Origin of the sequence: Dyella sp. SG562, assembly GCF_011759495.1 — a bacterium.
Classification (GTDB): domain Bacteria; phylum Pseudomonadota; class Gammaproteobacteria; order Xanthomonadales; family Rhodanobacteraceae; genus Dyella_D; species Dyella_D marensis.
Genome location: NZ_JAAOYS010000012.1, coordinates 1 through 107,407, shown reverse-complemented (window position 1 = coordinate 107,407; position 107,407 = coordinate 1). Strand labels below are relative to the sequence as shown.

Below are 107,407 nucleotides of genomic sequence, written 5' to 3'. Positions count from 1 at the left end.
CGCGATGATGCCGGCCTTCGCCGCCGCGTAGTTCGACTGGCCCGGATTGCCGGTGAGGCCGATGACCGAGGCGATCGACACGATGCGGCCCTTGCGCGCCTTCATCATGCCGCGCATCACCGCCTTGGAGGCGCGGTAGACCGAGGTGAGGTTGGTGTCGAGGATGGCCTGCCAGTCCTCGTCGCGCATGCGCATCAGCAGCTGGTCGCGGGTGATGCCGGCGTTGTTGACCAGGATGGAAAGCGCGCCGACCTCCTTGCCGATGGCGTCCACCAGCGCTTCGATCGCGCCGGTTTCGGTCACATTGAGCACGCGGCCCTGGCCGCCGTGCGGCGCCAGGCGCTCGCCGATCGCGGCGGCGCCGCTTGCGCTGGTGGCAGTGCCGATCACGGTGGCGCCCTGGGCGGCCAGTTCGTCGGCGATCGCCGCGCCGATGCCGCGGCTGGCGCCGGTGACGAGGGCGATTTCACCTTGCAGAGGCTTGCTCATCGTTGCTTGTTCCTGAGGTCTGGAGTGATGAGTGGCGTGGGCGCTCAGGCCCACTCGGCGCGCGCGGCGTCGAGTTCGGCCGGGGTGCCGATGGCGCGCGCTTCCACGCTCTTGTCGATGCGCTTGATCAGGCCGGCCAGCACCTTGCCCGGGCCGCATTCGGCCGCGCGGACAGCACCGCCGGCGGCCAGCGCCTGCACGCATTCGGTCCAGCGCACCGGCAGGTAGAGCTGGCGCTGCAGCGCGGCGCGGATGTCCTCGAGCTGGCCATAGGCGCGCGCCTCGGCGTTCTGGATCACCGGAATGGACGGCAACTGCCAGTCCAGCTTCGCCATGCGCTCGCCGAGCTGGTCGGCGGCGTCGCTCATCAGCGCGCAGTGCGACGGCACCGACACGGCGAGCTTGATGGTCTTCTTCACGCCCAGTTCGGCGAGGCGCGCCAGCGCGCGGTCCACCGCTTCGGCGTGGCCGGCAATGACCAGCTGGCCCGGCGAATTGAAGTTGGCCGGCGACACCACCTGGCCCTGCGCCACCTCCTCGCAGACGGCCGCGATCTGCGCGTCGTCGCCGCCCAGGACGGCGGCCATCGCGCCCACGCCCGGCGGCACCGCGGCCTGCATCAGGCGGCCACGCTCGGCGACCAGGGCGGCCGCGTCGTGCAGCGACAGCGCGCCGGCGCAGACCAGGGCGCTGTATTCGCCCAGGCTATGCCCGGACAGCTGCGCCGGCAGCGCGCCGCCGAGCTTGCGCCACACGCGCCACACGGCAACGCTGGCGGCCAGCAGCGCGGGCTGGGTGTTCTCGGTGCGGTTCAAGGCTTCTTCCGGTCCCTGCTGGCTCAGCGCCCACAGGTCGACGCCGGCGCCCTGCGAGGCCTCGTCGAAAGCGGCCTGCACTTCCGCATGGGCGGCGGCCAGTTCCGCCAGCATGCCCACGGATTGCGAGCCCTGGCCGGGGAAGACGAATGCGAGCGAGGCAGCGTGCTGAGTCATGCAGGAACGGATTCCGTCGGGGAAAAGCGGAATGGTGCCAGCAACGCCGGCCGTACGCAGCCGTATTCCGGTGGCGGCACCCCTGAAATGCGCATGCCGCCCGGAGGCGGCATGCGTTTGAAACGTTTCGCGGGAAGCCTCAGTAGCGCAGCAGCGCCGAGGCCCAGGTGAAGCCGCCGCCGAACGCTTCCAGCAGCAGGTTCTGGCCGCGCTGCACCTTGCCCGAGCGCACCGCGTAGTCCAGCGCCAGCGGCACCGAGCCGGCCGAGGTGTTGGCGTGCTTGTCCACCGTGACGATGACCTTGTCCATCGGCATGGCCAGGCGCTTGGCGGTGGCTTCGATGATGCGCAGGTTGGCCTGGTGCGGGATCAGCCAGTCCAGCTCGGACGCGTCCATGCCGGCGGCGCCGAGGGTCTCCTCGACCAGCGCGTCCAGCGTCTTCACCGCGACCTTGAACACTTCGCGGCCGGCCATGCGCACCAGCACGCCGTGGTTCTTCTCGTCGGCCTTGAAGCCGACCGACACGCCGACCGGGTTGTACAGCAGCTCCTTGTGGCCGCCGTCGGCATGCAGGCAGGTGGCGTAGATGCCGGGCTCCGAGGAGGCCTCCAGCACCACGGCGCCGGCGCCGTCGCCGAACAGCACGCAGGTGGTGCGGTCGTCCCAGTCCAGCATGCGGGTGAGCGTTTCGGCGCCGATCACCAGCACCTTCTTGGAGTGGCCGCTGCGGATGAACTTGTCGGCCACGCCCAGCGCATAGACGAAGCCCGAGCAGGCCGCATTGACGTCGAACGCCGCGCAGCCGTTCGCGCCCAGCCGGTGCTGCACCAGGCAGGCGGTGGACGGGAAGATGATGTCGGGCGTGGTGGTGCCCATCACGATCAGGTCGAGCTCGGAGGCCTTCACGCCCGCCGCTTCCAGCGCGCGCTGCGCGGCCTGGGTGGCCAGGTCGCCGGTGGTCTCGCCGTCGGCGGCGATGTGGCGCTGGCGGATGCCGGTGCGCTCGCGGATCCATTCGTCGCTGGTATCGACGAACTTCTCCAGGTCGGCATTGGTGACGACACGCTCCGGCAGCGCGCTGCCGGTGGCGATGATGCGGGAATAGATCTGGGCCATGGACTGTCCGTGGGAAACGGCACGGAGCGCCGCCCACGCTGGGAGACTGTCCGCACCAAGACCGCAAAGTTACGTTCGTGAGCGCCTAAACGCAAAGCGGCGCGTCACCGCGCCGCCTTGCAGAACCGGATCCTTCGGAAGCGTAAAGCCCCCGCGGGAGCGCTCAGTCCTCTTCGACCACCGAAGTATTGGTGTCGATGACCTTCTTGCCGCGGTAGTAGCCATCCTTGGTGACATGGTGGCGACGATGCACTTCGCCGCTGGTCGGATCGGTGGCGAGCTGCACGGTCTTCAGCGCATCGTGCGAACGACGCATGCCGCGGGTGGACGGGGTCTTGCGGCTCTTGGCAACGGCCATGGCGAGTCTCCAGCTAAGCGTTATTTCTTGAGTTCGCGCAGGATCGCGAACGGGTTATCGGAACGTCCCTCGACCGAATCCTCTTCGGGCGATGGGGGCACTACATCGTCGGGCAGCGTGCTGTCCGGATTGACCGGGATCAGCGGCAGCGCCAACAGCAATTCGTCTTCGATCACGTCCGCGAGGGCCAGCTTGCCGTCCTCGGCGATCAGGAGCGGCTCGCTGCCCGGAGGCAAGGCTGCTTCTTCGCGCTCGAAACGGATCAGGCCGAGCCGGGTATCCACATTCACCGGGAGCACGAAGGGCTCCAGGGAACGCTGACAGATCACGGCGAGCGGCGCTTCGACGCGTACGTCGAGGTACGCGTTGTCGAACTCGTCACGACCGAAATCCAGCTCGAACCGGGCCTCGCCTTCGGTACCGGCGAGGGCTTCGCTCAGGCGCCGCATGGCGGCGATGGGCAAGGCTCCCTTGAACGAACGCCGCGCCGAGACCATGCGCCAAGCGTCCACGGACTCTGGCAGTGTCACGGACATAATCGCGAAATCATAGGTTTGCGGCCGGTCCAAGTCAACATCTTGTTTACCTGGCCGGGCGCGGCGGCCACATAGGCTGCCCGGCTTCATTATTGTGCTTCAAGTCCGTCCGGGCGTTTTGCCTGAACGGGCCCCATGCGGCAGACTGCGCCCTCCCACGCCGCCGAGCCGCTCCGTCTCACGTGAATGACCTCCTGACGTACGGCCTGGCCACCTTCTTCGTATTCGCCGTGATCGTCACGGGCGGCAGCCTCTGGCTGCGGCGCCGCGGCAACCGCCGCTCGGACAGCCTGCACGAGCTGCTCGACGTGGCCGACCGGCTGGAAGCGGACCTGAAGACCTGCCGCGCCGGCCTGCAGCAGGCCCATGCGGTGATGTCGCTCAATCCGGACAAGCCCGCCGCCAGCGAACAGGAAGCCCGCCAGGCGATCGAGGCCGGCCTGCGCTCCCTGCTGCAGCAGCGCATCTGGATCCGCGACCAGGCGCCCCACGCCACCCAGGACCAGCTCAACCAGGCCGTCGCGGCGATGGCCGAGACGCGCAGCCGCCTGGCGCCCTTGCTGGAAGCGCTGAACGACGCGCAGCACGCGCTGGACGACGCCATGCGCGAGCACATCCAGCGCGATCCTCAAGCATGAGCCCGCCCCGCCTGGTGCTGGGTTCCACCTCGCGCTACCGCGCCGACCTGCTGCGCCGGCTCTGCCTGGAGTTCGAACAGCGCGCCCCCGGCACCGACGAAACCGCCCTGCCCGGCGAAGCCCCGGACGCCCGCGCCTTGCGCCTGGCCATGGCCAAGGCCGAAGCCTGCGCGCAGGGGCTGCACAACGCGCTGGTGATCGGTTCGGACCAGGTCGCCGAACTGGACGGACGGATGCTGGACAAACCCGGCACGCCCGAGCTCGCCCGCGAACAGCTGGCCGCCAGTTCCGGCCGCAGCGTGCAGTTCCACACCGCGCTGTGCCTGTTCGATACGCGCAGCGGCGAGCGGCACGTGCATGTCGACCGCACCCGCGTGCAGTTCCGCGTGCTGGGCGCGGATGAAATCGCCCGCTACGTCGAACGCGAACGGCCGCTGGACTGCGCCGGCAGTTTCAAATGCGAAGGGCTGGGCATCAGCCTGTTCGAGCGCATCGACAACGAAGACCCATCCGCCCTGATCGGCCTGCCGCTGATCGCGCTCGCGCGGCTGCTGCGCACGGCCGGCGTCGCGCTGCCCTAGCGGAACGACGCGGCGCCTTCGCGCCAGATCACGCAGTCGCCCGGTGCCACGGGCGCCGATCCCGCCACCGGCACGCGCCCGGCATAGAAAGCGATGCGCTTGCGTCCGTCGAACAGATCCAGCCGTTGCAGCGGCTGCGGATTGTCGATGCGCTTGCACAGCGAACCGAGCCAGTCGGAACGCTCGCGGATACGCAGCGAGGTTTCGTCGACCGCCAACAGCATCGGTGCACCGGCCTGCGCTTGGCGCAGCGCGGTTTCGTCGCGATGCCACACCGCAAGCTGCGGCGCGCGCCCGTGCTTGGTATTGAGCGGACTGTCCAGCGCATACACCGGCACCGCGCCGTCGAGCTGGAATTCGAGCTCCGAAGCCAGCATGAAATTGTCGGCCACCAGCACACCCGGATGCGCGGCGAGCAAAGCGCGCGCTGCATCGCCGCTCTCGCGCCAGCCCACGAAGCGCGCAGGAAACGCCTTCACGCCAGCCAGCGCCGTCGCGCCGCGCTCGCTCGCCGCCATGCCCAGATAGGCCAGTCCGCTCAAGTGCCCGAACAGCGCCATGCCCACCGCCGCGATGGTGACCCACCGGATCCAGCGCCTTCCCCACAACGGCCGCAGCAACACCGGCAAGGCGCCCAGCAGCGGCAGATAACCCGGCAGCGGCCAGTGCGCGCGGAAACGCTCGTCGTCGGCAAACAGGCCGAGTACGAAATACAGCAGCACGAAGCACAGCGAAGCGATCGCGATCAGATCCCACGGCGCCCCTTCGCCGCGCCGCCGCCAGCTGCGCCATGCCGCCCACAGCAGCAGGCCGTACAGCAGCGGCGTACATGCGGCGGCCTGTTCCAGCGGCTGCACCAGCGCATCGGCATGGAAGCTCCACGGATTGCGCTCCACCACCTGGAACGCCAGGCCCGCGCCGCGCTGCTGCCAGTTGGAAACCGCCAGCGGAATCAGCCCCAGCAGCGACAGCACCAGCGCGATCCAGAATCCCGGCCGGCGCCATTGCAGGCGTCCGCGCGGCGTCAGCAGCAGCAGGCCCAGCCCGGCCAGCATCGGCATCACCGCGCGGTAGTGCGTCAGCCAGCACACGGCCAGCGCCGCGCCGAGCAGCAGCCAGTCGCGCAGGCGGTCGTCCTGCATGGCGCGCAGCAGCGCGAACAGGGCGAGCATGCTGGCCACCGTCAGCGGCACGTCCGGCACCGCCATCACGCCCAGCGTGCCGGCCAGCGGCAGCGCCAGGCACAGCAGGCCGGCCTGCCAGCCGGCGCGCGCATCGAAAGCGCGGCGGGCGAACGCGACCACCAGCCACGGCAGCGCGCTGCCCACCAGCAGGAACGGCCAGCGCATGCCGAGCACGCCATGGCCGGCCAGCGCTTCGCCGAGGCGGATCATCCACGCGGTGAACGGCGGCAGGTCGCTGTAGCCCCAGGCCGGATGCCGGCTCTCCTGCCAATAGAACGCCTCGTCGCCGAACGGCGCCAGTTGCGCGGCGACCGCAATACGTGCCCCAAGCAGCACAAGAAAGGCAATGAGAAACGCGCCTCGCCAGCGCGCGAGGCCCGGGGCTACACTGCCGCGATCATGCATGGCTCATGCCCTGCCCCATCTCATCCCTCTGCGCGTTGCCATGTCCGCGATCACTCCACTCCACGATGACGCCCTGCACTCCCGCCTCGACGCCGCCATGGCGCAGGTCAACCAGGTGCTGCTCGGCAAGCCGCGCCAGGTCAAGCTGGCTTTCACCTGCCTGATCGCCGGCGGCCACCTGCTGCTGGAAGACGTGCCGGGCGTGGGCAAAACCACCCTCGCGCATGCGCTCGCCGCAAGTTTTGCGCTGGACTTCCAGCGCGTGCAGTTCACCAGCGACCTGTTGCCGTCGGACATTATCGGGGTGAGCGTCTACGAGCGCGAGACCGGCCAGTTCCGTTTCCACCCCGGCCCGATCTTCACCGGCCTGCTGCTGGCCGACGAGATCAACCGCGCCACGCCGAAGACGCAGAGCGCGCTGCTCGAGGCGATGGCCGAGGGCCAGGTCACCGTGGACGGCCAGACGCACACCTTGCCGCAGCCGTTCTTCGTGGTGGCCACGCAGAATCCGCTGGACCTGGCCGGCACCTTCCCGCTGCCGGATTCGCAGCTGGACCGCTTCATGCTGCGCGTCTCGCTGGACTATCCCGACGCCGCCGCCGAACGCGCCCTGCTCACCGGCAGCGACCGCCGCGACCTGCTGGCCCAGCTCAGCCCCAAGCTGGACGGCCCCGCGCTGTCCACCCTGCATCGCCAGGCGCAGGCGATCACCGCCAGCCCGGCCCTGCTCGACTACCTGCAGGCGCTGCTGGCCGCCAGCCGCCGCCATGCGGAAATCCGCGTGGGCCTGTCGCCGCGCGCCGGCCTGGCCCTGCTCAATGCCTCGCGCACCTGGGCCATGCTGTCCGGCCGCGGGCACGTGCTGCCGGAAGACATCCAGGCACTGTTCGTGCCGCTGGCCGGCCACCGCCTGGTACCCGCCCGCGGCGCCAACGGCGACGCGCTCGCGCGCCAGCTGCTTGCCGAGGTGGCGGTGGATTGATGGCCATGGGCGTGGCCGACACCTACCGCCGCTTTCAGCAATGGGCCGAGCGCCGGCTGCCGGCGCTCACCCGCTACCGCCGTCCGGAAAGCCTGCCGGTCGAACTGCACCGGCGCCGCATCTATATCGTGCCCAGCGGGCTGGGCGCGGCGTTCGGCGTGCTGCTGATGATCATGCTGGCCGGCGCGCTCAACTACGCCAACAACGCCGCCCTGCTGCTCACCTGCATGCTGGCCGCGGCGTGCACGGCGAGCATGCTGGTGGCATTCCGCGCGCTCGACGGCCTGCGCCTCACCGCGATCCAGGCCGGCCACGCCACCGCCGGCGAAGCGCTGACCCTGCAATTGCACGTGGATGCCGGCGTGCGCGCGCGCCAGGCGATCCGCGTGGAAATGGACGGCCGGATGCAGGCCTTCGCGGTCCGTGCGCATCAGCAGCTGCCGGTGGAGATCGCGCTGCAGACCGACCGCCGCGGCTGGCAGCAGCTGCCGCGCATCCAGCTGTGGACCAGCTGGCCGCTCGGCCTGTTCCGAGCGTGGAGCTGGCTGTATCCGGACATGTCGGTGCTGGTATGGCCGCGCCCGGAAGCGGAAGGACCGCCGCCGCGCTCGCCCACCGACGACCCCACCCATCAGCGGCTGCATCACGGCGACGACCTCGCCGCGCTGCGCGACTACCGCGCGGGCGATTCGCAGCGGCGCATCGCCTGGAAAGCCAGCGCGCGGCACGAAGGCCTGCTGGTGAAGGATTTCGAGCAGCCGCGCCCGCGCCTGGAATGGCGGCTGGACTGGCGCGACCTGAAGCACCTGGACAGCGAATCGCGCATCTCCCGCCTGGCCCGCTGGCTGGGCGAGGCCGAGGCCCGCGGCGTGCCGTCCAGCCTGTGGCTGCCCGGCGAGGAGATCGGCCATGGCGCCGGCCCCGCGCATTACGCGCGCTGCATGAATGCGCTGGCGAAGCTGCCATGAGCCCGGCATCGAACAACGCGGAAGCGAAAACGTTCGGCCTGTTCCGCCGCAAGCGCGACGAAGCGCCGCTCGATACGCGCGTCTTCGACCTGCTCTGCCTCACCGCCGCGGTGGTGCTGGTGCTGCACGCCATCCATCTGCCGCCCTGGCTGGATGCCGCCCTGATGGCGGTGCTGGCGCTGCGCTGGTGGCAGCGCCGCCGCAAGCCGGGGCGCGCGCCGGCCTATCTGAAGCTGCCGCTGGTGGTAATGCTCGCGGCCACGGTGATCTTCCACTACGGCAACATCTTCGGACGCGAGCCCGGCTCCGCCCTGGCCGTAGGCCTGCTGGTGCTGAAGCTGCTGGAGACCGAGACGGCGCGCGACGCCAAGGTCGCCGTGGCCTTCGCCTGCTTCACCTTGATGGCCGCGCTGCTGTCGGACCAGGGCATGGTCGCCACCTTCGTGGTGGCGCTGGGCCTGCTGCCGGCGGTCGCCAGCCTGCGCGCGCTGCAGCCGGCGCGCCTGCCCACCAGCCTGCCGCGCGAACTGCTGCCGGCGCTGGGCCTGCTCGCCGCGGCACTGCCGCTGTCGCTGCTGGCCTTCGTGCTGGTGCCGCGGCTGGAATCGCCGCTGTGGGGCGCGCCGCCGTCGGGGCAGGCGCGCACGGGCTTGAGCGATGGGATGTCCCCGGGCGATTTCGTCGACTTGCTTACCGACGACCGCCCCGCCCTGCGCGCCAGCTTCGACCAGGGCGTGCCCGCACCGGAGCAGCGCTATTTCCGCGCCTATGTGATGTGGCATTACGACGGCCGCCGCTGGAACAGCGTGCCGAGCGGCCGTGCGCCGGTGCCGGTGGAAGCCATCGACAGCATCGGCTACCGCATCGCGCTGGAACCGACCAGCCAGCGCGTGCTGCCGGCGCTGGACGTGCCGTTGGAAGCACCGCCGAATGCCACCCTGGGCAGCGACCACGACATCACCAGCAGCAAGCCGGTGCAGGATCCGCTTACCTACGAACTGCGCTCGGCCGTGCGCTACCGCCTGCAGCCGGAGCTGGACGACTTTGCGCGGCGTCGCGCGCTGCAGCTGCCCGAGGGTTTCAATCCGCGCGCGCTGGCGCTGGCGGCGCAGTGGAAGCAGGCCTACGGCACCCGCGATGCGGCCATCGTGGCCGCGGCGCTGTCGCTGTTCCACGACGGCGGCTTCAGCTACACCCTGGCGCCCGCGCCGCTGGGCCGCGACGCGGTGGACGATTTCCTGTTCGGCACCCACGAAGGATTCTGCGAACACTACGCCTCGGCCTTCACCGTGCTGATGCGCGCCGCCGGCGTGCCGGCGCGCGTGGTCACCGGCTACCAGGGCGGCTACTGGAACAAGCTCGGCCAGTACCTGCTGGTGCGCCAGTCCGACGCGCATGCCTGGAGCGAGGTATGGCTGGACGGCCGCGGCTGGGTGCGCATCGACCCCACCGCCGCGGTGCGGCCGGAGCGGGTCAGCCTGGGCGCCGCGGCGGCAGCCGCCGCCGCGGGCCAGTCCGAATGGCAGGGCGCGGCCTGGCTGCGCGACCTGCGCAACCGCTGGGACGTCGTCAACCATTGGTGGAGCGAAGGCGTTATCGGCTTCGACGCACTCAGGCAACGCGGGCTCCTCACGCCATTCGGCGTCCGCAACACGGATACGATGACCCTGAGCGTGCTGCTGGCGGCCAGCAGCGTGGCGTTCGCCCTGCTCGGCCTGGCCTGGGCCCTGTGGCGGCGGCGCGACGAAGACCCCCTGCGGGCCGCGCTGCGCACGCTGGAGCGCAAGCTGGCCTCGGCCGGCGTGGCGCGCAGGAGCAGCGAGGGCCCGCAGCATTACCTGCAGCGCGCGGCCCGGGCCCTGCCCGGCCAGCGCGCGCAGCTGGACCAACTGATGAGGAGCTACCTCGACCTGCGCTATGCCCATCAAACCCCGCCGCCCGATCCCCTGCGACGGTTCCGCCGGGCGGTGCGGGAATTCAGACCCCGACACGTGGTCAAATGAACCGAACGACTGAATGTTTCGGATCACGGAAGATCCGCCCGATCATGGAGAAAGCGGTCATGTCCACCTACAAGTTCCTCGCTACCGCAGCCGTGACGGCTACGCTGGCGGCCTGCGCAACCATCCCCCAGCCGTTGCAGGGCACCTATACCGAAATCACCACGGCCCAGGCGCAGCAAGGCGGCGCCGGCGGCAGCAAGGTCCGCTGGGGCGGCGAGATCATCAAGACCGAACCCGGCCCGCAGGAAACCTGCTTCTTCCTGCTCTCGCGTCCGCTGGACAGCGAAGCCCGGCCGAAGATGGCCACCGACAACGACAGCCAGGGCCGCTTCGTGGCCTGCCGTTCGGGCTTCTACGATCCGGAAGTGTTCTCGCGCGGCCGCGAGCTCACCGTCACCGGCACCCTGCACGGCACCGTGTCGCAGAAGGTGGGCGAGTACGACTACGCCTATCCGCGCGTCGAGGCCGACGTGGTCTACCTGTGGCCCAAGCGCGTCGCCGTGCGCTACCCGCCGGGCTACTACGACCCGTTCTGGGGTCCGGGCTTCGGTCCGTACTGGGGCCCGGGCTGGGGTCCGTGGGGCGACCCGTTCTGGTACCAGCCGCGGGTGATCGTGGTGCCGCGCGCGGTGCCGCGGGGCAAGTAAGCCAGACGTCCAAAACAAAAAAAGCCGGCCCCAGGGCCGGCTTTTTTTATGCCTCGTCGCGCGCGGCTCAGCCCGGCGGCCAATGCATGCGCCGTCCCGCCAGCAGATGCACATGCAGATGAAACACCGTCTGCCCGCCGTGCTCGTTGCAATTGATCACCGTGCGGTAGCCGTCCTTCGCCAGGCCCTGCTCGCGCGCATACGCGGCCGCGGCGAGCAGCAGCTTGCCCAGCAGTTCGGCGTCGCCGGGCTGGGCTTCGTCCAGCGAGGCGATCGCGCGCTTGGGCACGAACAGCACGTGCACCGGCGCCTGCGGGTTGAGGTCGCGGAAAGCCAGCACGTCCTCGTCTTCGTAGACGATGTCGGCGGGGATCTCGCGCCGGATGATCTTTCCGAAAATCGTATCGGCCATGCTCAGGCTTCCTTCTGTGATGGTTTCAGCCCAGCGTCTGGCGGCTGCCGAAGGCATGCGCCAGGGTGCTGCGGTCGACGTATTCCAGCTCGCCGCCCAGCGGCACGCCGTGCGCCAGCCGCGTCGGCTTGACCTTGGCCGCGCGCGCCAGCTGCGCCAGGTAATGCGCGGTGGCTTCGCCTTCCACGGTGGGATTGGTGGCGATCACCATTTCCTCGATCTCGCCTTCGGCCAGCCGTTCGGTGAGCAGGTCCAGGCCCAGTTCTTCCGGACCCAGCCCGTCCAGCGGCGACAGCCGGCCCAGCAGCACGAAGTACTGGCCGCGGTAGCCGGTGGCCTGTTCTATCGCCGCCAGCTCGGTGGGCGACTCCACCACGCACAGCACCTGCCGGTCGCGGCTGCTGCTGGCGCAGAGGGAGCACACCGGCTCCTCGCTGAAATTGCGGCAGCGCGTGCAGTTGCCGATGCGCTGCATGGCCTGCTCCAGCACCTGGGCCAGGCGCAGGCCGCGCTCGCGTTCGCGCTCCAGCAGATGGAAGGCCATGCGCTGGGCGCTCTTGCCGCCTACGCCGGGCAGGCAGCGCAGGGCTTCGATCAAATCGGTGAGGAGTTTGCTCACGTGGCTTAGAACGGCAGCTTGAAACCGGGCGGCAGGTTCATGCCGGAGGTGACGCCGCCGAGCTTGTTCTTGCTGGCCTCGCCCACTTTGTTGACGGCGTCGTTGATCGCCGCGGCGACCAGGTCCTCGGCCATCTCGGGGTCGTCCGCGAACAGCTTGCGGTCGATCTGCACGCGGCGCACTTCATGCGCGCCGCTCATCACCACGGTGACCAGGCCGCCGCCGGAACTGCCGGTGACTTCCAGCTTGGCGATCTCTTCCTGCGCGCGCTTCATTTCTTCCTGCATGCGCTGCGCCTGCTGCATCAGCTGGCCGATCTGTCCTCTCATGACGCGTACTCCGAAGGCTTAGGTGTATCAGGGTTCAAACGGCTTGACCGACTGCGGCAGCACGCGCGCGCCGAATTCCTTGCGCAGCGACTGCACCAGCGGGTCTTCTTCGATCGATTGTTCGGCGGCCGACTGCGCGGCAGAGCGCGCATGGGCCGCGCGCGCGGCGGGCGTTTCGGCGCCGCTGGAGCGGTCGTCGACGAAGCGCAGGCGGATGCGTTCGCCCAGCGCCTGGCTGATGCGCTCTTCCATCTGGCCGACCATCGGCTCCACCGCCAGGTGCATGTACATCGGCTGCAGCGCCAGCACCAGGGTCGAGCCTTCGCGGTCGCGCAAGGTGGCGTTCTGCGCGAGCTGGCCCATCGGGCCGCGCAGGTTGGCCTGTTCGATCAGGCTGTCCCAATGCGGCAGGCCGCGCGCGTCGAGCGCGGGTGCGGCGCGCGGCGCGGGCGCCGGCACGGCTGCGGGTTCGATGCGCGGCGCGGGTGGTTCGGCGGCGCGCGGCGCCGGGCGTTCCAGCGCAGGCGCGGACATCGGCGGCGCGGAGCGCGCCGGTGCGGGCGCGGCGGCGGGACGCGGCGCGGCAGCGGCCGGACGCTCGGCACGCGCCGGCTCGCCCTCGCCCGCCGGACGGAACGCCAGCATGCGCAGCAGCGCCATCTCGAAGCCGGTGCGCGCATCCGGCGCCAGCGCGAGGTCGCGGCGGCCGCCGATGGCGATCTGGTAGTACAGCTGCACGTCTTCCGGACCCAGCCGCTCCGCCAGCGCGGCGAGCGCGGCTTCGTCGTCGCCGTCGCCTTCGGAGCGGTAGCCCGGCACCAGCTGCAACAGCTGCAGGCGGTGCAGCACGGCGGCGAGATCGTCGAGCACGCCGCCGAAATCCGGCGAGAACGAGGCGATGCGCGCGCATTCGGCCATCAGCTGGTCGCCGTCGCCCGCAGCGAGCGCCTCGAGCACGCTCAGCACCTGGCCGCGCGCGACGCTGCCTAGCATGGCGCGCACGTCGTCCAGCTTGAGCGCGCCGCCGCCGTAGGCGATGGCCTGGTCCAGCAGCGACAGGCCGTCGCGCAGCGAACCGTCGGCGGCGCGGGCCAGCTCGACGATGGCGCCGTCTTCGTAAGCGATGGCTTCGGCGCCGAGGATGTGGCGCATCTGCCCGGAGATCTGTTCCGGCAGCAGGCGCTTGAGATTGAACTTGAGGCAGCGCGACAGCACCGTCACCGGCAGCTTCTGCGGGTCGGTGGTGGCGAGCAGGAACTTCACGTGCGGCGGCGGCTCTTCCAGCGTCTTGAGCAGCGCGTTGAAGGCCGGCTTGGACAGCATGTGCACCTCGTCCACCAGGTACACCTTGAAGCGTCCGCGCGCCGGCGCGTACTGCGCGTTCTCGATCACTTCGCGCACGTCGTCTACGCCGGTGTTGCTGGCCGCGTCGATCTCCAGCAGGTCGACGAAGCGGCCGGCGTCCACCGCGGTGCACACCGCGCACTCGCCGCAGGGATCGGCCGACTCGCCGCGCTCGCAGTTGAGCGACTTGGCGAAGATGCGCGCGATGGTGGTCTTGCCCACGCCGCGCGTGCCGGTGAACAGGTAGGCGTGGTGCATGCGGCCGGTATCGAGCGCATTGGTGAGCGCGCGCACGACATGCTCCTGCCCGACCAGTTCGGCGAACTTGCGGGGGCGCCATTTGCGCGCGAGTACCTGATAGGACATGCGTTGGAAACCTGCTGGACGCCGGGCTGGCGCGGCCCTTTGGAGCTGCGCAGCGAGGACGGGAATGAAGTGGCGGGATACTAACTTGGGGCGACGTCCGATTGTGCCAAGTCGCCTACGGCAAGTCAGCACGGTCGCTTGCGGCAAGTCGGTACGGGAGGCGGCGCGAACGCGCGTGGCGGAGCCCGAAAAGGCGGCGACCCCGCCAGCCACACCCCGGCACCCGAATCATTCGCTACCGTTGCTCCCTTCCGGGCCTGGCGGGATTTACGAACTATCGTCGCGGGGGGACCGACGGGGTCACCATAGACGGTGGGCTGGTCGCCCTGGTCGACGGTTGCGCCAGGCGCGGACCGTCATGCGATTTCACTGGCGGAGAGGGCGGGATTCGAACCCGCGATACGGGGATAAGCCGTATACACACTTTCCAGGCGTGCTCCTTCAACCACTCGGACACCTCTCCGCGATGGTGAAATCGCCTTGCCGGGCATTCCAGCCCGGCAAAGAGGGGAAATCATAGCGGCAGGCCCCGATCCAGACAAGCCGCCCCAAGCGCTGCCTCAACCGGCATCCGGCCGTGGCGCAGCCGGCGGCGGCAGCGCGATCCGCTCGCCGGCGGCGGCGATGGCATAGCCGCGGGCGGCCAGCGCCGCACCGTCGGCGGCGCTGCCGTAGTGGTACAGGCGCAGGCGGCCGCGCAGGGCCTGCGGGTATTCGCGCTCGATATCGTCGATGCCGGTATGCGAGGGATTGCCGACCAGGCCGCAGTCGTGCGCCACCAGCTCGGTGCCGGCCGCGTAGCGCGCCAGCATCTCCGGCACCGGCCGCGTGTCGCCGGTATAGGCGAAGCTGCCGCCCAGGGCGAGGCCGAACGAGGTCTGCGGCAGGTGGTGGCGGGTGGGAAATACGTCGAACCACTGCCCGTCCAGCCAGAAACCGCGATGGCAGGGAATCAGCTGGAACGCCTCCCAGAAATTCACCCCGCCCTCGGCCAGCACGCCGGGATAGTCCGCCACCCGCGCCTGCAGCCAGCTCATCAGCGCCGCATGCACGAACAGCCTGGTGCGCCCGCGCCGCGCTTCGTCGAACCACAGGCGGAAGAACAGCCGCTCCATGCCGCCGACGTGGTCCATATGCGTGTGCGTGATGAACAGCGCCGGCGGCACGTCGCCGTAGGCGGCCACGTAGCGGTCCAGCGTGTCCGGCCCGCAGTCGATCAGCAGCAGCGGCGCGCCGTCGCGCTCCAGTACCGCGGCGGAAGAGCCCAGCTCCACCGCGTGCGCGGCGCCGACGCCCAGGAAATGCAGGTTCCAGTTCATGCGGCCGCTTCCTCGCGCAGGCAAACCAGGCTCATGGCGCGTCGCCGCCGACGCCGAACGCCGCGGCGTAGCTTTGCGCCAGCGGCTGCCACACGGTCTTCTCAAACACCGCCTCGCTTTCGGCGCCCGCGCCCAGCTTGAGCAGCGAACGGCGCAGGCGCTGCAGGTTGGCCGTGCGCCAGGCTTCGGCCGGCGCACGCCGCTCGCCGCGGTCGAAATCGATCAGGTACAGGCCCGGCTCCGCCACCAGGATGTTGTGCGCGTTGAGATCGGCATGCCACACGCCCGCGCGGTGGAAGCGCGCGATCATGTCGCCGGTGCGCTCGGCCAGGGCGGCGTCGAGGCTGCCCCAGGCCAGGCATTCGGCCAGCGTGCGCGCGGAAGGGACGTGGCGGGTGATCAGATCGGCGGTATAGAACGGGCCGTGGCGCCGGTAGCGCGCGGCGATCGGCTCGGGCACCGGCAGGCCTTCGCGCGCCATCGCGGCGAGCAGGCGGAATTCGGCGAAGCTGCGCGTGCGGTCGGCGCCGGTCCATACATAGCGGTCGCCCAGGAACCGGGCCACCATGCCGCCGCGGCGATAGTGGCGCAGCACGCCCTCGCCCGCCGGCGTGCCGACCAGGGCGACGCCGCCGCGCCCGCCGGTCTGCATGCGCAAGGCGCCCAGTTCGCGCCAGTGGCTAGGCATGAACCAGTCATCGTCGACTTGTGACGAAACCGTGGGGTCGAACAGAATCGCCCCGCCCGCCTTCGTCCGGACCTGCTCTTGCGCCATCATGTGCGACCCGGCACCCCATCCGATAATCATTGATTCTAGCCCACGCCATGCCTGCTCCCACCTCCATCTGCCTGCTGCGCACTTCGGCCATCGGCGACGTCACCCATGTCGTGCCGCTGGTGCACACCTTGCGCAGGGCCTGGCCGCAGGTGGAGCTGACCTGGATCGTCGGCAAGCTGGAGCGCCGCCTGGTCGGCGACCTGCCCGGCGTGGACTTCGTCACCTTCGACAAGGGCGCCGGCTGGGCCGGCATGCGCGCGGTGCATGAGGCCCTGCGCGGCCGCCGCTTCGACGCGCTGCTGCAGATGCAGGTGGCGATGCGCTCCAACCTGCTCAGCCTGGGCATCAAGGCGAAACGCCGCGTGGGCTACGACAAGGCGCGCGCCAAGGACCTGCATGGGCTGGTCATCAACGAGCGCATTCCGGCGCGCACCGGCGAACACGTGCTGGAGGCGATCGGCAGCTTCTGCGAGCCGCTGGGGCTGCAGCAGACCGAGGTTCGCTGGGATATTCCCCTGCCGGAAGAAGCGCTCGCCTGGGCGGCCGAACAGCTGCCGCCGGGCGCGCCGGTGCTGCTGGTCAGCCCCACCTCCAGCCACGCGCTGCGCAACTGGCGCCCGGAGCGCTATGCCGCGGTGATGGACCATGCCGCGCAGCGCGGCTGGCGCGTCATGCTGATCGGCGGCCCCTCGCCGGGCGAGCGCAGCATGGCCGACGCCGTGCTGGCCGCCTGCCGCCTGCCGCATACCGACCTGACCGGCAAGGACACGCTCAAGCGCCTGCTGGCGATGCTGGCGCGCGCCTCGCTGCTGCTCACCCCGGATTCCGGCCCGATGCACATGGCCAATACGGTGGGCTGCAAGGTGCTGGGCCTGCATGCGGCAAGCAACCCGGACCGCTCGGGCCCCTATTCCGACCGCCGCTGGTGCGTGAACAAGTACGACGCGGCCGCGCGCAAATACCTGGGCAAGCCGGCCAGCGAGATTCCCTGGGGCAGCAAGATCGAATACGCGGGCGTGATGGACCTGATCGAGGTCGACGACGTGATCGAGCGGTTCGAGGCTTATGCGGCGACGCTCGGCGCCTGAGGGATAGCGGGCCGGCTTTTTTTGCTCGTCATTCCGGCGCAGGCCGGAATCCAGTAGCGACAAGGCTCGATGGTCGCCAGAACGTTCAAGAGCGGCAGCTTGGAGTCACTCACTCCATGAAGCGCTCCGTCACTGGATTCCGGCCTGCGCCGGAATGACGGCGGTAGGCCGTCAGCCGGCCTTGTAGTCTTTGTACGACTTCTCTTCCACCAGCTGCGAGCCCAGCTTCAGGTTGATCTCGCGCTTCACCGCCGCGCGCTCGTCGTTGCGGAAGTACACCGCGCGCGCCAGCTCGATGAACTCCTGGTCGAAAGCCTGGGCCTTTTCCTTCAGGCGGATGCGGTCTTCGATATCCCACAGCGTTTCGTTGACCGCCAGCAGGCGGGCGCGCTCGTCGCCGATGTCGGTGGCCGCGGCCGGATGGGCGGCCCAGGTGGTATTGAGCTGATCCAGCTCGTTGCGCACGTTGGCCAGCTTGGCCGGGTCGGTCATCTGCTTGGACTTGATCTCCAGGATGGTGATCTTGTCGATCAGCTCACCGTAGGACACCGGGACTAGGATCAGGCTCATGGGAACTCCCTTCGAAAAACAGGCCTGGCACGCGGACGGCGCCGGCAGATTGCACATGATAGAGACAATACCTGGCCGATGGTTCAGCTGATCCGAATAGACTGTGCGGGCCTCACTACACCGGGAGAATCCAATGAACACCAAGCAGCTCCTCATCCTGCCCCTGGCAGCCGCCCTCGCCTTCGCTTCCATGGGCGCCGCCGCGCAGTCCTCCAGCACCAGCCGCCGTCCGGCGGTCGATGCCGCCGGCCAGCTCAACGGCAACGTGCTGATCCGCCGCGACGGCATCTTCCTGCGCTGCACGCAGTGCGGCACGGTCGAGTCGATCGAGCGCACCGTCACCCAGGGCGCCGACCACGGCACCGCCGGCGCGATCATCGGCGCGGTCGCCGGCGGCGTGCTAGGCAACCAGGTCGGCAAGGGCAACGGCCGCAAGGCGGCGACCGTGCTCGGCGCGGTGGGCGGCGGCTTCGCCGGCAACCGCATCGGCCGCGGCGGCAGCAGCGAAAGCTTCACGCTGCGCCTGCGCATGGGCGACGGCGGCTACACCAACGTCACCGTGCCGGACGCCAGCGCGATCCGCGAGGGCGACATCGTGCAGGTGGACCAGGACGGCAACGTGGTGCGCGTGCAGTAAGCGCGGCGCATGCGGTTCGAAGAGCGCGGCCGGTGGCGACACCGGCCGCGTTTTTTTTGCACGACGGTGAAATCGCGCCCGCCCTGCTGTCATTCCGGCGCAGGCCGGAATGACGGCTGAGAGGTATCGCGACCGGTGGATTGCCGTTGCGGATCAGCTGCGACGGGCCGCCACCAGCTTCTCGGCCACCGCATCGAAGAACGCCTGGGGCAGTACGGCCCGCACCGGCACGACCCACGCCTGCGCAGGCGCCAACGCCGCGCATTTCACCGCGTCCTTCTCGGTCATCAGCACCGCAGCGCCGTCGCCGAAATCCAGTTCGCTGGAAACGTAGGCGTGGTGGTCGGGGAAAGGATGCGGCACCACTTCGATGCCGCGCGCGCGCAGGTCGTCGAAGAAGCGTTCGGGGTTGCCGATGCCGGCCACCGCATGCACGCGCTGGCCGCGGAACGCATCCAGCGGCTGAGTGACGCCATCGCGCAAGGCGCGCGCCGTGCCGCCTTCGAGGCGCATCGGCACTTCGCCCGCTTCGGCGCTGCCGCCGTTGCAGACGCGGAAATCCACTTCGCCCAGGCGCGCCAGCGGTTCGCGCAGCGGGCCGGCCGGCAGCAAGCGCCGGTTGCCGAAGCGGCGGGCGCCGTCGATCACGCAGATTTCCACGTCGCGGCGCAGGCGATAGTGCTGCAGGCCGTCGTCGGCAAGAATCGCGTCGCAGCCGGCGTCGATCAAGAGGCGCGCTGCCGCGGGGCGGTCGCGGCCTACCGCCACGGGCGTGCCGGCGGCGTGGATCAGGCAGGGTTCGTCGCCGAAGCGCGCGGGGTCCGGCTTGTCGCCGAGCAGAAGCGGTCCTTGTTCGGTGCCGCCATAACCGCGGCTCACCACACCCGGACGGAAACCGCGCGCGCGCAGCGCTTCGGCCAGCGCGATGGTCAGCGGCGTCTTGCCGGTGCCGCCGACGCTGACGTTGCCGACCACGAGCACCGGTACCGGCAAGCGCACGCTGGACCACAGGCCGCTTCGATAGAGGCGTCGGCGCAGCCGCGTGACGCCGCCGTACAGCCCCGCCAGCGGCGCGGTCCACCACGGCGCCGCGCCCTTGCCGTACCAGGCCGCGGCTAGCGTGTCGGCCAGCGCCACGGCGGCCTCAGTCGCTCGCCTTGTCGTGGAACTGCATGCGGTGCAGCGCGGCGTAGTGGCCGCTCAGGGCGAGCAGCTCCGCGTGCGTGCCGCGCTCGACGATGCGGCCCTGGTCCATCACCGCGATCTGGTCGGCGTGCTCGATGGTGGACAGGCGGTGCGCGATCACCAGGGTGGTGCGGTCGCGCATCAGGCGCTGCAGCGCCTGCTGGATCAGCCGCTCGGATTCGGTATCCAGCGCGCTGGTCGCCTCATCCAGCACCAGGATCGGCGCATTCTTCAGGATCGCGCGGGCGATGGCGATGCGCTGGCGCTGGCCGCCGGAAAGCATGTTGCCGGCCTGGCCGATCTGGCTGTGGATGCCCTTGGGCAGGCGCTGAATGAATTCCATCGCATTAGCCGCCTCGGCCGCGGCGACGATGTCCTTCTCGCTGGCGCCTTCCAGCTCGCCGTAGGCGATGTTCTCCGCCACGCTGCCGTCGAACAGCACCACGCTCTGCCCCACCCAGGCGATCTGCCGGCGCAGCGAGGCCAGGGTGTAGCTGGCGTAGTCGTGGCCGTCCAGGTCGATGGTGCCGGCACTGGGTTCGTAGAAGCGCGGCAGCAGGCTGACCAGGCTGCTCTTGCCGCTGCCGGAGCGGCCGACCAGGGCGGTGACCGTGCCGGGGCGGCAGTGCAGGTCGACGCCGCGCAGCGCTTCGAAATCGTTGCGCGCATAGGTGAGGCGCACGTCGTTGAACACGATGTCGCCGCGGGTGCGCTCCAGCACGCGGGTGCCGGTGTCCACTTCCGGCGGCAGGTCGATGATGCCGAACAGGTCTTCGCAGGCGGCCACGCCGCGCTGCACGCTGGCCTGCACGCCGGTGAGGCGCTTGAGCGAAGGCAGCATGCCGCCCATCGAGGTGAGCACGGTGATGAACACGCCGGGCGAGATGCTGTCGATCACGTTCGGCCGCGTGCCCAGGTATACCAGCAGGGCCAGCGCGAACGCCGCCGCGGTCTGGATGGTGGCGCTGGAGAACGCACTGGTCACCGCGACTTTCAGGTTCAGCCGCTTGGAATGCTCGGTGACCTGCTCGAAGCGCTCGGCTTCGCGCTTCTGGCCGCCGTAGATGCGCACCTCGCGATGGGCGCCGACGGATTCCTCCACCGTGCCGGTGACCGAACCCATGGTGCCCTGGATGCGCTTGCTGATGGTGCGGTAGCGCCGGCTGACCACGGTGACGATCAGCACCACCGCCGGCACCATGATCAGCAGCGCCATGGTGAGGTAGGCGCTGGTCGAGAGCATCACGTACATCATGCCGACGATCATCAGCCCTTCGGTGACCGCCACCTTCACCGCGTCGGTGGAAGCCTGCGCCACCTGTTCGCTGGTGTAGGTGATGCGCGACACCTGCTGGCCGGAATGCTCGCTGCCGAAGAAGGCCGCCGGCAGGCGCAGATAGGCGTCGAACACGTCGCGGCGGATGTTCTGCACCACGTTGCGGCCGATATAGGCGATGCCGTAGTCGTTCAGCACGATGGCCACGCCGCGCAGCACGAACAGCCCGATGATCCAGATCGGCATCCAGAAGATCAGGTAGGCGTCCTTGTGCGCGAACAGCTCATCGATCATCGGCCGCAGCAGCTTGGTGAACGCGGCGAGGCAGCCGCTCTCCAGCGCCATGCCGACCAGCGAGACCAGGCCCACCACCCAGTAGCGGCGGGTATAGCCGAGCAGGCGCTTGTAGGTCCGCCAGGTCTCGGCGTCCCACACGGAGGCTTTCTTGTTGCTCACCGGTTCGCGCCCATGACGTCGGCGCCCGCTGTTTCGGCGCCCATTTAGCGCGAGCCCGCCTGGGTCGGCGTAGTGGCGATGGACAGCTTGGTGAAGCCGAGCTGGCCGAGCGCGTCCATCGCGGTGACCACGTTCTGGTGCGGCGTCATGGCGTCGGCGCGGATGGTCACCTGGCGTTCGCGGTCGTCGCCGGCGATGTTCGCGATGGCCTGCTTGAGCGGTTCGATGCCCTGCCCCAGCACTTCGTCGGTGCCGACGTAGTAGTGCCCGTCGCGGTCCACCACGATAGTGAGCGCGGGCGCCTGCATGTCGCGCTCGTCCGCGCTGGCCTTGGGCAGGGTCACCTGCATCCGCGTGTGCTGGACGAAGGTGGTGGTAAGTACGAAGAACATCAGCAGGGTGAGCAATACGTCGATCAGCGAGATCACGTTGATCTCGAAGTCGTCCTGCCGGCGGTCGTTGCCGATGCGCATGCCGGGTCAGCCCGCGGTCGACTCGGCGGCCGGACGGCGCGGACGCGCCGCGGCCGGAGCGGCGACGGTGAGCTCGTCCAGCAGCACGGTGGTCTGCTTCTCCATCTCCACGCAGTAGCCGGCCACCCTGGAACGGAAATAGCGGTGCAGCACGTAGGCGGGAATCGCCACCACCAGGCCGCTGGCGGTGCAGATCAGCGCCTCGCCGATGCCGCCGGCCATCTTCAGCGGATCGCCGACACCGCCCTTCATCACGTCCATGAACATGCGGATCAGGCCGACCACGGTGCCAAGCAGGCCCAGCAGCGGGCCGATCAGGGCGATGGTGCCGAGCGTGTTGAGGTAGCGCTCCATGTTGTGCACCACATGGCGGCCGGTATCCTCGATGCGCTCCTTGATCAGCTCGCGCGGACGGTTGCGCACGGCCAGCGCGGCGGCCAGCAGTTCGCCCAGCGGCGAGCCGGTGGCGAGGGTGGCCAGGTGGGCCGGATCGAGCTGGCCCGAGCGCGCCCATTCGCGCACTTCGTCGCCCAGGCCCGGCGGCAGGACCGATTTGCGGCGCAGGGTCCAGCAGCGCTCCAGCACGATCGCCAGCGCGATCGCCGAACAGATCAGGATGGGCAGCATTGCCCAACCGCCAGCCATCAGGATATCCAGCACGACTACACCCACCCATGCGATCGAATTGCAGGGGCGCATCATAGCAGTCCCGTCCGGCGGTTCCGCGGCGCCCGTGGCAAATGCGCGATGCATCGCACACGGCCTGGAAACCGGCGCATGCAGGGGCTTGCTCGCGCCAGTAGCGGGCGCGGTGGCGGCGCCATGCGCGGACCACGCGAGGTGCCCCGCCAGCCGGAAAATCCACCTCGATCGCCCCCTGCTCCGCGGTGTTCAGCAGGGGCACCCCGGACGCGGCATAGCGCTGCGCCACCAGCGGATGCGGATGGCCGAAGCGGTTGCGCCAGCCGGCCGAGACCAGGGCCAGCACCGGCGCCAGTCCGCGGACCAGGGCCGGCCCGGACGAGGTGCGGCTGCCGTGGTGCGGCACCTGCAGCACCAGCGGCGGGCCGGATCCGACGGTTACGGGCAGGCCGCGTTCCGCCGGCAGGCCGATATCGCCGGTGAGCAGCAGGCGGCCGCCCGTGCCTTCCGCCAGCAGCACGCAGGAGCGGTCGTTGCCGCGTGCCCCGGCGGCGCCGATGGCCGGACCGAGCATGCGGAAGCGCACGCCGTCCCAGTTCCAGGCTTGTCCTTCCGCACAGGCGGCCGCGGGCACCGGCGTGCGCTCCGGTTCGCCGGCCAGCCGCGCGGCTTCCGGATGCGCCTTGGCCACCGCGGGTGCGCCGCCGGCGTGGTCGTTGTCGGCATGGCTGACCACCAGCAGGTCCAGCCGCGCGATGCCCAGCGCGCGCAGCGAAGGGAGCACCGCGGCTTCGCCAAGGTCGAACTCGGAAGGAAAGCGCGCGCCGGCATCGAATACCAGGGCGTGCTGCCGTGTGCGCAGCACCACCGCCAGCCCCTGCCCCACGTCCAGCATCCACACGCGGAATGCGCCCTGCGGCGGACGCTCCACCGCCGGCCACAGCAGCGGCAGGAACAGCAGCGCACCCAGCCAGCGCATCGGCGTGCCGCGCGGCAACAGCATCCAGCCGGCGCCGAGCAGCGCCAGGCCCAGCGCCCATGGCTGCACCGCGGGCACGTAGAGATGCGCGCCGGGCCAGCCGGCGACGCGCTCGAACATCCACCACTGCGCCGCGCACAGCCATCCGGCCGGCACCAACACCGGCCCCGCCAGCGGCGGCGCCAGCACCAGCAATACGGTGCCGAGCAGGGTCAGCGGCACGATCAGGAAACTCACCAGCGGCACCGCGACCAGGTTGGACAGCGCGCCGACCAGCGACGTCTCGCCGAAGAACCACAAGGTAAGCGGCAGCAGCGCCACCGCCATCACCGCCTGCGCCAGCGTCACTTCGCGCACCAGGCCGCGCCAGCCTTCCTCGCGCGCGACCAGGCTGTACATCAGGAACGCGACGCCCGCAAACGACAGCCAGAAGCCGGCGCTCAACACCGACAGCGGATCGACCGCGAGCATCCCGAACAAGGCCAGCGCCAGCGACTGCGCAGGCGACACATGGCGGCGCGAACAGCGCGCCAGCGCCACCACTGCAATCATCAGCAAAGTACGCACCGTGGGCAGGCCGAACCCGGCCAGCGCGCTGTAGAGCGCGGCGAACCCCAGCGCGGCCATCGCCTGCATCTGCCGCCGCGGCAGGCGCAGGCCGAAGCCGGGCCACAGGATATAGATCACCCGCACCAGCCCGACGCCGGACACCGCCGCCACGCCGACATGGAAGCCCGAAATCGCGATCAGGTGCGAAGCGCCATTGGCGCGCGCCACTTCCCAGTCGCGTTGGCTCAGGCCGCGCGTATCGCCCACGGCGAAGGCACGCAGCAAGGCGGCGGCGCGGACATCCGCGACACGCTGCGCGATACCGTCGGCGATCGCCGCACGCCAGCCATCGATGCACCACGGCGTGCCCAGGCTTTCATTGGACGGACCATCGCGCACATATCCCGTGGCGACGATGCCACGCTCCAGCGCACCGCGTTCGCCATCGGCGCCGCCCGGATTGACCAGCCCGCGCGGCCGCTTGAGCCGCAACGCCAGCCGCCAGCGCGTGCAAGGAACGATGGCGGGAATCGCCGTACGAGCGGTGGCGTACCACGCGATCCGCACCATGCCATTCAGTGCGACAGGCTCGTCGCTCACCGACGCCTGCTCCACTTTCAACAGGAACCGCGTCGCCTCCTCCCGTACCTGCGGCAAGCCGGCCACCGTGCCGACCACGACCAGATCGCGCCCTTCCAGCTCAAGTGGCAGCCGCGACTCCATCGCGCGCGCACCGCACCACGCGGCCCAGGCGGCGCCCATCATCACAAAGGAAACGACACGCGCCCGCGGCGAATACCACGCGAGCCAGACCATCAGGACCAGCAGCGCCGCCGCCCAGCCTTTGGGCGGCAGCACCGGCATCCACTGCACCGCCAGCACGCCGGCAAGAAACGCCGGCGCCAGCAGGATCGCTCCGTACTCGCGCACCGCCATCATCCATCCGTGGGAGATGGCTCAAGCTAACGCGATGGCGTCCGCAATAAGTACGAAAACGCTGTAGGCATCGGCCGACGCGTCATGTCGGCCAAGTACGGCTTCAGTGCGCGGGACGTTCCCGCAATACGCCGTTATGCAACTCCAGCGTGCGATCCATCCGCGCCGCCAGGCGGGTGTCGTGCGTGACCAGCACGAAGCTGGTGCCGATCTCGCGATTGAGCTCCAGCATCAGCTCGTAGACGTGCTCGGCATTGCCCTCATCCAGATTGCCGGTGGGCTCGTCGCCCAGCACGCAGGCCGGACGCGTCACCAGCGCGCGCGCCACCGCGCAGCGCTGGCGCTCGCCGCCGGAAAGCTCGGCCGGCTTGTGCGCCACGCGCTGGCCCAGGCCCACGCGTTCGAGCAGGTCCGAGGCGCGCTTCTGCGCTTCCGGAATCGACACGCCGCGGATCAGCAGCGGCATGCACACGTTTTCCAGCGCGGTGAATTCCGGCAGCAGGTGGTGGAACTGGTAGATGAAACCCAGCGAGCGGTTGCGCACGCGGCCGCGTTCGGCGTCGGACAGCGAGGACAGCAGCTGCCCTTCCACCTCGACCTCGCCCTTGGTCAGCGTGTCCAGGCCGCCGAGAATATGCAGCAAGGTGCTCTTGCCGGAGCCGGACGCGCCGACGATGGACAGCGTCTCGCCGCGCTTCAGCGCGAAGCTCACGTCGCTGAGCACGTCGGTGTGCAGGCCGCCTTCCTCGTAGGTCTTGGCGATGTGGCTGGCGCGCAGCACGATGGCATTTTCGGTCATGGGCTTATTCATAGCGCAGCGCCTGCGCCGGCTGCGTGCGGGAAGCGCGCCATGCCGGATACAGCGTGGCGAGCAGCGAGAACAGGAAGGTCACCAGCGCCACCTTGGCCACGTCGTCCATCTGCAGCTTGCTGGGCAGCTCGCTGATGTAATAGACGTCCGGCGACAGGAAAGTGGTGTGGAAGGTGCGCTCGATCCACTTGACGATCTGCGGCAGCCGCCACGACAGCAGCGAGCCCAGCGTGACGCCGAAGCCGATGCCGACGAAGCCCACCAGCACGCCCTGCACCATGAACATGCCCATGATGCTGCGCGGGGTGGAGCCGAGCGTACGCAGGATGGCGATGTCGGCCTGCTTGTCGGTGACCAGCATCATCAGCATCGAGATCAGGTTGATCACCGCCACCAGGATGATCAGCGAGAGGATGATGAACATCACCTTCTTCTCCATCGAGATGGCCGAGAAGAAGTTGGCATGGCTGTCCATCCAGGTATCCATGCGGTAGACCTGGCCAAGGTTGTTGGCCAGCTCCTTCGCCACCGGCCGCGCATTGAACATGTCGTCCAGGCGCAGGCGGATGCCGGTGGGGCCGCCGATGCTGTTGAGGCGCTCGGCGTCCTGCATGCTGACCAGGGCCAGGTTGGAGTCGAACTCCTGCATGCCCAGCTCGAAGATGCCAGCGACGGTGAAGCTGCGCAGGCGCGGCACGCTGCCCATCGGCGTGGCGCGGAATTCCGGCACGGCCATGGTGACGTGGTCGCCCATCGCCACGCCCAGGCTCATGGCCAGCTCGCGGCCCAGCACGATGTTCCACTTGCCCGGCTGCAGTGCGTCCAGCTTGCCGTCGATCATGTGCTTGTCGATGTCGGAGACCTTCGGCTCCTGCGCCGGATCGATGCCGCGCACCAGCGCGCCGCTGGAGCGGCGCGCCTGCAGGAAGGCCTGCGCCTCCACATAGGGCGCGGCGCCGCGCACGTGCGGGTTGGCCTCGGCGATCTGGATCGCGCGCTCCCAGTTCTGCACGCTCTCGCCGGCCAGGCCCGACACCGTGGCGTGCGAGATGGCGCCGAGGATGCGCGTGCGCAGCTCGTTGTCGAAACCGTTCATCACCGACATCACCGTGATCAGCGCGGTGACGCTGATGGCGATGCAGACGATGGAGACGGTCGAGATGAACGAGATGAACTGATTGCGTCGCTTGGCACGCGTGTAGCGCAGGCCGATGAAAAGCTCTAGCGGTCGGAACATGGACGGGTCGCTCGTGGGATTCGGTGGGCTGGCCGCCCGGCATCGCGGAGGACGCCCCAGGATGCTGCCTTCGGTCAGCGGGATCAGACCGCGACGCCGCGGCAGAGTGCCCCAAGCCTTGCGGTTCGGCAAGCCGCCGCTCAGCGGCCCGGCAGGGCGGCGGCCAGGCGCATGCGCAGGCGGCGGCGCAGGTCCTCGTCGCTGTTGTCGGGCGCCAGCAGCAGGTTCACCGCCCGGCCCGACGAAGGCTGCAGGCACAGCCACACGCAGCCGCCCAGCAGGCGGGACGAGCGCAGCGTGGCCGCGGTGTCGGCGGAGTGCGCATCGCGCAGCGTCCAACTGCCGTCCGCGGCCCAGCCCGCCGCCGTCACGGCCGGATGCCGCCGATGGCGCCGTTCGACGACCAACAAGGCTGCCAGCGCGTAACTCACCATCAACCTGCCCCACCACGGCATGCCGCACAGCCACACCGCGGCGGCCGCCAGCAGCGCCATGCCAATGCAGCTTCGCGCAGCCAGGCGCGATGGCGCGTACTCAAAGCCGATGGCGGGCGCGGATGTCATCGATGATCGCCTGCCAGTCCTCGCGCGGCGGCTGCGCATGGCCCATGACCCAATCCCACAGGTCCGGGTCCTGCACGTCGAGCAGTTCGTCGAAGGCCGCGCGCATGGCTTCGTCGGCCTGGGCGAAGCGCTCGTCCAGCCAGCCGCCGAACAAGGCGTCGAGCTCGCGGGTGCCGCGGCGGGTGCGCCAGCGCAGGCGCTTGATGCGGGCTTCGTCCATGGCGGTGCTCATGAGCTGGTGGCTGAAACGACATGGCCCGCGGCAAGCCGCGGGCCATGGGAGGGGACGGAAGCCGCCGTCAGGGTGCGCGGCGCTCCACGATCAGCTTCTTGATCTCCGCGATCGCCTTGGCCGGGTTCAGGCCCTTCGGGCAGGTGCGCGCGCAGTTCATGATCGTGTGGCAGCGGTACAGCTTGAACGGGTCTTCCAGGTCGTCCAGGCGGGCGCCGGTGTCCTCGTCGCGCGAGTCGACGATCCAGCGGTAGGCCTGCAGCAGGATGGCCGGGCCCAGGTACTTGTCGCCGTTCCACCAGTAGCTCGGGCAGCTGGTCGAGCAGCAGGCGCACAGGATGCACTCGTACAGGCCGTCGAGCTTCTTGCGGTCTTCCGGCGACTGCAGGCGCTCCTTGTCGGCCGGCGCCGGGCTCTGCGTGCGCAGCCAGGGCTTGATCGAGGCGAACTGGGCGTAGAAGTGCGTGAGGTCCGGCACCAGGTCCTTCACCACCGGCATGTGCGGCAGCGGGTAGATCTTGACGTCGCCGGAGGCGCAGTCGCTGATCGCCTTGGTGCAGGCCAGGGTGTTGGTGCCGTCGATGTTCATCGCGCACGAGCCGCAGATGCCTTCGCGGCAGGAACGGCGCAGGGTGAGCGTCGGATCGATCTCGTTCTTGATCTTCAGCAGCGCGTCCAGAACCATCGGGCCGCACGCGGCCAGGTCCACCTCGTAGGTGTCGATGCGCGGGTTCTGGCCGTCTTCCGGCGTCCAGCGATAGATGCGGAAGGTGCGGGGCTTCTTCGCGTCCTTGGCCGGGTAGTGCTTGCCCGGCTGGACCTTGGAATTCTTGGGTAGAGAGAACTCTGCCATGTTTGCCTCTCGGTATCGTGTTGTCCTCAGGCGCCCGTCTGGCGAGCGCCGGTACAACGTCAGCAGAACCTCAGTGGTTCCGGGCTCAAATTCAGTAAACGCGCTTCTTCGGCGGGACCACTTCGACGTCCGAGGTCATGGTGTACATGTGCACCGGACGGAAATCGAAGTTCGCCTTGCCCTTGTCGTCCACCGACACCAGGGTGTGCTTCTGCCAGTTGACGTCGTCGCGGTCCGGGAAATCCTCGCGGGCATGCGCGCCGCGGCTTTCCGGACGCTGCTCGGCCGAGTACATGGTGGCCACGGCCTGGCCCAGCAGGTTGGACAGCTCCAGCGTCTCGATCAGGTCGGAGTTCCACACCAGCGAGCGGTCGCTGACGCCGACGTCCTTGAAGGAGTCGTACACCTTCGAGATCTTCTCGCAGCCTTCCTTCAGCGACTCGCCGGTGCGGAACACCGCGGCGTCGCTCTGCATGGTGCGCTGCATTTCGGCGCGGATCTTCGCCGTGGGCAGGCTGCCCTTGGCGTAGCGCAGGCCGTCGAAGCGGCCCAGCGCCTGGTCCAGCGCGCTGGCGGGAAGATCCTTGTGCGGCGCGCCCGGCTTGACGATCTCGGCGCAGCGGTGCGCCACCGCGCGGCCGAACACCACCAGGTCGAGCAGCGAGTTGGAACCCAGGCGGTTGGCGCCGTGCACCGACACGCAGGCAGCCTCGCCGATGGCGAACAGGCCCGGCACCACCGCGTCGACGTTGTCGCCGCGCTTCTGCACCACTTCGCCGTGGTAGTTGGTGGGGATGCCGCCCATGTTGTAGTGCACGGTCGGGATGACCGGGATCGGCTCCTTGGTCACGTCCACGCCGGCGAAGATGCGCGCCGACTCGGCGATGCCCGGCAGGCGCTCGTGGATGACGCCGGCGCCCAGGTGCATCAGGTTGATGTGGATGTGGTCCTTGTGCTCGCCGACGCCGCGGCCTTCGCGGATTTCCATGGTCATGGCGCGGCTGACCACGTCGCGCGAGGCCAGGTCCTTCGCGTTCGGCGCGTAGCGCTCCATGAAGCGCTCGCCGTTGGAGTTGGTGAGATAGCCACCCTCGCCGCGCACGCCCTCGGTGATTAGGCAGCCGGAGCCGTAGATGCCGGTGGGGTGGAACTGCACGAACTCCATGTCCTGCAGCGCCAGGCCGGCGCGCAGCACCATGCCGCCGCCGTCGCCGGTGCAGGTATGCGCCGAGGTGGCGCTGAAGTAGGCGCGGCCGTAGCCGCCGGTGGCCAGCACCACGGCGTGGCCGCGGAACACGTGCAGGGTGCCTTCGTTCATGTCCAGCGCGAGCACGCCGCGGCACACGCCTTCTTCGTCGAAGATCAGGTCGGTGGCGAAGTACTCGATGAAGAAGGTGGCGTCATGCGCCAGCGCCTGCTGGTACAGCGTGTGCAGGATGGCATGGCCGGTGCGGTCGGCCGCGGCGCAGGTGCGCTGCGCGGTGCCCTTGCCGTAGTGGGTGGTCATGCCGCCGAACGGGCGCTGGTAGATCTTGCCCTCTTCCGTGCGGGAGAACGGCACGCCGTAGTGTTCCAGCTCGATGATCGAGGGAATGGCCTCGCGGCACATGTACTCGATGGCGTCCTGGTCGCCCAGCCAGTCCGAACCCTTGATGGTGTCGTAGAAGTGGAAGCGCCAGTCGTCCTCGCCCATGTTGCCGAGCGCGGCGGAGATGCCGCCCTGCGCGGCCACGGTGTGCGAGCGGGTCGGGAACACCTTGGTGATGCAAGCGGCCTTGAGCCCCTTCTCGGCCAGGCCGAACGTGGCACGCAGGCCCGCGCCGCCGGCGCCGACCACGATCACGTCGTACTTATGCTGTTGAACCTTGTAGGCTTCCATCGAACTCACACTCCCAGAGCCACGCGCACCACGGCCAGCACGCAGGCCAGCGCGCCCAGCACGGCGACGAACTTGATCAACACCAGCGACACCACTTCGAGCCAGCGGGTGTGCACGTAGTCCTCCAGCACCACCTGCAGGCCGAGCACGGCGTGCCAGAACGCGGTGACGGTGAAGGCGATCAGCAGCAGCGCATTCCACGGCCTGGCCACGGCGGCCCTGGCGGTGGCGTAGTCGGCGTGCAGCGAGCACAGCACGAAGGCCACGAACCAGATGCCGAGGAAGATCAGGCCGGCGGCGGTGAGGCGCTGGGTCCACCAGTGGCCCACGCCCGACTGGGCCGAACCCAGGCCGCGCGCGCGCTTGAGCGGATTGCGCAGGTCCTTGCTGTTGGCGTTGGCGCTCATGCGGCACCTCCGGCCAGCACATAGGCCCAGACCAGGACGGTGAGCACCAGGCTGCCGATCACCGACAGCCAGCTCGAACGCACGAACTGGGCGATGGCGTAGCCGGCGCCGGCGTCCTGCACCAGGTGGCGGATGCCGTTGCACAGGTGGAAGAACAGCGCCCAGCTCCAGCCGAACAGCAGCACCAGCCCGATCGGGCTGCCGATGCAGGTCTTGAACTGGTTGTAGCTGGCTTCGCCGCCGGCCAGGGCGAGCAGGCCCCACATGATCAGCAAGGTGCCGACCGCCAGGGCGATGCCGGTGGCGCGGTGCACGATGGAGGTCACCATCTGCACTTGCCACTTATAGATCTGAAGGTGCGGAGAGAGCGGTCGTCGCGTGTCTGCCATGGCGGCTATCCTGTGTGGAATCGCTTATGTCCGTACGCCGTCCCATGGCCACCATGCCGACGCGTCACGCGCCGGCGCGGCGGTCAGAAGTCGATGCAGCGCCCGTTCTTTTCCCAGTCGCCGTAGCGGGTGGGATCGGGTGCCGGCCGCTCCGCCGGAACCTTGCCCTGCTCCTTGCCGTCAGGCACGGAGTGGTTCTCCGCCGGAGCGGAAGCGGGCTTGGACTCGGCCGAATCAGATTCGGGATGGGAGGATGTGTCGGACATGGGTTCAGTAAGCCGGCAAAGGTTAATACTTGCGTTAAAACGGCACAACCTTGACGACTGCGCCCCGGCTTGACCAACGAGTTGGCCCGCACGCCTTGCGGATGCTCCCGCCCGCCCCCATCCGTCCCGCCATGCCCGTGACATTCCAAGCCGAAACCCTGCTCCTCGAAGGCGACGACGCCATCGCATTTGCCCAAGCCCAGTTCAGCGGCAACGCCGCCGCGCTCGCCGTCGGACGCTGGCAGTTCAGCGCCTGGCTGGATGCCCAGGGGCGCGTGCGCGCGCTGTTCCAGCTGGCGCGACTGAGCGAGAAGAGCCTGCTGCTGCTGTTGCGCGGCGGACGCGCCGAACCGTTCGCCGATGCGCTGCGGCGATTCGTGTTTCGTTCCAAGGTGAAGCTGCAGGCGCTGCCTGTGCGTGCACTTGGCACAAGTGCCGCGATGGAGTCGCACACGGTCGAACAGCGCGGCGATGCCGTCGTACTCGGCTGCGGCATGCACAGCATGACGATCGGCGCGCAGCAGGACGATGCATGGCGCGCCGAACAGATTCATCTCGGCTGGCCGTGGCTGCCCGATGCGGCGCTCGATGCACTGCTGCCGCCCGCGTTGTCGCTGGAACGATTGCAGGCCGTCGCCTTCGACAAAGGCTGCTATCCGGGCCAGGAAATCGCTGCGCGCCTGCATTTTCGCGGTGGCCACAAGCGGCATATGCATTGCGTCGTATTGTCGCAAGCGCTGCCGCCGGGCACGGTGCTGCGCGACGAACAGAGCGATGCCGCGCAGCTGCTCGATGTCGTTGCGACGGACAACGCAAACGTGGCGCTCGCCGTCATCAACGATGCACTCGCCGAACAAGGAAAATCTCACGCGCTGAGATGGAACGAAGACATCATCGACATCGAATTGCGCGAACGCTGGCCCGCATGATGCGAACAGGTTCGCTGATGTATCAGCGATGTTCTTGCGATTGTGAGCACAACGTGAACCCGTCGAGCCCGGCACTTGCCATGAACAAAACCTGCCACTAGGCTCCGCCGGTCACATTCGACGGACATCCCTTTGACGGATGTCCCATACGCGACGAACCGGAGGGGTCCGGATCGCGGCGCGACCCGGCCGATAAGGCCGGAGGAACAACCGCCAGACGGCGGCACAAGTTGCAGGCCACCGGATATCGAAAGAGTCCGCGAGCGCCAAGGCAGCAGTAGCGAGCGGCATCGGATTCAGCCGCTCACCGCCACATTCCGTGGCAAACCGCAGCGGCCACAAGTTTCGGCCGGCGCGTGTTCAATCCAGATGGAACGGCCTGCCCGCCCGTCCATCGCAACGGCGTTCCTGTCCAGCAGCACCGGACCGGCGCGTACAGCACGTTGGAGGCAGAATGAAACTTTCCATGCTGTTGTGGCTTGCGTCCGTGCTGCCCCAACCCCTCGCCGACCAGACCTGCCTGGCGACGACGGTGTATCTCGAAGCCCGCAGCGAGTCGACCATCGGCCAGTTCGCCGTGGCCGAAGTAGCGCTCCGCCGCCGCGACCGCGGCACCTGGGGCAAGAACGTGTGCGAAGTGGTCAATGCGCCACGGCAGTTCGCCACCACCACCACGGCCAGCACGTTCGAAGTGACCGATCTCAATGCCTGGGGCAAAGCGTGGAAGATCGCCGGCGATTCCATCGTCAATTGGAATCTGCCGATGGGCGAGCGGATGGTCTACGTTCCGCATGCCGACCACTTCGCCACCACTGCGGTGGCGCCGGCATGGAGCACCAGCCGGGTGGTACGCAAGATCGGCGACCACGCGTTCTACGCCGTTAACTGAAACCGAAACCCAAGCAATAAAAAAAGGCCCTCGAATTCGAGGGCCTTTCTCGTTTGGACGTCCAGACGTCTATACGTCAGCGGCGGTACACGCGGTTGTTGCGGATTTCCACGTAGTCGCCCTGGCGGATCTGCGGGTCGTCGGCCTGGGTCACCGTGGCATAGCGGCCATCGTCGAGGCGGATCGAAACCTGGAAGGCCTGGTCCGGACCGCCGTTGCGCTTGCCCACTTCGTTGCCGACGGCGCCGCCGGCCACCGCGCCGACCACGGTCGCGGCGGTGCGGCCATTGCCCTTGCCCACGGTGTTGCCGAGCAGGCCACCGGCGACCGCGCCGATGACCATGCCCAGCGGCGAGGCCTGCTTGTCCACGTTCACCACGCGCACGTCCTCGACCGTGCCGCACTGGTCGCAACGGCTGGAGCGGTAGCCCCCGTCGTTGTAGCCGCCGCCGTTGCCGCCGTAATAGCCGCCGGAACGCGGTGGCGGCGTGGCGCAGGCCGCCAGCAGGGCGAAGCAGCCGGCAAGAGCCGCCGTGGCGAGGCGTTTGCTGAGCGTCGTGTTCATGGCGAGGTCCTCCTCAAGAAAGCAAGATCAATGAGCGGCGTCGGAGACGGCGACCACACCTTCCTGCACCTGCACGCGGTCGCCCGGATCGTGGTCCATGCGGATCGTGCGGGTCACGCCGTTGTACTCGTAGGCCACGTCGTAGCCGATGATCTTGTCGCCGCCCTTGCCGGCCACGGTGGTGCAGCGGCGCTGCGTGCTGGAGACAGTGTTGTTCTCCTGGCGGTTCTTCTGGATCTCGTGACCGGCATAGCCGCCGCCGATCGCGCCGGCCACCGTCGCCAGCGTGCGGCCCTTGCCGCCGCCGACCTGATTGCCGAGCAGGCCGCCGGCCACGGCGCCGATGGCGGTGCCGGCGATCTGGTGCTGATCCTTGACCGGCGCGCGCTGCGTGACCACTTCATCGTGGCAGACCTGCTGCGGCGCGCTGGCCTGGTCGCGCACCGGCGTGACGCTGACCACACGGGCGTACTTGGGACCCGCGGCCGCCGACTGCGACGCCGCCGTGCCACCCACGCCGCCATCGGCGTTCGCGTCGCGGTTACAGGCCGTGAGGCCCACCGCGAGCACGGCACCGAGCCCCAGATTAAGCGCGGAAATGACGAACCTGCTCATAATGCTCTCCTGGATGGATCACTGGCGCACCCCGCGCCATTCAAGGCGATCCGTAGTGAAATCATTGAACCCTCGGTCAACTGAATGTTGGCTAGACCGAGCCGCCCTATCCTAGCCCCGTTGACCATCCATTCCTGTGATCGATCTAACCGATAGCCACGCACACCTGGACGACGGCAGTTTCGACCCGGATCGCGCCGATGTGATGCAGCGCGCCGCCGAGGCGGGCGTGCGCCGCGTCGTCGTGCCCGCCATCCATCGCGATTCCTGGGCCGGCATCGAGCGGCTGTGCCGCGACTACCCGCAGGCCCTGCCCGCCTATGGGCTGCACCCGATCTATCTGGAACAGCACCGGCCCGAACATGTCGCCGAGCTGACGCGCTGGCTGAAGGATCACCCCGCCGTGGCCGTCGGCGAGATCGGCCTGGACTATTTCCTGGAAGAACTCGACCGCGAACGGCAGCGCGATTACTTCGAACAGCAGCTGCACGTGGCGCGCGAATTCGACCTGCCGGTGATCGTGCATGCCCGCCGCGCGATGGACGAAGTCACTTCCACGCTGCGCCGTATCGGCGGCCTGCGCGGCGTGGTGCACAGCTTTGCCGGCAGCGAGCAACAAGCCGAACAGCTGTGGCGGCTGGGCTTTTGCCTGGGCATCGGCGGCCCGGTGACCTACGAGCGCGCGCAGCGCCTGCGCCGCATCGTCGCGAGCATGCCGATCGAATACCTGCTGCTGGAAACCGACGCGCCCGACCAGCCCGGCGCCGGCCACCGCAGGCAGCGCAACGAGCCCGCGCATCTGGTGGAAGTGCTGCGCGTGGTCGCCGAACTGCGTGGCGACAGCGCGGAAAACATCGCGGCCGCCACCAGCGCCAACGCCGCGACTTTGTTCCGCCCCGGCTGAGCCCACTTGCGGCCCGTCGCGGACCGCTGCTAGCCTAATAGTTCATTGAAGTAATATTTCCTGGTGAAATGTTCGGACTACTGGACCGCATCGACCGCATGAACGCCGGCATCCACCATGCCAGCGAAAGCGTGCCCGGCCTGCCCGTGCACGAGGCCGTGCTGCTGCGCATGCTGCTGATGACCGGCAATGCGGTGGTCGAGGAAATCGAACGCATCCTCAAGCCGCACGGCCTGAGCGACAGCGATTTCCGCACGCTGATGATGGTCTACACCGCTCCGGGCGGCAGCACCTCGCCCAGCGAGCTGTGCGGCTTCGCGCAGCAGAGCCCGACCAATATGACGCGCATCACCAACGTGCTGGTGAAGCAGGGTTTCGTCACCCGCGCCGCCAGCGACGAAGACCGCCGCCGCGTCGAACTGAGCATCACGCCGGAAGGCCGGCGCTTCGTGCGCAAGCTGCTGCCCACGCTTTTCCCGCGCATTCACGGCGCTTTCGCCAGCCTCAGCGCCACCGAGCAGAAGACCCTCGAACAGCTTCTGCGCAAGGTGGCCGCCAATATCGATCAACTCATCGGATCGGATTCCCATCCATGATCGCCATTCCTCCCAAGCGCCCGTTCTTCCGCCCGCGCACGGCCCTGGTCGCCGCCATCGTGGTCGCCTTAGCCGGCTGCGCGATTCCCTCCAAGGTGCAGCACCCGGCGTTGCGCGACGAAGTGCCGCTGGCCGGCCTGGAAGCGCCCGCCCGCGCCGGCTGGCCGGAAACCGACTGGTGGCGCCAGTACCAGGACCCGCAGCTGGACGACCTGATCGAGCGCGCCATGCGCGGCTCGCCCGACCTGGCCCAGGCGCAGTCGCGCCTGGAGTCGGCGCAGCAGTCGATCCGCATCGCCGCCGCGCAGGCCGGGCTCAGCGTCAACGGCAGCGCGCAGGTCATGCGCCAGCGCATGAGCGAGAACGGGCTGATTCCGTCCAAGTTCCTCGGCTTCACCTGGTACAACCAGGGCGACCTGGGCGTGCAGGCGCAGTACGACTTCGACTGGTGGGGCAAGCGCCGCGCGCAGATCGATTCCGCCGTCGACCAGGCCCGCGCCGCCGCAGCGCAGCGCAGCGCCGCGGCGCTGTCGATCCAGAACGCGGTGGCCGACACCTACTTCGGCTGGCTCGCCGACGAGGCGCGCATCGAGGTGGCGCGCAAGCAGGTCGACACGCAGAACCAGTACGTGCGCGTCGAGGATCTTCGCGTGCGCCAGGGCGTGGACCTGCCCGACGACGCGCAGAAGGCGCGCATCCAGCAGGCTTCCGCGCGCGAGCTGCTGGTGGCGCTGGAAAGCTCGGCGAAGATCCGCCAGACCGCGCTGGCCAGCCTGCTCGGCGTCGCCCCGGCGGAGCTGCCGGCACTGACGCCGCGCGCCCTGCCGGCAATCGACGGCGGCCTGCCCGCCAACGTCGGCATGGACCTGATCGCGCGCCGCCCCGACATCGCCGCCAGCCGCTGGCAGGTCGAGGCCGCGCTGAAGCAGACCGATGCGGCGCGCGCCGAGTTCTTCCCCGACATCAGCCTGTCGGCGATGGCGGGACTCTCCAGCATCGACCTCGACAAGATGTTCAACGCCTCCAGCCGCGTGTTCTCGCTGACGCCCGCGCTGCACCTGCCGATCTTCAACAGCGGCCTGCTGCAGGCGAATTTCCGCGCCAGCAAGGCCCAGCTCGATGCCGCGGTGGCGCAGTACAACAGCACCGTGCTGGCGGCCGCGCGCGACGTCTCGCTGCAGAGCCTGACCGCCCAGCAGCTGGTCGCGCGGCGCAAGGAACAGGCGGCGCAGATCGCCGCCAACGAAACCCTGCTGGCCAGCGCGCAGGCGCGTGCACGCCAGGGCGTGCGCGATGTGCGCGAATCGCTGGGCGCACAGGGCCAGCTGCTGCAGACGCGCGACGACGCGCTGAGCCTGCAGGCGCAGGCGCTGTCCACCGACCTGTCGCTGATCAAGGCCCTGGGCGGCGGCTACCGCGTCGCCGCCGAGCCCGCCTCCGCTTCTTCCACTTCATCCCCATCGACCGCTATCGCCGGAGACGCCGATCATGAGCGCCACTGATTCCGCCGCCACGCAGAAAGACGTCAACGACAGCGGGCTGGCCGCGAAGGACCCGCCGAAGCGGCGCCGCGCACTGCTGATCGTGCTGCTGGTGTTCGTGGTGCTGGGGCTGGGCTGGTTCCTGCTGTGGCTGCTGGTGCTGTCCAAGCGCGAGACCACCGACAACGCCTATGTGGGCGGCAACCAGGTGGCGATCTCCGCCCAGGTGCCCGGCACCGTGGTGGCGATCCTCGCCGACGACACCCAGCGCGTCGAAGCCGGCCAGGTGCTGGTGCGCCTGGACAGCACCGACGCCGACGTGCGCCTGCGCCAGGCCAGCAGCGCGCTGGCCCAGGCGGTGCGCCAGGTGCGCCAGCAGACCGACTCGGCCACCAGCGCCGACGCCGCCGTGGCCGCGCGCCGGGTGGACCTGAAAAAGGCCCAGGCCGACCTGCAGCGCCATCTGCCGCTGCTGGCCGAGCACGCCGAAGCGCCCGAAGTGGTGCAGCACCTGCGCGACGGCGTGGAGCAGGCGCAGACCGCGCTCGACGCCGCCGTGGCCCAGGCCAGCGCGTCGCACGCGGCCATCGAAGGCACCGAGATCGCGCAGAACCCGGCGGTCGAACAGGCGCGCGCCAACTTCCGCGCCGCCTGGGTGGCCTCGCAGCGCAATGCGATCTTCGCGCCGGTGTCCGGCTACGTCGCCCAGCGCAGCGTGCAGGTGGGCAACAGCGTGCAGCCGGGCCAGCAGCTGATGACCGTGGTGCCGCTGCACGACCTGTGGATCGACGCCAACTTCAAGGAAAGCCAGCTGCGCCACATCCATATCGGCCAGAACGCGCACTTCTCCGCCGACGTCTACGGCGGCAGCGTGGAATTCCACGGCAAGGTGGTCGGCCTGGGCGCGGGCACCGGCAGCGTGTTCTCGCTGCTGCCGGCGCAGAACGCCACCGGCAACTGGATCAAGGTGGTGCAGCGCGTGCCGGTGCGCATCGCCATCGACAACCAGGACCTGGACAAGCATCCGCTGCGCATCGGCCTGTCCACCGAAGTGACGGTGGACATCACCGACGACCGCGGCCCCGTGCTAGCGGCCTCGCCGGTGCAGACGCCGACCGCCGAAACCAAGGTCTACGACCAGATGGCCAACCAGGCCGATGCGGAAGCCGAGAAGATCATCGGCGCCAACCTCAGCCGCGGCGCCGGCCGCTGAGTCCTGACCAGCCATGGCCGCCACGCCTGACGAAGCCGCACCCTTGAAACCCCTGCAGGGCGGCGCGCTCGTCCTGCTGACCATCGCCGTCGCGTTCAGCACCTTCATGGAGGTGCTGGACATGACCATCGTCAACGTCGCGGTGCCGCACATCGCCGGCAGCCTCGGCGTGAGCTCCAGCGAAGGCACCTGGACGATCAGCTCCTACGCGCTGGCCAGCGCGATCATGCAGCCGCTCACCGGCTGGCTGGCGCGGCGCTTCGGCGAAGTGAAGACCTTTATCGCCTCGGTCGGCCTGTTCGTGGTGTTCTCGATGCTGTGCGGCCTGGCCACCAGCATGCCGATGCTGGTGATCGCGCGCCTGCTGCAGGGCGCCGGCTCCGGCCCGATGGTGGCGCTGTCGCTGACCCTGCTGCTGTCCAGCTACCCGAAGGCCAAGCAAGGCATCGCGCTGGCGATGTGGGCGATGACCGTGGTGGTGGCGCCGATCTTCGGCCCCATCCTGGGCGGCTGGCTGACCGACAATTTCTCCTGGCCGTGGATCTTCTACATCAACGTGCCGGTGGGCGCGCTGGCGGCGGTGATCACCTGGGCCCTGCTGCACAAGCGCGAGACCAAGACCTTCAAGACCCCGATCGACCTGGTCGGCCTGGTGCTGCTGGTGGTGGGCGTGGGCTGCCTGCAGTTCATGCTGGACAACGGCAACGACAACGACTGGTTCTCCTCCACCCTGATCACCGTGCTGGGCATCACCGCCCTGGTCTGCATCGTGTTCCTGATCGTGTGGGAGATGCACGCCAGGCATCCGGTGGTGGACCTGTCGCTGTTCAAGCGGCGCAACTTCACCGTGGGCGTGGTCGCGCTGTCGCTGGGCATGATGGCGTTCTTCGGCATCAACGTGGTGTTCCCGCTGTGGCTGCAGACCACGCTGGGCTACACGGCGACGTGGGCGGGCCTGGCCACCGCGCCGGTGGGCATCCTGGCGTTCCTGATGTCGCCGGTGATCGGCGCCAACATCAACCGCATGGATTTGCGCATGGTGGTGACGGCGGCGTTCCTGATCTTCGCCGGCACCTCGTGGTGGTTTTCCACCTTCGACAGCTCCGCCTCGTTCGCCACCCTGGTGCTGCCGCGCTTCGTGATGGGCGCGGGCATCGCCTGCTTCTTCATTCCGCTCAACCAGATCTACCTGGCCGGCCTGCCGGGCGACCAGATCGCCAGCGCCTCGGGCCTGGCCAATTTCTGCCGCACCATGGGTTCGAGCGTGTCGACCGCGGTGACGGTGACGATCTGGCAGCACCGCGGCGAATTCCACCACGCCATCCTCACCGAGAACGTATCGCCGGCCCATCCGGCCGCCACGCAGTATCTGCAGGGACTGGCCCAGGGCGGTCTCTCAGGCACGCGCGGGCTGGGCGTGGTCGACCAGGTGCTGACGCGCGAAGCGCTGACCCTGGCGGTGAACGACGTGTTCTGGCTGTGCGCGCTGCTGTTCCTGGCGCTGATCCCGATGATCTGGTTTGCCAGGCCGCCGTTCGGCAGCGCGGGCGGTGCGGCAGGCCACTAGCAGACCATTGATTGAGCACTAGCAGACCACTGCCCGGGCAAGATCGATCCAAATTTGCTGCACCGGAAAAGTGCAGCAAAACCGTGCCGGGCGCGACTGGTGCGGCGCAATACGTTCTGGTAGTTTCCGCCGCATGGCACAAACGATCCGCATCATCAAGAAGTATCCGAACCGTCGCTTGTACGACACGGAGATCTCCAGCTACATCACGCTGGAAGAAGTCCGTCAGCTCGTCCTCGACGGCGAAACCTTCGAAGTCCGCGACGCCAAATCCGGCGAGGACCTGACCCGCTCCGTGCTGCTGCAGATCATTTCCGAGCACGAGGAAAAGGGCCAGCCGATGCTCTCGCCGCAGCTGCTGAGCCAGATCATCCGGTTCTACGGCGATTCGCTGCAGGGCTTCATGGGTCCTTATCTGGAGCGCAGCCTGCAGGTCTTCCTCGACCAGCAGCAGCAGTTCCGCAACCAGCTCAACAGCCTGCTGGGCCAGACGCCCTGGTCGATGCTCAACGACCTCACCCAGCGCAACATGGACGCGTGGAAGTCCATGCAGAGCGGCCTGCTCGACGCCGCCAGCCAGGCTTCCAACCCGGCCAAGCCCGGCCCCGGCAAGAAGTAAGTCACGCCCCTCTCCCGCGCCGGCGCCCCGCTGGCGCCGGCGCTTCTCCTTGCAACAGCCGCTGCGGCACAGCACGTGCTGCCGTGCGGCATGATCGAGTGAGCGCCACATGACTCGTATCGCCATCGTTACAGGCGGCATCGGCGGCCTGGGCACCGAAATCTGCCGCCAGCTGGCCCTGGCCGGCCGCCAGGTGATCGCCGCCGACCTGCCCGCCCGCGCCGAACGCGTGGAGGCCTTCCAGGCCGAACTGGCCGACCTCGACGGCGCCATCCGCTTCGAGCCGGTGGACGTCAGCGACTTCGCCAGCTGCAACGAGCTGATCCAGCGCGTCGAAGCCGCCCACGGCAGCGTGGACGTGCTGGTCAACGCCGCCGGCATCACCCGCGACACCACGCTGCGCAAGATGGATCCGCAGCAATGGCACGAGCTGATGCGGGTGAACCTCGACGGCGTCTTCAACATGTGCCGCAACGTGGTCGAAGGCATGAGCGCGCGCGGCTTCGGCCGCATCGTCAACCTCAGTTCGGTGAACGGCCAGACCGGCCAGTTCGGCCAGACCAACTACGCCGCGGCCAAGGCCGGCGTGCATGGCTTCGGCATGGCGCTGGCGCGCGAGACGGCGCGCAAGGGCGTTACCGTCAATACGGTGTCGCCAGGCTATTGCGATACGCCGCTGGTGGCCAAGGTGCCGGCCGAGATCCGCGCGCAGATCATCGAAGACATCCCGGTGGGCCGGCTCGGCTCGCCCGGCGACATCGCCCGCGCGGTGTGCTTCCTCGCCGCGGACGACGCCGGCTACATCACCGGCGCCAACCTGCCGGTCAACGGCGGCTATTTCATGAGCTTCTGAAGCACGCCTGATAAAGTCCCGCGATCCGACCGACGGAACAGCCCATGGCGTCGACGCAGCAGCCTTCCATCACCCTTATCGGCGGCGGCCTGGTGGGCGCCCTGCTCGCCCAGCAGCTGGCCCGCCGCGGTTTTCCGGTCGACGTCTACGAAAAGCGCCCCGATCCGCGCCGCGCGGGTTTCGTCGGCGGGCGCTCGATCAACCTGGCCCTGGCCGAACGCGGCCTGCAGGCGCTGCGCACCGCCGGCCTGGCCGACGACGTGCTGGCGCGCGCGGTGATGATGCGCGGCCGCATGGTGCACACCCGCGATGGCCGCTCCGGCCTGCAGCGCTACGGCGTGGACGACAGCGAGGTGATCTGGTCGGTCTCGCGCGGCGCGCTGAACATGCTGCTGCTGGATGCGGCCGAAGCCGCCGGCGTGCGCTTCCATTTCGGGCAGTCGCTGGTGGCGGCGGATTTCGATGCGCGGCGCGTGCGCCTGGCCGACGAACAGGGCAACGAGCGCAGCATCGACGCCGGCGTGCTGATCGGCGCCGACGGCGCCGGCTCCGCGCTGCGCGCCGCGATGCATGCGTACCGCCCGCTGGGCGAGCGCGTCGAACCGCTGGGCCACGCCTACAAGGAACTGGAGATTCCGCCCGCCGGCCAGCTGCCGGCCAGCCTGCTCGGCGACAGCGGCGGCCACGACCAGTTCGCGCTGGAGCCGCATGCGCTGCATATCTGGCCGCGCGGCGGCTATATGTGCATCGCCCTGCCCAATACCGAGGGCAGCTTCACCGTGACCTTGTTCCTGCCGGCGCAGGGCGCGCATCCGAGCTTCGCCACGGTGGCTGATGCCGGCGCCGCGGAGGCGTTCTTCCGCGACGACTTCCCCGACCTGCTGCCCTTGATCCCCGACTTCGCCGAGGACTACGGCAGCCATCCGGTCGGCACGCTGTCCACGCTGTACCTGGACCGCTGGCATCTCGACGGCCGCGCCCTGCTGATCGGCGACGCCGCGCACGCCATCGTGCCGTTCCACGGCCAGGGCATGAACTGCGGCTTCGAAGACACCGTGGCACTCGCCGCCCTGCTCGCCGAGGCGCCGCACGACGTGGCCGACGCCTTCGCCGAGTTCCAGCGCGTGCGCCAGCCCAATGCCAACGCGATCGCCGCGATGGCGCTGGAGAACTACATCGAGATGCGCGACTCGGTGGCCGACCCGCATTACCTGGCCAAGCGCGAACTCGGCCTGCTGCTGGCCGAGCGCGCACCGCAGCATTTCATGGCGCGCTACCGCATGGTCACCTTCACCCACCTGCCGTACGCCTATGCCTACGACCGCGGCCGCGCGCAGGACCAATTGCTGCAGCAATTGCTGCGCGGTTCGACCGACCCGCGCAGCGTCGACCTGGACGCCGCCGTCACCGCCCTGCAAGCCACCCTGCCGCCCCTGCCCAGCCTGCGGCATGGATGAGCGGCTGCTCGCCGCCTACCTCGCCACCGATTACCGGGTACGGCTCGCGGGCGGCGGCTGGGCCTCGATCCGGATCGGCAGGCCGCTGCCGGCGGCGCTGGCCGCGCTGACGGGTGCGCGGCCGTGGGGGTTCATCACGGCATGGAATCCCGCCTCGTCGCCACTGCCGCGCCAGCAGAACCGCCAGGCGCAGCGGGCGTTGCTGGCTGCGCTGCGCGAACTGCCGGACATTGCAGCAATCCTTGCCGGTATCGGTACGGGCGCGGGCTGGCGCGAAGCCAGCCTGTTCGTCAGCGGCCCCGGCGCCGCCGCGCTGGACGCGCTGGCCCGTCGCTTCGGCCAGCACGCCTACGTGCATGCCCCGGACGCACGCGCGCCAGCGCGGTTGCGCCGCATGGACAACCTTATCGACGTTTTTGGACAATCACCCGGATGACCGCCCCGCCCGCCCGGCCCGCGCTTCTGCAAGCGCGGGCGCTCGCCTTCCATCGCCAGGACGAACCCGTGTTCGGCCCGCTGGACTTCAGCGTCGGCGCCGGCGAGATCGCCCTGATCGAAGGCGACAACGGCAGCGGCAAGACCACCTTGCTGCGCATCCTGGCCGGCCTGCTGCACGTGGACGAAGGCCAGCTGCTCTGGCGCGGCGAGCCCTGGCAGGGCGACGCGCACCTGGGCGACATCCTGTTCCTCGGCCACCACCTGGGCCTGAAGGGCGACCTCAGCCCGCGCGAGAACCTGGCCGTGGCCGCCGGCCTGTACGGCCGCCGCGACGGGCTGGCTCCCGCCGATGCGCTGCGCCAGATCGGCCTGGCCGGCTACGAGGACGAACCCGTGCGCCGCCTCTCCGCCGGCCAGAAGAAACGCGCCGCGCTGGTGCGCCTGCTGCTGCTGCCGGCCACGCTGTGGCTGCTCGACGAGCCCTACGCCAACCTCGACCGCAGCGGCATCGAGCTGGTCAACGGCCTGCTCGCGCAGCATGCCGCGCGCGGCGGCGCGGCCCTGGTCACCAGCCATGGCGCGGTGAGCTTCCTGGACGGCGCGCCGCGCCGCATCCGGATGCACGCATGAGCCGCCCGCCGCTCGCCGCCGCCTGCGCCGCCGTGCTGCGCCGCGACCTGGTACTGGCCTGGCGCCGGCGCGGCGATATCGCCATGCCGGTGCTGTACGCGCTGATCGTCGCCACCCTGTTCCCGTTCGCGCTGGGCCCGGAAGAAGCGCTGCTGCAGCGGATCGCCGGCGGCGTGGTGCTGGTCACCGTGCTACTGGCCATGCTGCTGGCGCTGGATGCGATGTTCCGCGGCGATATCGAAGACGGCTCGCTGGAACAGCTGGTGCTCGCGCCGCAGCCGCTGGCGCTGATGCTGGGCATGAAGATCCTGGCGCACTGGATCACCACCGCCCTGCCGCTCATCGTGATCGCCCCGCTGCTGGCCGGCATGCTGCACCTGCCGGGCGCGGCGATGTCCGTGCTGCTGCTGGCGCTGCTGCTGGCCACGCCGCTGCTCAGCCTGCTCGGCGCCATCCTGGTGGCGCTGACGGCCGGCACACGACGCTCTGGTATGCTCCTGGCGCTGATGCTGCTGCCGCTTTGCGTGCCGGTGGTCATCTTCGCCGCCGGCGCGGTTTCCGCGGCTCAACAGGGGTTGCCCTGGCTCGCTCCCGTCGCCTGGCTGGGCGCCGCGCTGGCCATGGCCCTGGTGCTCGCGCCGCTGGCCTGCGCCGCCGCCCTACGTATCGCCCTGGATGCCTGACACATGGCCAACTGGATTCCGCTGTGGCTGCACAAGCTCGGCTCGCCGCCGATCTTCTACCGCTTCGCCGGCACCCTGCGGCCGTGGGCGCTGGCGCTGGCGCTGCTGCTGGGCATCGCCGCGCTGTACGGCGGCCTGGTGCTGGCGCCGGCCGATTACCAGCAGGGCGACGCCTACCGCATCATCTTCATCCACGTGCCCAGTGCCTGGATGAGCCTCTTCATCTACGGCGTAATGGCGCTGGCCTCGTTCATCGCCCTGGTGTGGCGGATCAAGCTGGCCGAAGTGGTGGCGATGGAATCGGCGCCGATCGGCGCGGCCTTCACCTTCGTCACCCTGGTCACCGGCTCCTTGTGGGGCAAGCCGATGTGGGGCACCTGGTGGACCTGGGACGCGCGCCTGACTTCCGAGCTGGTGCTGCTGTTCCTGTACCTGGGCGTGATCGGCCTGTACCACGCCTTCGAGGATCGCCGGCAAGGCGCGCGCGCCGCGGCCTTCCTGGCCCTGATCGGCATCGTCAACGTGCCGATCGTGCATTTCTCGGTGAACTGGTGGAACACCCTGCACCAGGGTTCCACCGTGCGCATCCTCGGCCCCTCGAAGATGAGCGGCGACATGCTGTGGCCGCTGCTCACCATGATGGCCGCCACCAAGTTCTATTACATCGCCAGCCTGTTCGGCCGCGTGCGCGCCGACCTGCTGGCGCTGGAAAGCGGCAAGGACTGGGTCAGGCAGATCGCCGAAGCGGAGGCGGGCCGATGAGCCAGTTCTTCGCCATGGGCGGCTATGCCGCCTACGTGTGGCCGGCGTATGCGGTGTTCTTCATCGTCCTGATCGCCGACTTCCTGGCGCCGGGCATCCGCCGGCGCCGCCAGCTGCGCGAACTGCGCGCCCGCCTGGCGCGCCAGGGCGCGCGCCAGCAACGCAACCCGACGCCGTCGTCCTGACACCTACGCTGATTGGGCGACGCAGAGTTATTCCATGAATCCCACCCCCATGAACCCCGCCCCATGAACCCCGCTCGCAAACGCCGGCTCACCATCGTGCTCCTGGTTCTGGCCGCCGCCACCGTGGCCATCGGCCTCACGGTGTTCGCCCTGCAGCAGAACATGAACTACCTGTTCACCCCCAGCCAGGTGCAGTCCGGCGAGGCCGGCCAGTACAAGAACTTCCGCCTGGGCGGCATGGTGAAGGCTGGCTCGATCCAGCGCGCCGCCGATTCGCTCAAGGTGACCTTCACGGTGATCGACGCCACCGGCGCGATGCCGGTGGAATACAACGGCATCCTGCCCGACCTGTTCCGCGACAATCAGTCGGTGATCGCCAGCGGCCATATGGACAACGCGCGCTTCATCGCCACCGAAGTGCTGGCCAAGCACGACGAGACCTACATGCCGAAGGAACTGAAGGACGCCATGGCCAAGGCGCACCAGGGCAAGCCCATCAACGAAGCCGCCGCGCAGGACAAGCCGCGATGACGCCGGAACTGGGACAACTGGCGCTGATTCTCGCCTTGCTGCTGGCGCTGGCGCAGGGCGTGCTGCCGCTGCTCGGCGCCTGGCGCGGCAACGGCGCGCTGATGGCGGTGGCGCGTCCCGCCGCGGCCGGCCAGGCGGTGTTCGTGGCAATGGCCTTCGGCGTGCTGAGCTGGGCCTTCCTGCATTTCGATTTCTCGGTGCGCTACGTCGCCGACAACTCCAACCTCGCCCTGCCCTGGTATTACCGGCTGGCCGCGGTGTGGGGCGCGCACGAAGGCTCGCTGCTGCTGTGGATCTTCATCCTCAACCTGTGGACGGTGGCGCTGGCCGCCTTCAGCCGCAAGCTGCCGGACGTCTTCGTGGCGCGCGTGCTCGGCGTGCTCGGCCTGGTCGCGGTGGGCTTTCTCGCCTTCATCGTCTTCACCTCCAACCCGTTCGAGCGCCTGCTGCCGATGCCGCCGGATGGCGGCGACCTGAATCCGGTGCTGCAGGACCCGGGCATGACCTTCCATCCGCCCGTGCTGTACATGGGCTACGTCGGCTTCTCGGTGGCGTTCGCGTTCTCCATCGCCGCCCTGCTCGGCGGCGAACTGGAACAGGCCTGGGTGCGCTGGGCGCGGCCGTGGACGAACGTGGCCTGGGGTTTTCTTTCCGCCGGCATCGTGGCGGGCAGCTGGTGGGCCTATGCGGAGCTGGGCTGGGGCGGCTGGTGGTTCTGGGATCCGGTGGAGAACGCCAGCTTCATGCCGTGGCTGGTCGGCGCGGCGCTGATCCATGCGCAGGCGGTGACCGAGAAGCGCGGCGCCTTGCGCGCGTGGACCATCCTGCTGTCGATCTTCGCCTTCTCGCTGTCGCTGCTGGGCACCTTCCTGGTGCGCTCGGGCGTGCTTACGTCGGTGCATGCGTTTGCTTCGGACCCGAAGCGCGGCCTGTTCATCCTGTGCTTCCTGGCCGTGGTGGTCGGCGGCTCGCTGCTGCTGTACGCGCTGCGTGCGCCGAAGGTGGCCGGCGGAAAACCTTTTGGCGTGGTGTCGCGCGAAACGGCGATCCTGATCGGCAACCTGATGCTGACCGTGGCCGCCGCGATGGTGCTGCTGGGCACGCTGTTCCCGCTGCTGGGCGATGCGCTGAACCTGGGCAAGATTTCGGTGGGCCCGCCCTACTTCGGTTTCCTGTTCACCCTGCTGATGATCCCGATCGTGCTGCTGCTGCCGTTCGGCCCGTATCTGCGCTGGGGCGACAAGGGCGGCCTGCCGCCGCTGAAGAACGTAGCCGTGCGCGCAGGCCTGGCCGCCGTGGCCTGCGCCATCGCCGCGGCCTTCGCCACTGGCTGGGAGCTCAAGGCGATCGCCGGTACCGCGGCGGCCGTGTGGTGCTGCGTCGGCACCCTGCTGTACGTGATCAAGCGCTGGCGCGAGATGCCGGCCGGCCGCCGCTATCCGGCCGAGATGGCCGGCATGCTGCTGGCGCATTTCGGCGTCGGCGTGTTCCTGGCCGGCGTGCTGCTGACCGAAGCGCTGAGCGTGGAGCGCGACGTACGCATGGCGCCGGGCCAGACGCAGAGCATCGGCGGCTACGACTTCCGCTTCGACGGCGTACACGTGGCCGACGGCCCGAACTGGCAGGGCGACCAGGGCACGGTCACCGTCATGCGCAACGGCCGCGAGATCGCGGTGATGCATCCGCAGAAGCGCACCTATACGCGCGGCCAGGTGCAGACCGAATCGGCGATCGATGCGGGCGTCACGCGCGACCTGTACGTGGCGCTGGGCGAGCCGATGGACCGCAATGATCCGGAAGGCGCCTGGGCGCTGCGCCTGTATCACAAGCCGTTCGTGCGCTGGATCTGGGCCGGCGGCCTGCTGATGATGCTGGGCGGATTCTTCAGCGCGGCGGACAAGCGCTTCCGCCTGCGCCGCGAAGCCGAGGCGGCACTCGCCGCGCCGGTGCGGGAGTCGCACGCATGAGCCGGCTGGTTCCGTTCTTCGGCTTCTTGCTGCTGGTGGCGCTGTTCGGTTTCGGCATCTGGTGGAACACCCGCCACGACCAGCGCGAAGTGCCCTCCCCGCTGATCAACAAGCCCGCGCCGGCGTATGCGCTGCCGAAGCTGGACGACCCGGCGCAGACGGTGACGCGCGAGGCCATGCTCGGCAAGCCTTACCTCATCAACGTGTTCGCCAGCTGGTGCGTCGCCTGCGGCGAGGAGCACCCGGTGCTGATGAGCGAAGGCCAGCGCATCGGCGTGCCGCTGGTGGGCTACAACTACAAGGACGAGCCGGACGAAGCCAAGGCCTGGCTGGCGCGCCACGGCAATCCCTACGGGCTGGTCATCGCCGACCGCGAAGGCCGCACCGCCATCGACTTCGGCGTGTATGGCGCGCCGGAAACCTTCCTGGTCGATGCCAGGGGCGTGATCCGCTACAAGCGCATCGGGCCGCTGACGCCCGAGGTGATCGAGCGCGAACTGAAGCCCGCGATCGCCGCGCTGCGCAAGGAAGCGCCATGAGCGCCGCGCTGCGCCGCGTGCCGTTCGCTCTGGCCCTCGCGCTGGTCTTGGCGCTGTGCTGCGGCGTGCTGAGCGCGCAGGCGATCGACCCGCTGCCGTTCAAGGACCACGCCGAGGAAACGCGCTTCCAGCACCTCACGCGCGAACTGCGCTGCCTGGTCTGCCAGAACGAAAACCTCGCCGACTCCAACGCCGACCTGGCGCGCGACCTGCGCCACCAGGTGTTCGACCTGATGCGCCAGGGCAAGAGCGACGCCGAGATCAAGCAGTACCTGGTCGACCGCTATTCCGACTTCGTGCTGTACGACCCGCCGGTGCAGGGCAGCACGCTGCTGCTGTGGTTCGGCCCCCTGGCCATCCTGCTGGCCGGCGCCGCCGTGGTGGTGGTGACCATCCGCCGGCGCAGCCGCGCGCAGGCGCCCGCCACCGCCGGCACCGGCGCGAACGAGCGCAGCCCGACCGACGAAGGGGACGATTGGTGAAGCCCGTTTTCTACCTGGCCGCCGCGGCGATGATCGCCGTGGCGCTCGCTCTGCTGCTGGTGCCGCTGATCCGCCAGGGGCGCCGCCAGGGCCGCCCGCGCGGCGTCTTCGTGCTGGCCCTGTTGGTGGCCTTCGCGCTGCCGCTGGGCGCCGTGGGCCTGTATCTGCTGATCGGCACGCCGGTGGCGCTGAACGGCGTGCAGAAGCAGCCCGAGGCGATGTCGATCGAGCAGGCCGTGGCCGAACTGCAGGCGCATCTGCAAGCCGAGCCGAAAGATGCCCAAGGCTGGCTGCTGCTGGCGCAGACCTACGCCAGCCTGCGCAAATCCGCCGAAGCGCGCGATGCGTACGAGCAGGTGCTGAACCTGCAGCCGGACAACACCGCCGCGATGGTGGGCTGGGCCGAGTCGGATTCGATCGTGCGCGAGGATCACCGCATCGAAGGCCGCTCGCTCGAACTGCTCGAACGCGCCGTGCAGCTGGAACCGGACAACCAGCGCGGCCTGTGGCTGCTCGGCATCAGCCAGTTCCAGCACGACCGCTATGCGGAAGCCGCGACTACGTGGCGCAAATTGCAGCCGATGCTGGAACCCGGCTCCGCCGTGGCGAAAGCCGTGGCCGAACAGATCGCCGTGGCCGATACGCGCACGGGCCATCCGCCGGCGCCGCAGGGAACGCCGGTGGCGGCGGATGGCCCCGCGCTGCAAGTGCAGGTCACGCTGGCGCCCGCGCTGAAGGATCAGGTGAAAGTGGGCGAGACACTGTTCGTCTACGCCCGCGCCGAACAAGGCCCGCCGATGCCGCTGGCGGTGGCCCGGCTGGACGCCGCCGCCCTGCCCGCCACGGTGACGCTCACCGACGCGATGGGCATGACGCCGCAGCTGAAGCTCTCTTCCGCCGCGCGCGTGTTCGTCGGCGCGCGCATCAGCCGCAGCGGCCAGGCCATTGCGCAGACCGGCGACCTGGAAGGCGATGCCGGCGTGGTCGAGGTGGCGAGCAAGGCGCCGATCAAGATCGAAATCGACAAGGTTCGCCGATGAGCCAGGACGCGCGGCAGTATTTCAGTCTTCCCTCCCCCTTCCGCATGAAGCGCGGCGGCGAGCTGCACGGCGCGCGCGTGGCCTTCGAAACCTGGGGCAGGCTGAGCGCGGCGCGCGACAATGCGCTGCTGATCCTCACCGGCCTGTCGCCGAGCGCGCATGCGGCGTCGAACGAAATCGATCCCTCGCCGGGCTGGTGGGAAGCGATGATCGGGCCGGGCAAGGCGATCGATACGGACCGCTGGTTCGTGATCTGCGTGAATTCGCTGGGCAGCGACAAGGGTTCGACCTGCCCGGCGTCGATCGATCCGGCCACGGGCGAGCCGTATCGCCTGAGTTTCCCCGAGCTGGCGCTGGAAGACGTGGCGAACGCCGCGCACGGCGCGGTGGCTTCGCTGGGCATCGAGCAGCTCGCCTGCCTGGTCGGCTGCTCGATGGGCGGCATGAGCGCGCTGGCCTACATGCTGCTGCACCCCGGCAGCGTGCGCACGCATATCAGCGTGGACACCGCGCCGCAGGCGCAGCCGTTCGCCATCGCCATCCGCTCGCTGCAGCGCGAGGCGATCCGGCTCGATCCGCAGTGGAACAACGGCCATTACGACGACGCGCATTTCCCGGAAACGGGCATGAGCATCGCGCGCAAGCTGGGCGTGATCACCTACCGCTCGGCGATGGAATGGAACGGCCGCTTCGCGCGCATCCGCCTGGACGCGGAGCAGCGCGACGACGATCCCTTCGGCTTCGAGTTCCAGGTGGAGTCGTATCTGCAAGGCCATGCGCAACGCTTCGTGCGCACCTTCGATCCCAACAGTTACCTGTACCTGTCGCGCGCCAGCGACTGGTTCGATATCTCCGAATACGGCGAAGGCAGCATCCAGGCGGGGCTGAAGCGCATCCAGGTCGAGCAGGCCCTGGTGATCGGCGTCAGCACCGACATTTTGTTCCCGCTGGAGCAGCAGGAGCAGATCGCCGAGGGGCTGGAGGCGGCCGGCGCCGAGGTGGAATTCGTGGCGCTGGACTCGCCCCAGGGACACGACGCCTTCCTGGTCGATATCGAGAATTACAGCCGGGCCATCGGGGGCTTCCTGGGCCGTCTCTGAACGCCCCGGACGCCGCCCCGCCCCCGGGCTGGTAAGATCGGCCCTGTCGCAACGCCTTTCCCGAGAATCACATGCTTACCGTGGAATTCCCCGGCTGTCGCAAGCTTATCGACGCCATCGACACTGCCGTCAGCAAGCCCAGCACGCACGAGATCACCGACAGCCTGCGCAACAGCCTGTGCCAGCTGATCCGCGGCCAGGAAGTGAAGCTCCCCGACTGCGTCTTCGAAACCATCGAAGGCCGCTACGCCCGCCGCGAGCTCTACCGCAGCGAGGACCACGACTACTGCGTGGTCGCCATGACCTGGGGACCCGGCCAGGGCACCCCCATCCACGACCATTGCGGCATGTGGTGCGTGGAAGGCGTCTGGAGCGGCGCCCTGGAAGTGGTGCAGTACGAGCGCCTGGCCGGCGAGAACGACCAGTGGCGCTTCCAGCCCGTCGGCTCGATCCAGGCCGGCCCCGGTTCCGCCGGCAGCCTGATCCCGCCGCACGAGTACCACACCATCCGCAACCCCAGCGACGACGCCGTCGCCGTAAGCCTGCACATCTATTCCGGCCCCATGACCCACTGCGCCATCTTCAAGCCCGTGGTCGGCGCCACCCAGTGCTACGAGCGCACCGACCGCCAGCTGGGTCTCGACCCGGTCCACTGAAGCCGGCATAATCACTCGCTTGCAATGCCGGTGTGGCGGAATGGTAGACGCGGCGGACTCAAAATCCGCTTCTGGCGACAGAGTGGAGGTTCGAGTCCTCTCACCGGTACCAAGAGGATGTCCCAGGGCGTCCAGCAGAGTCCAGAAAACTCAAAAAAAGCCCGCAAATCTGCGGGTTTTTTTATGCCTGTCGTCCAGGCACGTCCAATCACGTCTCATAGAATCCAGCCCCTTCTGGGGGTATTTTTGGGGGTATCCTGGCTACTCAGCCCCAGGCGCTGGAACGGGATACCCCCAGATGGCTAAGCCGATCACTGACGTTGCGTTGCGCAAAGCGAAGCCACAGGACAAGCCCTACAAGATCGCCGCGGGCAATGGCCTCTACCTGCTGGTGAAGCCTATCGGCTCGAAGCTATGGCGATGGAAATACCGCGTCGCCGGCAAAGAGAAGTTGCTCGCGCTCGGCTCCTATCCCGTCGTATCGCTCCAGGACGCGCGGCAGCGCCACGGAGAGGCCCGCCAGCTTCTCGCCCAGGGGCAGGATCCTAGCGAGCTGCGAAAGGCTCAGAAGACCGCCCGGGTACAAGCAGAGGCCATCGCCTCGGACACCTTCGAGCGCGTGGCCCGTGACTGGATGGCCTATCGCGAAGCGAAGGGCGACACCGCGGAAACTACGGCTGCCAAAGATCGCTGGCGCTTGGAGACCTACCTCTTCCCCCATATCGGCCAGCGCCCCATTACCGAGATTACGGCTATCGAGCTGCGCGATGTGCTCAAGAAGGTGGAGGACGCCGGTAAGCACGAGACCGCGAGCCGGTCGAAGATCACCGCTGGCCAGGTGTTCCGCTGGGCTGTTCTCGAAGGTCGGGCAAACAACGACATTACCGCTAGCCTGCGTAGGCTGTTCGCCACGCCGAAGCCAACCCATCGGGCCACCATCACCGACCCAAAGCAGATCGGCGAGCTTCTACGAGCGATAGAGGGCTTCTCTGGCCAACCGGTAACGCTAGCGGCCCTCAAGCTTGCCCCGTTGGTCTTCGTGCGCCCCGGCGAGCTACGGCAAGCTGAGTGGTCAGAGTTCGATCTGGACGAGGCTATGTGGCGCATCCCTGGCGAGCGGATGAAGATGAAGGCCGCTCACCTCGTGCCTCTCTCCAAGGAAGCTGTGGCGATCCTGCGTGAGCTACACGGACTCACCGGCCACGGGCACTACGTGTTTCCTGGTGTCCGTACTGCTAGCCGCCCCATGTCAGAAAATACAGTCAATGCCGCCCTTCGGCGCCTTGGCTATGCCAACGACGAGATGACCGGCCACGGCTTCCGCAGCATGGCTGCCACCAGGCTCAATGAGATGGGCTGGAATGCCGATGCCATCGAGCGCCAGCTAGCTCACGCGGAGTCCAACAAGGTCCGCGGGGCTTACACCCACGCGGCCCAGTATCTCGATGAGCGTAAGCGGATGATGCAGGCTTGGGCTGACTACCTGGCTGGCTTAAGAGCCGGCGGCAAGGTGGTGACGATCAAGCGCAAGAAGGGCTAAGCCGTCACCTATCCAAGCTCGCCCCATAGAACAACTGACCTATCCAACGCCGATGAATTAGTTGATACGTTCGCCGAGCGCTACCGGTCTCGGTGGTCGGGGCCGGAGTTGCCTCAGTGAACAGGGAGGGTGCCATGGCAGGTCGATATCTCTTGAGACGTTCGGGCACTCAGTACGACTTCGTACTGCAAGCCGCCAACAATAAAACGCTCATCACCAGCGAACGCTACACGACGAAGCAAAGCGCAGAGGCAGGCATTGCATCCGTTAGAGTCAACTCCCCTAACGATGCGCGGTACAACCGGCTCACGGCGAGGGACGGAAGCCCCTATTTCGTGCTGAAGGCCGCCAACGGAGAACCCATCGGCACCAGTGAGACCTATTCATCCACTAGTGCAAGGGATGGCGGGATCGAAGCAACCAAAACCGTTGGCCCAACGGCTCCTGTGGTCGACGAGACTTAAGGAGCTATTCCGTGTTGTCCCGAAGGGCGCCAGCATGGGCGCCCTTTCTATGTCAGACAACACTAGTTAAACAGCGGCGGAAAGGTCTTGGTGATCAAGCAGCATGACCTACCCAAACCCGAGTCATTACCCATCGTCCTTCTTTGACTCTTTCTTAATGGCGGCCACAACAGCCGCCACTATGGTGGATATCTCCTGACTCGGAGAAATTGTCAGCTTATGCCGGTCATAGATCCGCCCGGGTGGGTTGGAGACTGTGGCCAGCGTGTCCTGGCAAAGTTTTGCCAACGGACTTCCCTCGCCGGCCGACTCTCCCACCTCCTTCATCTGCTGCCGGAAACCTTCAAAGGAAGACGAAATCGCAGATTTGTAGCCATAGTCCTCCTCAAGTCGCTTGGCGAGCGCAGACTCTCGACCAGAGTGCAGAGTTAGCCAAAGTAGAGCAGCCGCAACAGGGAGCCTGGCTAACCAAAGACGCACCAACTCGTCGTAGGACAGTACCGTCTGCGACGTAAGGGCATGCCAAAGCCCCGTCAATCCCAGGGCAATCAGGGCGAACAGCGATCCGATGAATACCCACTGCCAACGCCTCTGAGGCATCTTGAATGTTTCGGCCCTTGAATTGAACGCATGCGCCAGTCCAGCACTCGTTGCGCCTGGAAGTAATCCGACAATTGTCTTTAACTGTTGATCTGAGTCCTCAATGAGCTTCGTCAGGCGCTGCTCGTAATAAACGATTGCTGCCTCGAGCTTAGACGCCTTATCGGCAAGGGCCTTTGTATCCTTAGATGCCTGCTGAGATGCTTTTAAAGCCTCGGTAATGGCTCCCGCTGAGGCCTCTGCATTAGACTTGGCCGAGGATATTTCAGTGGCCATTCGCACTGCATCGTCGGACGCAGACTGGCCTCTCGATTTGAGACCATCAATCCCTGCGACATCTGCAGTCGCCTTAGCGACGGCTTGCGCAAGTTCTCCTCGAAGTTTCTCAGACTCAGCTTGCGCCGCCTGCACCACCTTAAGATGCCCCTCAACTGTTGTCTGCACAGCGTCCACTCGTGCTGCTGACGAACTCGCCGTGCTGCTAACTAGTCTCAAGGCATCAGCCTTACTGTTTATGTCCACCAATATTGCTTCAGCAGCACGTCGCGCTTCATCAAGCTGCGCTAGCGCCAGCTTGATTGAATCCTCCACTGAGATTGAATCTTTCAAGACTTGGCTAACTGTCGGCGTGCCCACCTGGCTATCGCCCTGAGGCGGCAAACCAGCCGCCTCCGCTCCCTGTTCCTCAACCATACCCACCCCCTATTCGTGAGTGGGATGACATTAACCGATTTAGGTAATAAAACACGGGGGCCAATAAGGCCAAGAGTGCATTGGCTCTATTAAGCAACCAAAACCTTGTAGGAAAACCCCTATAGCAGGCATCGGCTAATTGGCACTACCCCAGTCGTTTCGCTCGGCATAGGATCGGCCGCACAACCGGGCTGCAACGGCCCGGTCAACCACGGGGGAACAACTCATGCGCAAACTCAGCGTCTTGCTGGCGGGCTGCTTGTTGACTCTTTCCTTTGCCGCGGTCGCCAAGGGCGGCGGTCACGGTAGCAGCCATGCCTCGGTAGTCCACGTTAGCGGTCACACGACCAAGACCGGTACTTACGTCCCGCCCCATTACCGTACGGGAGCCGATAGCTCCAAGTTCAACAACTGGTCCACCAAGGGCAACGTCAATCCCTATACCGGAAAAGCAGGGACGAAGAACCCGTATGGACACTGAGCGCAAACACATAGGCTTGCGTAGCCTTGTTGCAGGCCTCCTGTTTGTCACCCCTCCTACGTTTGCAGGCCTTGCCGATGATCTTGGCGACTTCGTCGGTTACACGATAATTGCCAGCAAGACTATTGATAGGTGGTACGACCCCGATGGGAAGAAAGGCGATTCCTTCGAAGGATGCGAGTTTGATAGAACCATCGTCTTCACGGACGGCAAGGTTCTGCATTGCGCGACCTACCGATATCAGTATGGGTACTACCCTAAGGCGGTCATCCTGTCTGACGGCAGGCAAGTAAAAATGGTTGTCGACAGCCAGATTTACGACATGCGGCTTTAGACGCAAAAAAGAGGGGCCAGCCGCACGGCATTGGCGGTTTGGCCCCTAAGTTTTCGCTTGAGGTGAAACATGAGTCCGGCAGCGTAACCGCCGGGTAGAACGGCGAGGCATCACTTTGCTGCCCAGATCGCAAAGTGAGACAAAGTGCCACTGAATTCCCCAGGCGTGGCGAGGATTACCGATTTTTCGTGGTGGTCGTAGCCGGCAGCCCATAAACGTAATGGCCCAACAAGCCCTACTGCTGTGCAGCTCGTTGGCGAGCAAAGTAGGCATCTATTGCATCGGCTGCCGCGGTGGAGTTGGCCATCTTCTAGCCGACCCTAGTGGCAATGCGGCTGTTGATCGCACCAATGGCGTCCGAGACGCCAAGACCGGCTGTGGCACCCAGGGCTGTCCCAGCAGGACCGAACGTGGAGCCGAGGACGCCACCGATGCCACCACCAATGGCGCGGCCCAGCAGGCCGCCCTTGACCCCGAGGCTAGGCCCAAAGACAGCCTTTGATAGCAACCCGGTAGCCTGCAAATCAGCCGCCGTGCTCGGACCCGATGCTGCCACCTTGGCATCAGAGACAGAGCGCCTCAAGAGGCTATCGCGTAGCCCCTCCAGCTATTGGCGAGCAGCCTTTGCCATTGGATATTGCGCGTCATCGTCCTGACGAAGCAGCTGCTTCACCCGTGCCAGCGCAAGCTATGGATCACCAGAAGCGTTAAGGCCACCTGGAGCATTAGGATCAAGAAGTCCCCCAACCGCTTCCATCGTATTGATCGGCTCAGATGCCTTTGCATACGTGGCCAGATAATCACGATAGCCCGGTGCGACGCGTTCGATAGCGTTGACAATCGAATCCCTAGCAGGTCCATAAGCAAGCGCACCTTGACCGTTAGCGTTGCCGAGCATCTTGGACGCCTCTTGCCTTACGGCATCCAGCATGTCGGTACCGACTTTACCACGTATATTTGCGGCCCCATTGATTGAGTCAATGAGTTCACCCAGCTTGGAACCGTTATTTCCAATGACGCCTAGCGGCCCATTCTTGATGGTCTACAGCGCATCTAGTACAGGCTTGGGGTTGACCATGTTGTTGTCGATGGCCTGGCGTGCCTGAGCAAAGGTGTCCTGCACCCGTTTACTAAACACCCCGTCTTCAAGCTCCTTAAGAGCCGCCCACGCATCATCCTCTTGCATGGCGCCACTCTTCACTTGGCCAACCAAGTTCCTTGCTGACTGGAGCGAGTCAAAATCATTCGCAGACATCCGGCCTGGCTTGTTCAAGAGAGAGTCGAACGCGTCCTATGCGCCGTTCCATCGAACAACGGGGCGCGAATCCGTCAGATACTGCTGCACAAACGGGTCAACCGCAGCGCGACGACTTGCCTTGGCGGCCTGCATATCAGCATCCGTACCTGCCAGTTGCTACACCATCGCTAACCGTGCGTTGTTATTCGCTGCATCCTGCGCCGAAAAGGCTGAAGCCGTAGCTGGGTTGTTCCGCAACGCCCGTTCTACCTGGACCGCCTCGGGGGTCTACAGCACCTATGCAACAGACGGGTTCTCCCCCGGGACAAGCTGGGGAGGACTACGGAGAAGTCCCGCCACAATGGGACTGTTCCCGGTCATGCGCGCTACATTGGCGTTAGCAATGGCATTAGGGTTGGTGATGTGTTGAATGGCATTCTTGACACCGCCAGCTAGCACGCCGCCAGCATCCAAACCGACCTTCATTGCCGGACCGGTGGCCGCACCAAGACCCACTTGCATGGCCTTCTAAGCGCCGTAGGAGGGCGAAGGCGCCCTACCCTCTATCAAGTCCTACAGATTGGTCTGCGGACCGCTCGTGACCGGCTGAGCCGCGCCAATAAGACTGCCTTCCAGCGCGAGTGAACCAAGCTTGCCAGCGTACGTGGTGGCCTTAGGCAGGATACCGAGCGCACGCAGCTCTCCAACGCCAGTGAGCCAAGGAAGCACCTCGCCAACCGCGGCACCAGCGTATGACGCCGTGTTGTCCGGCGTTGCCTGCTGATAGGACTGCTCGCGCCGCTGAATGTAGCTGTCCAGATTGCGAGTCATATCCTTGAGACCACCGCCAGCAATCGGACTCGCGGCGTTGAGGTGCATGACGCCCTGGGCAATGCCAAGAGGAAGATTCCCCAGGTGATGGAGCGCAGCATCTCCCATGTTGTTGCCGAAGTCGTTGATGCGCTGATAGAGCGAGCGCTCGGGCACAGCCTGTGCCTGATTGATAGGGACAGCGGGGTCGGTGCTGGACTGACTCTAAAGATCCGACAACCTCTGTGGCTGGCCAGTAAGTTCAGATAGCCTAGGCATTACTTCACCTCTTCAAGTTCGGGATCAGTCGGATCAGACAGACCGATCACTCTCCACTTCTTGCCATTGACTGGGATAACCTGCCCCATCATGTAGCGCTTGGCTTGGGAATTACTCTTTTGCAGCTGAGCAGCTCCTTTCTGTACCTACCCATGGCTCTTTCCCGCTCCATAAAGCGCATCACCAGCAAGCGATTTGATATCGTCAAGCACTGTCTGTTGTTCAGTGGAGAGGATCTTCAGGCGAGAAGCAGCCAGCGGACCTAGTGCCGTAACAGCCTAGTCATTGATTGCAGTAAGGCGCCCCTGTACTAGATCTGCGAGAGTGCCCAAAGAACCCTGAAGCTTCTCGATGGGCTAGGACGGATCAAGCATCTAGGCAACGTGCTCTCGATCAGCCAGGGCAGAACCCGTCCCAGCAAAGAGCTTCGCGGTTTCGTCACCGATTGACTTAGCGGCCTGCTGATACGCTCCCAATGCTCGCGTGTAATCGGGATCGGTTTTTCCCTACTTGGTCGCCCACCAGTTCTTCGCCTAGTTGTAGGCACCTACGCTGCTCAAATCCAGCTTAGGCATGATGCCCGAGATAGTTTCAAGATGGTTAGCAATCGTCTGGACAGAGCGAATCTGGTTAGCGGGAGCATTGGGTGACGTCGCACTCGTATACTGCTTCGCCGCATTGGCTCGCGCATCGTAATTCGTGGCGTCGAAATCAGGATCAGCCTGCACAACATCCTGCATGAGCTACCAAGACTGTGGATTCTTCAGTGAGAACCCCTTGGGGATCGGATAGCGTCCATCGATAACAGCCTGCGCAAGCTGCTTCCTAGCTGGAGGAAGCGTGTCCAGGTATTGCTGACCCGTGGGGAGACTGCCGTCAGGCATCGGAACAGATGAGGCAGTGCTTGTAACGGTCTATGGCTTTACTCCATAGGCCGCCTCAAGCGCGGCAGGCTACGGAACACCAAGATTAAGAAGCTTTACGTACTTCTCATCTTCGGCATTAGTCGTCTTGGACGGAGTCTGAAAGCTGATGCGACCTGGCGGAAGGCTGGCATCTGAGGAATTCGCCTAGCGGCCAGCTAGCCCCAATACCTTGGGCACGTAACTCTGTGTTTCTGCCGGTGCGCTAGCCAGGGCCGCTTGCTGATTGCCACCATTCGCAGCCAACGCGCGGTCCCAATTTCCCATTCCCCAATTGTAGGCAGCCAATCCACCGGCCGTGCCGTACTTATTGGTCAGGGCGCCGAGATATTGCTGACCGACACGATACGTATCCTGAGGGGTTCCGTTCGTTGGGGCGATGCCAAAGCCTGGGTTGGCAGCGGTGGCCGGCATGACCTGCAGCAGACCCATCGCACCCTTCGGAGATACGGCGTTCGGGTTGCCACCAGACTCCACCTATTGGACCGCGCCGAGCAGCGATGCGGGAGGACCATCTTGAGCGTCAGCAGCCTTTGCCATTGGCTGGCTCTACTGCGACGCATTGTCCTGTAGGTAGGAAGTGTACCCATCGGGGTAGACCTGCATCGCGCCCTTTGACGTATCCCTAAGCTCCGGCTTACCCCCATGGAGCATGAAGAGCACGTTTGCTGCATCCTCGGGATAAGCCCTTCCATATTCATGAACGACAGAAGGTACATCGATGTTGCCATTGGCGTCAGTGTTGTTAGCCAGGGCTTGTCGTAGCGCGCCCTTCTGATCGGCCTCGCGCTTCGCATTAGCTTGCGAGAGCTGCATGTTCGACAAAGTCGCCTACTCAATCGCGTTGGTGTAGCGACGGCGCTGCAGGTCATCAGCGCCCTGCGAGATGCTATCAAGGCCGCCCAGCAGACCGCTTGAGATGGCCTGGAATGGCGTTACGCCACGCTGTCCATTAGCAGCAAGAATGCCAAGACCGGCACGAAGCAGACCTTGGTTAACAAGTGCGCGCTAGTCGTCGTTCGATAGCCCATAACCCGCCGCTGCGGGCTAAGTGCTTCCAAAGAGTGAGTCAAGGAGTCCCATAGTTCATGCCTCCCCGCCGTTCTGGTGAATGCTGCTCATGTGTTTTCCTCAGCGATGTGTGTTTTTGATTGCTTTGATTGTTAGTCAAAGTGGGGGTTAGTGAAGTTGCCGAGATGCTGACTTTCCCATGGCGCTGCCGATGGAAACGACCTTTCCGTCTTCGTCGCTCTCATCGATCAGCTTAGGAACCGGCACTCTCACCTCAATGATTCCTAGAACATGCGTGTATGGAATCCACACCGTCAGTGGCGATGGATCGTCTTCATATCCTGCGACCGTAAAGCCGAGAAGCGAGGGATGAGCGATGTTTACGCCCCAACAGTGCAGGACCGGATGACGTGGGCCGCTTTCTTCCCCGTCAGTGATGGGGAACTGCATAAATTCAGAAGCACCATCCTTATGCAACTAAGCAAGCGGAGACGTGCCGTCAATGATGACGCGGTACTGGAGCCGATAGTCAACGTCGGCGATCTGTGTGCTATTCGTGTTCATGGGCTTTCCTCTCAGTATCCCGGGTAACCCTGGCCGCGGATGGCCTGGCGTACAACCGCCCCAACCGGACGAGTGCCAATACTCAAGCCGGACCCGATATAACCCGCAGGCTTGCCATCAACCTCCCCCAATTGAGGTCGACGCGCCACGCCGCCCAGGAGGCCCGTTGGCGCTTGTGTGCCCTAGGGCTGACCCGGCATGCCACCCGCGAGGCCGGCGAGGATGCTGTAGAGATTCGGACTCTGGCTACCCTGCTGAGACAAGGCCCAAGGACCAAGCGAGGACCAGTCGATTCCTTGAGCCGCCGGCATAGCATTGCCACCGGCTAAGACATTTGAGTAGTTCATGCCCTACGTGTTGCCCGTGTTCCATAGCGGCATATAGGACGCGAGAGACGACGGATCATAGGCCATCTACGGCTAACCACTGAGGAAATTGAATGGCATATGTCACCTCACAGGTAATAACCGAGCAGGCCGATTGCACCGCCGCCGATAGCACCAGCAACATTGCCAATGCCCGGGATCGCAGTTCCCAATGCCGCGCCCGTGGCTGCACCACCCAATCCGGACGCTAGAGCACCGCCGGCACTACGGGGCTGATACGCCGGGTTTGCTCCTGTCGTGGACGATCCAGTGAAGTTACCCGCGATGGCGTTTAGGGCGTTGCCATAGTTGTTGAGCTACTGCTGGGCATAGCCGTAGTTGCGCATATACCAGTCGTTGTAGGCCTGGTTGATGTTGCCTTGATTGTAATCCTGCTGCAGGCCGGCCAAGTTGCTGTACTGCCCCAAGAACTGGCTCTATAGGGCGTTAGCGCCTGTGATGCCCTGCGAGGCATTGAGGATCAAGCCGGCGTTCTGCTGGGCTGCTCCCAGGCGGTTGGCCACGTCCTGCTGATAGAGCGAGGCATTACGCGCCAGATCGGTCTGCTGAGCCTGCACATTGCGATTCAGTGCGTTTTCGGCCAACTGCTGCTGGTTCTGGTAGTCCTGGCCGTAGAGGCTCGTAGACACCTGGCCGAGGTTCTAGGCAAGCGTGTTCTGCGACTGCTGCATGGCGTCGTTGTAGGCGCTGCCACCGAAGGCACCGTTAGATGCGAACTGCGCAGCCATAGCGGGAGCGGTGTTCTTGTTGTAGCTGTCGACGATGTTCTGCTGGGCCTGATTGACCATCTGCCCTAGGTAGGGGTTCTGGCCGGCGTATCGGTTCGTGCCGACGTTCGTAGTCTGGCCCAGGAATGGGTTGGCGCTAGGGTTGACGCTATAGCCGCCGTTGAGAACGTTCTGCAGCTGAGCGGCCTGAGCGGCCTGGTTCGTGCCTTGGCCGGCAGCGCCCTGGCCGGCGAGCGTGAGGGCACCGTTCTGCTGGTCAGAGAGAGGGGCGGTCAGCTGGCCCGGGTACGACTAGTAGGGAAGCTGGTTAACTGCGTTGGTCTGATTGATGAAGCTTTGGTAGTCGTTCCTCAGCCAGTCGGGGATCTAGGTGATCGTCGTGGTGGTGGTGTTCTTTGGTTGGCTGCTGCCGCCCATGGTCGTTGTCCTCTAGCGATAGTGGTTTTGGTTTGAACATGCCGTTACTACAAAGGGCCGTGCATGACCCGGCACGGCGACGGGAGACGACAAGCGGACGGGCTTGTCCCTATATACATAGGTCACGACATGGTGTTTTTCAGTCCCGTTCAGGCTAGGCAGACCACATGGAACGTCCGCAATCTGTTCGCTTCGCATATGGACGACGCGAGCCGATAAGGCCTTTGGAGAACCATCATTTCTATATCCATCCACTTCAGAAAAGATGGTCTTGAACTGGTCTCGTTGATATCGCCCGTTAGCAATGGCCTGCCGGCTCTTTAGGGCCTGACAAAGCCAAATCCGTACGTCCCCGCCTCGTTCGCCGGCCCTGCGTTGCTCATTACTGTTGTTTGCAGTGGGGCGGGCACCAGGCCTGCGCATCCGTCGCCATGAGATGTCGCACGATCCATGGCTGCCCGGACCTGGCCGATAGATAGGCCCGTAAGCGAACGCGAATAGGCGTCAGCGGCCCGCCTGATCCAACCCCATAGGAGGGATAGGTAATTGGCCCGGATCGCCCTGTAGGTCGAAGCGCGCATGTGCAAGAGGCTCGCTCGCTTGTCTTGGGCAAGCTCCGCGCTTCCGAACAGAATCGCCTGCATAGCGTCCGTGATGGCATAGACGTGAGCCGGGGAAGTATTTCCTCGAAGCCCGTACCGCTTCACCACGGGCCAATACCGCGGAACATCTTCCGTTGCGTAAAGCATCAGGATTGCCTCGTGAGGCACGGCCAGCTTGGCAAAGCCCATGGCCGCGATGGCGTCTAAGTCACGCCGTATCCTAGGGGCAATCTGGAAGTTCTTATGCCACCACTTCCGTGGCTTGCGGAATTTGTCAGCTTTAAGAATGGCACTTCCCTTCTTGGCGAGCATCACCTCCCGCCCATCACTATCGCCCGACACTGAGTCATCAGTCTCGTCGTCCTTACAGCCCTTCTCGTCCTTATCTTCAGCGAGCATGGGGTTCCGCCGGTCACGACGCACGACAGATAGGTACTGGCTATCATCGCCCAAGTATTCCGTGTCGGACATGGAGCGTGTGGCGAAACCGCCTTCGTCGCCAGCATCCCACTCAGCAGCGCTCTCCGCCGTAAGCGAGCCGCCCCGCTTATCGAACGTCCGCCAGCTCGATTGGACGGACATAGCCGTCCCTAACCGCTGCGCGATCATGTCGATGATTGCCCGCTCCCGCTCGTCAATGGTCCGTCCACCATTTCGAGACATGCTTTAGTCACCCCTGACGCTGGCGATCTTGCCAAGCGGCGGCCAACCGTTCCTGCCGGCGGTAAGCCCAGCAACGATAGGGAACGACGAACAGCTCGCAGCTGCCGAGGGCGAACCGTTTTACTTCTCGGGATCGGTTGTTCCAGCCAGGCTTGCGGTCAGCGGCAGCTAGCGCCTGTTGCACCTCTAGGGAAAGCTCGGTCCTCCGCGTCATGGAGTGAACTCCACGCACGAAAAATGGCCGCCGGGCAGCAGAGCATCTTTAAGAGCTGCTTTCAGAGCGAAAAGATGGAGCGAGAGGCCAGAGCCGAGAGAGCACCCCTTGGTATATATCTTAGAGGTGCCCACTGAGCGGGGTAGACTTACCCGATTATCGGGTCGATTGAACTTCATTTCGCGACCCTCATAGCGTGGTCTTGCCCAATCACCGGGGCAGACTTGCCCAATGAGCGGGGTGGCAGTTGCGTTTCTGTCTTCACAGGAATGACCTCTATGGAATGCCGCCACTTGCCTGATGCAACCCTCGTAGGCGAGATATCAGGATGAGCCTTGCACTCGTCAATCGGCCGCCAAGTAAAGGCGTATAAGCTCGGGCCGTGCAGGCCGCCCTGCCGGGTCTGCTCGATCATCCCAGCCTGCACAAGCTCCTTAATCGCTTTGTGCAGCGTGTCCTTGGACCGCCAGCCGCGGGCCTGCATCCAGGACCACGGCGCTGCGAGATCCCCATTGTTGTAGCCGGTGAACCGAGCGCCGAGATCCAAAATAAGTGCCTTCGCCTTGGTCGAAAGGCTGAGGAAGTTGTGACTCTTGAGCACATCGGTGGGAACGGGCAAGAAAGTGCCCGTCTCCGTTCGTCCCTTGGACTTACGTAGCGTGCGGGTCATGAGTCACCCTCTCCCCAAGCCGCTATGCGCGGGCACACAAAAGGGGTTAGCCACAATCGGACTCCTTGATTGCCCTGCCCACGTACCGGCGTGCCTGCCTCACAAGGTCATCTGCGACAACGACGTTCCACGACAGATCGCAGGTACCTTTGGCGTAGGTACTGAGCCGCAAGCTGGCCTGGTCCAGGAGATCCAGGACTTCGCCTAGGGATATGTCCCGATCCATACGCAGGACGTGGCCAAGGCCGCTCATAGGACCTCCCCCTGTACCACCCCATAGGGGTGACCGCTGGACGAGCCTTTAGGGGCAAACCGCGCGGGCCTCAGGGGGTCATTAGTCCAAAAGAAGACCCGCTTCTTGCCCCAACCTGCCTCCGCCATCTCTGCAACCGTCAGGCAACGACGATTTGGCCCATGTGGACCTGTGCGATGGGCGTCAAAGGTTCGCTCAGAAGTGAAGTGCTCGCCGCATGCTGTGCACTGACAGCGGGGACCGCGAAGGACGGGCCTATTCATGCCACCGCCCCACGAGAGGCAGCGATTCGATCAGCGCACCATTGGTCAACTTCGGACTCTACCCAGGCGCTAACGGCGTCGCCGAGCTTTACATGCCCGGGAAAGCGGCCAGCGGTCTCCAAACGGTAGATCTGAGACCGGCTAAGGCGCGTGCGAGAGAGAACGTCAGGAAGGCGGAGGAAGCGGATAGGGACGGGGATGGATTCCATGGGCGCACCTTGTGGTTAGGCAGCGCCAGATTGCCCCTCTCGTTCCGACCATTCACCGCAGTTGCGGCATGATCTACTAGTTGCGGCGCCCGGTCCCTTCACGCCCTGAACTGCCCCCAAAAGTCTTTTCTATGGCAGAAAACACTGTCTCCAAGTTCCGCTTGCTGACACCATCAAAAGAGCTGTAACGCTCCTCCAGCGCGCCAATAACCTTGGTTGGGTTGAGAAAATTTCCACCTTCCTTATCCATAAGAAGCGCTCGCATTGCTGCAATGATCCCTAAATAACTTCGCTCCTTCCGCGGATGCAGCAGCGCGGGTTTACTCACATCTGACCTGAAGCAAAGTTCGTCGCGGCTAACCTCCATGGGTACTTCCTTCATGAACCCACCATTCTCATGGCCATGAACGTCTACCCACTGCTCTTCCGGTGGCGCATAAAACTTAAGCGGGTACCTCGCCGAAGCGTCATGGGCCGCAATCCATGCCTCAAGGCCGTTTAGCGGCATTTTGCCCCGAGTCAACAACTCAGCAACCTCCTCAGGCCAAAGCCCGACCCACCCCATTACGTGATAGCGTGGCAGCTTCTCCGGAAGACCAGATCTCGGAATAAGGCCGCGCGGATCATTCCAACGTGAACCAAGGTCCACCCAAGACACGTGTGGGAAAGATTCCTCTGACCAAGGAGGCAGGAATCGATCTTGGCTTCCATAAGCCAAGACATCATTGACGTAGACGAAACAAGGAAAATCATCTAGCCGCGAGAGAATCTTCGCGCGTAGAGATGATTCTGTTAGCCCAAGCTCCTTCGCCTTGGTGGCGAAATCGATAAAGTCAAAATCCATTGCGCACACCTCTGCGCCCTTCAAAGGGTCGCCGCGTCAGCCGGTGAAGGTGCCCGGTGTTCGGATGGCCGTCCTAGGCGCGGCAGAACCATTTTAAATGCAATGGGAGGGGGCTAATTCCGGATGTGTCGCCCGCCCAGTCAGCAGATAAATCCCCTTACATTTCAAAGCCATTGCATCCTTTAGGACTAACGCCGCGGCAGCCGGCTCATCGCCAGGCGCGCTAAGAACAACAGCTTGTCCTCGCCCGGCGGCAGAGCGTCCGCCTCCAGCTTATCGGCGATGTCCCGCTCAATCCTGGCCCAGGCATCTTGTGGGCTTAGCCCGTCGCAACGCCGGAAGTGCCCATAGAGGTGGGCATGCATACCCGTCCAGTGCTCGGGAAAACCGCCCACCGGAACCTCGCGGACGATAGCGCTAAGAGGGAACTGCAGAATTACTGCGGTAGGCGCAATGCTCATGACATGCCGCCCCGCTCAATGGACGCCTCAATGGTATGACCGAGTCCCTGGGCCACGTCCAAGCAAAACTCGATCAACCAAGCCTTCCGCGAGCTAATGCCATCTTCTTGGACACCATCGCCGGCCAGCTCCTTGACGCAATCAAGAATGCAATTGAGCTGCATGACCGCGAACTCCAGCGGCACGCCATCTTGCACTCGCATCAAATCGCACTGAGCCGCGGGGATGTTGCAGAACCCATGCCCGACAGTTGCCAGCTCGCCATTGCGCTGCTTGCTCATGATGTCGCCCCTATGCCTGTAGTGAGGCCACCTACCATTGCGGTGAGGTGGCGGACGTGCAGGGTTGGCGAACCGGAGACATAGGAATCCGGCCAGCCCGAAGGCTGCCCTGCACGCCCACCGCAGAAGACGGGCATGCGCGCAACGGGCACAAAAAAAGCGCCTTCGGCGCCGTTGCGCCTATGTCTAATCAGGTCGCCAAACCTGGTCGCCGAATTTGCGGCGACGATTACACGGTACTCCGATCTAGGAGCGTGTCAAGTGGATGACCGCGAATAAGCCGGGCCAAATAAAGCTGTAACAGAGGGGAGCCACGCTCGCCGGAACCGACCCAGAAGCGTGCCCTCCCCGTGCATGGATTTGAGGCGTTTCGGCTAGCCAGGAAGAAGGACTTGCAGAGCATTGCCAAGTCCACCAGAGGCGAAATGGAGGCAGATGAACTGCTTTCAGAGGCCTTCTTTCTCACAATGGAGATTGAGGCAAAGACGCATCATATGCTTGACCTCACCTTGGCCTCCGACCAAGAACTCCTACTGCGATGGCTCAACGCCAAATTTGTTCGGTACGCCGATAAGACCATGCGGCACAGCGTCAAACTCGATGAAGGATGGGATGACGGTGGCGAGGAGCGAAGCGAAGGCTCCAAGCTAGCCGCAGCGCTCACGGCTCCAGAGACAGAAGATCCGCTAGCTCGCCAGGTGATGATCGAAGATCACCAATCGCAAACAGAAGCTATCAAAGCTAGCTATTCAGAGGCATCCGCTTACACCATCCTGCTGATTGACTGGAGCTGGGACTTCAAGGCTCTCGCTGCTCACCTGTTCCTAGGAAGCACGAGAACACTGCGGGTCCGGGTTGGCCGAGCAGCGGACAAGGCCACATGGCAGCCTTCTCTATTTGACGGCATCGAACAAATAGACCCCAAGTTCATACCGACCAAGGCACGCGGCACGAAACGGGCGCTGAAGGCTTTGCGAGAATGGTTCCTACAATGGAAAGCCTCACTAGCCAGATCGTGAAGTACGTGTCAGGTAGCTTTCAGCTTCCTGCGCGGTGCACGCGACACCGGTTGACGAAGCCGCTTAAGTGCTTCTTCTACGGACTGACTCATGCCCGTACGCGGCCCAAGCCGTTCCATCGACATAGGCGGTAGTGCCCCGCCAACAGAGGACGATCCGTGCCATAGCGGCGACTGATAGATCGCCCGATAAAGCTCTGCCTTCTCGTAGAGCTTCTTGCCCATGAAATTGCGAGGATGCAGACCGTACTCATTAGCCCGTTTCGCAAAGGTATCGGGATGGACACCGCAATAGTGCGCCGCCTCAATGACGGTTAGCCAGTCTTTGCCGAGCAGGTTGAATTGAGGCTCGCTATCAGAACGTTCGTGCCGGCTGTCAGCCATGGCTATTGCATCCTGCTGATGATGCGCGTGCCTACTTCGAGTCAAGCCAGGGGTATTCGTAACTCATGCATTTCTCCCAAATGCGCTTTCTGACCCTGCCCCAATCCGCCTCCTGCGAGTAGACCCAACGGATCATATCTAGGCGTTCGAACTTATCGTCCAGGTCACTGCTGGCATCGTTCGCCACCGTTGCATAGACCGGTTCGATGGGCGTCCCTCGCTCATGCAACTTGGCAATCTTCTCGCCGTAGTCTTGATAGTCCCTGCACTTGTCGAACTGATCGAAAGCGTGCGCGTGGCCGCAAAGTACAACCGCCAGCACCGCAAAGCTGATCTTGCGCATCCAAAGCTCCCTGTTCCTTGTGTTGGAGCAAGTTCTACGCCCACCCGTGGACTTATGTCGATAGCGCATCAAGGGGGATGGTTACTCGCCCTTCACTCTTCCCTAAGTGCCCGCATCGGGTGCGAAGGCATCGAGCGGATCGCCGAAGCCTACGGAAGAGTCCGACTAACCACTGCAACTTCCGCGGCGTAGCGTCCATCGCTAGCCCGCGAGCGTCGGAGGTCCTGTGTCCGTCCAACACCGCTATGGCAAGGAGGGTTCGGCTGTACCGGTGGCCGAGTACGTCCGTATGTCTACAGACAAACAAGATATGTCTGTGGAGAATCAACGGCAAGCCATCGCGAAGTATGCTGCCGCACACAACATGCGCGTTGCGCAAAGCTACGTAGATGAGGCGCGCAGCGGATTGGATATTGAGGGGCGCCCGGCCCTTCAACGACTTCTGACTGATGTACAGAACCGAGCTACCGGTTGCTTGGCCATCCTCGTCCTCGATGTCAGTCGGTGGGGCCGGTTTCAGAACGTCGATGAGTCGGCTTTCTATGAGTTTCTTTGCACAAAGCACGGCCTCCGAGTCATCTACATAGCGGAGCCTTTTGGGGATTCTGATGGACCGCTGCAGTCCCTACTCAAGGGCCTTAAAAGATCAATGGCCGCTGAGTACAGCCGAGAACTGTCCAGCAAGGTCTTCGCCGGTCAAGCCAGGTTAGTGCGCCAAGGTTTTGCCATGGGAGGCCCAGCTGCATATGGGTTCAGCCGACAGCTAGTCGACGCTCTGGGGAACCCGCGCTGCATTCTTAAGCGCGGGGAGCGTAAGAGCATCGCCACTGACCGCGTACGCCTGGTTCCAGGGCCGCCCGACGAGGTGGCAGTGGTTCGCTGGTTATTTAAGCAGTCTGCTGCTGGGGTCAGCGTCAAGGAGCTTACGGCTCGGCTCAATAAGCGCGGTAAACTTAATGCTAGTGGCGGCCCTTGGAATATGTCCACGATTAGCGGCATGCTCAACGACCTGCGCTACATCGGGACCATTATTTTTGGCCGCCCCAACTTGCGCGGCCTGATTAAGCCTGACCCGCAGGATCCACCGCGGGAGCCGATCCGCATCGACAATGCGTTCCCCGCCTTAGTCTCCCCTGAGCTTTTTCAAGCAGCCCAGGTGCAACGCGCGGGTAAGACAAGAAAGCTGACTGATGAAGAGTTGCTAGAGGCCTTACGCGACCTATGGCGACGTGAAGGTCGTATCACCACGCGCCTCATGAACGTGGACCCCAAGGTGCCGACAGCTCAAACATATCTTCATCGCTTTGGAAGCCTCCGATATGCCTATCGAAAGATCGGCTATACACAAGATCGATACCTCGGATTTGGAGATATACGTGATCGCATCCAGGTGTGGCTGCCTAGTGTGATGGGTTGCGTCAGGGACGCCCTGGAAGAGGATGGATCCAGCGTAACCCAAAAAGGTCGCACGCTACGCATTGATGAAACCTGGGCGGCCTCGTTCCATTTGATGCAATCCTCCAGCGCCGGAGGACGCGATAGGGTCCGCTGGATTCTCCCGCATCTACGCGGTACCGCTGATATCCTGGTCGGCATACGCATGGATGTGGAAGGGATTCGCCCCCTTGACTACCTGATCCTGCCAGCAGTGAGCGCCAAGACTTGGCCCGACATCATCCAGGAGCAGCCAGGCGCAAGCGCGAGCTTCTACCTCTTCGATTCGCTTCAAGTGCTTCGCGATCTAGCCAATCTCTCTAGAGGAGCGCCAGGTGATGCCCGGTGGCAATAGAAGTCGTTGGATACGCGAGCAACAAATGATTGCGTCTCTCGATATGGTTAACTTTCTTTGCGGACGGCAATGCCGATCCATCGTCGCGGCCTCTATTCACCTTCAACGAGACCCCATCTATGAGGATGTCTTGGGACCGGACGCCTTCCGGCTGACCTCGATAGCGAAGCAGCTGCTTGAAGAATCCACAAAGGCCCAGGGTGTCCAAGTGCTACGGCTCGCGGTGACTCGCCGGCTACTGCTCCAGATCCTGGACCGCAAGGAGGTCGTCGTCTGGCTGGCACGGGACCATCCTGAAACCCTATCGATTCTGATGAATGCTGCCGGCTTTGACGGCCTAGGCCTGGGAGACATCGATGATGTACCCATACCGCCGCTCACTAGAAAGCGACACTGGCGAGAGCCTAAGTAGCAAAGTCAGCCGCATGGAGTGATAGCCTCACTCGTAAGATCACAATCAGAGGCTATCCATGGAGCTGAACTCGATTGACGACGTCCGCTCAAACCTCGAAGAGCTTTGGGGGCGTCAGCTCGCCACAGAGTTCGCCGTGAAGGTGCTCATAGACAGCCACCCTGCCCGTGACTACCTGATCCGCCTCTGGGATGCCACCTCGCCCAGCTTCCTAGATCACCTTATGGACAAGAGGCCATTCGTGGATGGCCCTATCGTCCGAGAGAAGGTACTGGCTCAGCTGGCCAACTACCGCGGGTTGCTGGATACGCCGCCGCCACTCTAAGCACCGGCTTATTCATCGGGGAATGAACGCCGGTAGATCGCAACGACGGCCTTGAACAAGTCAGACAACCGCATCCGAGTAATGAGAAGGCCGCCGACTCATGCAGATGATCTGGGGTCACCCGGAGCACGCCGTCTCGCAAACCAACGGCTGGGATTTAACCGTTCAGCCCATCGCGGCAACGGATCGAGCTTTGCCGCCACAGACAACCCCGCAACCTGCTCTGCAAAGTTCTTGCAAAGCTCTCTTATTTGAGCGGATCGATGTGCATCTGAGGCCCGCTGAGACCCTTCAAAATCACCACCTGTTACCAGATCCTGAAGGCTAACGAGCTGACCATTCAAAAGTGCTTTATCATTTTCATATCTAGCGTGAACAAAAAACTGATCTAGCTGATGAATCAGTCTGACGAGTTTAGTTTTCAACACTGATTCACGAGCTACGTCCTTGCCGGAATCTCGCCAATACGCAACACCTTCCGCCCCAATATCTTCGAGCAACCCAAGCATGGATTGACGCCGCTGCAATTGAGACGTTCGCCGCTCTGAGAACGGCCCGACAATACGAGTTACGCAATAGCTGACCAGCGCGCTTACAACCGCGCTAGCCACCTGGGTAGATAGAGAAAAACTATCGGCCACAGCTACTCAGAGCGAGACTGACTGGTGACGGAGGAATCAGGCTTCGCTTTCTCTATTAGCCCCTCGATCACGGACTTATAGTGCCTTGCCACCACAGTCTTGGCCATCAAATGCAGGTGCTTCTTTAAAAAATCTTTCTTGAAATGATTAACTCGCACTAGGCCGGCAAATGCTTCCTCAAGAAAAGATGATCCATAGCCCTCGGCGTTGTCTAAGACAACATCAACCACTTCGGACCGTTTAAGTACGGGCACCAAAAACCGCTCCCTAAACAGCTGCCCATTGAAGGGACCATCTTCCGGGAAACGTCCACTAGGAACGTCCGAAAAGTCCTGCGCGATATTAATGGTGAAATTACTGGTCATCTTTATCACCCGCAGCGTAGTCTTCAATGATCCATTCGATGAAGGTTCCGCCAAACTTTGCCGGTAGAGCTTTTGTACTCGCCGAACCTGACTGTCCAGGACTCTTTTCATACACGTACTGACCTCTTCCACTGAGGATCCTCAACTTGCCTCGCGCGTCCAAATTTTCGATGTAGCCCTGAATGTCACGGTTCAACCCGAAGCCTCTATGGTCTTGACCTGTCCCGCTCCTATTTAGCTCTACAGCAGCTTGAATCAAGCTTGCGTCACTTTTGAGAAGCTGCGGCAACGGCAGAATGAATTCTGCAACGGCCCTCAACCGCTCCATTTTTCTCCGGGGCAAAACAACCGGAATGCTTAGGCCGTGATCGAGGAACATGATCCTCAATCGCCGTCCGGTGGTGTCCACCGAGGCCGACATCCACCAGCGCTTAACATGGTCGCCCACGTTATACGCATGGTGCTTAACATTGGTCATCGCCTCCGTAAGGCCCTGAAACAGGAGATTTCTCTGCCTAAGTTTAGGGCCAAGTGCCTCTATTCCAAGCCGCAGTTGTTTGGCTTTATTGCCCTCGGCCTCGTGCCCTGAGACGAAAGATAGATACCTCTCATCTACATTGACCGGGTGACTGGGCATCGGCACCTTTACTTTCCCCGTGCTAAGAAGATCAAAAAATCCCATTTCATACAATATGTTATATACCTCAGGCTTCCATTGATCGAGGTCAATGGGTCTGAGTGACCTACTCTTAACTAACTCCCGCCATCGGTCGAACTCGGCAACAACCAGGAGAGCCGCTGCTGGGGTTAGCGTCTCAACCGTCGTGAAATCAACATAAAATTTGCCAAGAATGCTCGTCGATGTTTGTCGGACTAAGCTTAAAAAATCGACTGTCTCCGAAAAGGCATCTTGGAGATTCAGGTGGGGAGGAGCCTTGATTGGCCTGTACTTTCGGCCGTCACTCCTACGCACTCTTTGAGGCAGTCTCTCTGCGAGACCGTCCAGCCTCTGCTGCCGGAGGTATCTTAGCCGGCGACGCCAGTTTGACCGCCGAGCGATGCGGTCCCTTCGGCGCCTATCGAGTCTCAAGCGCTTCCAGCGCTCCATTGCCGCCCTCCCCCAGAGCGTTCCATTGATTAATCCTTGACCAAGCAAGTGGTCTAACAACTGAGTATACAAGGGCGCCCTCTCCTTAGGGCCTTGCAGGTTAGATCTGTCATGTCTCAACTCCTAGGAAGCCCCGAACAAGCCAAGCTGGTCACCCATTTAAGCGTAGGCTTCGCAAGCTGAGGAATCCGGCTTATTGGGCAGCAAGCGAGATGCGTTCGGGGGTATTTTTGGGGGTACTTTCCAGAAGCACACTTTCAAACCGCACCAGCTTGGGATTTTCGATCCCTCTCACCGTACCAAGAGGATGTCCCAGGGCGTCCAGCAGAATCCAGGAAACTCAAGAAAAGCCCGCAAATATGCGGGGTTTTTTATGCCTGTCGTCCAGCCACGTCCAAGGGCGTCTCCTGGAATCTCGCCATCTTTGGGGATGTTTTTGGGGGTATCCGGGCTGCTCAGCCTAGGCGCTGAAATGGGATTGCGAGCGGGTTTTCATGCCAGGGTCCACTTCGTACCCTTCGGGTCGGGGATGAATACCGTTGGTGTCCAGCAGTCGGTACGCAACGTGCCCACGCCAGCGCCGCACCGGCATACCTGATTGAGGCCATCGCAGCCGTCCAGGCCACAGCAGCCATTGAGGCGACTCACGTCGCTGGTGTTATGGACGGATCCATTGAGATCATCTGGGTTCAACCAGAATTGCGGCACAAACTCCAGTGCGCTTGGCGTGTCGCCGCAGGATCGCTCTATCGGCTCCCAGCTCTCGAATGCTACGCCGCAGGGGGTAAGCGGCTCGCCTTCCTTATGTTCGGGCTGGGGCGCGCCAGGTGTTCTTTCGGACACAATGGAGAGTGCGCCGGTGAGTGTTGTCTCGCAGAGCGCGCATTGCAGGGTCATTTTCATCGATAGCGGTCCAAATCGGGGGTCGTCAGCTGGCAACGGAGTTTGCCGTGAAGGTACTCACAGATAGCCACCCTTGCCGGGACTACTTGATCCGCCTGACATAAGCATCCAGCAGCCCCAGCTGCTGGTGGCGAAAGGCTTTCGGCAAGGTGCCGACGATAGCGAAGCCCAGTTTGCTGTACAGCTCCACCGCCGGCGCATTGGTACGTGCGACCCGAGTCCGGGGTAGTTGGCGCCAAACTTGTACATGCCCAGGATGTTCGTTTCCGTCGCAGCGACAAAGGGCGAGTGCGCGCCGACTATCCCCGACTCGCCCGAACACTCAGCCACCAATCGTCGGGTCTGCCCATGCAACGACGTATCTCGCCGACTATCCAACCGGCGTCTGCGATCGCGGATCGCAAGTCGGACTCGCGCCAGTACGTCTCGACATAACGCCGCGATGATGCCGTGCTGCCGTGTGCGGACACACTCTCGCCATCGCCATCTCTGACTGAGACGTGCAGTGGGCCGCCAACTCGGGTTGCGCCTGCAAGCCGTCGAAGCACCGTGCCGAAATCCTCGCGCGCCACATGAATCAGGCAGGCGCAGGCCCAGATGCCGTCGTATGGCGAATCGGGACGCTGGGGATCGGCTAGGTCGTCGGTCAATGGATCCAACGGGTCGGCCTCAAAACCATTGCGGCGAAGCAGTTCGACGAAACCGTTCGAAACATCGGTGCGGCGGACGTTGATTCCCCTCAGCTCAAGCGCAAGCGCATCGCGTCCACCGCCGCTTCCGATCTCCAGCACTCTTCCGGAGCCACCCAGCGCGGTCACGAACGCATCGATTTCGATCGCGACCCATGGGGGCATGGCCGCGGCCTCGGCAGCGTATTCCGCCGCGGCCATGTCATAAGACCTCACGGTATCCCGGTCGGTACTCATCCTCAGCTCCCATGATTAAGAGACCACGGCAGAGGAGAGACTTATCAGCTTCTCTCACGAATTTTAAGTGTCGGACTTGCGGGCGCTGAAGTGTTCACAGGCGCCGCAAACAGAAAGCCCCCTCTTTCGAAGGGGCTTTTTTATTCAGAACCTGATCGACCATCAGCCGCCGGGACCCGGCACGCAAATCCAGGTCCATACCCCATTCTCTTTCACCCGCACCGCCGTCCACCCTTCCGGACAGACCGGCGCATTCGCATAAGGCTGGTGTATCCCACCACCTGCCGGGACGGCGTCGCCCGCCTGCACGGCAAACACGATGGCGGCCAGCGCCAAGGCACCCAAGATCCTTTTCATTGGTGTCCCCTCTTGATGAACAGCGCTGCGCGAGGCTCCTCAAACCCAGGGAGCGCTGCGGTCCCGTGGGCCAAGTGACGACGCTAGATCAAAGAGAATGATCATGCAATGCGGACGCAGCGGTAGCGGTTGGGCGATACGCGTTGCGGATCCGCCGGAACTCAGGGATTCCTCAACTCCGCCACTTTCTTCACATCGATGTACTTCGTCATCCCCGTCAGGCTCTTCTCGACGTCCTGATTGAGAAACAGCTCGCGCCCCGCCACCTGCCCCAGCGCCTGGAAGCCCTGCTGCATGGCCAGGTCGCCTTCGTTCTTCAGGGCCGCTTTCGCCTCGTCCTTGCAGGTCTCGGTCAGCAGGCGGCTGAACAGCTGCGCCATGCGGGCGTTGGCCTTGTCGACCTGGTCTTCGGATACCGAGCCCATGGGCGCCACCGACGGGTGCCGCGACATCGCCGCGAACATCCACTGCACGATCACCACGTGGTCGTCCATCGTGCTTTTCCCGACCAGGCATTGCGACAGCTTGTCGGTATACGGGCCGGCCTGCGCCACGCCGGACAGCAGCAAGCCTGCTGCCAGCAGCATCATTCGTAGTTTCATAAATCCCCCTGTAGGTGCTTTCCTGCAATAAGGGCGGCGCCCTTTCCCTTCGAGTAGCGAAGCGAAACCGCCCTCTGTCTCCCACGTTATCGAGCCGGGAACCCGGCCAGACTTCGCGAATCTTGCAGAACTACCCAAAACGCGGCAAGGGGGCGCTCATCCACCGGTTTCAGATGCGCCCGCCGGCCTTTTTACCTCGGCCGCCATGACGGCACTTATCACCGCCATCCGCCGGTCAAGCTGCGCTTATCGCGGGCTGAAAAACCTTTTGAGCTACCAGACTTTTCCTAAGGACTTGCTCAGTCCCCGCCTCCAGAATTCGCCGCCCCCGGAGGAAAAGGCCATGCACCCGACAGTCAATGAGCGCCCCACCCAGAGCGAGCTGAGAAACCTGGCCCTGGCCATCGGCGTGGCCATGCACCTGGACGCCGCCCTGCCCCTGCTGCCGGAGCAGCACGAAGCCGCCAAATCCCTGCGCCAGGCGCAGAAGTCGGCGATGAAGCTGGTGCGTTATCTGCGGGCCGCTTTGCCCGACAACGGCGAAGCCGGCGCCTGAGCGCCAGCGCTCGCTGGCGTCATTCCGCGATACGCGTGGTCTGCACGTTGACCACGCGCCAGACCGTTCCCTCTTTCACATAAGTGTCGGTGTAGCGGTAGTGGGTGCGGAACGGCTTGCCCTGATAGGTGCCGTGCATATCGGTGCTGCCGTTGAGCAGGGCGGTGTTGCCGTAGATGCGGATGGTGAAGTCCTCGACGGTGTATGGCTCGATCACCAGGTAGGGCGAAGTGAGGTTCTGCAGGAACTGCGCCTTGTCGGCGGTGGCGCCGTCGCTGCCGATCTGGAAGAACGTGTCGGACATGTTCCTGGCGATGGCCTGCCGGTCTTTCTTGACGATCGCCGTATCCCAGGCGTCGGCCTGCGCTTTCAGCCGGGCGCGAAGATCGGTGGAGTCCTTGGCAATGGCGGGCATGGAGGCCAGCAGCAGGGCAAGGCAGGCAGTTCTTAGGATCGCCATCGGATAGCTCCCGAGCGGAGGTTCTGAGTGAGAGGACGCCATGGCGCCGCCTTCCCCTGCCGCGCCCGCCGCTGAGCTTAGTCGATCGCGGCAGGCCCCCGCTGTTGCCGCCAAGGAAAAAAGCCCGGCGCGAAGCCGGGCTTTTCGATCGGCCGGGGCGGAATGCGATGACCTATTTGCCGAAGTGCTTGCGCACCGCCGCCGCCGATACGCCGACCGCCTTCACTGCCGCCTTCAACTCCTGCTCGGTGCAGCTGAACGCCTTGCACCAGTAGCGCACTTCCCAATCCTCATGCACGTTCACCCTGGCCGCGTCCTGCGGGCCGCGCTTGCTCAGATCGTCAGACATGGGCTCTCTCCGATCGTTGGAAGCCCTGTCGACGGCGCGACGCGGATATCGCGCGTCCAGGGCCGGCCCAGTGTTCGGCGCTGGCCCTGCCCTGTCTTTAGATGAAATACGAAAATGCGCTCATGTGTGTTGCGTAATACCGGCACCGTACGGGTTCACTGACATCGCATCGAGCTGATGGATCGAGTCGAGCGACAACGTGGGGGTGGGATTCGCCGGCGCCTGCGAGATGCAACCGGCGGTACCGCGCTTGGCGTTGCCGTCCCTGACCGCGGCCGCCGCATCGGCGGCATAGCCGGCCGCCTCCTGGGCCGCCCCGACGGCGGCGCGGACCGCGGCATCGGTGTCGCGGCTGGGCTGCTTCGCCGCGGCTGCCACGGTCCTGGCCGCGGCGGCCTGCGCCGCGTCGGCGGCCTGCTGTGCCTGGTGGGCCAGTGCTTCGGCAGCACAGCTATTGGGTTCGGCCTTGGCCTTCATAGCCGCATTCGCGGCGTCGGCGGCTGCGGAGACCGCCGCATCCGCCGCGTCCCCCGACGCGACCTCGGCCGCCGTGCAAGGGCGGCCCTCCGAACTGGTGCACGAATTCTGCGCGGCATTCGCTGCGTGGTCGGCGGCGTTGGAAGCCGAATTCGCACCACTAGAACCGGAAACGGAACCTGCCATGGCGATAACTCCTATGGGGGAGCCTCACCCTAGTCAGTCTTCCTTCGACGGGCACACTAGGACGTTCCCTAGGGACAGGCTGGGTTCGACACAAAAGAAAAGCGCCCAGGTTTCCCTGAGCGCCTTCTTTGATTGGTGGGCCGTGTAAGATTCGAACTTACGACCAATTGATTAAGAGTCAACTGCTCTACCAACTGAGCTAACGGCCCTGAAACTTCAAATTTTGGGGTGGACGATGGGACTCGAACCCACGACATCCGGAATCACAATCCGGTACTCTAACCAGCTGAGCTACGCCCACCATAACCTTGATATGTACTGGCGCGCCCGACAGGAATCGAACCTGCAACCGTCGGCTTAGAAGGCCGATGCTCTATCCGGTTGAGCTACAGGCGCAATGCACTCGGGTGCAGAGCAACTGCTGGTCGGGGCAGAGGGATTCGAACCCACGACTTCCAGCTCCCAAAGCTGGCGCTCTACCAGGCTGAGCTATACCCCGATTTCGAACCCTCGACCGCTTTCGCAATGCCGAAGCTTTGAAATGCTACGGGTGACGCTTCGCCCAGTCAATCCGTATCGAAGCACACCGAACACATCTTTCGTCCGGTTCCTAGGAGCGGTGTTCTGCCCTTCGGATGCAAACCGTGATGCGAACATCACTGCCTGCCTTGTATGGCGCGCCCGGAGAGATTCGAACTCCCGACCACCAAGTTCGTAGCCTGGTACTCTATCCAACTGAGCTACGGGCGCGTTGTAAAACCTTTGCCATCTTCGCTTAACCACCGGAGTGGAAAGCGCCGAAGCGAGAAGCGGAATTATTCAGATTCGGACAGTGGTCGTCAATACTTTTTTCAGTTTTTTTTCACCGGATGCCGAAGCATTCATATCCCGGTGCCGACGGCCCGCATCGAAGCCGCGCATTCTAACGGCCGAAAACAGGATCGCCTAGAGGGAAAGCAGAATGTGTTGCTTCGTTCTGCTTCGCGTGTCGTGCGGCATCCATCGATGATGGAAACGACGAGGGCGGCCATCGCCGCCCTCGTTGCCATCGCCATGCCCTGCCCGCTCAGCCGTGCGGATGACGGCTCTGCGTGGCCGGGTCGCCCACCTTGGCGCCGGCATCGCCGCGCGGCGGCGGAGGCGGCGGCGTGGAACCGGTGGCGGACTTGGTCCAATCCGCCGGCGGGCCCGGCACGCGGCCGGCCATGATCTCGTCGATCTGGTGCGCGTCGATGGTTTCGTACTGCAGCAGCGCTTCGGCCATCACGTGCAGCTTGTCGATGTTGTCGGTGAGCAGCTGCTTGGTGCGCGCGTAGTTGCGGTCCAGGATGGCGCGCACTTCTTCGTCGATCTTGCGCGCGGTCTCGTTGGAGACGTTCTTGTGCTGCGTGACGGCGCGGCCGAGGAACACTTCGTCCTCTTCCTCGCCGTAGGTGACCGGGCCGAGCGTGTCGGACAGGCCCCACTTCGTCGCCATGTTGCGCGCCATCTTGGTCGCGCGCTCGATGTCGTTGGACGCACCGGTGGTGACCTTGTCCTCGCCGAAGATCAGCGCCTCGGCCACGCGGCCGCCGTACAGCGAGCACAGCTGCGATTCGATCGCCACGCGGTTCATGCTGTACTTGTCGCCTTCCGGCAGGTACATGGTCACACCCAGCGCGCGGCCGCGCGGAATGATGGTGACCTTGTAGACCGGGTCGTGCTCCGGCACCAGGCGGCCGACGATGGCGTGGCCGGCCTCGTGATACGCGGTGAGCTTCTTCTCGTCCTCGCTCATGGCCATGGAGCGGCGCTCCGTGCCCATCAGGATCTTGTCGCGCGCCTTGTCCAGATGATTCATGCGCACGTCGCGCGCGTTCTCGCGCGCGGCGAACAGCGCCGCTTCGTTGACCAGGTTGGCCAGGTCCGCGCCGGAGAAGCCCGGCGTGCCGCGCGCGATGGTCATGGCGTCGACGTCGGCGGAGGTCGGCACCTTGCGCAGGTGCACCTTCAGAATCTGCTCGCGGCCCTTCACGTCCGGCAGGCCGACCACCACCTGGCGGTCGAAGCGGCCCGGACGCAGCAGCGCGGGGTCGAGCACGTCGGGGCGGTTGGTCGCCGCGATCACGATCACGCCTTCGGTGCCTTCGAAGCCGTCCATCTCCACCAGCAACTGGTTGAGGGTCTGCTCGCGCTCGTCGTGGCCGCCGCCCAGGCCGGCGCCGCGGTGGCGGCCGACCGCATCGATTTCGTCGATGAAGATGATGCAGGGCGCGTGCTTCTTGGCCTGGTCGAACATGTCGCGCACGCGGCTGGCGCCGACGCCGACGAACATCTCGACGAAGTCGGAACCGGAGATCGAGAAGAACGGCACCTTGGCCTCGCCCGCGATGGCTTTCGCGAGCAGGGTCTTGCCGGTGCCCGGCGGGCCGACCATCAGCACGCCGCGCGGAATCTTGCCGCCCAGCTTCTGGAACTTGCCCGGGTCGCGCAGGAACTCGACCAGTTCGCCGACTTCCTCCTTCGCTTCGTCGCAGCCGGCGACGTCGCTGAAATTGACCTTGATCTGGTCCTCGCCCTGCAGCTTGGCGCGCGAACGGCCGAAGCTCATCGCGCCGCGCCCGCCGGCGCCGGCCTGCATCTGGCGCATGAACCAGATGAAGACACCCACGATCAGGATGATCGGCAGCCAGTTGAGCAGCAGGCCCAGCAGGGAGAAGCCGTTGTTGGCCGGCTCCTGCCGCACTTCGACGCCCTTGTCCTGCATCTGCTTGACCACCGAACTGGTGGAGAAGCCGAGCACGGGGGCCACGGTGCGGAAGGCGCTGCCGTCCTTGAGCTTGCCGCTGATCGTGGCCGGCTGGTCGGCGCTGATCACGGCGGTGGACACGTTGCCGTTGTCCACGCTCTGTACAAAGCTGCTGTACGGCAGGTCGGAGGACGACGCGCCATGCGGATTGAAGCTCTGGAACACCGTGAGCAATACCACGGCGATGATCAGCCAGAGCAACAGATTTTTAGCCATCTCATTCATGCACGGTTCTCGCCCGGTTGAGCGCCACTGACCTTTCTTCCTGTGGCCAGCGCATAGACCTCACGCGAACGGGCGCGGGAGGCTTTGGGTTTACGCATAGTTACGCGCGAAAACTCCGTGCGCAAGCTACGCAAGTAATCGTCGAAGCCAGCTCCCTGGAATAACTTGATCAGGAACGAACCGCCCGGTTTCAGCCAATGGCGGCTGAAATCCAGCGCCAGCTCGGCCAGATCCATAGCCCGGATCTGGTCGGCCAGCGCGACACCACTCATATTGGGGGCCATGTCGGATAGGACAAGATCGAGCTGCTGGCCCTCCAGGCGGCTCTCCAGCTCGCGCAGGACGGACTCCTCGCGGAAGTCGCCCTGCAGGAAATCCACCCCGGCGATGCCCTGCATGGGCAGGATGTCCAGGGCCACCACCTTGCCGGTGTCGCCCAGGCGCTGGCGCACCAGCTGGGACCATCCGCCCGGGGCGGCGCCCAGGTCGACCACGCGCATGCCCGGCTTGAGCAGGCGGTCGCGCTCGATCAGTTCTTCCAGCTTATAGACGGCACGGGAGCGCACGCCCTCGGCCTGGGCTTTCTTCACATAGACGTCATCGAAGTGTTCCCGCAGCCAGCGGGAACTGCTTTTGCTGCGGGACATGGGTCGGCAACGGCCACAGATAGGGGGTAACGGGGCGGCATGATACCCTTGTCGGTCCATTCGCCGCGAATCCGAGACTGAACGCATGTCGCTCTCCCCCTCCCAGCGCCGCTATCTGCGCAGTCTGGCCCACGACCTCAAGCCGGTGATCCTGCTCGGGGCCAAGGGCGCGACCGAGGCCGTGGTCAAGGAACTGGACCTGGCCCTGACCCACCACGAACTGGTGAAGGTGAAGCTGTCCGGCGGCGACAAGGACGAGCGCCAGGAGCAGATCGACTTCCTCGCCGGCGGCACCCGCGCCGAGAACGTGCAGCAGATCGGCCATATCGTGGTGCTGTTCCGCCGCAACGAGGACGAGCCCAAGCTCGCCCTGCCGCGCTGAGCCGGCCCGCATGGACCTTTCGCTCGACCGCCCTGGCGAATACCTGTACGTGCGTCGGGTCGGCGCGCGCAGCGTCACCGTCGTCGATCGCGAGTTCACCCGCAGCCTGGTGCTTTCCCCGGAAAAAGCCATCGAGAACTGGCCGGTCACCCACGCCGGCCAGCTGGATGCCGGCCACGTCGACAGCATCCTGGCGCTGGACCCCGAAGTGGTGGTGCTGGGCACCGGGGAGCGCCAAGTGTTCCCCGCCGCCGCCTTCCTGGCCGGCTTCCTGCGCAAGGGCGTGGGCGTGGAAGTGATGGACAACGCCGCCGCGGCGCGTACCTACGACCTGCTGGCCGGCGAGCGCCGCCGCGTGGTCGCGGCTTTTATCCTGCCGGAAGCCTGAGCGCCGCCGCTCAGCGCGACGGCAGATAGCCCAGCGGGTCGACCGGATTGCCGTCGCGGCGGATCTGGAACTGCAGTTCGTCCCGCGTCGCGCCGGTGGAACCCATCTCGGCGATCTGCTGGCCCGCGCTGACGCGCTGGCCTTCCTTCACCAGGCGCTTGCTGTTGTGCCCGTAGGCCGAAAGGAAGCTGTCGTTGTGCTTGATGATCACCAGCTCGCCATAGCCGACCAGGCCATTGCCGCTGTACACCACCACGCCATCGGCGGCGGCGCGGATCGGATCGCCGGACTTGCCCAGGATCTCGATCCCCGGAATCGCATCGCCCGACTGGTAACGCTTACCCAGTGAACCGTCCGCCGGCCAGCGCCAGTTGATACCGGCGCTGGAGCGTGTGGCGCCTGGGGCCACGGCCTGCGGAGGAACCGGCGGCGGCGTCGCGGCAGCCGCCGCGGTGTGCGCGGTCGCCGGGGAGCCGGCCACCGGCACGACGGTGACCGCCGTCGAAGCCGGAGCAGGCACCGCCGCGGGCGCCGTGGACGGTGCGGACTTGGCCGGGACCGACGCCACCGGAGCCTCGGCCGGCGTCGCCGCCGGATTGTTCTGCACGTTCTGGAAGCCGCCGCCGCTCGGGGGATTGGCCGGCACGAGCACCACCGGGTGGCTCGGCGGCTTCGGCAGCGTGGCCGCAGCCGCCGCATGGCTGGCCGCCGGTGCGGCCGCTCCATTGGGCGACAGCTTCAGCGTCTGCCCCGGCCAGATCGTGTACGGCGCGGCGATGCCGTTCCACGAAGCCAGGTCGCGGAAGTCCACGCTGTTGCGGAAGGCGATCGAATACAGCGTGTCGCCCTTTACTACCTTATAAGTGCCGCCCGGCGCCGCCGCGCGGACAGCCGCCGGCGCCACCGTGCGCCCCTGCGTGCCTGCAGCCGGTTCGACCACCACCGAGCTGCGTGGCGAGACGCAGGCGGCGAGCAGCAGGGAGAGCGCGGCGGGGACGAGGTAGCGGCTGGGTCCGTTCATGCGGTGAGCATAGCGAGGCAAAGGGTGATTTTCATGCGGATGTCCTGTTTCGGACTTCGCCCTAAGCTCAATGGCGCAGCACCCACCACAGCAGCAGGCCGGCCAGGATCACCACCGCGGCCCAGCCGATGCGCTCGATATGCTTGTGCAGGATGCGCTCGGCGCGCTCGCCGAAGATGCGGATCAGCAGCGCCAGCAGCCACACGCGCTTGCCGCGGCCCACCGCCATGCACACCAGGAATGGAACGATCGGCACGCCGACGATGCCGGCTGCCCAGGTGACGAACTTCATCGGCACCACCGGCTGCAGCGCGGCCAGCGCCAGCACCACCAGCAGCCCCAGCCAATGCGTATTCATCTGCGCGCGCAGGCTTTCCACACCCTGCTCGATCGGCGCCAGCAGGTGCAGCGCCTCCAGCACCGGATGCAGCGCCTGGAACGCCCAGTGGCCCAGCGCATAGCCGACCAGCGAGCCGAGCAGCGAGAACACGAGGCTCAAGTTGGCGTAAAAGAACGCCTTGTGCCGCTTGCCCAGCATCATCGGCGCCAGCATCACTTCCGGCATGATCGGGAAGATGAAGGCTTCGACGAAGCTCAAGCCGCACAGGTAGTAGACCCCCCTGGGATGGCGCGCCCAGGTCAGGGCGCGTGCGTACAGCGTTCCGAACAAGCGCATCTAGCGTCCTTCAAGCGAGGGCGGCATCAGCCGATACCGCCGAGCAGCGGCACGAAGCTCACCGGGCCGAGTTCTTCCTGCACGAAGTCGCCCTGCCCGTCGCCGCGCATGCGGATCAAGGTCTGATGGCTGGGCGAACCCACCGGCGCCACCAGCACGCCGGTCGGGCTGAGCTGGTCGAGCAGCTGGGTGGGAATGGTGTCGCCGGCGGCGGTGAGGATGATGGCGTCGAACGGCGCCTCGTCCGGCCAGCCGAGCTTGCCGTCGTCGTGGCGCGAGCGCAGGTTGGCGAGGCCCAGCTGGCGGAAGCGCCGGCGCGCCTGGCGCAGCAGTTCCTCGATGCGCTCCACCGTGTACAGCTGCGGCACCAGCGCGGCCAGCACCACCGCCTGGTAGCCGGAGCCGGTGCCGATCTCCAGCACCTTCTGCGGCGTGCCGAATTCCAGCAGCGCCTCGGTCATGCGCGCCACCACCCAGGGCTGGGAGATGGTCTGGCCATGGCCGATCGGCAGCGCGGTGTTCTCGTAGGCGCGCGAGTGCAGCGCCTGGTCGATGAAGTGATGGCGCGGCAGGTTGCGGATCACCTCGATCACGCGCGCATCCTTGATGCCGTCTTCCTTCAGCTTGGACGCCAGCCGATCGCGGGCGCGCTGCGAAGTCATGCCTTCGCCTTTGAGCGCGGACGGCGGCAGCGGGTGCACGTTCATGGTCACGCCACCTTCGCTCCGCTGCCGGCGCCCATGCGGTCGCTGAGCGCGGTCATCCAGCTGCTCACCTTCTCCAGCGCCTGGAAGCGCGTGAGGTCGACGTGGATCGGCGTGACCGAGACGTAGCCGCGGCGCACCGCGTCGAAATCGGTGCCGGGGCCGGCGTCGTCCACGTCGCCGGCCGGGCCGATCCACCAGATCGGCTTGCCGCGCGGGTCGGTCTGCCGGATGCACGGCGCGGAACGGTGGCGCTTGCCCAGGCGGGTGACTTCGAAGCCGTGGATCTGTTCCCACGGCAGGTCGGGCACGTTGACGTTGAGGATGGTGTCGGCCGGCAGCGGGTCCACCAGCAGGCGCTCCATCAGCATCAGCACGGCGCGCGCGGCGCAGTCGTAGTGCTCGCCGTGGTGGTCCTTGCTCACCAGCGAGACGGCGATCGCCGGCAGGCCGAGGAAACGGCCTTCCATCGCGGCGGAGACCGTGCCGGAATAGATCACGTCGTCGCCGAGATTGGCCGAGTTGTTGATGCCGGACACCACGATGTCGGGCTCGTCGTCGAGCAGGCCGGCCAGCGCCAGGTGCACGCAGTCGGTCGGCGTGCCCGCCACGCGGTAGTAGCCGTTGTCCATCCGCAGCACGCGGATCGGCGCGTCGAGGGTGAGTGAATTGCTGGCGCCGGAGCGGTCCCGGTCGGGAGCCACCACGGTGACCTGGCCGACCGCGCCGAGGCGTTCGGCCAGCACGCGGATGCCGGGAGCATCCACACCGTCGTCGTTGCTTACGAGAACTCGCATTGTCATCCGTTCGAAAAACCCAGGAGCCGGCGCGTTCCCCGGCACGCCAGCGATACGCGGAAGTCTACCCGAGCGGGCCAGGGGTTTCATCGCCGACGATGTCACGTCCCGGTTGCACCGTGTCCTGGTCTACGATGTCGCGATGAAACGCCGCCCGCCCACCGTGAACGACGACGACGCGCGCCTGTTCCGCGAGGCGATCGGCGAAGTCCGCCGTCTCGACCCCGCCGAGCCGGCACCGGCCGCGCCCCGTCCCGAACCGCGCGCGCACATGCTGGAAGCGGACGAAGCCGCGGTGCCGGGCGAATTGCTCGACATGGCCTTCGATCCCGGTCTCATGGAGGTCGGCGAGGAGCTCAGCTACCTGCGCGACGGCTATCCGCCGAAACTGCTGCGCCAGCTCAAGCGCGGCCAGTTCAGCGTGCAGGACGACATCGACCTGCACCAGATGAATGCCGCGGCGGCCACCGCGACCATCGCCGACTTCCTCGCCGAGGCGCACGAGCGCGGCTTCCGCTGCGTGCGCATCGTGCATGGCAAGGGCCTGCGCTCGAAAAGCGCCGGGCCGGTGCTGAAGGTGCTAACGGACCGCCTCCTGCGGCGGCGGGACGACGTGATCGCGTTTGCTTCGGCACGGCCGATGCAGGGCGGCACGGGTGCCGTGGTCGTATTGCTGAAGGACTGAACTCTTCTCCCCTCCGGGGAGAAGATGCCGGCAGGCAGATGAGGGGTCGCTCTAGCGACAGTTTGTCTACGAAGTGAAGAAAAGCTCTTAGGCTTTCCCGACCTTCCGCTCACCGCTCCGCCCGGCCCCTCACCCCAGCCCTCTCCCCGGAGGGGAGAGGGGGTTAGGTTGTGGCGAGTTCGCGCACTACTACGGTGGCATACGCACCGGCCGGCAAGCCGAACGCCAGTTCCAGCGCGTCCTCGCCCAGCCACTGCCAGCGCAGCTGATCGGGTATCAGGCGCAGCGGGCGGCGTTCCTGGTCCATCCGCGCCGCCACCAATCCGGCGACGAGATCCGCATGCGCCCCGGCGATTTCCGTCTCCAACTGCGCCACTTCACCGCTCGCCGGCGTCTCGCCCTGCCCCCACAGCGGCCCGGACGGATGGATGTCGCCGCGCGCCAGCCGCTCGGCCAGCACGTCGTCGAACGGCTCCGGCCCGAACCAGGAACGGCTGCCGGCCAGCGACCACAGCTCGCCGTCCAGCGGCTTATCCCAGGCGTCGCGCTCCACGCGCGCGGCCAGCACTTCGTTGAACAGATGCGAGCGCGCGGCGGACAGCAGGAACTGGCGCTTGTCGCGGTCCACCCGGCGCCCGGCGAACATCGCGCGCGCCTGCTCGACATTGCCGCCGGCGCGGCCGAAGCGCTGCTCGCCGAAATAATTCGGCACGCCGCGCGCGGCGATGCGCTCCAGCACTTCCTCCGCGCGCGCGCGGTCGCCCTGCACCTGGCGCAGCACCAGCACGAAGCGGTTGCCGCGCAGCGCGCCGCGCTTGAGCTTGCGCTTGTGCCGCGCGGCCGACAGCACCTGCACGTCCGCATGCGGAAACGCCGACCAGTCCGGATCGGGCTTGCCGGCCAGCTGCACCGAGAAGGCCTGGCGCGTCACCGCGTGGCGGTCCTTCAAGCCCGCATAGCCCACCGCCACCTGCGGCACGCCCGCGTAGTTCGCCAGCTCGCGTGCCACCCAGTCGGTAGTGGCGCCGCGCTTTTCCACCAGCAGCAGCGCGTGCTCGCCTTCGCCGTCGGCTTCGTAGCCGAGAATCTCCTCCACGCGGAAATCCTCGGGCGTGCTGCGCAACTGGGCGCTCAGCGGCGGGGTGCCATGGGCGTAGGGAAGATCGCTCATCGAATGGATACCGAAAAAAGAAAACGCGTCAGACCAGGAACACCGTGGCCAGCCCGAGGAAAATAAAAAAGCCGCCGCTGTCGGTCATCGCCGTGATCAGCACGCTCGAACCCAGCGCCGGATCGCGCCCGCGGCGCGCCATCAGCATAGGGATGCCCACGCCGCAGAATGCCGCCAGCAGCAGGTTGAGCGTCATCGCCGCGGTCATCACCAGGCCCAGCGCCAGATGCCCGTACAGCGCCCACGCCACCAGGCCGATCACGCCGCCCCAGACCAGGCCGTTGGCCAGCGCCACGCCCATCTCCTTGCGCCATAGCCGCTTGGCGCTGGCGGGCGTGATCTGGTCCAGCGCCAGCGCGCGCACGATCATGGTGATGGTCTGGTTGCCGGAATTGCCGCCGATGCCGGCCACGATCGGCATCAGGGTGGCCAGCGCCACCAGCTTCTGGATCGAACCTTCGAACAGGCCGATCACGCGCGAGGCGATGAATGCCGTGACCAGGTTGATCGCCAGCCAGGTCCAGCGGTTGCGCACCGATTTCCACACCGAGGCGAAGATGTCTTCTTCCTCGCGCAGGCCGCCGCGGCTCAGCGCCTCGCTCTCGCCTTCCTCGCGGATCACGTCGACCATGGCGTCGATGGTGATGCGGCCGATCAGGTGGCTGTTGTCGTCCACCACCGGCGCGGTGACCAGGTCGTAGCGCTCGAAGGCCTGCGCGGTTTCGTAGGCGTCGTCGGCCGGGTGGAAGGTGTTGACGTCCGGCGCCATCACCTCGCTCACCATTTTTTCCGGCGAATTGACCAGCAGCCAGTGGATCGGCAGCACGCCGGTGAGCAGGTTGTCGTGGTTCACCACGAACAGCTTGTCGGTCTGCGCGGGCAGCTCGTCGAAGCGGCGCAGATAGCGCAGCACCGTTTCCAGGCTGACGTCCTCGCGGATGGTGACCATCTCGAAGTCCATCAGCGCGCCGACCTGGTCGTCGGCCCAGGACAGCGCCGACTGCAGCTGCTCGCGCTGCTGCGCGTCGAGGCTGGCCATCAGCTCGGGCAGCACTTCGGTGGGCAGGTCTTCCACCAGGTCGGCCAGCTCGTCCGCTTCCAGCGGCTCGACCGCGGCGAGGATCTCGCGCTGGTCCATGTCGGCGATCAGCGACTCGCGGACGGCGTCGGAGACTTCGAGCAGGATCTCGCCGTCGCGGTCGGCCTTCACCAGCTGCCAGACGGCGAGGCGGTCTTCCAGCGGGAGGGCTTCGAGGACGTAGGCGATGTCGGCCGGATGCAGGACGTCGAGCTGGCGCTGCAGTTCCGACAGGTGCTGGCGGTGCAGCAGGTTGTCGACCAGCTCCTGGTGCGGACCGTGCTGCGCGTGCGCCACCTGCTCCACCAGCTTGTGCCGGCGCAGCAGTTCGTTGATGCGCTCCAGCTGCTCGTGCAGCCGGCCGGCGGAGCCGCGGGCCTCGGCCTCGCTCACGCCAGCACCAGCAGCGCGCAGGCCTGCGCGGCGATGCCCTCGCCGCGGCCGGTGAAGCCGAGCTTCTCGGTGGTGGTGGCCTTGATGCTGACGCGGTCGACCTCGCAATGCAGGTCTTCGGCCAGCAGCTCGCGCATGGCCTGCGCATGCGGGCCGACCTTGGGCGCTTCGCAGATCACCGTCACGTCGACGTTGCCGATCGCGTAGCCGCGCTCGCGCATCAGCGTATAGGCGTGGCGCAGGAACAGCCGGCTTTCGGCGCCGCGCCAGCGCTCCTGCGAAGGCGGGAAATGCCGGCCGATATCGCCCAGCGCCAGCGCGCCGAAGATGGCGTCGCACAGCGCGTGGATCACCACGTCGCCGTCGGAATGCGCCACCACGCCGCGGCTGTGCGGCACCCGCACGCCGCCGAGCATCACATGGTCGCCGTCGCCGAAGGCGTGCACGTCGAAGCCCTGGCCGATCCGCATCATGCGCGCGCCCTCACGCCGTCCTGTCCAGAAGAAACTCGGCCAGCGCGAAATCGGCGGCCGTGGTCACCTTGATATTGTCCTCGGCGCCTTCGACGAGCAACGGGGCATGGCCCGCGCGCTCCATCGCCATCGCCTCGTCGCTGGGCTTGAAGCCGCCCGCCGCCGCCGCGCGCAGGGCCGCGGCCAGTTCGGCGCGGCGGAACAGCTGCGGAGTGAAGGCGCGCCAGCGTTCCTCGCGCGGCTCGGTCGCCACGCTGCGGTGCGCGGCGTCGGCACGCTTGAGCGTGTCGCGCAGCGGCGCGCCGAGCAGGCCGCCGCCGGCCGGCACGGCCAGCTCGATCAGCCGGGCGATGTCGGCCGCGCGCACGCAGGGGCGCGCGGCGTCGTGCACCAGCACGAAATCGTCGGGTTTCACTTCGGCCGGCAAGGCATCCAGGCCGGCCAGCACCGAATCGCAGCGCTCCGCGCCGCCGAGCGTGGTCAGCACCGGCTTGCCGCCGATGCGCTCCAGGCCGGGCCAGCGGTCGTCGCCCGCGCCCAGCACCACCATCACGCCGGCAACACGCGGATGCGTGGCCAGCCGCGCCAGCGTGTGTTCGATCAGCGGCCGGCCGGCGAGCGGCAGGTACTGCTTCGGAATGTCGCCACCGACCCGGGCGCCGCGCCCGGCGGCCGGCACCACGCACCACAGCGAAGCCATGTCAGTGTCCGCCGCTGCTGGCGGCGGGCGCCGGTGCCGCGCTGGCGGCGGCGCCCGGCTGCTCGACCACCTGGTAGAAGGTCTCGCCCGGCTTGATCAGGCCCAGCTCGCCGCGCGCGCGCGCCTCGACCGCCTGTTCGCCGTGCTTGAGATCGTCCACGTCCGCGCCCAGCGCCTGGTTGCGCTGGAGCAGGCGCTGGTTGTCCTCGGTCTGCTTCTTCACCGCGGCGCGCAGGGTTTCCACCTCGTGCACGCCGCCGTTGCCGGTCCACAGTTTCACCTGCAGACCGATCAGCACGAGCAGCAGGATGAGGGCGATCCAGCGCAGCATGGCCGTGGACTTCGCTCCCTCAGCCCGGCAGCCTGGCCAGGCTCGGGAACGCGTTGCGGCCGGCGTACTGCGCGGCGGCGCCGAGCTGTTCCTCGATGCGCAGCAGCTGGTTGTACTTGGCCACGCGGTCGGTGCGGCACAGCGAACCGGTCTTGATCTGGGTGGCGGTGGTGGCCACGGCGATGTCGGAGATGGTGGTGTCCTCCGTCTCGCCCGAGCGGTGCGACACGATCGCGGCGTACTTGGCGGCGTCGGCCATGGCGATGGCTTCCAGCGTTTCCGACAGCGTGCCGATCTGGTTGACCTTGATCAGGATCGCATTGGCGATGTGCTTGTCGATGCCTTCGCGGAAGATCGCCGGATTGGTCACGAACAGATCGTCGCCGACCAGCTGCACCTGCTTGCCGATGCTGTCGGTGAGCAGCTTCCAGCCGTCCCAGTCACCTTCGGCCATGCCGTCCTCGATGGTGACGATCGGGTACTGCTTCGCCCAGCTGGCGAGCAGGTCGACGAACTGCGCGGGCGTGTAGACCTTGCCCTCGCCTTCCAGGTCGTACTTGCCGTCCTTGAAGAACTCGGAGCTGGCCACGTCCAGGCCGAGCAGGATGTCGCTGCCGATCTTGTAGCCGGTGTGGTTGACCGCTTCGAGAATGGTGTCCAGCGCCTCGATGTTCGAGCGCAGGTTCGGCGCGAAGCCGCCCTCGTCGCCCACCGCCGTGTTCAGGCCCTTGCCCTTCAGCACGCTCTTGAGCGCGTGGAAGATCTCGGTGCCGGCGCGCAGCGCCTCGGCGAAGCTGGGCAGGCCGACCGGCAGCACCATGAATTCCTGCACGTCGACGTTGTTATCGGCATGCGCGCCGCCGTTGATGATGTTCATCATCGGCACCGGCAGCGCGCCGGGCTTGCCGGTGGTGCCGTTGATGGTGGCCAGGTACTGCCACAGCGGGCGGCCCTGCTGCGCGGCCACCGCGTGCGCGGCGGCCATCGACACGCCGAGGATGGCGTTGGCGCCGAGCTTGCCCTTGTTCGGCGTGCCGTCGAGCGCGATCAGCCTGGCGTCCAGGCCCTTCTGGTCGGCCGCGTCGAAACCCTTGAGCGCACCGGCGATGGCGCCGTTGACGTTGCCCACCGCGTTCTTCACGCCCTTGCCCAGATAGCGCGACTTGTCGCCGTCACGCAGCTCCACCGCTTCGCGGGTACCCGTGGAGGCGCCGCTCGGCACCGCCGCGCGGCCGAAGCCGCCGCCGGCCAGGGTCACTTCCGCTTCGAGCGTGGGATTGCCGCGGGAGTCGAGGATTTCGCGGGCGTGGATGCGGGTGATGTCGGTGCTCATGCAGTTCCTGTCCAGAAAGGGCGAAGGGGACGAACTAAAGCGGGGAATGAAACTTGAAGGATCAAAGCGTCTGTTCGAGGAAGCCATGCCGCTTGGTCACGGCATCCAGCTCCATCAGGGTTTCCAGCAGCGCTTCCATCTTGCCGAGCGGCCAGGCGTTGGGGCCGTCGCTCAATGCCTTGGAGGGATCCGGATGGGTCTCGGCGAACAGGCCGGCCACGCCCACGGCGATCGCCGCGCGCGCCAGCACCGGCACGAATTCGCGCTGGCCGCCGGAGCTGGTGCCCTGGCCGCCGGGCAGCTGCACCGAGTGGGTGGCGTCGAACACCACCGGGCAGCCGGTGTCGCGCATCACCGCGAGCGAGCGCATGTCCGACACCAGGTTGTTGTAGCCGAAGCTGGCGCCGCGCTCGCACACCAGGATGTCGTCGTTGCCCACGGCCTTGGCCTTGTCCACGACGTTCTTCATGTCCCACGGCGCCAGGAACTGGCCCTTCTTGATGTTCACCGGCTTGCCGGCGCGCGCCACCGCCTGGATGAAATCGGTCTGGCGGCACAGGAAGGCCGGCGTCTGCAGCACGTCGACCACCGCGGCCACTTCGGCGAACGGGGTGTATTCGTGCACGTCGGTGAGCACCGGCACGCCGACCTGGCGCTTCACTTCGCCCAGGATGCGCAGGCCCTCTTCCATGCCCAGCCCGCGGAAGCTGCTGCCGGAGGAACGGTTGGCCTTGTCGAAGCTGGACTTGAAGATGAAGTTGATGCCGAGCCGGCCGGTGATTTCCTTGAGCTTGCCGGCGGTGTCCACCTGCAGCTGCTCCGACTCGACCACGCAGGGGCCGGCGATCAGGAACAGCGGCTGGTCCTGGCCGACCTCGAAACCGCACAACTTCATGCGACGTTCTCCCTGGTGTTCGGGGTGGTTGCCGAGGCCAGGCGCTCGCCTTCGCGCACCGCCTTGTGCTCGCGCGCGGCGCTCACGAAGCCGATGAACAGCGGGTGGCCGTCGCGCGGCGTGGAGGTGAATTCCGGATGCGCCTGGCAGCCGAGGAACCACGGGTGCTGCTGCTGCGGCAGCTCGACGATCTCCACCAGCAGGTCGTCCATCGACTTGCCGGAGATCACCAGCCCCAGGTCTTCGAACGACTGGCGGTAGCGGTTGTTGAACTCGTAGCGGTGGCGATGGCGCTCGCGCACCACTTCCTGGCCGTACAGCTCGCGCGCCAGGGTGCCGGCCTTGAGCCGGCATTCCTGCGCGCCCAGGCGCATGGTGCCGCCGAGGTCCGAGCGCTCGGTGCGGGTTTCCACTTCGCCGGCGGCGGTGGTCCACTCGGTGATCAGCGCGATTACCGGGTTGGGCGTGTTGCGGTCGTTCTCGCTGGAATCGGCGTCGGCGTGGCCGGCCACGTGGCGGGCGAAATCCACCACCGCGGCGTGCATGCCGTAGCAGATGCCGAAGTACGGCACGCCGTGCTCGCGGGCATATTTGGCGGCCAGCACCTTGCCTTCGAAGCCGCGCTTGCCGAAGCCGCCCGGCACCAGGATGGCGTCGACGCCGCCCAGCACCTTGGCCGCGCCCTCGGCTTCCACCTGCTCGGAATCGACCCACTGCAGGTTCACCCGCGTCTGCTGCTTGATGCCGCCGTGGCGCAGGGCTTCGCCCAGCGACTTGTAGGCGTCCTTGTGCTCGACGTACTTGCCGACGATGGCCACGTTGACCTCGTCCTTGGGATGCTCCACCGCTTCCACGGTGCGCTGCCAGGCGGAGAGATCGGCCGGGCCGGCGTCGAGGCCCAGGCGCTTGACCACGATCTCGTCCAGGCCCTGCTTGTGCAGCCACAGCGGCTGCTTGTAGATGATGTCCACGTCGGTGGCGCTGATTACCGCGTGCTCCGGCACGTTGGTGAACAGGGCGATCTTGCGGCGCTCGCCGTCGGGCAGCGGCTGCTCGCAGCGGCACAGCAGCACGTCCGGCTGGATGCCGATCGAGCGCAGTTCCTTCACCGAGTGCTGGGTGGGCTTGGTCTTGATCTCGCCGGCGGCCTTGATGTACGGCACCAGGGTGAGGTGCATGAACAGGCACTTCTCCGGGCCGTGCTCGATGCGCAGCTGGCGGATCGCCTCCAGGAACGGCAGCGACTCGATGTCGCCCACCGTGCCGCCGATCTCCACCAGGGCCACGTCGAAGCCGCGGGTGGCCTCGTGGATGCAGTGCTTGATCTCGTCGGTGATGTGCGGAATCACCTGCACGGTGGCGCCGAGGTAGTCGCCGCGGCGCTCCTTGCGGATCACCGACTCGTAGATCTTGCCGGTGGTGATGGAGTTCTTGCCGGTGAGGCGGGTGTGGACGAAGCGCTCGTAGTGGCCCAGGTCCAGGTCGGTCTCGGCGCCGTCGTCGGTGACGTAGACCTCGCCGTGCTGGAAGGGGCTCATCGTGCCGGGGTCGACGTTGATGTACGGGTCGAGCTTCATCATGGTGACCGAGAGGCCACGCGCTTCCAGAATGGAAGCCAGCGACGCCGCGGCGATGCCCTTGCCAAGCGAGGACACCACACCGCCGGTGACGAAAATCAGGGGGGTCATGGGATGCAGCCGTGCTGGAAATCGGCATTTTAGCGGAGGTCGCTCCGGGCCGCGAGCGCTACGTTGAAAATTCCTCCGGCGGTTCATCGAGCCGCGCTCCACGGAATCGGGCGCGGATCGGCTCGATCCGACTGCTAGCATGAACGGATGAGCGAACCCATTCCCTCCCGCCTCGCCCTGTTGCGCCAGGCCATGCGCCGCCACGGCGTCGATGCCTGCCTCGTCCCCAGCGCCGATCCGCACCTGTCCGAATACCTGCCGGCCCACTGGCAGGCGCGGACCTGGCTGTCCGGCTTCACCGGTTCGGCCGGCACCCTGGTGGTGACCGCGGACTGGGCCGGGCTGTGGACCGATTCGCGCTACTTCGCCCAGGCCGAGCGCGAACTGGCCGGCACCGGCGTGGAACTGATGCGCCAGCGCACGGCCAACGTGCCCGAGCCGCAGGAATGGCTGCATCAGCAATTGCACGAGTCCCAGGTGCTGGCCGTGGCCGGCGACAGCCTGCCGCTGTCCAGCCGCACGCGCATCGAACGCCGGTTCGAAAGCACCGGCGCGCGCCTGCGCACCGACCTGGACCTGCCCGGCGAAGCCTGGAACGACCGCCCGCCCCTGCCCGCCGCGCCGGTCACCGAACACCCGATCCGCTACGCCTGCATCGCCCGCGCCGACAAGCTGGCGCGCCTGCGCACCGCCATGCGCAAGCTTGGCGCCAGCCATCACCTGGTCTCCAGCCTGGACGACGTGGCCTGGCTGACCAACCTGCGCGGCAGCGACGTGGAGTGCAATCCGGTTTTCCTCGCCCACCTGCTGGTGGCGGCGGAAGGCCCGGCCGTGCTGTTCGTCGACCGCGGCAAGCTCACCGACGCGCTGGTCGGCGCGCTCGCCGCCGACGGCGTACGCATCGCCGACTACGCCACGGTCACCGACGCGCTCGGCGAACTGCGCGAAGGCGACCGGCTGCTGCTGGATGCCGGCCGCGTGGCCTGCGCCGTGGCCGATGCGATCGCGCCGGCCGCGCAGCTGATCGACGCGGCCAATCCGTCCACCGCGATGAAGGCGCGCAAGAGCGCGGCGGAGCTCGATCACGTGCGCGAGGTGATGCGCCGCGACGGCGCCGCCCTGTCCCGCGCGTTCCGCCGCCTGGAGGAACGCCTCGCCGCCGGCATGCGCCAGACCGAGCTGGACGTGCACACGCTGCTGCGCGAGGAGCGCTCGGCCCAGCCCGACTTCGTCGGCGAAAGCTTCGCTACCATCGCCGGCTACCAGGCCAATGGCGCCCTGCCGCATTACCGCGCCACGCCCGAACACCACAGCACGCTCAGGCCGCAGGGCCTGCTGCTGGTGGATTCCGGCGGCCAGTACCTGGGCGGCACCACCGACGTCACCCGCGTGCTGGCCCTGGGCGAGACCACCGCCGAGCAGCGCCGCGACGCCACCCTGGTGCTGAAGGGCCTGATCGCGCTGTCGCGCGCCCGCTTCCCCAAGGGCGCCAGCGGCCCGCAGCTGGACGCGCTGGCGCGTGCGCCGCTGTGGGCCTCGGGCATGGACTACGGCCACGGCACCGGCCATGGCGTGGGCTATTTCCTCAATGTGCACGAGGGGCCGCAGAGCATCCGGCCGCCGACCAGCGGCCCGCTGGTGGCGCTGGAGCCGGGCATGATCAGCTCGATCGAGCCGGGCCTGTACAAGCCGGGCCGGCATGGCATCCGCCACGAGAACCTGGCGGTGGTGGCCGAGGCCGACCAGACCGAGTTCGGCGAATTCCACGCCTTCGAGACCCTGACCCTGTGCCCGTTCGACCGCCGCGCGCTGGAGCCGGGCCTGCTCAACCCCGAGGAGCGCGCCTGGCTGGACGACTACCACGCCCGCGTGCGCGCCGCGCTCAGCCCGCTGCTGGAAGGCGCCGACCTGGTCTGGCTGGAGCGCCATTGCGCGCCGCTGTGACGCGCAAGCTGGCTTGACCTCCTTGGCCGGCCACCCCATTCTCCCGCGGCTTTCCCCGCTTAACTTCCGGCAGAACCCCCGAGCATGAGCAGTCGCTACAACGCCGCCGACATCGAAGTCCTCTCCGGCCTTGACCCGGTCAAGCGCCGGCCGGGCATGTACACCGACACCAGCCGCCCGAACCACCTGGCGCAGGAAGTCATCGACAACTCGGTGGACGAGGCCCTGGCCGGCCACGCCAGCGCGATCGAAGTGATCGTGCACGCCGACGGCTCGGTGCAGGTCAGCGACGACGGCCGCGGCATGCCGGTGGACATCCATCCGGAGGAAGGCATTCCCGGCGTGGAGCTGATCCTCACGCGCCTGCATGCGGGCGGCAAGTTTTCCGGCAAGAACTACAACTTCTCCGGCGGCCTGCATGGCGTGGGCGTGTCGGTGGTGAATGCGCTGTCCAGCCGGGTGGAAGTGACCATCCGCCGCGACGGCAACGAATACCGCATGGCCTTCGAGCACGGCGACCGCGCCAGCGCGCTGGAAGTGATCGGCAGCGTGCCGAAGAAGAAGACCGGCACCACCGTGCACTTCTGGCCCGACCCGAAGTACTTCGATTCGCCGAAGATCCTGCTATCCAAGCTCAAGCACCTGCTGCGCGCCAAGGCCGTGCTGTGCGCGGGCCTCAACGTCAAGCTCACCGACGAGGCCAGCGGCGAAGTGGTGTCCTGGCACTACGAGGACGGCCTGCGCGACTACCTGCGCGGCGAGCTGGAAGGCGCCGAGACGCTGCCGGCCGAGCTGTTCGTGCATCACGTGCAGCGCGACACCGAAGGCCTGGACGTAGCCCTGGCCTGGCTGCCGGAAGGCGAGCTGGTACAGGAGAGCTACGTCAACCTGATTCCCACCGCGCAGGGCGGCACCCATGTGAACGGCCTGCGCAGCGGCCTGACCAATGCGGTGCGCGAGTTCTGCGACATCCGCAACCTGCTGCCGCGCGGCGTGAAGCTGGCGCCGGAAGACGTGTGGGAACGCTTGTCCTTCGTGCTGTCTGCCAAGCTGCAGGATCCTCAGTTCGCCGGCCAGACCAAGGAGCGCCTCTCTTCGCGCAACGCCGCCGCCCTGGTGGAAGGCGTGGTGCACGACGCCTTCAGCCTGTGGCTGAACCAGAACGTGGAGCTGGGCGAGCGCATCGCGCAACTGGCGATCGAGCGCGCCAGCGCGCGCCTGAAAGCCTCCAAGCAAGTCATCCGCAAGAAGATCACGCAGGGCCCCGCCCTGCCCGGCAAGCTGGCCGACTGCAGCGCCACGGACCTGAGCCGCACGGAGCTGTTCCTGGTCGAAGGCGACTCCGCCGGCGGCAGCGCCAAGCAGGCGCGCGACAAGGATTTCCAGGCGATCCTGCCGCTGCGCGGCAAGATCCTCAACACCTGGGAAGTGGAATCCGGCTCGGTGCTGGGCTCGGAGGAAGTGCACAACCTGGCCGTGGCGATCGGCTGCGACCCGGGCAAGGACGACCTGAGCGGCCTGCGCTACGGCAAGGTGATCATCCTGGCCGACGCCGACTCCGACGGCCTGCACATCGCCACCCTGCTCAGCGCGCTGTTCCTGCGCCACTTCCCCGCCCTGGTGCGCGAGGGCCACGTGTTCGTGGCGATGCCGCCGCTGTTCCGCGTGGACGTGGGCAAGCAGGTGTTCTACTGCCTGGACGAGAACGAGAAGGCCGCGATGCTCCAGCGCATCGAGCGCGAGAAGATGAAGGGCCAGGTCAGCACCACTCGCTTCAAGGGCCTGGGCGAGATGAACCCCTCGCAGCTGCGCGAGTCGACCATCCATCCGGATACGCGGCGGCTGGTGCAGCTGACCGTGGAGGATGGCGAGGGGACGGCGAAGCTGATGGATATGTTGCTGGCGAAGAAGCGGGCCAGCGATCGCAAGGCTTGGCTGGAAGAGAAAGGCGACCTCGCCACGCTTGAGGTGTAAGCCTTACCCTCAACAGGTGTAAGCCTTACCCTCAACGCACTGCACTCGCGACACCGTCATCCCGGCGCAGGCCGGGATCCAGTAACGTTGCCGTTTGGTTGTCGCGAGAAGCTCAAAGACCGCAGCTGGTGATGCTCAGGCTTGCACGCAGCGCCCGGTTACTGGATCCCGGCCTGCGCCGGGATGACGGTGTAAGAAACGGTGCTAACTTAGCCGGACTTCATCCGAGCCTTCCGCCATGGCCCTGACGCCACCGCTGGACCTGCAACGCTGGATCGACGAACACCGCCACCTGCTCAAGCCGCCGGTGGGCAACAAGTGCATCGTCGACGGCGACTTCATCGTGATGATCGTCGGCGGCCCGAACGCGCGCACCGACTACCACTACGACGAAGGCCCGGAATTCTTCTACCAGCTCGAAGGCGAGATGGTGCTGAAGGTGCAGGACGACGGCGCCGCGCGCGACATCCCGATCCGCGCCGGCCAGATGTTCTACCTGCCGCCGCGCGTGCCGCATTCGCCGCAGCGCATGCCCGACTCGATCGGCCTGGTGATCGAGCGCCGCCGGCTGGCGGACGAGAAGGACGGCCTGCTGTGGTTCTGCCAGCAGTGCAACCACAAGCTGTTCGAGGAATATTTCGCGCTGGAAAGCATCGAGCGCGATTTCCCGCCGGTGTTCGAGCGCTTCTACCGTTCGCTCGAAGCGCGCACCTGCATGCAGTGCGGCACCGTGCATCCCGCGCCGGCCCAATATGCGTAGGTTGGGGTGACAACCCCAACACAAGGGCGCGGCCGGAGTAACGATGTTGGGGTTGTCACCCCAACCTGCCGAGCCATTTCTTAGCCATGCGCCGCAGCGATTCGTCCGCGGCAGCATCGGCCGCGATCTCCGCCACCGGCTTCCACGCCAGCGCCAGCGATTCCTCGCTCACCGCGAACGCCTCGCTGCCGCCGGCGCGCACCACGTAGCGCACGTCGTAATGCCAGTGGCCCGGCTCGCCGGCGCGCTCGGGAATCCAGTGGCAGTCCAGGTCGAACGGCAGCGGCTCCACCGCCAGCTGGGTCAGGCCGGATTCTTCCTCCGCCTCGCGCAGCGCCACGCCGGCCAGATCGGGGTCGCCGTCGGCGTGCCCGCCCAGCTGCAGCCAGCGGCCGAGCTTGCGGTGATGGGTGAGCAGTACCCGCGCGCCGTCCGCGCTGACCAGCCAGGCCGAGCCGGTGAAATGCCCCACCGCATGGGTGCGCTCGAATACCGTCGGCGCCGAGCGCAGGAATTCGCCGAAGCGGGCGGCGACTTCGCCCTCGTCCGGATGGGCCTGCGCGTAGCCGTTCAAATGCGCGGAAAAAGCCTGGCGGTGATCGTGCATGACTTGTGACACATAGGAATAGGATGAACCTGCGATTGTAGCTGCGGCGCGACTTGTACCCCTCCCATGGCTCGGCTAAGGTTCGGTGCTTCCGCGCCGAGCGCAACCAGCTCGTGGCGTCGAAATCCTTTGCCGGACAAGCCCGTAGGGCCAGTCATTCGGTAGTCGTCCGAAAAATTACAAGCAGCCATTCCCGGAGGGGGGAACCCATGCTGAAAAACCTGTTTGCGACGACGCAGATCTCGCCTGCGTCCGCCGATCTGCCGGAGGGCGGCGCGCACGGCGAGGCCACCCTCAAGCGCGCGCTCACCGCGCGGCACCTGGTGCTGCTGGGCATCGGCGCGATCATCGGCGCGGGCATCTTCGTCATCACCGGACAGGCCGCGGCCCAGCATGCCGGCCCCGCGATCGTGCTCAGCTTCGTGTTCGCCGGCATCGCCTGCGCCCTCGCCGCGCTCTGCTACGCCGAGTTCGCGGCGATGCTGCCGGTGTCCGGCAGTGCTTACTCCTATTCCTACGCCACGCTGGGCGAATACGTCGCCTGGTTCGTCGGCTGGAGCCTGGTGCTGGAATACCTGTTCACCGTGGCCACGGTGGCGGCGGGCTGGTCGGGCTATTTCAACAAGCTGCTGGCCCTGATCAGCGGCTGGATCGGCCAGGACGTGAGCCTGCCGCAGACCCTGGCCGCGGCGCCGTTCACGGTGGTCGACGGCCATATCCAGGCCACCGGCATGTTCATCAACCTGCCGGCGGTGGCGATCATCGCCGCCATCACCGGCCTGTGCTACGTGGGCATCACCCAGTCGGCCTTCGTCAACTCGATCATCGTGGCGATCAAGGTCACCGTGATCCTGCTGTTCATCGCCTTCGCCACCAAGTACATCAACCCGGACAACTGGCATCCCTTCATCCCGGCCTCCGAAGGCGCGTCCAAGTACGGCTGGGCCGGCGTGGGCCGCGCGGCCGCCATCGTGTTCTTCTCCTATATCGGCTTCGACGCGGTCTCCACCGCGGCCGGCGAGGCGAAGAACCCGCAGCGCGACATGCCGATCGGCATCATCGGCTCGCTCATCCTGTGCACCATCCTGTACATCATCGTCGCCGGCATCCTCACCGGCATCGCCGACTTCCGCCTGCTCGGCACGCCCGAGCCGGTGTCCACCGCGCTGGACAACTACCCGAGCCTGCACTGGCTGCAGATCATCGTGGTGATCGGCGCGGTCACGGGCCTGAGCTCGGTGATGCTGGTGATGCTGATGGGCCAGCCGCGCATCTTCTATTCGATGGCGCGCGACGGCCTGATCCCGGCGGTGTTCGGCCGCATCCACCAGAAGTTCCGCACGCCGCACGTCGGCACCGTGGTGGTCGGCGTGCTCGCCGCCGCGCTGGGCGGCCTGTTCAACATCGGCGTGCTGGGCGAGATGGTGGCCATGGGCACCCTGCTGGCCTTCGCCACCGTGTGCGTGGGCGTGCTGGTGCTGCGCTATACCCGCCCGGAACTGCCGCGCGCCTTCCGCGTACCGGTGCCGTGGATCGTCTGCCCGCTCGGCGCGCTGGCCTGCATGGCGCTGTTCCTGCAGTCCTTCCTGGAGCACTGGCGCTGGATGCTGGCCTGGATCGCGATCGGCCAGGCGATCTACTTCCTCTACGGCTATTCGCACAGCAAGCTGCGCAAGCCGGCCGCCTGATCCATCCCGCCTCCGAGGGCCGGCTCCGCGCCGGCCTTCTCTTTTATAGTCGGCCCGATCCGACACCCGCATCACCCAGGTCCACGCATGCTCAAGCAGCTTCTCGCCCGCAAGACCGATTTCTCCGACGCCGACGACTGCCACGGCGGGCCGGCCCTGCGCCGCACCCTGGGCAAATGGGGCATTACCGCCCTGGGCATCGGCGCGGTGATCGGCACCGGCATCTTCGTGGTGACCGGACAGGCGGCAGCGGAGCATGCGGGCCCGGCGGTGCTGATCTCGTTCATGCTGGCGGCGATCTGCAGCGGCTTCACCGCGCTGTGCTATGCGGAATTCGCCACGCTGATCCCGATCTCCGGCAGTTCGTATTCCTACGCCTACGCCACCCTCGGCGAACTGGTGGCCTGGTTCATCGGCTGGAACATGGTGCTGGAGTACGGCATCTCCGCCTCCGCGGTGGCGGCGAGCTGGACCGGCTATTTCACCAGCCTGCTCGACCACGTCGGCATCCACCTGCCGGTGGCGCTGACCGAGGCGCCGCTGGCGTTCAAGGACGGGCACCTGGTGTCCACCGGGCATCTGCTCAACCTGCCGGCGGTGGCGATCGTGCTGGCGCTGACCTGGCTGTGCTACGTCGGCATCCGCGAATCCTCGGGCCTGAACGTGCTGATGGTGGCGCTGAAGGTCGGCCTGATCATCGTGGTGGTGGTGGCCGGCTACCGCTATATCGATCCGGCCAACTGGCATCCCTTCATTCCCGCCGAGCAGGAGCCGGGCAAGTACGGCTGGTCCGGCATCATGCGCGGCGCGGCGATGGTGTTCTTCGCCTACATCGGCTTCGAGGCCACCTCCACCGCCGCGCAGGAATGCAAGAACCCGCAGAAGGACCTGCCGTTCGGCACCCTGGTCTCGCTGGTGATCTGCACCGTGCTGTACCTGGCCATGGCGGCGGTGCTCACCGGCCTCATTCCGTATACCGAACTGGGCACCAGCGAGCCGGTGGTCACCGCGATCCGCAACCATCCGGAGCTGGGCTGGCTGCGCCTGGTGGTGGAGATCGGCGCGATGATCGGCCTGTCCTCGGTGATCCTGGTGATGATCATCGCGCAGCCGCGCATCTTCATGATCATGTCGCGCGACGGCCTGCTGCCGCCGGTGTTCAACCGCATCCATCCCAAGCACCGCACGCCGCATCTCAATACGGTGATCACCGGGGTGGGCATCGCCATCCTGGCCGCGGTGTTCCCGCTGGACCTGCTGGCCGACCTCACCTCGATGGGCACCCTGATCGCCTTCGTGGCCGTCTGCGCCGGCGTGCTGATCCTGCGCTACACCTCGCCTGAGCTGCCGCGCCTGTTCCGCGTGCCGGCGGCCTGGTTCGTCTGCACCGCCGGCGTGCTCAGCTGCCTGGCCCTGCTGTACTTCATGGCCTGGTTCAACTGGCTGCTGATGATCGCGTGGACGGTGATCGGCCTGTGCATCTACTTCGGCTACGGCCGGCGCCACAGCCGCCTGCGCCGCGCCTCCTGAGGCGATCTCCGCCGAACGCCCGCCAATGGCGGGCTATGGCGTCAAAGATCAGCGTATGGTGCTCAACTGAACAGAACTGCCGCGAAATGCGCAATCGACGCGGATTTTTGATGCTCAGTCACGAATAACGCCATAAGCTATTGTTTTTTCTGGTTTTAACGAGACTTTTTCGGGAAAAATTTTTCGCCCGGATGCCCCAAACGGCGGTTTGGGGAGTAACATCTGCCGTCCGTGGGTAGATCACTTGGCAGTGGGCCCCGGATTGCCGCCCGGCGCGTCAGGCGGGTCAGCTCCTCGGCCTGACGCGTCCGGGTTGCATCTTCTCTCCGGCTCGATCTCCGATCGCCGATGGATGCCTCCAGACAATCTCTTCAAACGCGCTACGGCGCGTTTTTTCATGTCCGCCGCGCAAAGAAAAAGGCCGGCACCAGGGCCGGCCTCTTTATGCATGCCGCGATCGCTCAGGCTTTCTTGGAATGCGACACGCACCAGCCCTTCGCATTCACCGACTTGCCCGGGAACAGCTGGCAGGGGCCGTAGCCCGAAGCGCCGCCGGAATAGAACTGGCAATTGGCGCACACGTCGCCGGCCTTGTGCTTGGCGTCCTTGGTGGTGCCCGCGTCCTCGACATAACCCAGCGCCTTGGCGGTCGGATCGTCCGGGCTCACATGCGGCAGGTCGGCGGCGCGCGCCACGCGCGGCAGCGTGCCGATCACCGCGGCGGCGGCGACGGTGCCGCCGGCGATCTTCAGGAACTGGCGGCGGGACTCGAGTGTTTTGTCGTTCGACATTGGGGACAACCTCCGTCTTGGGGACATGGCGCCGCGCCGGGCGGCGAATCGGCGGCCATGGTACGCCCGGCCTGCACAACACCATGAGAATGGCTCGCATTCGGCGCCGCGGCTGTCAAAAGGGCGTGCGGATCGGCGTGCTATAGTCCCCTGCCATTTGGACGTCCATATCGCAATGAGCCAGGTCCTTCCCTCCTCCATCGCGCCGGAACTGTTCGCCGAACGCGCCGACGCCATCGCCGACGCCGCGCGCGAACTCGCGCTCGCCGGCTGGACGCCGGCCACCAGCAGCAACTTCTCCATGCGCATCGACGCGGAGCACGCGGCCATCACCATCTCCGGCCGCGACAAGGGCAAGCTCGGCCGCGCCGACATCATGCTGATCGACATGCACGGCAAGGCCATCGGCACCGCCGCGCGCCCCAGTGCGGAAACCGAACTGCATACGCAGATCTACCGCCGCCTGCCGCCGATGAACGTGGTGCTGCACACCCACTCGCGCACGCAGAGCGTGGCCTCGCGCCTGTTCGCGAACGAGGGCGTGGTGCGGCTGCAAGGCTGGGAGCTGCAGAAGGCCATCGCCGGCGAGACCACCCACGACGCCGTGCTGGACATCCCGGTGTTCCCCAACACCCAGCACATGCCCGAGCTGGTGGCCCAGGTCGATGCCTGGCTCGACAGCGGCAAGCCGCTGCACGCCTACTTGATCAACGGCCACGGCATCTACACCTGGGGCAGGGACATGGCGGAAACCCGCCGCCACCTGGAAGCCCTGGAATTCCTGCTGGGCTGCGAACTCGATCTGAGGAGATTGTCCGCATGAGCCGCCTGCGCATTTTCGACGACCAGCGCCCCGACGCGCCGCTCGCCGTCCACACCGAGCACGCCGACATCGCGCGCGAGCTGGGCCGGGTGGGCGTGCGCTTCGAGCAGTGGGAAGCCGGCCAGCCGATCGCCCCCGGCGCCAGCCAGGACGAAGTGATCGCCGCCTACCGCGCCGACATCGACCGCCTGATGCACACCGAGGGCTACCAGGCCGTCGACGTCATCAGCCTGAAGCCCGACCATCCGGACCGCGCCGCGCTGCGCCAGAAGTTCCTGAGCGAGCACACCCACAGCGAGGACGAAGTGCGCTTCTTCGTCGCCGGCGCCGGCCAGTTCACCCTGCACATCGACGGCAAGGTCTACGACGTGCTGTGCGAACAGGGCGACCTGATCGGCGTGCCCGACGGCACCCGCCACTGGTTCGACATGAGCGAGGCGCCCTACTTCGTGGCAATCCGCCTGTTCACCAACAAGGAAGGCTGGGTCGCCAACTTCACCGGCGAGGACATCGCCCAGCGCTTCCCGCGCATGCTGCCGCACGCCTCGGGGAAGGCGGCCGCCTGAACCGCTCCGCGCCCCGGCGGCGCGGCTAAGCTTGCCACTCCGGGCCCGGCTGCACGGGCCCGCGTTTCCGTCATCGCTTCCACGGCTATCCGCATGACCGTCATCCGCGCCATCGTCACCGACATCGAAGGCACCACCAGCTCGATCAGCTTCGTCAAGGACGTGCTGTTCCCCTATGCGCGCAAGCGCCTGCCGGCCTACGTGGAAACCCACGTCGACACGCCCGAGGTGCAGCACTGGCTGCACGAGGCGGCCAAGGAAGCGGGCCTGGTCGAGGCCAGCCGCCAGGAGATCATCGAGCTGCTGCTGCGCTGGATCGACGAGGACCGCAAGTCCACCGCGCTGAAGGCGCTGCAGGGCATGATCTGGAAAGACGGCTACGCCAGCGGCGAATACCGCTCGCACATGTATCCGGAAGTGGCCGCCCGCCTGCGCGAATGGCGCGGCGAAGGCCTGCGCCTGTACGTGTATTCCTCCGGCTCGGTGGCCGCGCAGAAGCTGCTGTTCGGCTACAGCGAAGCCGGCGACCTCACCCCGCTGTTCGCCGGCTATTTCGATACCGAGACCGGCCCCAAGCGCGAGCAGGCTTCCTACGCGAAGATCGCCGAGGCGATCGGCGAGCTGCCGGAGCACCTGCTGTTCCTGTCGGACATCGTGGAGGAACTGGACGCCGCCAAGGCCGCCGGCTTCCACACCGCCTGGCTGCTGCGCCCGCCGCTCGCGGTGCCGGCCGCGCCGCGCCACCCCGCCTATACCGATTTCGACGCCATCCAGCCCTGAGTTCGCGTCCGCCGCCATGCGCATTGCCCTGACCGCCCTGCTCGCCTTCGCCGCCGGCGTGCTGCTCACCTTGCTGGTGCACCGCGCCGCGCCCGCGCTGGCGGCGCATCACGATGCCCTGCCGGCTGCCGCGGCCACGGTCGCCAAGGCCGCACCTGCCGTGGCCAGCTCCGCCGAGCTGCCCGCCCCCGCCGCGGAAGACGAAGCCGACCGCTGGCCGGAAAAAGGCTCGACGCCGGAGCAGGTCGCCTACGCCCAGCCGCGCATGCTGCGCGAGGCCATCGCCAAGCTCGGGCCGCGCGTGGCCGGCACGCCGAATCTTTATCTGGTGGCCTTTGCCGGCGACGGCGGCGAGGACGTGTTCCACAACGAAGTGGAATACGCCGGCAAGCTGTTCGCCGACCGCTTCGGCGCCACCGTGCATCCGCTGCTGCTGGCCAACAGCCCCGACACGCTGGAAACCCGCCCGCTGGCCACCTGGAGCAACCTCGAAAGCGCGCTCGATGCGCTGTCGGGCGTGATGAACAAGAACGAGGACATCCTCGTGCTCTATCTCACCTCGCACGGCGATCCGGACCACAACCTGCTGGTCGACATGGACCCGCTGCCGCTGGACCAGATCGGCGCGCCGGATCTGGCCGGCATCCTGGCCAAGCATCCGTTCAAGTGGAAGGTGGTGGTGGTGAACGCCTGCTACTCGGGCGGCTTCGTGCCGCCGCTGAAGGGGCCTGGCACTTTGGTGCTGACCGCTGCGCGTGCCGACCGCAGTTCGTTCGGTTGCGGCAGCGATTCGGACATCACGTATTTCGGTCGTGCGTGGCTGGTGGATGCGATGAATCGCACGGCGGATTTTATTGCCGGGTTCCAGCAGGCGAAGGGGGAGATCGCGCAGTGGGAGACGCGCGATCACCTGACGCCGTCGGAGCCGCAGATCGACGTGGGCGCCGGTATTGCGGACCAGCTTGCGCGCTGGCGCGGGCATGTGAAGCCTGGGGCGGCGGTGGCGTTTGAGCCATCGCATGGGGATGTGCCGCCTGCGGCGCGGTAGCTCGCCCTTCTTGCTCGTCATCCCGGCGTAGGCCGGGATCCAGTAACGGTGTCGTTCGATTTTCGCGTGGCCGCGGACTGGCCGCTTATGCAGCGGGCATTTCGGACGCCTGCCGGCGCCCGGGTCACTTTCTCTTTGCTGGGGCGGTTTCAACCGATCGATGCAACAACTTCCCGCAGCTTCTCGACCGGAGTCAA

The 107,407-nt window shown here is 66.1% G+C and carries 120 protein-coding genes, 7 tRNA genes, 1 other RNA gene and 1 pseudogene (1 of these 129 cut by a window edge); 51 read left to right on the top strand and 78 right to left on the bottom strand.

All coding sequences use genetic code 11. The features are described 5' to 3' along the window. From fabG to FHW84_RS19195, 5 genes are all read right to left on the bottom strand, one after another. Positions 1–489, bottom strand: the 5' portion of a protein-coding gene (fabG, locus tag FHW84_RS19215) for a 3-oxoacyl-ACP reductase FabG (protein ID WP_167257591.1). Its footprint begins 255 nt before the window's first position; the window shows 489 of its 744 coding nt (coding positions 1–489); its start codon is at positions 487–489; its stop codon lies beyond the left edge, outside the window. A gap of 44 nt (positions 490–533) precedes the next feature. Then, entirely contained in the window at positions 534–1,481 is a 948-nt protein-coding gene (gene fabD / locus FHW84_RS19210) for an ACP S-malonyltransferase (RefSeq protein ID WP_167257590.1), read from the bottom strand. Positions 1,482–1,620: 139 nt separating this feature from the next. After that, entirely contained in the window at positions 1,621–2,598 is a 978-nt protein-coding gene (locus tag FHW84_RS19205; protein WP_167257589.1) for a beta-ketoacyl-ACP synthase III, read from the bottom strand. 163 nt (positions 2,599–2,761) lie between these two features. Then, a complete protein-coding gene (gene rpmF / locus FHW84_RS19200; protein ID WP_026634454.1) occupies positions 2,762–2,956 on the bottom strand; it encodes a 50S ribosomal protein L32 in 195 nt (64 codons plus the stop codon). Between the two features lie 20 nt (positions 2,957–2,976). Beyond that, entirely contained in the window at positions 2,977–3,453 is a 477-nt protein-coding gene (locus FHW84_RS19195; RefSeq protein ID WP_167257633.1) for a YceD family protein, read from the bottom strand. A 269-nt stretch (positions 3,454–3,722) separates the two neighbouring features. On the opposite strand from FHW84_RS19195, the gene FHW84_RS19190 reads away from it, so the two are divergent. Next, positions 3,723–4,130 carry a hypothetical protein gene (locus FHW84_RS19190; protein WP_343203626.1) on the top strand — a complete coding sequence of 136 codons (408 nt, stop codon included), beginning with the start codon at positions 3,723–3,725 and terminating at the stop codon, positions 4,128–4,130. Continuing rightward, the gene (locus FHW84_RS19185) at positions 4,127–4,711 is read left to right on the top strand and encodes a Maf family nucleotide pyrophosphatase (RefSeq protein WP_167257588.1); all 585 of its coding nucleotides are present in this window, start codon (positions 4,127–4,129) and stop codon (positions 4,709–4,711) included. The genes FHW84_RS19190 and FHW84_RS19185 overlap by 4 nt, the downstream gene beginning before the upstream one ends. Here the strand turns inward: FHW84_RS19185 and FHW84_RS19180 are convergent. Next, positions 4,708–6,300, bottom strand: a complete 1,593-nt coding sequence (locus FHW84_RS19180; RefSeq protein WP_167257587.1) for a glycosyltransferase family 39 protein — start codon at positions 6,298–6,300, stop codon at positions 4,708–4,710. The genes FHW84_RS19185 and FHW84_RS19180 overlap by 4 nt on opposite strands. 40 nt (positions 6,301–6,340) lie before the next feature. On the opposite strand from FHW84_RS19180, the gene FHW84_RS19175 reads away from it, so the two are divergent. From FHW84_RS19175 to FHW84_RS19160, 4 genes are read left to right on the top strand one after another with little or no spacing between them, the layout of a single operon-like run. Beyond that, positions 6,341–7,282: a MoxR family ATPase gene (locus FHW84_RS19175; RefSeq protein WP_167257586.1), complete on the top strand. Its 942-nt coding sequence runs from the start codon at positions 6,341–6,343 to the stop codon at positions 7,280–7,282. Between the two features lie 11 nt (positions 7,283–7,293). Further along, positions 7,294–8,250: a DUF58 domain-containing protein gene (locus FHW84_RS19170; protein WP_167257632.1), complete on the top strand. Its 957-nt coding sequence runs from the start codon at positions 7,294–7,296 to the stop codon at positions 8,248–8,250. Further along, on the top strand, positions 8,247–10,253 hold the full coding sequence (locus FHW84_RS19165; RefSeq protein WP_167257585.1) for a DUF3488 and transglutaminase-like domain-containing protein: 2,007 nt from the start codon (positions 8,247–8,249) through the stop codon (positions 10,251–10,253). The genes FHW84_RS19170 and FHW84_RS19165 overlap by 4 nt, the downstream gene beginning before the upstream one ends. 59 nt (positions 10,254–10,312) lie before the next feature. Next, positions 10,313–10,900, top strand: a complete 588-nt coding sequence (locus tag FHW84_RS19160) for a Slp/YeaY family lipoprotein (RefSeq protein WP_167257584.1) — start codon at positions 10,313–10,315, stop codon at positions 10,898–10,900. A 67-nt stretch (positions 10,901–10,967) separates the two neighbouring features. Here FHW84_RS19160 and FHW84_RS19155 read toward each other — a convergent pair whose 3' ends face one another. The 8 genes from FHW84_RS19155 to FHW84_RS19120 all read right to left on the bottom strand — a co-directional run bounded on the left by FHW84_RS19155 (position 10,968) and on the right by FHW84_RS19120 (position 16,067). Beyond that, positions 10,968–11,312 (bottom strand): histidine triad nucleotide-binding protein, encoded by a 345-nt coding sequence (locus FHW84_RS19155; RefSeq protein ID WP_167257583.1) that lies wholly within the window; start codon positions 11,310–11,312, stop codon positions 10,968–10,970. Positions 11,313–11,337: 25 nt separating this feature from the next. Beyond that, positions 11,338–11,931, bottom strand: coding sequence for a recombination mediator RecR (gene recR / locus FHW84_RS19150; RefSeq protein ID WP_167257582.1), 594 nt, complete (start codon positions 11,929–11,931; stop codon positions 11,338–11,340). 5 nt (positions 11,932–11,936) lie between these two features. Next, on the bottom strand, positions 11,937–12,260 hold the full coding sequence (locus FHW84_RS19145) for a YbaB/EbfC family nucleoid-associated protein (RefSeq protein WP_167257581.1): 324 nt from the start codon (positions 12,258–12,260) through the stop codon (positions 11,937–11,939). 27 nt (positions 12,261–12,287) lie between these two features. Continuing rightward, positions 12,288–13,970, bottom strand: a complete 1,683-nt coding sequence (dnaX, locus tag FHW84_RS19140) for a DNA polymerase III subunit gamma/tau (RefSeq protein WP_167257580.1) — start codon at positions 13,968–13,970, stop codon at positions 12,288–12,290. A gap of 200 nt (positions 13,971–14,170) precedes the next feature. Then, positions 14,171–14,267, bottom strand: an RNA gene (gene ffs / locus FHW84_RS19135) — signal recognition particle sRNA small type. Positions 14,268–14,340: 73 nt separating this feature from the next. Further along, a tRNA-Ser gene (locus tag FHW84_RS19130) sits at positions 14,341–14,433 on the bottom strand. A gap of 97 nt (positions 14,434–14,530) precedes the next feature. After that, positions 14,531–15,289 (bottom strand): MBL fold metallo-hydrolase, encoded by a 759-nt coding sequence (locus FHW84_RS19125; protein ID WP_167257579.1) that lies wholly within the window; start codon positions 15,287–15,289, stop codon positions 14,531–14,533. 31 nt (positions 15,290–15,320) lie between these two features. After that, entirely contained in the window at positions 15,321–16,067 is a 747-nt protein-coding gene (locus tag FHW84_RS19120; RefSeq protein WP_167257578.1) for a 3-deoxy-D-manno-octulosonic acid kinase, read from the bottom strand. 47 nt (positions 16,068–16,114) lie between these two features. Between FHW84_RS19120 and FHW84_RS19115 the strand changes: the two genes are divergently transcribed. Next, entirely contained in the window at positions 16,115–17,155 is a 1,041-nt protein-coding gene (locus tag FHW84_RS19115) for a glycosyltransferase family 9 protein (protein ID WP_167257577.1), read from the top strand. 171 nt (positions 17,156–17,326) lie between these two features. Here the strand turns inward: FHW84_RS19115 and FHW84_RS19110 are convergent, their stop codons facing one another. Next, positions 17,327–17,725, bottom strand: coding sequence for a DUF6165 family protein (locus FHW84_RS19110; RefSeq protein WP_167257576.1), 399 nt, complete (start codon positions 17,723–17,725; stop codon positions 17,327–17,329). A gap of 133 nt (positions 17,726–17,858) precedes the next feature. Between FHW84_RS19110 and FHW84_RS23425 the strand changes: the two genes are divergently transcribed. Further along, positions 17,859–18,362 (top strand): glycine zipper 2TM domain-containing protein, encoded by a 504-nt coding sequence (locus tag FHW84_RS23425; protein WP_279589784.1) that lies wholly within the window; start codon positions 17,859–17,861, stop codon positions 18,360–18,362. 153 nt (positions 18,363–18,515) lie between these two features. On the opposite strand, the gene lpxK is transcribed toward FHW84_RS23425, so the two are convergent. From lpxK to FHW84_RS23500, 14 genes and pseudogenes are all read right to left on the bottom strand, one after another. Further along, positions 18,516–19,499, bottom strand: coding sequence for a tetraacyldisaccharide 4'-kinase (gene lpxK / locus FHW84_RS19100; RefSeq protein WP_167257575.1), 984 nt, complete (start codon positions 19,497–19,499; stop codon positions 18,516–18,518). 7 nt (positions 19,500–19,506) lie between these two features. Further along, entirely contained in the window at positions 19,507–21,279 is a 1,773-nt protein-coding gene (gene msbA / locus FHW84_RS19095) for a lipid A export permease/ATP-binding protein MsbA (protein WP_167257630.1), read from the bottom strand. A gap of 44 nt (positions 21,280–21,323) precedes the next feature. Further along, complete coding sequence (locus FHW84_RS19090; RefSeq protein WP_167257629.1) at positions 21,324–21,752, bottom strand: biopolymer transporter ExbD; 429 nt, start codon at positions 21,750–21,752, stop codon at positions 21,324–21,326. Positions 21,753–21,758: 6 nt separating this feature from the next. Then, the gene (locus FHW84_RS19085) at positions 21,759–22,397 is read right to left on the bottom strand and encodes a MotA/TolQ/ExbB proton channel family protein (RefSeq protein WP_167257628.1); all 639 of its coding nucleotides are present in this window, start codon (positions 22,395–22,397) and stop codon (positions 21,759–21,761) included. Positions 22,398–22,686: 289 nt separating this feature from the next. Next, positions 22,687–24,738 (bottom strand): annotated as a pseudogene (locus tag FHW84_RS19080) (DNA internalization-related competence protein ComEC/Rec2); the annotation flags it as partial. A 223-nt stretch (positions 24,739–24,961) separates the two neighbouring features. After that, the gene (gene lolD / locus FHW84_RS19075; RefSeq protein ID WP_167257574.1) at positions 24,962–25,669 is read right to left on the bottom strand and encodes a lipoprotein-releasing ABC transporter ATP-binding protein LolD; all 708 of its coding nucleotides are present in this window, start codon (positions 25,667–25,669) and stop codon (positions 24,962–24,964) included. Next, the gene (locus FHW84_RS19070; protein WP_167257573.1) at positions 25,662–26,906 is read right to left on the bottom strand and encodes a lipoprotein-releasing ABC transporter permease subunit; all 1,245 of its coding nucleotides are present in this window, start codon (positions 26,904–26,906) and stop codon (positions 25,662–25,664) included. The genes lolD and FHW84_RS19070 overlap by 8 nt, the downstream gene beginning before the upstream one ends. A gap of 140 nt (positions 26,907–27,046) precedes the next feature. Continuing rightward, complete coding sequence (locus tag FHW84_RS19065) at positions 27,047–27,469, bottom strand: protein YgfX (protein ID WP_167257572.1); 423 nt, start codon at positions 27,467–27,469, stop codon at positions 27,047–27,049. After that, on the bottom strand, positions 27,441–27,701 hold the full coding sequence (locus tag FHW84_RS19060) for a succinate dehydrogenase assembly factor 2 (protein ID WP_243868202.1): 261 nt from the start codon (positions 27,699–27,701) through the stop codon (positions 27,441–27,443). Before FHW84_RS19060 ends, FHW84_RS19065 begins: the two co-directional genes overlap by 29 nt. Before the next feature lie 67 nt (positions 27,702–27,768). After that, positions 27,769–28,554, bottom strand: coding sequence for a succinate dehydrogenase iron-sulfur subunit (locus FHW84_RS19055; RefSeq protein ID WP_167257571.1), 786 nt, complete (start codon positions 28,552–28,554; stop codon positions 27,769–27,771). Positions 28,555–28,645: 91 nt separating this feature from the next. Next, the gene (sdhA, locus tag FHW84_RS19050) at positions 28,646–30,433 is read right to left on the bottom strand and encodes a succinate dehydrogenase flavoprotein subunit (RefSeq protein ID WP_167257570.1); all 1,788 of its coding nucleotides are present in this window, start codon (positions 30,431–30,433) and stop codon (positions 28,646–28,648) included. Between the two features lie 5 nt (positions 30,434–30,438). Then, positions 30,439–30,840, bottom strand: a complete 402-nt coding sequence (gene sdhD / locus FHW84_RS19045; RefSeq protein WP_167257569.1) for a succinate dehydrogenase, hydrophobic membrane anchor protein — start codon at positions 30,838–30,840, stop codon at positions 30,439–30,441. Next, on the bottom strand, positions 30,837–31,229 hold the full coding sequence (gene sdhC, locus FHW84_RS19040) for a succinate dehydrogenase, cytochrome b556 subunit (protein WP_167257568.1): 393 nt from the start codon (positions 31,227–31,229) through the stop codon (positions 30,837–30,839). The genes sdhD and sdhC overlap by 4 nt, the downstream gene beginning before the upstream one ends. An 83-nt stretch (positions 31,230–31,312) precedes the next feature. Next, positions 31,313–31,417 (bottom strand): DUF1674 domain-containing protein, encoded by a 105-nt coding sequence (locus FHW84_RS23500; protein ID WP_343203625.1) that lies wholly within the window; start codon positions 31,415–31,417, stop codon positions 31,313–31,315. A 209-nt stretch (positions 31,418–31,626) separates the two neighbouring features. On the opposite strand from FHW84_RS23500, the gene FHW84_RS19030 reads away from it, so the two are divergent. Together FHW84_RS19030 and FHW84_RS19025 are read left to right on the top strand one after the other, a co-directional pair. Further along, complete coding sequence (locus FHW84_RS19030) at positions 31,627–32,424, top strand: folate-binding protein (protein WP_167257566.1); 798 nt, start codon at positions 31,627–31,629, stop codon at positions 32,422–32,424. Positions 32,425–32,878: 454 nt separating this feature from the next. Then, positions 32,879–33,313 carry a cell wall hydrolase gene (locus tag FHW84_RS19025; protein ID WP_243868201.1) on the top strand — a complete coding sequence of 145 codons (435 nt, stop codon included), beginning with the start codon at positions 32,879–32,881 and terminating at the stop codon, positions 33,311–33,313. A 76-nt stretch (positions 33,314–33,389) separates the two neighbouring features. Here the strand turns inward: FHW84_RS19025 and FHW84_RS19020 are convergent, their stop codons facing one another. Together FHW84_RS19020 and FHW84_RS19015 are read right to left on the bottom strand one after the other, a co-directional pair. Continuing rightward, positions 33,390–33,878, bottom strand: coding sequence for a glycine zipper 2TM domain-containing protein (locus FHW84_RS19020; RefSeq protein ID WP_167257565.1), 489 nt, complete (start codon positions 33,876–33,878; stop codon positions 33,390–33,392). Positions 33,879–33,905: 27 nt separating this feature from the next. Next, on the bottom strand, positions 33,906–34,493 hold the full coding sequence (locus FHW84_RS19015; RefSeq protein WP_167257564.1) for a glycine zipper 2TM domain-containing protein: 588 nt from the start codon (positions 34,491–34,493) through the stop codon (positions 33,906–33,908). 139 nt (positions 34,494–34,632) lie between these two features. On the opposite strand from FHW84_RS19015, the gene FHW84_RS19010 reads away from it, so the two are divergent. From FHW84_RS19010 to FHW84_RS18900, 23 genes are all read left to right on the top strand, one after another. Beyond that, positions 34,633–35,397 (top strand): TatD family hydrolase, encoded by a 765-nt coding sequence (locus tag FHW84_RS19010; protein WP_167257625.1) that lies wholly within the window; start codon positions 34,633–34,635, stop codon positions 35,395–35,397. 68 nt (positions 35,398–35,465) lie between these two features. Beyond that, on the top strand, positions 35,466–35,993 hold the full coding sequence (locus FHW84_RS19005) for a MarR family transcriptional regulator (RefSeq protein ID WP_243868200.1): 528 nt from the start codon (positions 35,466–35,468) through the stop codon (positions 35,991–35,993). Further along, positions 35,990–37,495, top strand: a complete 1,506-nt coding sequence (locus FHW84_RS19000) for an efflux transporter outer membrane subunit (RefSeq protein ID WP_167257563.1) — start codon at positions 35,990–35,992, stop codon at positions 37,493–37,495. The genes FHW84_RS19005 and FHW84_RS19000 overlap by 4 nt, the downstream gene beginning before the upstream one ends. Beyond that, a complete protein-coding gene (locus FHW84_RS18995; protein WP_167257562.1) occupies positions 37,482–38,687 on the top strand; it encodes an efflux RND transporter periplasmic adaptor subunit in 1,206 nt (401 codons plus the stop codon). Before FHW84_RS19000 ends, FHW84_RS18995 begins: the two co-directional genes overlap by 14 nt. A gap of 13 nt (positions 38,688–38,700) precedes the next feature. Then, positions 38,701–40,254 (top strand): DHA2 family efflux MFS transporter permease subunit, encoded by a 1,554-nt coding sequence (locus tag FHW84_RS18990; protein ID WP_167257561.1) that lies wholly within the window; start codon positions 38,701–38,703, stop codon positions 40,252–40,254. Positions 40,255–40,387: 133 nt separating this feature from the next. After that, positions 40,388–40,873, top strand: coding sequence for a polyhydroxyalkanoate synthesis repressor PhaR (gene phaR, locus FHW84_RS18985; RefSeq protein WP_167257560.1), 486 nt, complete (start codon positions 40,388–40,390; stop codon positions 40,871–40,873). A 109-nt stretch (positions 40,874–40,982) separates the two neighbouring features. Continuing rightward, entirely contained in the window at positions 40,983–41,726 is a 744-nt protein-coding gene (gene phbB, locus FHW84_RS18980; protein ID WP_167257559.1) for an acetoacetyl-CoA reductase, read from the top strand. Between the two features lie 44 nt (positions 41,727–41,770). Then, on the top strand, positions 41,771–43,183 hold the full coding sequence (locus FHW84_RS18975; protein WP_167257558.1) for an NAD(P)/FAD-dependent oxidoreductase: 1,413 nt from the start codon (positions 41,771–41,773) through the stop codon (positions 43,181–43,183). Then, entirely contained in the window at positions 43,176–43,619 is a 444-nt protein-coding gene (locus tag FHW84_RS18970; protein WP_167257557.1) for a DUF3293 domain-containing protein, read from the top strand. Before FHW84_RS18975 ends, FHW84_RS18970 begins: the two co-directional genes overlap by 8 nt. Beyond that, positions 43,616–44,251: a cytochrome c biogenesis heme-transporting ATPase CcmA gene (gene ccmA / locus FHW84_RS18965; RefSeq protein ID WP_167257556.1), complete on the top strand. Its 636-nt coding sequence runs from the start codon at positions 43,616–43,618 to the stop codon at positions 44,249–44,251. The genes FHW84_RS18970 and ccmA overlap by 4 nt, the downstream gene beginning before the upstream one ends. Beyond that, a complete protein-coding gene (gene ccmB, locus FHW84_RS18960; RefSeq protein ID WP_167257555.1) occupies positions 44,248–44,934 on the top strand; it encodes a heme exporter protein CcmB in 687 nt (228 codons plus the stop codon). Before ccmA ends, ccmB begins: the two co-directional genes overlap by 4 nt. 3 nt (positions 44,935–44,937) lie before the next feature. Then, positions 44,938–45,696 (top strand): heme ABC transporter permease, encoded by a 759-nt coding sequence (locus tag FHW84_RS18955; protein WP_167257554.1) that lies wholly within the window; start codon positions 44,938–44,940, stop codon positions 45,694–45,696. Beyond that, complete coding sequence (gene ccmD, locus FHW84_RS18950) at positions 45,693–45,881, top strand: heme exporter protein CcmD (protein ID WP_167257553.1); 189 nt, start codon at positions 45,693–45,695, stop codon at positions 45,879–45,881. Before FHW84_RS18955 ends, ccmD begins: the two co-directional genes overlap by 4 nt. 63 nt (positions 45,882–45,944) lie before the next feature. Then, a complete protein-coding gene (ccmE, locus tag FHW84_RS18945; RefSeq protein WP_167257552.1) occupies positions 45,945–46,412 on the top strand; it encodes a cytochrome c maturation protein CcmE in 468 nt (155 codons plus the stop codon). Further along, the gene (locus FHW84_RS18940; protein WP_167257551.1) at positions 46,409–48,379 is read left to right on the top strand and encodes a heme lyase CcmF/NrfE family subunit; all 1,971 of its coding nucleotides are present in this window, start codon (positions 46,409–46,411) and stop codon (positions 48,377–48,379) included. The genes ccmE and FHW84_RS18940 overlap by 4 nt, the downstream gene beginning before the upstream one ends. Beyond that, a complete protein-coding gene (locus tag FHW84_RS18935) occupies positions 48,376–48,918 on the top strand; it encodes a DsbE family thiol:disulfide interchange protein (RefSeq protein ID WP_167257550.1) in 543 nt (180 codons plus the stop codon). The genes FHW84_RS18940 and FHW84_RS18935 overlap by 4 nt, the downstream gene beginning before the upstream one ends. Continuing rightward, entirely contained in the window at positions 48,915–49,400 is a 486-nt protein-coding gene (locus tag FHW84_RS18930) for a cytochrome c-type biogenesis protein (protein WP_167257549.1), read from the top strand. The genes FHW84_RS18935 and FHW84_RS18930 overlap by 4 nt, the downstream gene beginning before the upstream one ends. Next, the gene (locus FHW84_RS18925) at positions 49,397–50,440 is read left to right on the top strand and encodes a tetratricopeptide repeat protein (protein ID WP_167257548.1); all 1,044 of its coding nucleotides are present in this window, start codon (positions 49,397–49,399) and stop codon (positions 50,438–50,440) included. The genes FHW84_RS18930 and FHW84_RS18925 overlap by 4 nt, the downstream gene beginning before the upstream one ends. Next, positions 50,437–51,540, top strand: a complete 1,104-nt coding sequence (locus FHW84_RS18920; RefSeq protein ID WP_167257547.1) for a homoserine O-acetyltransferase — start codon at positions 50,437–50,439, stop codon at positions 51,538–51,540. Before FHW84_RS18925 ends, FHW84_RS18920 begins: the two co-directional genes overlap by 4 nt. A 71-nt stretch (positions 51,541–51,611) precedes the next feature. Further along, positions 51,612–52,196, top strand: a complete 585-nt coding sequence (locus tag FHW84_RS18915) for a cysteine dioxygenase family protein (RefSeq protein WP_167257546.1) — start codon at positions 51,612–51,614, stop codon at positions 52,194–52,196. A gap of 26 nt (positions 52,197–52,222) precedes the next feature. After that, a tRNA-Leu gene (locus tag FHW84_RS18910) sits at positions 52,223–52,308 on the top strand. A gap of 186 nt (positions 52,309–52,494) precedes the next feature. Next, positions 52,495–53,736: a tyrosine-type recombinase/integrase gene (locus tag FHW84_RS18905; protein ID WP_167257545.1), complete on the top strand. Its 1,242-nt coding sequence runs from the start codon at positions 52,495–52,497 to the stop codon at positions 53,734–53,736. 134 nt (positions 53,737–53,870) lie between these two features. Then, positions 53,871–54,200 carry a YegP family protein gene (locus FHW84_RS18900; protein WP_167257544.1) on the top strand — a complete coding sequence of 110 codons (330 nt, stop codon included), beginning with the start codon at positions 53,871–53,873 and terminating at the stop codon, positions 54,198–54,200. A gap of 126 nt (positions 54,201–54,326) precedes the next feature. Here FHW84_RS18900 and FHW84_RS18895 read toward each other — a convergent pair whose 3' ends face one another. Continuing rightward, on the bottom strand, positions 54,327–55,493 hold the full coding sequence (locus tag FHW84_RS18895; protein WP_167257543.1) for a hypothetical protein: 1,167 nt from the start codon (positions 55,491–55,493) through the stop codon (positions 54,327–54,329). Between the two features lie 226 nt (positions 55,494–55,719). Between FHW84_RS18895 and FHW84_RS18890 the strand changes: the two genes are divergently transcribed. Together FHW84_RS18890 and FHW84_RS18885 are read left to right on the top strand one after the other, a co-directional pair. Beyond that, complete coding sequence (locus FHW84_RS18890) at positions 55,720–55,974, top strand: hypothetical protein (protein ID WP_167257542.1); 255 nt, start codon at positions 55,720–55,722, stop codon at positions 55,972–55,974. Further along, positions 55,964–56,308 (top strand): hypothetical protein, encoded by a 345-nt coding sequence (locus FHW84_RS18885; RefSeq protein WP_167257541.1) that lies wholly within the window; start codon positions 55,964–55,966, stop codon positions 56,306–56,308. Before FHW84_RS18890 ends, FHW84_RS18885 begins: the two co-directional genes overlap by 11 nt. A 688-nt stretch (positions 56,309–56,996) precedes the next feature. Here the strand turns inward: FHW84_RS18885 and FHW84_RS18880 are convergent. The 14 genes from FHW84_RS18880 to FHW84_RS18820 form a co-directional block, all read right to left on the bottom strand. Beyond that, a complete protein-coding gene (locus FHW84_RS18880) occupies positions 56,997–57,239 on the bottom strand; it encodes a hypothetical protein (RefSeq protein WP_167257540.1) in 243 nt (80 codons plus the stop codon). A gap of 111 nt (positions 57,240–57,350) precedes the next feature. Next, a complete protein-coding gene (locus tag FHW84_RS18875) occupies positions 57,351–57,494 on the bottom strand; it encodes a hypothetical protein (RefSeq protein WP_167257539.1) in 144 nt (47 codons plus the stop codon). A gap of 624 nt (positions 57,495–58,118) precedes the next feature. Beyond that, on the bottom strand, positions 58,119–58,532 hold the full coding sequence (locus tag FHW84_RS18870) for a hypothetical protein (protein WP_167257538.1): 414 nt from the start codon (positions 58,530–58,532) through the stop codon (positions 58,119–58,121). A 1,172-nt stretch (positions 58,533–59,704) separates the two neighbouring features. After that, positions 59,705–60,034, bottom strand: a complete 330-nt coding sequence (locus FHW84_RS18865; protein ID WP_208399868.1) for a lytic transglycosylase domain-containing protein — start codon at positions 60,032–60,034, stop codon at positions 59,705–59,707. Between the two features lie 72 nt (positions 60,035–60,106). Next, on the bottom strand, positions 60,107–60,373 hold the full coding sequence (locus FHW84_RS23120) for a hypothetical protein (protein ID WP_208399867.1): 267 nt from the start codon (positions 60,371–60,373) through the stop codon (positions 60,107–60,109). Between the two features lie 363 nt (positions 60,374–60,736). Further along, positions 60,737–61,018: a hypothetical protein gene (locus FHW84_RS18860; protein ID WP_167257536.1), complete on the bottom strand. Its 282-nt coding sequence runs from the start codon at positions 61,016–61,018 to the stop codon at positions 60,737–60,739. Positions 61,019–61,934: 916 nt separating this feature from the next. After that, on the bottom strand, positions 61,935–62,147 hold the full coding sequence (locus FHW84_RS18855) for a hypothetical protein (protein ID WP_167257535.1): 213 nt from the start codon (positions 62,145–62,147) through the stop codon (positions 61,935–61,937). Positions 62,148–62,159: 12 nt separating this feature from the next. Next, positions 62,160–62,306: a hypothetical protein gene (locus tag FHW84_RS18850; RefSeq protein ID WP_167257534.1), complete on the bottom strand. Its 147-nt coding sequence runs from the start codon at positions 62,304–62,306 to the stop codon at positions 62,160–62,162. A gap of 677 nt (positions 62,307–62,983) precedes the next feature. Continuing rightward, on the bottom strand, positions 62,984–63,928 hold the full coding sequence (locus FHW84_RS18845) for a hypothetical protein (protein WP_167257533.1): 945 nt from the start codon (positions 63,926–63,928) through the stop codon (positions 62,984–62,986). A gap of 389 nt (positions 63,929–64,317) precedes the next feature. Beyond that, on the bottom strand, positions 64,318–64,812 hold the full coding sequence (locus tag FHW84_RS18840) for a hypothetical protein (RefSeq protein ID WP_208399866.1): 495 nt from the start codon (positions 64,810–64,812) through the stop codon (positions 64,318–64,320). Between the two features lie 512 nt (positions 64,813–65,324). Beyond that, positions 65,325–65,537, bottom strand: a complete 213-nt coding sequence (locus tag FHW84_RS23420; protein ID WP_167257532.1) for an AlpA family transcriptional regulator — start codon at positions 65,535–65,537, stop codon at positions 65,325–65,327. Positions 65,538–65,613: 76 nt separating this feature from the next. Beyond that, entirely contained in the window at positions 65,614–66,381 is a 768-nt protein-coding gene (locus FHW84_RS18830; protein ID WP_167257531.1) for a hypothetical protein, read from the bottom strand. Between the two features lie 188 nt (positions 66,382–66,569). Further along, positions 66,570–66,842 carry a hypothetical protein gene (locus FHW84_RS18825; RefSeq protein ID WP_167257530.1) on the bottom strand — a complete coding sequence of 91 codons (273 nt, stop codon included), beginning with the start codon at positions 66,840–66,842 and terminating at the stop codon, positions 66,570–66,572. Then, positions 66,839–67,123, bottom strand: a complete 285-nt coding sequence (locus tag FHW84_RS18820; protein ID WP_167257529.1) for a DUF3077 domain-containing protein — start codon at positions 67,121–67,123, stop codon at positions 66,839–66,841. The genes FHW84_RS18825 and FHW84_RS18820 overlap by 4 nt, the downstream gene beginning before the upstream one ends. A gap of 392 nt (positions 67,124–67,515) precedes the next feature. On the opposite strand from FHW84_RS18820, the gene FHW84_RS18810 reads away from it, so the two are divergent. Continuing rightward, on the top strand, positions 67,516–68,142 hold the full coding sequence (locus tag FHW84_RS18810) for a hypothetical protein (RefSeq protein WP_167257528.1): 627 nt from the start codon (positions 67,516–67,518) through the stop codon (positions 68,140–68,142). An 8-nt stretch (positions 68,143–68,150) separates the two neighbouring features. Here the strand turns inward: FHW84_RS18810 and FHW84_RS18805 are convergent, their stop codons facing one another. Both FHW84_RS18805 and FHW84_RS18800 read right to left on the bottom strand, forming a co-directional pair. Beyond that, a complete protein-coding gene (locus FHW84_RS18805) occupies positions 68,151–68,525 on the bottom strand; it encodes a helix-turn-helix domain-containing protein (protein ID WP_167257527.1) in 375 nt (124 codons plus the stop codon). Positions 68,526–68,556: 31 nt separating this feature from the next. Further along, on the bottom strand, positions 68,557–68,868 hold the full coding sequence (locus tag FHW84_RS18800; protein ID WP_167257526.1) for a hypothetical protein: 312 nt from the start codon (positions 68,866–68,868) through the stop codon (positions 68,557–68,559). A gap of 226 nt (positions 68,869–69,094) precedes the next feature. On the opposite strand from FHW84_RS18800, the gene FHW84_RS18795 reads away from it, so the two are divergent. Further along, a complete protein-coding gene (locus FHW84_RS18795; RefSeq protein ID WP_167257525.1) occupies positions 69,095–70,657 on the top strand; it encodes a recombinase family protein in 1,563 nt (520 codons plus the stop codon). 470 nt (positions 70,658–71,127) lie between these two features. Continuing rightward, positions 71,128–71,394 (top strand): hypothetical protein, encoded by a 267-nt coding sequence (locus tag FHW84_RS18790; protein ID WP_167257524.1) that lies wholly within the window; start codon positions 71,128–71,130, stop codon positions 71,392–71,394. A 98-nt stretch (positions 71,395–71,492) separates the two neighbouring features. Here the strand turns inward: FHW84_RS18790 and FHW84_RS18785 are convergent, their stop codons facing one another. The 6 genes from FHW84_RS18785 to FHW84_RS18760 form a co-directional block, all read right to left on the bottom strand. Further along, the gene (locus tag FHW84_RS18785) at positions 71,493–71,903 is read right to left on the bottom strand and encodes a hypothetical protein (protein ID WP_167257523.1); all 411 of its coding nucleotides are present in this window, start codon (positions 71,901–71,903) and stop codon (positions 71,493–71,495) included. A 134-nt stretch (positions 71,904–72,037) separates the two neighbouring features. Then, positions 72,038–72,400: an STAS-like domain-containing protein gene (locus tag FHW84_RS18780; protein WP_167257522.1), complete on the bottom strand. Its 363-nt coding sequence runs from the start codon at positions 72,398–72,400 to the stop codon at positions 72,038–72,040. Beyond that, the gene (locus tag FHW84_RS18775; RefSeq protein ID WP_167257521.1) at positions 72,390–73,580 is read right to left on the bottom strand and encodes a hypothetical protein; all 1,191 of its coding nucleotides are present in this window, start codon (positions 73,578–73,580) and stop codon (positions 72,390–72,392) included. The genes FHW84_RS18780 and FHW84_RS18775 overlap by 11 nt, the downstream gene beginning before the upstream one ends. Before the next feature lie 420 nt (positions 73,581–74,000). Further along, positions 74,001–74,411, bottom strand: a complete 411-nt coding sequence (locus tag FHW84_RS18770; RefSeq protein ID WP_167257520.1) for a hypothetical protein — start codon at positions 74,409–74,411, stop codon at positions 74,001–74,003. Positions 74,412–74,710: 299 nt separating this feature from the next. Next, a complete protein-coding gene (locus FHW84_RS18765; RefSeq protein ID WP_167257519.1) occupies positions 74,711–75,337 on the bottom strand; it encodes a class I SAM-dependent methyltransferase in 627 nt (208 codons plus the stop codon). 518 nt (positions 75,338–75,855) lie between these two features. After that, positions 75,856–76,296, bottom strand: coding sequence for a hypothetical protein (locus tag FHW84_RS18760; RefSeq protein ID WP_167257518.1), 441 nt, complete (start codon positions 76,294–76,296; stop codon positions 75,856–75,858). 343 nt (positions 76,297–76,639) lie between these two features. On the opposite strand from FHW84_RS18760, the gene FHW84_RS18755 reads away from it, so the two are divergent. Continuing rightward, positions 76,640–76,852: a hypothetical protein gene (locus FHW84_RS18755; RefSeq protein WP_167257517.1), complete on the top strand. Its 213-nt coding sequence runs from the start codon at positions 76,640–76,642 to the stop codon at positions 76,850–76,852. A gap of 19 nt (positions 76,853–76,871) precedes the next feature. Here FHW84_RS18755 and FHW84_RS18750 read toward each other — a convergent pair whose 3' ends face one another. The 10 genes from FHW84_RS18750 to rlmE form a co-directional block, all read right to left on the bottom strand. Next, positions 76,872–77,312 (bottom strand): nuclear transport factor 2 family protein, encoded by a 441-nt coding sequence (locus tag FHW84_RS18750; protein ID WP_167257516.1) that lies wholly within the window; start codon positions 77,310–77,312, stop codon positions 76,872–76,874. A 172-nt stretch (positions 77,313–77,484) separates the two neighbouring features. Then, positions 77,485–77,661 (bottom strand): DUF3606 domain-containing protein, encoded by a 177-nt coding sequence (locus FHW84_RS18745; RefSeq protein ID WP_167257515.1) that lies wholly within the window; start codon positions 77,659–77,661, stop codon positions 77,485–77,487. A gap of 120 nt (positions 77,662–77,781) precedes the next feature. After that, the gene (locus FHW84_RS18740) at positions 77,782–78,324 is read right to left on the bottom strand and encodes a hypothetical protein (protein ID WP_167257514.1); all 543 of its coding nucleotides are present in this window, start codon (positions 78,322–78,324) and stop codon (positions 77,782–77,784) included. A 133-nt stretch (positions 78,325–78,457) separates the two neighbouring features. Then, a tRNA-Lys gene (locus tag FHW84_RS18735) sits at positions 78,458–78,533 on the bottom strand. A 15-nt stretch (positions 78,534–78,548) separates the two neighbouring features. Beyond that, positions 78,549–78,625, bottom strand: a tRNA-His gene (locus FHW84_RS18730). Positions 78,626–78,643: 18 nt separating this feature from the next. After that, positions 78,644–78,720: transfer RNA gene (locus tag FHW84_RS18725), tRNA-Arg, on the bottom strand. 26 nt (positions 78,721–78,746) lie between these two features. After that, positions 78,747–78,823, bottom strand: a tRNA-Pro gene (locus FHW84_RS18720). A 174-nt stretch (positions 78,824–78,997) separates the two neighbouring features. Further along, positions 78,998–79,074, bottom strand: a tRNA-Arg gene (locus tag FHW84_RS18715). A 316-nt stretch (positions 79,075–79,390) separates the two neighbouring features. After that, positions 79,391–81,337: an ATP-dependent zinc metalloprotease FtsH gene (gene ftsH / locus FHW84_RS18710; RefSeq protein WP_208399865.1), complete on the bottom strand. Its 1,947-nt coding sequence runs from the start codon at positions 81,335–81,337 to the stop codon at positions 79,391–79,393. After that, entirely contained in the window at positions 81,334–81,984 is a 651-nt protein-coding gene (gene rlmE / locus FHW84_RS18705; RefSeq protein WP_167257513.1) for a 23S rRNA (uridine(2552)-2'-O)-methyltransferase RlmE, read from the bottom strand. The genes ftsH and rlmE overlap by 4 nt, the downstream gene beginning before the upstream one ends. 85 nt (positions 81,985–82,069) lie before the next feature. Between rlmE and yhbY the strand changes: the two genes are divergently transcribed. Together yhbY and FHW84_RS18695 are read left to right on the top strand one after the other, a co-directional pair. Continuing rightward, entirely contained in the window at positions 82,070–82,366 is a 297-nt protein-coding gene (yhbY, locus tag FHW84_RS18700; RefSeq protein WP_167257512.1) for a ribosome assembly RNA-binding protein YhbY, read from the top strand. Between the two features lie 10 nt (positions 82,367–82,376). Then, positions 82,377–82,754 (top strand): Mth938-like domain-containing protein, encoded by a 378-nt coding sequence (locus tag FHW84_RS18695; protein ID WP_167257511.1) that lies wholly within the window; start codon positions 82,377–82,379, stop codon positions 82,752–82,754. A gap of 10 nt (positions 82,755–82,764) precedes the next feature. Here FHW84_RS18695 and FHW84_RS18690 read toward each other — a convergent pair whose 3' ends face one another. From FHW84_RS18690 to surE, 4 genes are all read right to left on the bottom strand, one after another. Beyond that, on the bottom strand, positions 82,765–83,775 hold the full coding sequence (locus tag FHW84_RS18690; protein ID WP_167257510.1) for a peptidoglycan DD-metalloendopeptidase family protein: 1,011 nt from the start codon (positions 83,773–83,775) through the stop codon (positions 82,765–82,767). Positions 83,776–83,842: 67 nt separating this feature from the next. Beyond that, positions 83,843–84,451, bottom strand: a complete 609-nt coding sequence (locus tag FHW84_RS18685) for a DedA family protein (RefSeq protein WP_167257509.1) — start codon at positions 84,449–84,451, stop codon at positions 83,843–83,845. Between the two features lie 26 nt (positions 84,452–84,477). Continuing rightward, complete coding sequence (locus tag FHW84_RS18680; RefSeq protein WP_167257508.1) at positions 84,478–85,158, bottom strand: protein-L-isoaspartate(D-aspartate) O-methyltransferase; 681 nt, start codon at positions 85,156–85,158, stop codon at positions 84,478–84,480. A gap of 2 nt (positions 85,159–85,160) precedes the next feature. Further along, the gene (gene surE / locus FHW84_RS18675) at positions 85,161–85,952 is read right to left on the bottom strand and encodes a 5'/3'-nucleotidase SurE (RefSeq protein ID WP_167257507.1); all 792 of its coding nucleotides are present in this window, start codon (positions 85,950–85,952) and stop codon (positions 85,161–85,163) included. Positions 85,953–86,094: 142 nt separating this feature from the next. Here surE and FHW84_RS18670 point away from each other — a divergent pair, with 142 nt between their 5' ends. After that, on the top strand, positions 86,095–86,637 hold the full coding sequence (locus tag FHW84_RS18670; RefSeq protein WP_167257506.1) for a Smr/MutS family protein: 543 nt from the start codon (positions 86,095–86,097) through the stop codon (positions 86,635–86,637). A 163-nt stretch (positions 86,638–86,800) separates the two neighbouring features. Here FHW84_RS18670 and truD read toward each other — a convergent pair whose 3' ends face one another. From truD to FHW84_RS18630, 8 genes are all read right to left on the bottom strand, one after another. Further along, on the bottom strand, positions 86,801–87,808 hold the full coding sequence (truD, locus tag FHW84_RS18665) for a tRNA pseudouridine(13) synthase TruD (protein ID WP_167257505.1): 1,008 nt from the start codon (positions 87,806–87,808) through the stop codon (positions 86,801–86,803). 28 nt (positions 87,809–87,836) lie between these two features. Continuing rightward, positions 87,837–89,279, bottom strand: coding sequence for a magnesium transporter (gene mgtE, locus FHW84_RS18660; RefSeq protein WP_167257504.1), 1,443 nt, complete (start codon positions 89,277–89,279; stop codon positions 87,837–87,839). Continuing rightward, positions 89,276–89,749, bottom strand: a complete 474-nt coding sequence (ispF, locus tag FHW84_RS18655; RefSeq protein WP_167257621.1) for a 2-C-methyl-D-erythritol 2,4-cyclodiphosphate synthase — start codon at positions 89,747–89,749, stop codon at positions 89,276–89,278. The genes mgtE and ispF overlap by 4 nt, the downstream gene beginning before the upstream one ends. A gap of 13 nt (positions 89,750–89,762) precedes the next feature. Next, positions 89,763–90,452: a 2-C-methyl-D-erythritol 4-phosphate cytidylyltransferase gene (gene ispD, locus FHW84_RS18650; protein WP_167257503.1), complete on the bottom strand. Its 690-nt coding sequence runs from the start codon at positions 90,450–90,452 to the stop codon at positions 89,763–89,765. A gap of 1 nt (position 90,453) precedes the next feature. Continuing rightward, on the bottom strand, positions 90,454–90,783 hold the full coding sequence (ftsB, locus tag FHW84_RS18645; RefSeq protein WP_167257502.1) for a cell division protein FtsB: 330 nt from the start codon (positions 90,781–90,783) through the stop codon (positions 90,454–90,456). Positions 90,784–90,802: 19 nt separating this feature from the next. Beyond that, on the bottom strand, positions 90,803–92,116 hold the full coding sequence (eno, locus tag FHW84_RS18640) for a phosphopyruvate hydratase (RefSeq protein WP_167257501.1): 1,314 nt from the start codon (positions 92,114–92,116) through the stop codon (positions 90,803–90,805). Between the two features lie 61 nt (positions 92,117–92,177). After that, a complete protein-coding gene (gene kdsA, locus FHW84_RS18635; RefSeq protein ID WP_167257500.1) occupies positions 92,178–93,011 on the bottom strand; it encodes a 3-deoxy-8-phosphooctulonate synthase in 834 nt (277 codons plus the stop codon). Further along, the gene (locus FHW84_RS18630; protein WP_167257499.1) at positions 93,008–94,699 is read right to left on the bottom strand and encodes a CTP synthase; all 1,692 of its coding nucleotides are present in this window, start codon (positions 94,697–94,699) and stop codon (positions 93,008–93,010) included. Before FHW84_RS18630 ends, kdsA begins: the two co-directional genes overlap by 4 nt. A gap of 147 nt (positions 94,700–94,846) precedes the next feature. On the opposite strand from FHW84_RS18630, the gene FHW84_RS18625 reads away from it, so the two are divergent. From FHW84_RS18625 to FHW84_RS18615, 3 genes are all read left to right on the top strand, one after another. Beyond that, complete coding sequence (locus FHW84_RS18625; RefSeq protein WP_167257498.1) at positions 94,847–96,643, top strand: aminopeptidase P family protein; 1,797 nt, start codon at positions 94,847–94,849, stop codon at positions 96,641–96,643. An 84-nt stretch (positions 96,644–96,727) separates the two neighbouring features. Further along, positions 96,728–98,617, top strand: coding sequence for a DNA topoisomerase IV subunit B (parE, locus tag FHW84_RS18620; protein ID WP_167257497.1), 1,890 nt, complete (start codon positions 96,728–96,730; stop codon positions 98,615–98,617). A gap of 238 nt (positions 98,618–98,855) precedes the next feature. Further along, complete coding sequence (locus FHW84_RS18615; protein WP_167257496.1) at positions 98,856–99,377, top strand: 3-hydroxyanthranilate 3,4-dioxygenase; 522 nt, start codon at positions 98,856–98,858, stop codon at positions 99,375–99,377. A 55-nt stretch (positions 99,378–99,432) separates the two neighbouring features. On the opposite strand, the gene FHW84_RS18610 is transcribed toward FHW84_RS18615, so the two are convergent. Next, a complete protein-coding gene (locus FHW84_RS18610; RefSeq protein WP_167257495.1) occupies positions 99,433–99,984 on the bottom strand; it encodes an NUDIX hydrolase in 552 nt (183 codons plus the stop codon). 209 nt (positions 99,985–100,193) lie between these two features. Between FHW84_RS18610 and FHW84_RS18605 the strand changes: the two genes are divergently transcribed. After that, positions 100,194–101,672, top strand: coding sequence for an amino acid permease (locus FHW84_RS18605; RefSeq protein ID WP_167257494.1), 1,479 nt, complete (start codon positions 100,194–100,196; stop codon positions 101,670–101,672). Between the two features lie 87 nt (positions 101,673–101,759). Then, positions 101,760–103,202: an amino acid permease gene (locus FHW84_RS18600; RefSeq protein ID WP_167257493.1), complete on the top strand. Its 1,443-nt coding sequence runs from the start codon at positions 101,760–101,762 to the stop codon at positions 103,200–103,202. Between the two features lie 461 nt (positions 103,203–103,663). Here FHW84_RS18600 and FHW84_RS18595 read toward each other — a convergent pair whose 3' ends face one another. Beyond that, positions 103,664–103,993 carry a high-potential iron-sulfur protein gene (locus FHW84_RS18595; protein ID WP_167257492.1) on the bottom strand — a complete coding sequence of 110 codons (330 nt, stop codon included), beginning with the start codon at positions 103,991–103,993 and terminating at the stop codon, positions 103,664–103,666. Between the two features lie 175 nt (positions 103,994–104,168). On the opposite strand from FHW84_RS18595, the gene FHW84_RS18590 reads away from it, so the two are divergent. The 4 genes from FHW84_RS18590 to FHW84_RS18575 all read left to right on the top strand — a co-directional run bounded on the left by FHW84_RS18590 (position 104,169) and on the right by FHW84_RS18575 (position 107,210). Then, a complete protein-coding gene (locus FHW84_RS18590) occupies positions 104,169–104,816 on the top strand; it encodes a methylthioribulose 1-phosphate dehydratase (protein ID WP_167257491.1) in 648 nt (215 codons plus the stop codon). Next, entirely contained in the window at positions 104,813–105,382 is a 570-nt protein-coding gene (locus tag FHW84_RS18585) for an acireductone dioxygenase (protein ID WP_167257490.1), read from the top strand. The genes FHW84_RS18590 and FHW84_RS18585 overlap by 4 nt, the downstream gene beginning before the upstream one ends. 93 nt (positions 105,383–105,475) lie before the next feature. Further along, positions 105,476–106,162 carry an acireductone synthase gene (gene mtnC / locus FHW84_RS18580; RefSeq protein ID WP_167257489.1) on the top strand — a complete coding sequence of 229 codons (687 nt, stop codon included), beginning with the start codon at positions 105,476–105,478 and terminating at the stop codon, positions 106,160–106,162. A gap of 16 nt (positions 106,163–106,178) precedes the next feature. Then, positions 106,179–107,210: a C13 family peptidase gene (locus FHW84_RS18575; protein ID WP_167257488.1), complete on the top strand. Its 1,032-nt coding sequence runs from the start codon at positions 106,179–106,181 to the stop codon at positions 107,208–107,210. Positions 107,211–107,407: the final 197 nt, after the last annotated feature.

What these genes read in the sequence shown, in the direction of transcription:
- fabD (WP_167257590.1), bottom strand. Translation starts at nt 1,481, where the DNA reads ATGACTCAGCACGCTGCCTCGCTCGCATTCGTCTTCCCCGGCCAGGGC.
- FHW84_RS19205 (WP_167257589.1), bottom strand. Translation starts at nt 2,598, where the DNA reads ATGGCCCAGATCTATTCCCGCATCATCGCCACCGGCAGCGCGCTGCCG.
- rpmF (WP_026634454.1), bottom strand. Translation starts at nt 2,956, where the DNA reads ATGGCCGTTGCCAAGAGCCGCAAGACCCCGTCCACCCGCGGCATGCGT.
- FHW84_RS19195 (WP_167257633.1), bottom strand. Translation starts at nt 3,453, where the DNA reads ATGGTCTCGGCGCGGCGTTCGTTCAAGGGAGCCTTGCCCATCGCCGCC.
- FHW84_RS19185 (WP_167257588.1), top strand. Translation starts at nt 4,127, where the DNA reads ATGAGCCCGCCCCGCCTGGTGCTGGGTTCCACCTCGCGCTACCGCGCC.
- FHW84_RS19180 (WP_167257587.1), bottom strand. Translation starts at nt 6,300, where the DNA reads ATGCATGATCGCGGCAGTGTAGCCCCGGGCCTCGCGCGCTGGCGAGGC.
- FHW84_RS19175 (WP_167257586.1), top strand. Translation starts at nt 6,341, where the DNA reads ATGTCCGCGATCACTCCACTCCACGATGACGCCCTGCACTCCCGCCTC.
- FHW84_RS19165 (WP_167257585.1), top strand. Translation starts at nt 8,247, where the DNA reads ATGAGCCCGGCATCGAACAACGCGGAAGCGAAAACGTTCGGCCTGTTC.
- FHW84_RS19160 (WP_167257584.1), top strand. Translation starts at nt 10,313, where the DNA reads ATGTCCACCTACAAGTTCCTCGCTACCGCAGCCGTGACGGCTACGCTG.
- FHW84_RS19155 (WP_167257583.1), bottom strand. Translation starts at nt 11,312, where the DNA reads ATGGCCGATACGATTTTCGGAAAGATCATCCGGCGCGAGATCCCCGCC.
- FHW84_RS19145 (WP_167257581.1), bottom strand. Translation starts at nt 12,260, where the DNA reads ATGAGAGGACAGATCGGCCAGCTGATGCAGCAGGCGCAGCGCATGCAG.
- dnaX (WP_167257580.1), bottom strand. Translation starts at nt 13,970, where the DNA reads ATGTCCTATCAGGTACTCGCGCGCAAATGGCGCCCCCGCAAGTTCGCC.
- FHW84_RS19125 (WP_167257579.1), bottom strand. Translation starts at nt 15,289, where the DNA reads ATGAACTGGAACCTGCATTTCCTGGGCGTCGGCGCCGCGCACGCGGTG.
- FHW84_RS19120 (WP_167257578.1), bottom strand. Translation starts at nt 16,067, where the DNA reads ATGATGGCGCAAGAGCAGGTCCGGACGAAGGCGGGCGGGGCGATTCTG.
- FHW84_RS19115 (WP_167257577.1), top strand. Translation starts at nt 16,115, where the DNA reads ATGCCTGCTCCCACCTCCATCTGCCTGCTGCGCACTTCGGCCATCGGC.
- FHW84_RS19110 (WP_167257576.1), bottom strand. Translation starts at nt 17,725, where the DNA reads ATGAGCCTGATCCTAGTCCCGGTGTCCTACGGTGAGCTGATCGACAAG.
- FHW84_RS23425 (WP_279589784.1), top strand. Translation starts at nt 17,859, where the DNA reads ATGAACACCAAGCAGCTCCTCATCCTGCCCCTGGCAGCCGCCCTCGCC.
- FHW84_RS19090 (WP_167257629.1), bottom strand. Translation starts at nt 21,752, where the DNA reads ATGCGCATCGGCAACGACCGCCGGCAGGACGACTTCGAGATCAACGTG.
- FHW84_RS19085 (WP_167257628.1), bottom strand. Translation starts at nt 22,397, where the DNA reads ATGGCTGGCGGTTGGGCAATGCTGCCCATCCTGATCTGTTCGGCGATC.
- lolD (WP_167257574.1), bottom strand. Translation starts at nt 25,669, where the DNA reads ATGAATAAGCCCATGACCGAAAATGCCATCGTGCTGCGCGCCAGCCAC.
- FHW84_RS19070 (WP_167257573.1), bottom strand. Translation starts at nt 26,906, where the DNA reads ATGTTCCGACCGCTAGAGCTTTTCATCGGCCTGCGCTACACGCGTGCC.
- FHW84_RS19065 (WP_167257572.1), bottom strand. Translation starts at nt 27,469, where the DNA reads ATGACATCCGCGCCCGCCATCGGCTTTGAGTACGCGCCATCGCGCCTG.
- FHW84_RS19060 (WP_243868202.1), bottom strand. Translation starts at nt 27,701, where the DNA reads ATGAGCACCGCCATGGACGAAGCCCGCATCAAGCGCCTGCGCTGGCGC.
- FHW84_RS19055 (WP_167257571.1), bottom strand. Translation starts at nt 28,554, where the DNA reads ATGGCAGAGTTCTCTCTACCCAAGAATTCCAAGGTCCAGCCGGGCAAG.
- sdhA (WP_167257570.1), bottom strand. Translation starts at nt 30,433, where the DNA reads ATGGAAGCCTACAAGGTTCAACAGCATAAGTACGACGTGATCGTGGTC.
- sdhD (WP_167257569.1), bottom strand. Translation starts at nt 30,840, where the DNA reads ATGAGCGCCAACGCCAACAGCAAGGACCTGCGCAATCCGCTCAAGCGC.
- sdhC (WP_167257568.1), bottom strand. Translation starts at nt 31,229, where the DNA reads ATGGCAGACACGCGACGACCGCTCTCTCCGCACCTTCAGATCTATAAG.
- FHW84_RS19030 (WP_167257566.1), top strand. Translation starts at nt 31,627, where the DNA reads ATGCCCGTGACATTCCAAGCCGAAACCCTGCTCCTCGAAGGCGACGAC.
- FHW84_RS19025 (WP_243868201.1), top strand. Translation starts at nt 32,879, where the DNA reads ATGAAACTTTCCATGCTGTTGTGGCTTGCGTCCGTGCTGCCCCAACCC.
- FHW84_RS19020 (WP_167257565.1), bottom strand. Translation starts at nt 33,878, where the DNA reads ATGAACACGACGCTCAGCAAACGCCTCGCCACGGCGGCTCTTGCCGGC.
- FHW84_RS19015 (WP_167257564.1), bottom strand. Translation starts at nt 34,493, where the DNA reads ATGAGCAGGTTCGTCATTTCCGCGCTTAATCTGGGGCTCGGTGCCGTG.
- FHW84_RS19005 (WP_243868200.1), top strand. Translation starts at nt 35,466, where the DNA reads ATGTTCGGACTACTGGACCGCATCGACCGCATGAACGCCGGCATCCAC.
- FHW84_RS19000 (WP_167257563.1), top strand. Translation starts at nt 35,990, where the DNA reads ATGATCGCCATTCCTCCCAAGCGCCCGTTCTTCCGCCCGCGCACGGCC.
- FHW84_RS18995 (WP_167257562.1), top strand. Translation starts at nt 37,482, where the DNA reads ATGAGCGCCACTGATTCCGCCGCCACGCAGAAAGACGTCAACGACAGC.
- FHW84_RS18990 (WP_167257561.1), top strand. Translation starts at nt 38,701, where the DNA reads ATGGCCGCCACGCCTGACGAAGCCGCACCCTTGAAACCCCTGCAGGGC.
- phaR (WP_167257560.1), top strand. Translation starts at nt 40,388, where the DNA reads ATGGCACAAACGATCCGCATCATCAAGAAGTATCCGAACCGTCGCTTG.
- phbB (WP_167257559.1), top strand. Translation starts at nt 40,983, where the DNA reads ATGACTCGTATCGCCATCGTTACAGGCGGCATCGGCGGCCTGGGCACC.
- FHW84_RS18975 (WP_167257558.1), top strand. Translation starts at nt 41,771, where the DNA reads ATGGCGTCGACGCAGCAGCCTTCCATCACCCTTATCGGCGGCGGCCTG.
- FHW84_RS18970 (WP_167257557.1), top strand. Translation starts at nt 43,176, where the DNA reads ATGGATGAGCGGCTGCTCGCCGCCTACCTCGCCACCGATTACCGGGTA.
- ccmA (WP_167257556.1), top strand. Translation starts at nt 43,616, where the DNA reads ATGACCGCCCCGCCCGCCCGGCCCGCGCTTCTGCAAGCGCGGGCGCTC.
- ccmB (WP_167257555.1), top strand. Translation starts at nt 44,248, where the DNA reads ATGAGCCGCCCGCCGCTCGCCGCCGCCTGCGCCGCCGTGCTGCGCCGC.
- FHW84_RS18955 (WP_167257554.1), top strand. Translation starts at nt 44,938, where the DNA reads ATGGCCAACTGGATTCCGCTGTGGCTGCACAAGCTCGGCTCGCCGCCG.
- ccmD (WP_167257553.1), top strand. Translation starts at nt 45,693, where the DNA reads ATGAGCCAGTTCTTCGCCATGGGCGGCTATGCCGCCTACGTGTGGCCG.
- ccmE (WP_167257552.1), top strand. Translation starts at nt 45,945, where the DNA reads ATGAACCCCGCTCGCAAACGCCGGCTCACCATCGTGCTCCTGGTTCTG.
- FHW84_RS18940 (WP_167257551.1), top strand. Translation starts at nt 46,409, where the DNA reads ATGACGCCGGAACTGGGACAACTGGCGCTGATTCTCGCCTTGCTGCTG.
- FHW84_RS18935 (WP_167257550.1), top strand. Translation starts at nt 48,376, where the DNA reads ATGAGCCGGCTGGTTCCGTTCTTCGGCTTCTTGCTGCTGGTGGCGCTG.
- FHW84_RS18930 (WP_167257549.1), top strand. Translation starts at nt 48,915, where the DNA reads ATGAGCGCCGCGCTGCGCCGCGTGCCGTTCGCTCTGGCCCTCGCGCTG.
- FHW84_RS18920 (WP_167257547.1), top strand. Translation starts at nt 50,437, where the DNA reads ATGAGCCAGGACGCGCGGCAGTATTTCAGTCTTCCCTCCCCCTTCCGC.
- FHW84_RS18915 (WP_167257546.1), top strand. Translation starts at nt 51,612, where the DNA reads ATGCTTACCGTGGAATTCCCCGGCTGTCGCAAGCTTATCGACGCCATC.
- FHW84_RS18905 (WP_167257545.1), top strand. Translation starts at nt 52,495, where the DNA reads ATGGCTAAGCCGATCACTGACGTTGCGTTGCGCAAAGCGAAGCCACAG.
- FHW84_RS18900 (WP_167257544.1), top strand. Translation starts at nt 53,871, where the DNA reads ATGGCAGGTCGATATCTCTTGAGACGTTCGGGCACTCAGTACGACTTC.
- FHW84_RS18895 (WP_167257543.1), bottom strand. Translation starts at nt 55,493, where the DNA reads ATGGTTGAGGAACAGGGAGCGGAGGCGGCTGGTTTGCCGCCTCAGGGC.
- FHW84_RS18890 (WP_167257542.1), top strand. Translation starts at nt 55,720, where the DNA reads ATGCGCAAACTCAGCGTCTTGCTGGCGGGCTGCTTGTTGACTCTTTCC.
- FHW84_RS18885 (WP_167257541.1), top strand. Translation starts at nt 55,964, where the DNA reads ATGGACACTGAGCGCAAACACATAGGCTTGCGTAGCCTTGTTGCAGGC.
- FHW84_RS18880 (WP_167257540.1), bottom strand. Translation starts at nt 57,239, where the DNA reads ATGCTGGATGCCGTAAGGCAAGAGGCGTCCAAGATGCTCGGCAACGCT.
- FHW84_RS18875 (WP_167257539.1), bottom strand. Translation starts at nt 57,494, where the DNA reads ATGCAAGAGGATGATGCGTGGGCGGCTCTTAAGGAGCTTGAAGACGGG.
- FHW84_RS23120 (WP_208399867.1), bottom strand. Translation starts at nt 60,373, where the DNA reads ATGCAGCTCTCGCAAGCTAATGCGAAGCGCGAGGCCGATCAGAAGGGC.
- FHW84_RS18860 (WP_167257536.1), bottom strand. Translation starts at nt 61,018, where the DNA reads ATGCAGTTCCCCATCACTGACGGGGAAGAAAGCGGCCCACGTCATCCG.
- FHW84_RS18850 (WP_167257534.1), bottom strand. Translation starts at nt 62,306, where the DNA reads ATGGTCAATCAGGCCCAGCAGAACATCGTCGACAGCTACAACAAGAAC.
- FHW84_RS18845 (WP_167257533.1), bottom strand. Translation starts at nt 63,928, where the DNA reads ATGTCTCGAAATGGTGGACGGACCATTGACGAGCGGGAGCGGGCAATC.
- FHW84_RS18840 (WP_208399866.1), bottom strand. Translation starts at nt 64,812, where the DNA reads ATGACCCGCACGCTACGTAAGTCCAAGGGACGAACGGAGACGGGCACT.
- FHW84_RS23420 (WP_167257532.1), bottom strand. Translation starts at nt 65,537, where the DNA reads ATGGAATCCATCCCCGTCCCTATCCGCTTCCTCCGCCTTCCTGACGTT.
- FHW84_RS18830 (WP_167257531.1), bottom strand. Translation starts at nt 66,381, where the DNA reads ATGGATTTTGACTTTATCGATTTCGCCACCAAGGCGAAGGAGCTTGGG.
- FHW84_RS18825 (WP_167257530.1), bottom strand. Translation starts at nt 66,842, where the DNA reads ATGAGCATTGCGCCTACCGCAGTAATTCTGCAGTTCCCTCTTAGCGCT.
- FHW84_RS18820 (WP_167257529.1), bottom strand. Translation starts at nt 67,123, where the DNA reads ATGAGCAAGCAGCGCAATGGCGAGCTGGCAACTGTCGGGCATGGGTTC.
- FHW84_RS18805 (WP_167257527.1), bottom strand. Translation starts at nt 68,525, where the DNA reads ATGGCTGACAGCCGGCACGAACGTTCTGATAGCGAGCCTCAATTCAAC.
- FHW84_RS18800 (WP_167257526.1), bottom strand. Translation starts at nt 68,868, where the DNA reads ATGCGCAAGATCAGCTTTGCGGTGCTGGCGGTTGTACTTTGCGGCCAC.
- FHW84_RS18790 (WP_167257524.1), top strand. Translation starts at nt 71,128, where the DNA reads ATGGAGCTGAACTCGATTGACGACGTCCGCTCAAACCTCGAAGAGCTT.
- FHW84_RS18785 (WP_167257523.1), bottom strand. Translation starts at nt 71,903, where the DNA reads ATGCTTGGGTTGCTCGAAGATATTGGGGCGGAAGGTGTTGCGTATTGG.
- FHW84_RS18780 (WP_167257522.1), bottom strand. Translation starts at nt 72,400, where the DNA reads ATGACCAGTAATTTCACCATTAATATCGCGCAGGACTTTTCGGACGTT.
- FHW84_RS18770 (WP_167257520.1), bottom strand. Translation starts at nt 74,411, where the DNA reads ATGAAAATGACCCTGCAATGCGCGCTCTGCGAGACAACACTCACCGGC.
- FHW84_RS18765 (WP_167257519.1), bottom strand. Translation starts at nt 75,337, where the DNA reads ATGAGTACCGACCGGGATACCGTGAGGTCTTATGACATGGCCGCGGCG.
- FHW84_RS18760 (WP_167257518.1), bottom strand. Translation starts at nt 76,296, where the DNA reads ATGAAACTACGAATGATGCTGCTGGCAGCAGGCTTGCTGCTGTCCGGC.
- FHW84_RS18755 (WP_167257517.1), top strand. Translation starts at nt 76,640, where the DNA reads ATGCACCCGACAGTCAATGAGCGCCCCACCCAGAGCGAGCTGAGAAAC.
- FHW84_RS18750 (WP_167257516.1), bottom strand. Translation starts at nt 77,312, where the DNA reads ATGGCGATCCTAAGAACTGCCTGCCTTGCCCTGCTGCTGGCCTCCATG.
- FHW84_RS18745 (WP_167257515.1), bottom strand. Translation starts at nt 77,661, where the DNA reads ATGTCTGACGATCTGAGCAAGCGCGGCCCGCAGGACGCGGCCAGGGTG.
- FHW84_RS18740 (WP_167257514.1), bottom strand. Translation starts at nt 78,324, where the DNA reads ATGGCAGGTTCCGTTTCCGGTTCTAGTGGTGCGAATTCGGCTTCCAAC.
- ftsH (WP_208399865.1), bottom strand. Translation starts at nt 81,337, where the DNA reads ATGAATGAGATGGCTAAAAATCTGTTGCTCTGGCTGATCATCGCCGTG.
- rlmE (WP_167257513.1), bottom strand. Translation starts at nt 81,984, where the DNA reads ATGTCCCGCAGCAAAAGCAGTTCCCGCTGGCTGCGGGAACACTTCGAT.
- yhbY (WP_167257512.1), top strand. Translation starts at nt 82,070, where the DNA reads ATGTCGCTCTCCCCCTCCCAGCGCCGCTATCTGCGCAGTCTGGCCCAC.
- FHW84_RS18695 (WP_167257511.1), top strand. Translation starts at nt 82,377, where the DNA reads ATGGACCTTTCGCTCGACCGCCCTGGCGAATACCTGTACGTGCGTCGG.
- FHW84_RS18690 (WP_167257510.1), bottom strand. Translation starts at nt 83,775, where the DNA reads ATGAACGGACCCAGCCGCTACCTCGTCCCCGCCGCGCTCTCCCTGCTG.
- FHW84_RS18685 (WP_167257509.1), bottom strand. Translation starts at nt 84,451, where the DNA reads ATGCGCTTGTTCGGAACGCTGTACGCACGCGCCCTGACCTGGGCGCGC.
- FHW84_RS18680 (WP_167257508.1), bottom strand. Translation starts at nt 85,158, where the DNA reads ATGAACGTGCACCCGCTGCCGCCGTCCGCGCTCAAAGGCGAAGGCATG.
- surE (WP_167257507.1), bottom strand. Translation starts at nt 85,952, where the DNA reads ATGCGAGTTCTCGTAAGCAACGACGACGGTGTGGATGCTCCCGGCATC.
- FHW84_RS18670 (WP_167257506.1), top strand. Translation starts at nt 86,095, where the DNA reads ATGAAACGCCGCCCGCCCACCGTGAACGACGACGACGCGCGCCTGTTC.
- truD (WP_167257505.1), bottom strand. Translation starts at nt 87,808, where the DNA reads ATGAGCGATCTTCCCTACGCCCATGGCACCCCGCCGCTGAGCGCCCAG.
- ispF (WP_167257621.1), bottom strand. Translation starts at nt 89,749, where the DNA reads ATGCGGATCGGCCAGGGCTTCGACGTGCACGCCTTCGGCGACGGCGAC.
- ispD (WP_167257503.1), bottom strand. Translation starts at nt 90,452, where the DNA reads ATGGCTTCGCTGTGGTGCGTGGTGCCGGCCGCCGGGCGCGGCGCCCGG.
- ftsB (WP_167257502.1), bottom strand. Translation starts at nt 90,783, where the DNA reads ATGCTGCGCTGGATCGCCCTCATCCTGCTGCTCGTGCTGATCGGTCTG.
- eno (WP_167257501.1), bottom strand. Translation starts at nt 92,116, where the DNA reads ATGAGCACCGACATCACCCGCATCCACGCCCGCGAAATCCTCGACTCC.
- kdsA (WP_167257500.1), bottom strand. Translation starts at nt 93,011, where the DNA reads ATGAAGTTGTGCGGTTTCGAGGTCGGCCAGGACCAGCCGCTGTTCCTG.
- FHW84_RS18630 (WP_167257499.1), bottom strand. Translation starts at nt 94,699, where the DNA reads ATGACCCCCCTGATTTTCGTCACCGGCGGTGTGGTGTCCTCGCTTGGC.
- FHW84_RS18625 (WP_167257498.1), top strand. Translation starts at nt 94,847, where the DNA reads ATGAGCGAACCCATTCCCTCCCGCCTCGCCCTGTTGCGCCAGGCCATG.
- parE (WP_167257497.1), top strand. Translation starts at nt 96,728, where the DNA reads ATGAGCAGTCGCTACAACGCCGCCGACATCGAAGTCCTCTCCGGCCTT.
- FHW84_RS18615 (WP_167257496.1), top strand. Translation starts at nt 98,856, where the DNA reads ATGGCCCTGACGCCACCGCTGGACCTGCAACGCTGGATCGACGAACAC.
- FHW84_RS18610 (WP_167257495.1), bottom strand. Translation starts at nt 99,984, where the DNA reads ATGCACGATCACCGCCAGGCTTTTTCCGCGCATTTGAACGGCTACGCG.
- FHW84_RS18605 (WP_167257494.1), top strand. Translation starts at nt 100,194, where the DNA reads ATGCTGAAAAACCTGTTTGCGACGACGCAGATCTCGCCTGCGTCCGCC.
- FHW84_RS18600 (WP_167257493.1), top strand. Translation starts at nt 101,760, where the DNA reads ATGCTCAAGCAGCTTCTCGCCCGCAAGACCGATTTCTCCGACGCCGAC.
- FHW84_RS18595 (WP_167257492.1), bottom strand. Translation starts at nt 103,993, where the DNA reads ATGTCGAACGACAAAACACTCGAGTCCCGCCGCCAGTTCCTGAAGATC.
- FHW84_RS18590 (WP_167257491.1), top strand. Translation starts at nt 104,169, where the DNA reads ATGAGCCAGGTCCTTCCCTCCTCCATCGCGCCGGAACTGTTCGCCGAA.
- FHW84_RS18585 (WP_167257490.1), top strand. Translation starts at nt 104,813, where the DNA reads ATGAGCCGCCTGCGCATTTTCGACGACCAGCGCCCCGACGCGCCGCTC.
- mtnC (WP_167257489.1), top strand. Translation starts at nt 105,476, where the DNA reads ATGACCGTCATCCGCGCCATCGTCACCGACATCGAAGGCACCACCAGC.
- FHW84_RS18575 (WP_167257488.1), top strand. Translation starts at nt 106,179, where the DNA reads ATGCGCATTGCCCTGACCGCCCTGCTCGCCTTCGCCGCCGGCGTGCTG.